Annotated in this window: 110 protein-coding genes and 3 pseudogenes (2 of these 113 only partly in view); 63 read left to right on the top strand and 50 right to left on the bottom strand. The window is 60.3% G+C overall.

The genetic code is table 11. The annotated features are described in order from the left end of the window. The 3 genes in view from J2X71_RS15440 to bcsN are tightly spaced (at most 55 nt apart) and all read right to left on the bottom strand, a layout consistent with a single transcriptional unit that may run on beyond the window. Nucleotides 1-1,609: the 5' portion of a cellulose biosynthesis cyclic di-GMP-binding regulatory protein BcsB gene (locus tag J2X71_RS15440; RefSeq protein ID WP_310382915.1), read on the bottom strand. Its footprint begins 866 nt before the window's first position; 1,609 of the gene's 2,475 nt are visible here — the first part of the coding sequence; its start codon is at nt 1,607-1,609; the stop codon falls past the left edge of the window. Beyond that, a complete protein-coding gene (bcsA, locus tag J2X71_RS15435; protein WP_310382914.1) occupies nt 1,606-3,804 on the bottom strand; it encodes a UDP-forming cellulose synthase catalytic subunit in 2,199 nt (732 codons plus the stop codon). The genes J2X71_RS15440 and bcsA overlap by 4 nt, the downstream gene beginning before the upstream one ends. A 55-nt stretch (nt 3,805-3,859) precedes the next feature. Beyond that, on the bottom strand, nt 3,860-4,843 hold the full coding sequence (bcsN, locus tag J2X71_RS15430; RefSeq protein ID WP_310382913.1) for a cellulose biosynthesis protein BcsN: 984 nt from the start codon (nt 4,841-4,843) through the stop codon (nt 3,860-3,862). Nucleotides 4,844-5,178: 335 nt separating this feature from the next. Here bcsN and J2X71_RS15425 point away from each other — a divergent pair, with 335 nt between their 5' ends. Next, a complete protein-coding gene (locus tag J2X71_RS15425) occupies nt 5,179-5,499 on the top strand; it encodes a DUF1236 domain-containing protein (protein WP_310382912.1) in 321 nt (106 codons plus the stop codon). A gap of 34 nt (nt 5,500-5,533) precedes the next feature. Here J2X71_RS15425 and J2X71_RS15420 read toward each other — a convergent pair whose 3' ends face one another. After that, nucleotides 5,534-7,171 carry a response regulator gene (locus tag J2X71_RS15420; RefSeq protein WP_310382911.1) on the bottom strand — a complete coding sequence of 546 codons (1,638 nt, stop codon included), beginning with the start codon at nt 7,169-7,171 and terminating at the stop codon, nt 5,534-5,536. 190 nt (nt 7,172-7,361) lie between these two features. Here J2X71_RS15420 and J2X71_RS15415 point away from each other — a divergent pair, with 190 nt between their 5' ends. Beyond that, nucleotides 7,362-7,703, top strand: coding sequence for a response regulator (locus J2X71_RS15415; RefSeq protein ID WP_310382910.1), 342 nt, complete (start codon nt 7,362-7,364; stop codon nt 7,701-7,703). A 98-nt stretch (nt 7,704-7,801) separates the two neighbouring features. Here J2X71_RS15415 and J2X71_RS15410 read toward each other — a convergent pair whose 3' ends face one another. The 6 genes and pseudogenes from J2X71_RS15410 to J2X71_RS15385 form a co-directional block, all read right to left on the bottom strand. After that, entirely contained in the window at nt 7,802-8,344 is a 543-nt protein-coding gene (locus J2X71_RS15410; protein WP_113324265.1) for a MerR family transcriptional regulator, read from the bottom strand. A 150-nt stretch (nt 8,345-8,494) separates the two neighbouring features. Beyond that, nucleotides 8,495-8,833 carry an integration host factor subunit alpha gene (locus J2X71_RS15405; protein ID WP_007819963.1) on the bottom strand — a complete coding sequence of 113 codons (339 nt, stop codon included), beginning with the start codon at nt 8,831-8,833 and terminating at the stop codon, nt 8,495-8,497. A 106-nt stretch (nt 8,834-8,939) separates the two neighbouring features. Beyond that, nucleotides 8,940-9,911, bottom strand: a complete 972-nt coding sequence (locus J2X71_RS15400) for a beta-ketoacyl-ACP synthase III (protein ID WP_310382909.1) — start codon at nt 9,909-9,911, stop codon at nt 8,940-8,942. 19 nt (nt 9,912-9,930) lie between these two features. Next, the gene (gene plsX, locus J2X71_RS15395) at nt 9,931-10,977 is read right to left on the bottom strand and encodes a phosphate acyltransferase PlsX (RefSeq protein ID WP_007819967.1); all 1,047 of its coding nucleotides are present in this window, start codon (nt 10,975-10,977) and stop codon (nt 9,931-9,933) included. A gap of 101 nt (nt 10,978-11,078) precedes the next feature. Then, nucleotides 11,079-11,633 carry a DUF177 domain-containing protein gene (locus tag J2X71_RS15390; protein ID WP_310382908.1) on the bottom strand — a complete coding sequence of 185 codons (555 nt, stop codon included), beginning with the start codon at nt 11,631-11,633 and terminating at the stop codon, nt 11,079-11,081. A gap of 11 nt (nt 11,634-11,644) precedes the next feature. Further along, nucleotides 11,645-12,236: pseudogene (locus J2X71_RS15385) on the bottom strand (ubiquinol-cytochrome C chaperone family protein). A 188-nt stretch (nt 12,237-12,424) separates the two neighbouring features. On the opposite strand from J2X71_RS15385, the gene J2X71_RS15380 reads away from it, so the two are divergent. Further along, nucleotides 12,425-12,958: an outer membrane protein assembly factor BamE gene (locus J2X71_RS15380; RefSeq protein WP_310382907.1), complete on the top strand. Its 534-nt coding sequence runs from the start codon at nt 12,425-12,427 to the stop codon at nt 12,956-12,958. 72 nt (nt 12,959-13,030) lie between these two features. On the opposite strand, the gene J2X71_RS15375 is transcribed toward J2X71_RS15380, so the two are convergent. The 3 genes from J2X71_RS15375 to ribH form a co-directional block, all read right to left on the bottom strand. Beyond that, nucleotides 13,031-15,169, bottom strand: a complete 2,139-nt coding sequence (locus J2X71_RS15375) for a sodium-translocating pyrophosphatase (RefSeq protein ID WP_310382906.1) — start codon at nt 15,167-15,169, stop codon at nt 13,031-13,033. A gap of 195 nt (nt 15,170-15,364) precedes the next feature. After that, entirely contained in the window at nt 15,365-15,847 is a 483-nt protein-coding gene (gene nusB / locus J2X71_RS15370) for a transcription antitermination factor NusB (protein WP_007819976.1), read from the bottom strand. A gap of 3 nt (nt 15,848-15,850) precedes the next feature. Then, nucleotides 15,851-16,306: a 6,7-dimethyl-8-ribityllumazine synthase gene (ribH, locus tag J2X71_RS15365; RefSeq protein ID WP_007819979.1), complete on the bottom strand. Its 456-nt coding sequence runs from the start codon at nt 16,304-16,306 to the stop codon at nt 15,851-15,853. A gap of 343 nt (nt 16,307-16,649) precedes the next feature. On the opposite strand from ribH, the gene J2X71_RS15360 reads away from it, so the two are divergent. From J2X71_RS15360 to J2X71_RS15350, 3 genes and pseudogenes are all read left to right on the top strand, one after another. After that, complete coding sequence (locus tag J2X71_RS15360; protein ID WP_113324270.1) at nt 16,650-17,009, top strand: hypothetical protein; 360 nt, start codon at nt 16,650-16,652, stop codon at nt 17,007-17,009. A 123-nt stretch (nt 17,010-17,132) separates the two neighbouring features. After that, nucleotides 17,133-17,627, top strand: a complete 495-nt coding sequence (locus tag J2X71_RS15355; protein WP_310382905.1) for a cupin domain-containing protein — start codon at nt 17,133-17,135, stop codon at nt 17,625-17,627. Nucleotides 17,628-17,669: 42 nt separating this feature from the next. Beyond that, nucleotides 17,670-18,184: pseudogene (locus J2X71_RS15350) on the top strand (GNAT family N-acetyltransferase). Here the strand turns inward: J2X71_RS15350 and J2X71_RS15345 are convergent. From J2X71_RS15345 to J2X71_RS15325, 5 genes are all read right to left on the bottom strand, one after another. Further along, nucleotides 18,165-18,785, bottom strand: a complete 621-nt coding sequence (locus J2X71_RS15345; RefSeq protein ID WP_310382904.1) for a riboflavin synthase — start codon at nt 18,783-18,785, stop codon at nt 18,165-18,167. The pseudogene J2X71_RS15350 and the gene J2X71_RS15345 sit on opposite strands and share 20 nt — an antisense overlap. Next, complete coding sequence (ribD, locus tag J2X71_RS15340) at nt 18,785-20,104, bottom strand: bifunctional diaminohydroxyphosphoribosylaminopyrimidine deaminase/5-amino-6-(5-phosphoribosylamino)uracil reductase RibD (RefSeq protein ID WP_310382903.1); 1,320 nt, start codon at nt 20,102-20,104, stop codon at nt 18,785-18,787. The genes J2X71_RS15345 and ribD overlap by 1 nt, the downstream gene beginning before the upstream one ends. 2 nt (nt 20,105-20,106) lie before the next feature. Beyond that, a complete protein-coding gene (gene nrdR, locus J2X71_RS15335) occupies nt 20,107-20,583 on the bottom strand; it encodes a transcriptional regulator NrdR (protein ID WP_113324274.1) in 477 nt (158 codons plus the stop codon). Between the two features lie 111 nt (nt 20,584-20,694). Then, nucleotides 20,695-21,993, bottom strand: a complete 1,299-nt coding sequence (gene glyA, locus J2X71_RS15330) for a serine hydroxymethyltransferase (RefSeq protein ID WP_113324275.1) — start codon at nt 21,991-21,993, stop codon at nt 20,695-20,697. A gap of 182 nt (nt 21,994-22,175) precedes the next feature. After that, nucleotides 22,176-23,477, bottom strand: coding sequence for a L,D-transpeptidase family protein (locus J2X71_RS15325; protein WP_310382902.1), 1,302 nt, complete (start codon nt 23,475-23,477; stop codon nt 22,176-22,178). Between the two features lie 520 nt (nt 23,478-23,997). On the opposite strand from J2X71_RS15325, the gene J2X71_RS15320 reads away from it, so the two are divergent. Continuing rightward, nucleotides 23,998-24,348 carry a VOC family protein gene (locus tag J2X71_RS15320; protein ID WP_310382901.1) on the top strand — a complete coding sequence of 117 codons (351 nt, stop codon included), beginning with the start codon at nt 23,998-24,000 and terminating at the stop codon, nt 24,346-24,348. A 154-nt stretch (nt 24,349-24,502) separates the two neighbouring features. On the opposite strand, the gene ldtR is transcribed toward J2X71_RS15320, so the two are convergent. Next, entirely contained in the window at nt 24,503-25,015 is a 513-nt protein-coding gene (gene ldtR / locus J2X71_RS15315) for a transcriptional regulator LdtR (RefSeq protein ID WP_112544669.1), read from the bottom strand. A 129-nt stretch (nt 25,016-25,144) separates the two neighbouring features. After that, nucleotides 25,145-25,582 (bottom strand): DUF6163 family protein, encoded by a 438-nt coding sequence (locus tag J2X71_RS15310; RefSeq protein WP_113324281.1) that lies wholly within the window; start codon nt 25,580-25,582, stop codon nt 25,145-25,147. 134 nt (nt 25,583-25,716) lie between these two features. On the opposite strand from J2X71_RS15310, the gene hemB reads away from it, so the two are divergent. The 6 genes from hemB to J2X71_RS15280 all read left to right on the top strand — a co-directional run bounded on the left by hemB (nt 25,717) and on the right by J2X71_RS15280 (nt 29,768). Beyond that, nucleotides 25,717-26,730, top strand: a complete 1,014-nt coding sequence (hemB, locus tag J2X71_RS15305) for a porphobilinogen synthase (RefSeq protein ID WP_310382900.1) — start codon at nt 25,717-25,719, stop codon at nt 26,728-26,730. Nucleotides 26,731-26,803: 73 nt separating this feature from the next. Continuing rightward, the gene (locus J2X71_RS15300) at nt 26,804-27,262 is read left to right on the top strand and encodes an RDD family protein (RefSeq protein WP_113324282.1); all 459 of its coding nucleotides are present in this window, start codon (nt 26,804-26,806) and stop codon (nt 27,260-27,262) included. Between the two features lie 183 nt (nt 27,263-27,445). After that, the gene (locus J2X71_RS15295; protein WP_310382899.1) at nt 27,446-28,222 is read left to right on the top strand and encodes an arginyltransferase; all 777 of its coding nucleotides are present in this window, start codon (nt 27,446-27,448) and stop codon (nt 28,220-28,222) included. Continuing rightward, a complete protein-coding gene (locus tag J2X71_RS15290; RefSeq protein ID WP_310382898.1) occupies nt 28,222-29,100 on the top strand; it encodes a DMT family transporter in 879 nt (292 codons plus the stop codon). Before J2X71_RS15295 ends, J2X71_RS15290 begins: the two co-directional genes overlap by 1 nt. A 57-nt stretch (nt 29,101-29,157) precedes the next feature. Further along, complete coding sequence (locus tag J2X71_RS15285) at nt 29,158-29,379, top strand: AbrB/MazE/SpoVT family DNA-binding domain-containing protein (protein ID WP_113324285.1); 222 nt, start codon at nt 29,158-29,160, stop codon at nt 29,377-29,379. Beyond that, complete coding sequence (locus tag J2X71_RS15280; RefSeq protein WP_310382897.1) at nt 29,379-29,768, top strand: type II toxin-antitoxin system death-on-curing family toxin; 390 nt, start codon at nt 29,379-29,381, stop codon at nt 29,766-29,768. Before J2X71_RS15285 ends, J2X71_RS15280 begins: the two co-directional genes overlap by 1 nt. Here the strand turns inward: J2X71_RS15280 and J2X71_RS15275 are convergent. Together J2X71_RS15275 and parC are read right to left on the bottom strand one after the other, a co-directional pair. After that, nucleotides 29,758-30,255: an SRPBCC domain-containing protein gene (locus J2X71_RS15275; protein ID WP_310382896.1), complete on the bottom strand. Its 498-nt coding sequence runs from the start codon at nt 30,253-30,255 to the stop codon at nt 29,758-29,760. The genes J2X71_RS15280 and J2X71_RS15275 overlap by 11 nt on opposite strands. A gap of 194 nt (nt 30,256-30,449) precedes the next feature. Continuing rightward, a complete protein-coding gene (gene parC, locus J2X71_RS15270; RefSeq protein ID WP_310382895.1) occupies nt 30,450-32,705 on the bottom strand; it encodes a DNA topoisomerase IV subunit A in 2,256 nt (751 codons plus the stop codon). A 229-nt stretch (nt 32,706-32,934) separates the two neighbouring features. On the opposite strand from parC, the gene J2X71_RS15265 reads away from it, so the two are divergent. Next, nucleotides 32,935-34,125, top strand: coding sequence for a hypothetical protein (locus J2X71_RS15265; RefSeq protein WP_113324289.1), 1,191 nt, complete (start codon nt 32,935-32,937; stop codon nt 34,123-34,125). A 69-nt stretch (nt 34,126-34,194) separates the two neighbouring features. Here the strand turns inward: J2X71_RS15265 and aspS are convergent, their stop codons facing one another. After that, on the bottom strand, nt 34,195-35,985 hold the full coding sequence (gene aspS / locus J2X71_RS15260) for an aspartate--tRNA ligase (protein WP_113324290.1): 1,791 nt from the start codon (nt 35,983-35,985) through the stop codon (nt 34,195-34,197). Between the two features lie 251 nt (nt 35,986-36,236). Between aspS and J2X71_RS15255 the strand changes: the two genes are divergently transcribed. The 5 genes from J2X71_RS15255 to J2X71_RS15235 all read left to right on the top strand — a co-directional run bounded on the left by J2X71_RS15255 (nt 36,237) and on the right by J2X71_RS15235 (nt 41,654). Beyond that, nucleotides 36,237-37,628 carry a multicopper oxidase family protein gene (locus J2X71_RS15255; protein ID WP_310382894.1) on the top strand — a complete coding sequence of 464 codons (1,392 nt, stop codon included), beginning with the start codon at nt 36,237-36,239 and terminating at the stop codon, nt 37,626-37,628. Nucleotides 37,629-37,681: 53 nt separating this feature from the next. Next, complete coding sequence (locus J2X71_RS15250; protein ID WP_310382893.1) at nt 37,682-37,807, top strand: hypothetical protein; 126 nt, start codon at nt 37,682-37,684, stop codon at nt 37,805-37,807. Nucleotides 37,808-37,903: 96 nt separating this feature from the next. Next, nucleotides 37,904-39,055: a ribonuclease D gene (rnd, locus tag J2X71_RS15245; RefSeq protein WP_310382892.1), complete on the top strand. Its 1,152-nt coding sequence runs from the start codon at nt 37,904-37,906 to the stop codon at nt 39,053-39,055. Between the two features lie 72 nt (nt 39,056-39,127). Next, nucleotides 39,128-40,189 (top strand): adenylate/guanylate cyclase domain-containing protein, encoded by a 1,062-nt coding sequence (locus tag J2X71_RS15240; protein WP_310382891.1) that lies wholly within the window; start codon nt 39,128-39,130, stop codon nt 40,187-40,189. A 109-nt stretch (nt 40,190-40,298) separates the two neighbouring features. Further along, complete coding sequence (locus J2X71_RS15235) at nt 40,299-41,654, top strand: esterase-like activity of phytase family protein (RefSeq protein WP_310382890.1); 1,356 nt, start codon at nt 40,299-40,301, stop codon at nt 41,652-41,654. A 91-nt stretch (nt 41,655-41,745) separates the two neighbouring features. Here the strand turns inward: J2X71_RS15235 and ppx are convergent, their stop codons facing one another. From ppx to J2X71_RS15215, 4 genes are all read right to left on the bottom strand, one after another. Next, nucleotides 41,746-43,266: an exopolyphosphatase gene (gene ppx, locus J2X71_RS15230; RefSeq protein ID WP_310382889.1), complete on the bottom strand. Its 1,521-nt coding sequence runs from the start codon at nt 43,264-43,266 to the stop codon at nt 41,746-41,748. 10 nt (nt 43,267-43,276) lie between these two features. Next, nucleotides 43,277-45,481, bottom strand: coding sequence for an RNA degradosome polyphosphate kinase (locus J2X71_RS15225; protein ID WP_310382888.1), 2,205 nt, complete (start codon nt 45,479-45,481; stop codon nt 43,277-43,279). A gap of 65 nt (nt 45,482-45,546) precedes the next feature. Continuing rightward, on the bottom strand, nt 45,547-46,260 hold the full coding sequence (gene hdaA / locus J2X71_RS15220; RefSeq protein ID WP_310382887.1) for a DnaA regulatory inactivator HdaA: 714 nt from the start codon (nt 46,258-46,260) through the stop codon (nt 45,547-45,549). Further along, nucleotides 46,253-47,377 (bottom strand): AI-2E family transporter, encoded by a 1,125-nt coding sequence (locus tag J2X71_RS15215; RefSeq protein WP_310382886.1) that lies wholly within the window; start codon nt 47,375-47,377, stop codon nt 46,253-46,255. The genes hdaA and J2X71_RS15215 overlap by 8 nt, the downstream gene beginning before the upstream one ends. 245 nt (nt 47,378-47,622) lie before the next feature. Between J2X71_RS15215 and purM the strand changes: the two genes are divergently transcribed. Both purM and purN read left to right on the top strand, forming a co-directional pair. After that, nucleotides 47,623-48,696 (top strand): phosphoribosylformylglycinamidine cyclo-ligase, encoded by a 1,074-nt coding sequence (gene purM / locus J2X71_RS15210; protein WP_310382885.1) that lies wholly within the window; start codon nt 47,623-47,625, stop codon nt 48,694-48,696. Then, nucleotides 48,693-49,358: a phosphoribosylglycinamide formyltransferase gene (purN, locus tag J2X71_RS15205; RefSeq protein ID WP_113323410.1), complete on the top strand. Its 666-nt coding sequence runs from the start codon at nt 48,693-48,695 to the stop codon at nt 49,356-49,358. Before purM ends, purN begins: the two co-directional genes overlap by 4 nt. Nucleotides 49,359-49,380: 22 nt before the next feature. On the opposite strand, the pseudogene J2X71_RS15200 reads toward purN, so the two are convergent. Further along, nucleotides 49,381-49,702: pseudogene (locus J2X71_RS15200) on the bottom strand (alpha-D-ribose 1-methylphosphonate 5-triphosphate diphosphatase); the annotation flags it as partial. Between the two features lie 37 nt (nt 49,703-49,739). Between J2X71_RS15200 and J2X71_RS15195 the strand changes: the two are divergent. Both J2X71_RS15195 and J2X71_RS15190 read left to right on the top strand, forming a co-directional pair. Then, on the top strand, nt 49,740-50,360 hold the full coding sequence (locus J2X71_RS15195) for a PadR family transcriptional regulator (protein WP_310383301.1): 621 nt from the start codon (nt 49,740-49,742) through the stop codon (nt 50,358-50,360). 4 nt (nt 50,361-50,364) lie between these two features. Then, complete coding sequence (locus tag J2X71_RS15190) at nt 50,365-51,663, top strand: NAD(P)/FAD-dependent oxidoreductase (RefSeq protein WP_310382884.1); 1,299 nt, start codon at nt 50,365-50,367, stop codon at nt 51,661-51,663. Nucleotides 51,664-51,733: 70 nt separating this feature from the next. Here J2X71_RS15190 and J2X71_RS15185 read toward each other — a convergent pair whose 3' ends face one another. Both J2X71_RS15185 and J2X71_RS15180 read right to left on the bottom strand, forming a co-directional pair. Continuing rightward, nucleotides 51,734-52,324, bottom strand: a complete 591-nt coding sequence (locus J2X71_RS15185) for an NUDIX domain-containing protein (RefSeq protein WP_310382883.1) — start codon at nt 52,322-52,324, stop codon at nt 51,734-51,736. After that, the gene (locus tag J2X71_RS15180; RefSeq protein ID WP_310382882.1) at nt 52,321-54,522 is read right to left on the bottom strand and encodes a molybdopterin oxidoreductase family protein; all 2,202 of its coding nucleotides are present in this window, start codon (nt 54,520-54,522) and stop codon (nt 52,321-52,323) included. The genes J2X71_RS15185 and J2X71_RS15180 overlap by 4 nt, the downstream gene beginning before the upstream one ends. Before the next feature lie 17 nt (nt 54,523-54,539). Here J2X71_RS15180 and J2X71_RS15175 point away from each other — a divergent pair, with 17 nt between their 5' ends. Together J2X71_RS15175 and J2X71_RS15170 are read left to right on the top strand one after the other, a co-directional pair. Further along, nucleotides 54,540-55,409 carry a 23S rRNA (adenine(2030)-N(6))-methyltransferase RlmJ gene (locus tag J2X71_RS15175; RefSeq protein ID WP_310382881.1) on the top strand — a complete coding sequence of 290 codons (870 nt, stop codon included), beginning with the start codon at nt 54,540-54,542 and terminating at the stop codon, nt 55,407-55,409. A gap of 55 nt (nt 55,410-55,464) precedes the next feature. Then, nucleotides 55,465-56,061 (top strand): glutathione S-transferase, encoded by a 597-nt coding sequence (locus J2X71_RS15170; RefSeq protein WP_310382880.1) that lies wholly within the window; start codon nt 55,465-55,467, stop codon nt 56,059-56,061. A 76-nt stretch (nt 56,062-56,137) separates the two neighbouring features. Here the strand turns inward: J2X71_RS15170 and J2X71_RS15165 are convergent, their stop codons facing one another. Further along, nucleotides 56,138-56,770, bottom strand: a complete 633-nt coding sequence (locus J2X71_RS15165; protein WP_310382879.1) for a porin family protein — start codon at nt 56,768-56,770, stop codon at nt 56,138-56,140. A 364-nt stretch (nt 56,771-57,134) separates the two neighbouring features. On the opposite strand from J2X71_RS15165, the gene J2X71_RS15160 reads away from it, so the two are divergent. From J2X71_RS15160 to J2X71_RS15140, 5 genes are all read left to right on the top strand, one after another. Then, complete coding sequence (locus J2X71_RS15160) at nt 57,135-57,902, top strand: SDR family oxidoreductase (protein ID WP_310382878.1); 768 nt, start codon at nt 57,135-57,137, stop codon at nt 57,900-57,902. Then, nucleotides 57,899-59,941, top strand: coding sequence for an excinuclease ABC subunit UvrC (uvrC, locus tag J2X71_RS15155; protein ID WP_310382877.1), 2,043 nt, complete (start codon nt 57,899-57,901; stop codon nt 59,939-59,941). The genes J2X71_RS15160 and uvrC overlap by 4 nt, the downstream gene beginning before the upstream one ends. 110 nt (nt 59,942-60,051) lie before the next feature. After that, complete coding sequence (gene pgsA / locus J2X71_RS15150) at nt 60,052-60,642, top strand: CDP-diacylglycerol--glycerol-3-phosphate 3-phosphatidyltransferase (RefSeq protein WP_113323400.1); 591 nt, start codon at nt 60,052-60,054, stop codon at nt 60,640-60,642. After that, nucleotides 60,639-60,893 (top strand): molybdopterin converting factor subunit 1, encoded by a 255-nt coding sequence (moaD, locus tag J2X71_RS15145; protein WP_310382876.1) that lies wholly within the window; start codon nt 60,639-60,641, stop codon nt 60,891-60,893. Before pgsA ends, moaD begins: the two co-directional genes overlap by 4 nt. A 34-nt stretch (nt 60,894-60,927) precedes the next feature. Continuing rightward, on the top strand, nt 60,928-61,389 hold the full coding sequence (locus J2X71_RS15140; protein WP_310382875.1) for a molybdenum cofactor biosynthesis protein MoaE: 462 nt from the start codon (nt 60,928-60,930) through the stop codon (nt 61,387-61,389). Here the strand turns inward: J2X71_RS15140 and J2X71_RS15135 are convergent, their stop codons facing one another. Beyond that, nucleotides 61,390-62,286, bottom strand: coding sequence for a branched-chain amino acid ABC transporter permease (locus tag J2X71_RS15135; RefSeq protein WP_310382874.1), 897 nt, complete (start codon nt 62,284-62,286; stop codon nt 61,390-61,392). Nucleotides 62,287-62,352: 66 nt separating this feature from the next. Between J2X71_RS15135 and J2X71_RS15130 the strand changes: the two genes are divergently transcribed. Both J2X71_RS15130 and J2X71_RS15125 read left to right on the top strand, forming a co-directional pair. Beyond that, nucleotides 62,353-62,901, top strand: coding sequence for a CGNR zinc finger domain-containing protein (locus J2X71_RS15130; protein WP_310382873.1), 549 nt, complete (start codon nt 62,353-62,355; stop codon nt 62,899-62,901). After that, complete coding sequence (locus J2X71_RS15125) at nt 62,898-63,404, top strand: hypothetical protein (protein WP_113323397.1); 507 nt, start codon at nt 62,898-62,900, stop codon at nt 63,402-63,404. The genes J2X71_RS15130 and J2X71_RS15125 overlap by 4 nt, the downstream gene beginning before the upstream one ends. An 82-nt stretch (nt 63,405-63,486) precedes the next feature. Here the strand turns inward: J2X71_RS15125 and ndk are convergent, their stop codons facing one another. Continuing rightward, complete coding sequence (gene ndk / locus J2X71_RS15120) at nt 63,487-63,909, bottom strand: nucleoside-diphosphate kinase (protein WP_007820064.1); 423 nt, start codon at nt 63,907-63,909, stop codon at nt 63,487-63,489. Between the two features lie 80 nt (nt 63,910-63,989). After that, nucleotides 63,990-64,679, bottom strand: a complete 690-nt coding sequence (locus J2X71_RS15115; RefSeq protein WP_310382872.1) for a glutathione S-transferase family protein — start codon at nt 64,677-64,679, stop codon at nt 63,990-63,992. A 263-nt stretch (nt 64,680-64,942) separates the two neighbouring features. On the opposite strand from J2X71_RS15115, the gene J2X71_RS15110 reads away from it, so the two are divergent. The 4 genes from J2X71_RS15110 to J2X71_RS15095 all read left to right on the top strand — a co-directional run bounded on the left by J2X71_RS15110 (nt 64,943) and on the right by J2X71_RS15095 (nt 69,740). Then, a complete protein-coding gene (locus tag J2X71_RS15110) occupies nt 64,943-65,995 on the top strand; it encodes a GGDEF domain-containing protein (RefSeq protein ID WP_310382871.1) in 1,053 nt (350 codons plus the stop codon). A 109-nt stretch (nt 65,996-66,104) separates the two neighbouring features. Continuing rightward, complete coding sequence (locus tag J2X71_RS15105; RefSeq protein WP_310382869.1) at nt 66,105-67,991, top strand: ABC-F family ATP-binding cassette domain-containing protein; 1,887 nt, start codon at nt 66,105-66,107, stop codon at nt 67,989-67,991. Between the two features lie 196 nt (nt 67,992-68,187). Continuing rightward, the gene (locus tag J2X71_RS15100; protein WP_113323392.1) at nt 68,188-69,114 is read left to right on the top strand and encodes a Gfo/Idh/MocA family protein; all 927 of its coding nucleotides are present in this window, start codon (nt 68,188-68,190) and stop codon (nt 69,112-69,114) included. Nucleotides 69,115-69,188: 74 nt separating this feature from the next. Then, entirely contained in the window at nt 69,189-69,740 is a 552-nt protein-coding gene (locus tag J2X71_RS15095) for a GrpB family protein (protein ID WP_310382868.1), read from the top strand. Between the two features lie 8 nt (nt 69,741-69,748). On the opposite strand, the gene J2X71_RS15090 is transcribed toward J2X71_RS15095, so the two are convergent. Beyond that, nucleotides 69,749-70,198, bottom strand: a complete 450-nt coding sequence (locus J2X71_RS15090) for a DNA polymerase III subunit chi (RefSeq protein WP_113323391.1) — start codon at nt 70,196-70,198, stop codon at nt 69,749-69,751. Next, entirely contained in the window at nt 70,195-71,688 is a 1,494-nt protein-coding gene (locus tag J2X71_RS15085) for a leucyl aminopeptidase (protein WP_310382867.1), read from the bottom strand. The genes J2X71_RS15090 and J2X71_RS15085 overlap by 4 nt, the downstream gene beginning before the upstream one ends. A gap of 141 nt (nt 71,689-71,829) precedes the next feature. On the opposite strand from J2X71_RS15085, the gene J2X71_RS15080 reads away from it, so the two are divergent. From J2X71_RS15080 to rsmA, 7 genes are all read left to right on the top strand, one after another. Beyond that, nucleotides 71,830-72,603, top strand: coding sequence for a phosphatase PAP2 family protein (locus tag J2X71_RS15080; RefSeq protein ID WP_310382866.1), 774 nt, complete (start codon nt 71,830-71,832; stop codon nt 72,601-72,603). A 99-nt stretch (nt 72,604-72,702) separates the two neighbouring features. Continuing rightward, nucleotides 72,703-73,884 (top strand): LptF/LptG family permease, encoded by a 1,182-nt coding sequence (locus J2X71_RS15075; protein ID WP_310382865.1) that lies wholly within the window; start codon nt 72,703-72,705, stop codon nt 73,882-73,884. After that, nucleotides 73,881-74,969 (top strand): LPS export ABC transporter permease LptG, encoded by a 1,089-nt coding sequence (gene lptG, locus J2X71_RS15070; protein ID WP_310382864.1) that lies wholly within the window; start codon nt 73,881-73,883, stop codon nt 74,967-74,969. Before J2X71_RS15075 ends, lptG begins: the two co-directional genes overlap by 4 nt. Beyond that, on the top strand, nt 74,969-77,323 hold the full coding sequence (locus J2X71_RS15065) for an LPS-assembly protein LptD (RefSeq protein WP_310382863.1): 2,355 nt from the start codon (nt 74,969-74,971) through the stop codon (nt 77,321-77,323). Before lptG ends, J2X71_RS15065 begins: the two co-directional genes overlap by 1 nt. A gap of 187 nt (nt 77,324-77,510) precedes the next feature. Further along, the gene (locus tag J2X71_RS15060; RefSeq protein WP_310382862.1) at nt 77,511-78,452 is read left to right on the top strand and encodes a peptidylprolyl isomerase; all 942 of its coding nucleotides are present in this window, start codon (nt 77,511-77,513) and stop codon (nt 78,450-78,452) included. Between the two features lie 7 nt (nt 78,453-78,459). Next, a complete protein-coding gene (gene pdxA / locus J2X71_RS15055; protein ID WP_310382861.1) occupies nt 78,460-79,488 on the top strand; it encodes a 4-hydroxythreonine-4-phosphate dehydrogenase PdxA in 1,029 nt (342 codons plus the stop codon). Next, nucleotides 79,488-80,315: a 16S rRNA (adenine(1518)-N(6)/adenine(1519)-N(6))-dimethyltransferase RsmA gene (rsmA, locus tag J2X71_RS15050; RefSeq protein WP_113323383.1), complete on the top strand. Its 828-nt coding sequence runs from the start codon at nt 79,488-79,490 to the stop codon at nt 80,313-80,315. The genes pdxA and rsmA overlap by 1 nt, the downstream gene beginning before the upstream one ends. On the opposite strand, the gene gmk is transcribed toward rsmA, so the two are convergent. The 7 genes from gmk to fabD form a co-directional block, all read right to left on the bottom strand. Then, nucleotides 80,312-80,974 carry a guanylate kinase gene (gene gmk, locus J2X71_RS15045; RefSeq protein ID WP_113323382.1) on the bottom strand — a complete coding sequence of 221 codons (663 nt, stop codon included), beginning with the start codon at nt 80,972-80,974 and terminating at the stop codon, nt 80,312-80,314. The two genes, rsmA and gmk, sit on opposite strands and share 4 nt — an antisense overlap. A gap of 3 nt (nt 80,975-80,977) precedes the next feature. Continuing rightward, nucleotides 80,978-81,865, bottom strand: coding sequence for a YicC/YloC family endoribonuclease (locus tag J2X71_RS15040; protein WP_310382860.1), 888 nt, complete (start codon nt 81,863-81,865; stop codon nt 80,978-80,980). A gap of 16 nt (nt 81,866-81,881) precedes the next feature. Next, a complete protein-coding gene (gene mltG, locus J2X71_RS15035; protein ID WP_310382859.1) occupies nt 81,882-83,102 on the bottom strand; it encodes an endolytic transglycosylase MltG in 1,221 nt (406 codons plus the stop codon). A gap of 119 nt (nt 83,103-83,221) precedes the next feature. Beyond that, nucleotides 83,222-84,484: a beta-ketoacyl-ACP synthase II gene (gene fabF, locus J2X71_RS15030; RefSeq protein ID WP_310382858.1), complete on the bottom strand. Its 1,263-nt coding sequence runs from the start codon at nt 84,482-84,484 to the stop codon at nt 83,222-83,224. A 93-nt stretch (nt 84,485-84,577) separates the two neighbouring features. Further along, nucleotides 84,578-84,814, bottom strand: a complete 237-nt coding sequence (locus tag J2X71_RS15025) for an acyl carrier protein (RefSeq protein ID WP_003547058.1) — start codon at nt 84,812-84,814, stop codon at nt 84,578-84,580. Nucleotides 84,815-85,100: 286 nt separating this feature from the next. Beyond that, the gene (fabG, locus tag J2X71_RS15020) at nt 85,101-85,838 is read right to left on the bottom strand and encodes a 3-oxoacyl-[acyl-carrier-protein] reductase (RefSeq protein ID WP_113311640.1); all 738 of its coding nucleotides are present in this window, start codon (nt 85,836-85,838) and stop codon (nt 85,101-85,103) included. A 29-nt stretch (nt 85,839-85,867) separates the two neighbouring features. Next, nucleotides 85,868-86,812, bottom strand: coding sequence for an ACP S-malonyltransferase (gene fabD / locus J2X71_RS15015; RefSeq protein ID WP_310382847.1), 945 nt, complete (start codon nt 86,810-86,812; stop codon nt 85,868-85,870). Between the two features lie 207 nt (nt 86,813-87,019). On the opposite strand from fabD, the gene J2X71_RS15010 reads away from it, so the two are divergent. From J2X71_RS15010 to J2X71_RS14980, 7 genes are all read left to right on the top strand, one after another. Continuing rightward, entirely contained in the window at nt 87,020-88,063 is a 1,044-nt protein-coding gene (locus tag J2X71_RS15010; protein ID WP_310382846.1) for an aldo/keto reductase, read from the top strand. Nucleotides 88,064-88,288: 225 nt separating this feature from the next. Continuing rightward, nucleotides 88,289-89,509 carry a hypothetical protein gene (locus tag J2X71_RS15005; RefSeq protein ID WP_310382845.1) on the top strand — a complete coding sequence of 407 codons (1,221 nt, stop codon included), beginning with the start codon at nt 88,289-88,291 and terminating at the stop codon, nt 89,507-89,509. Nucleotides 89,510-89,780: 271 nt separating this feature from the next. Next, a complete protein-coding gene (rpsF, locus tag J2X71_RS15000; protein WP_007820237.1) occupies nt 89,781-90,239 on the top strand; it encodes a 30S ribosomal protein S6 in 459 nt (152 codons plus the stop codon). 12 nt (nt 90,240-90,251) lie between these two features. Then, on the top strand, nt 90,252-90,500 hold the full coding sequence (gene rpsR / locus J2X71_RS14995) for a 30S ribosomal protein S18 (protein ID WP_007531286.1): 249 nt from the start codon (nt 90,252-90,254) through the stop codon (nt 90,498-90,500). A gap of 145 nt (nt 90,501-90,645) precedes the next feature. Next, nucleotides 90,646-91,614, top strand: a complete 969-nt coding sequence (locus J2X71_RS14990; protein ID WP_310382844.1) for a DUF2232 domain-containing protein — start codon at nt 90,646-90,648, stop codon at nt 91,612-91,614. A gap of 21 nt (nt 91,615-91,635) precedes the next feature. After that, complete coding sequence (gene rplI / locus J2X71_RS14985; RefSeq protein WP_113323376.1) at nt 91,636-92,214, top strand: 50S ribosomal protein L9; 579 nt, start codon at nt 91,636-91,638, stop codon at nt 92,212-92,214. A gap of 344 nt (nt 92,215-92,558) precedes the next feature. After that, the gene (locus J2X71_RS14980; protein ID WP_007820234.1) at nt 92,559-94,055 is read left to right on the top strand and encodes a replicative DNA helicase; all 1,497 of its coding nucleotides are present in this window, start codon (nt 92,559-92,561) and stop codon (nt 94,053-94,055) included. Nucleotides 94,056-94,080: 25 nt separating this feature from the next. Here the strand turns inward: J2X71_RS14980 and J2X71_RS14975 are convergent, their stop codons facing one another. The 3 genes from J2X71_RS14975 to J2X71_RS14965 form a co-directional block, all read right to left on the bottom strand. After that, entirely contained in the window at nt 94,081-94,383 is a 303-nt protein-coding gene (locus tag J2X71_RS14975) for an AzlD domain-containing protein (RefSeq protein WP_310382843.1), read from the bottom strand. After that, nucleotides 94,380-95,084 (bottom strand): AzlC family ABC transporter permease, encoded by a 705-nt coding sequence (locus tag J2X71_RS14970; protein ID WP_310382842.1) that lies wholly within the window; start codon nt 95,082-95,084, stop codon nt 94,380-94,382. The genes J2X71_RS14975 and J2X71_RS14970 overlap by 4 nt, the downstream gene beginning before the upstream one ends. A gap of 68 nt (nt 95,085-95,152) precedes the next feature. Further along, complete coding sequence (locus tag J2X71_RS14965; protein ID WP_310383298.1) at nt 95,153-95,974, bottom strand: AraC family transcriptional regulator; 822 nt, start codon at nt 95,972-95,974, stop codon at nt 95,153-95,155. Between the two features lie 188 nt (nt 95,975-96,162). Here J2X71_RS14965 and alr point away from each other — a divergent pair, with 188 nt between their 5' ends. Continuing rightward, the gene (gene alr, locus J2X71_RS14960) at nt 96,163-97,329 is read left to right on the top strand and encodes an alanine racemase (protein ID WP_310382841.1); all 1,167 of its coding nucleotides are present in this window, start codon (nt 96,163-96,165) and stop codon (nt 97,327-97,329) included. A 3-nt stretch (nt 97,330-97,332) separates the two neighbouring features. Here the strand turns inward: alr and J2X71_RS14955 are convergent, their stop codons facing one another. Then, nucleotides 97,333-97,968 carry a LysE family translocator gene (locus J2X71_RS14955; protein ID WP_310382840.1) on the bottom strand — a complete coding sequence of 212 codons (636 nt, stop codon included), beginning with the start codon at nt 97,966-97,968 and terminating at the stop codon, nt 97,333-97,335. A gap of 146 nt (nt 97,969-98,114) precedes the next feature. On the opposite strand from J2X71_RS14955, the gene radA reads away from it, so the two are divergent. The 4 genes from radA (at nt 98,115) to J2X71_RS14935 (ending at nt 102,767) form a co-directional block, all read left to right on the top strand. Then, nucleotides 98,115-99,515: a DNA repair protein RadA gene (gene radA / locus J2X71_RS14950; RefSeq protein ID WP_310382839.1), complete on the top strand. Its 1,401-nt coding sequence runs from the start codon at nt 98,115-98,117 to the stop codon at nt 99,513-99,515. 89 nt (nt 99,516-99,604) lie between these two features. Next, complete coding sequence (locus J2X71_RS14945) at nt 99,605-100,225, top strand: CvpA family protein (protein ID WP_007820211.1); 621 nt, start codon at nt 99,605-99,607, stop codon at nt 100,223-100,225. A 231-nt stretch (nt 100,226-100,456) separates the two neighbouring features. Further along, nucleotides 100,457-101,947 carry an amidophosphoribosyltransferase gene (gene purF / locus J2X71_RS14940; protein ID WP_310382838.1) on the top strand — a complete coding sequence of 497 codons (1,491 nt, stop codon included), beginning with the start codon at nt 100,457-100,459 and terminating at the stop codon, nt 101,945-101,947. 79 nt (nt 101,948-102,026) lie between these two features. Further along, the gene (locus J2X71_RS14935; RefSeq protein ID WP_310382837.1) at nt 102,027-102,767 is read left to right on the top strand and encodes an SDR family NAD(P)-dependent oxidoreductase; all 741 of its coding nucleotides are present in this window, start codon (nt 102,027-102,029) and stop codon (nt 102,765-102,767) included. 9 nt (nt 102,768-102,776) lie between these two features. On the opposite strand, the gene J2X71_RS14930 is transcribed toward J2X71_RS14935, so the two are convergent. Next, the gene (locus J2X71_RS14930; RefSeq protein WP_310382836.1) at nt 102,777-103,526 is read right to left on the bottom strand and encodes a GH25 family lysozyme; all 750 of its coding nucleotides are present in this window, start codon (nt 103,524-103,526) and stop codon (nt 102,777-102,779) included. Nucleotides 103,527-103,879: 353 nt separating this feature from the next. Here J2X71_RS14930 and cysS point away from each other — a divergent pair, with 353 nt between their 5' ends. The 6 genes from cysS to cimA are packed head-to-tail and all read left to right on the top strand — an operon-like array spanning nt 103,880 to nt 109,288. Then, nucleotides 103,880-105,256: a cysteine--tRNA ligase gene (gene cysS, locus J2X71_RS14925; RefSeq protein WP_310382835.1), complete on the top strand. Its 1,377-nt coding sequence runs from the start codon at nt 103,880-103,882 to the stop codon at nt 105,254-105,256. After that, the gene (locus tag J2X71_RS14920; RefSeq protein ID WP_310382834.1) at nt 105,253-105,729 is read left to right on the top strand and encodes a GFA family protein; all 477 of its coding nucleotides are present in this window, start codon (nt 105,253-105,255) and stop codon (nt 105,727-105,729) included. Before cysS ends, J2X71_RS14920 begins: the two co-directional genes overlap by 4 nt. 8 nt (nt 105,730-105,737) lie before the next feature. After that, nucleotides 105,738-106,214 carry a GFA family protein gene (locus J2X71_RS14915; protein ID WP_405049722.1) on the top strand — a complete coding sequence of 159 codons (477 nt, stop codon included), beginning with the start codon at nt 105,738-105,740 and terminating at the stop codon, nt 106,212-106,214. Continuing rightward, nucleotides 106,211-106,687 (top strand): GFA family protein, encoded by a 477-nt coding sequence (locus tag J2X71_RS14910; RefSeq protein ID WP_113324917.1) that lies wholly within the window; start codon nt 106,211-106,213, stop codon nt 106,685-106,687. Before J2X71_RS14915 ends, J2X71_RS14910 begins: the two co-directional genes overlap by 4 nt. After that, nucleotides 106,684-107,643 carry a prolyl aminopeptidase gene (pip, locus tag J2X71_RS14905; RefSeq protein ID WP_310382832.1) on the top strand — a complete coding sequence of 320 codons (960 nt, stop codon included), beginning with the start codon at nt 106,684-106,686 and terminating at the stop codon, nt 107,641-107,643. The genes J2X71_RS14910 and pip overlap by 4 nt, the downstream gene beginning before the upstream one ends. A gap of 28 nt (nt 107,644-107,671) precedes the next feature. After that, nucleotides 107,672-109,288 (top strand): citramalate synthase, encoded by a 1,617-nt coding sequence (gene cimA / locus J2X71_RS14900; protein ID WP_310382831.1) that lies wholly within the window; start codon nt 107,672-107,674, stop codon nt 109,286-109,288. A 104-nt stretch (nt 109,289-109,392) separates the two neighbouring features. On the opposite strand, the gene J2X71_RS14895 is transcribed toward cimA, so the two are convergent. Beyond that, nucleotides 109,393-110,253 carry a protein-L-isoaspartate carboxylmethyltransferase gene (locus J2X71_RS14895; RefSeq protein ID WP_310382830.1) on the bottom strand — a complete coding sequence of 287 codons (861 nt, stop codon included), beginning with the start codon at nt 110,251-110,253 and terminating at the stop codon, nt 109,393-109,395. A 113-nt stretch (nt 110,254-110,366) separates the two neighbouring features. Here J2X71_RS14895 and rarD point away from each other — a divergent pair, with 113 nt between their 5' ends. Then, nucleotides 110,367-111,281: an EamA family transporter RarD gene (rarD, locus tag J2X71_RS14890; RefSeq protein ID WP_007820194.1), complete on the top strand. Its 915-nt coding sequence runs from the start codon at nt 110,367-110,369 to the stop codon at nt 111,279-111,281. A 72-nt stretch (nt 111,282-111,353) separates the two neighbouring features. Here the strand turns inward: rarD and J2X71_RS14885 are convergent, their stop codons facing one another. Next, complete coding sequence (locus J2X71_RS14885; RefSeq protein WP_081493273.1) at nt 111,354-111,977, bottom strand: TIGR00730 family Rossman fold protein; 624 nt, start codon at nt 111,975-111,977, stop codon at nt 111,354-111,356. A 156-nt stretch (nt 111,978-112,133) separates the two neighbouring features. Between J2X71_RS14885 and J2X71_RS14880 the strand changes: the two genes are divergently transcribed. Further along, nucleotides 112,134-112,217 carry the beginning of a LysM peptidoglycan-binding domain-containing protein gene (locus J2X71_RS14880; RefSeq protein WP_310382829.1) on the top strand. It continues 1,962 nt past the right edge of the window, so 84 of the gene's 2,046 nt are visible here — the first part of the coding sequence; its start codon is at nt 112,134-112,136; its stop codon lies off the right edge, out of view.

Below are 112,217 nucleotides of genomic sequence, written 5' to 3'. Positions count from 1 at the left end.
GCATGTGAAATTCGGACGTGTCAAAAAGCGCAAAGCGCGGCGCCTGCGAGGCCGTCGCGCCGGGCGCGCAGGCCGCATCGTCCTCAGTCATCAGAACTGCCTCGATGGCGATCGAATTCAGGCCAGGCTTGAAGTGCCGCATGGTCACGCGGATCGGAAGCTGGCGGAAAATACCGCCGTTGGTCGTGGCGACCGGCACGGTGGAGGCGATGTTGCCGTTCACATAGACGTCGATATGGCTGCCGGGGAGCACTTTGCTGGAATAGGCGGCATCGAGCAGGATTTTCGCCTCGCCATAGGCATTGGCATAGAAATCGGCCGGCACGGCGACATTGAAGCCGGTGCGGAAGCGGCGGCCGGAGAAGTCGACGGTGCGTATGCCGAGCTGCGAAAGCGGGATGCGCGTATCGGCAAAGAGAAGCGGCGCGTCGGGCGCCGTCCAGCGTTGCGTGGTCAGCACGTCGCGGCGTATTTCGGGGGCCCGGTCGGTCGGAGACACGATGGTATCGATCGCTGTCGAAACCGCCTGCCAGGATGGACCGCTGATCAGCAGGATGGGCGAACCACTGCGCGGGTCAGTGACAAAGGCGGCAAGTGGGGCGCTTTCAGCGCCCTGGGGAAGGCTGGGGAAGATCGGCCGCAGCTCGGCCGCGGTACCAACGAGCACGCCCATCTTGCCGGGACCAGCTGTCGGCAGCGAGCCGGCACTGAAGGCAAAGACCTGGTTCGGCATGCCGCTCAGCAGCGACAGGCCCTGCGCCAGACGCAGAAGTGGCTTGGTGGTACCGGGCTGTTCCATCGCCGGAACGACCAGATCGAATTCCGTCCTGCCGGTCCCATCGACGCCGATGGCGCGGATCGCATCCGTGCCGGAAAGCCGGCCGGCATCGCGGCCGGCAAAGCTCAGATAGGTGCCGGCCGGATCGATGTTCGACCAGAGCTCATAGGTGGAGTCGATGCTGCAATCCGTGCGGTGGCGCTGATTGGCTTCGAAGGTGATGAGGTTGGCGCCGGGTTGCAGCAGGCCCGGAGGAACCTCGAAGCTGACCGCCGATGGGCTATCGGGTGAACCGACCTGCTGCTGGCCGATGGCACGGTTGTTGATGAACACGGTCAGCTGCGACACTTCGGGAGCGACGACGATGGCGTTCTGATAGGTGAAAGTGAACCGCGCTTTCGCCGCCGCCTGCTCCGTCGTCAGATAGATCGACCATGACCTGCGGTCATATTCACCACTGAGGGCGAGTTCGGAGAAGGGCACGATATAGCGCCTGAAATCACCGGTTTGCGGAGCAGACGCGACAGGACGGACGGCAGGTGGCGTGGCCGGCTGGGGCTGGGCCTGTGCCGGGGTGGACGGCGCGGCCGGCGCGGGTGCCTGCGTCTGCGCCGGTGCGGGAGGCGGCACCGGCTGTGGGGCAATCGTCTGCGGCACGACGGGAACAGGGGCCGGTGCGGGCTGCGCAGGCTGGGTAGGCAGTCTCAGACGCGGAGCAACCGGCGGCGCACCTGCCGGACGCTCGCCGGACATGTCGAAAGGGCTGATCTGCGCATAAGCGAGAACCGACGTGACGACCAGGAAAAGGGAAGCGGCGAAGAGCTTTCTCATCCCGCGTTCACCTTTGCCGCCTGCTGCTGCCGATGCGCTTCACGCTCCGGCCGCATGCTGCGGAAGAAATACACCAGGCCACGGCTCGTCTGATAGAGCGAGAGGCCGAGGAACCAGACGGTGCCCCTGATGAGGCCGGGATTACGGCGGCGAGAAGCCTGGAACTGCGTCCACTGATCGGAATTGGCGAAGATCAGGTCGGCGATCAGGCGATGGTCCAGCGCGCTCTTCGGCTGATACTGGCAGCCGACATTGGTGATATCGCCCGAGGGTTCGATGTTGCGGACGATGAGCGGCAGGGTTTCGAGATCGGCGCCGCTATAGGGGCGGAAGCGGATTTCGCCGAGCGCGCCGACCTGCACTGCATCGAAATGCTTGCTGAAGATGTGCAGGCGCGCGCCGTGGACGGAGACATCCTCGATGGAGGCCGTGTACCACTGGGCGCCGACGCCGAATTCGCAGCGGCGGTTGACGCGCACGCGGCGGGAGGACGCCCTCTCCCCGCGCTCGGAGACGACGCCGAGCGCGCAGCCGGCAAGGATGAGGTTGATGATGTTCCAGCCGCCGACGACGAGGGTGACATCCGCCTTATAGGGTTCGGCATAGATCTTGTAGATGGTGATCGCGACGGCGATGATCTGCACCGCGAAGATGACGAAGAAGGGCCTGCTGATTTCCGACAGGCGGCTGACGGCAATGGATTCGTCCTTCGCTGTGACCTTGAAGGTCGGCTTGCGCGGATTGAGCATGACCGAGACGACAGCGGGCAACAGGTGCACCGTCTGCACATATTCGTAGAGTTCGGAAATCCACGGCCAGCGGAACGATCCGTAGAGATAGTTCTGCATCATCAGGTTCACGATCATGTAGGCGAGTGTGTAGGCCAGGAACTCGCCGCCGGAAGCCGTGAAGATTTCCAGATCGAAGAAGAGATAGAAGAGCGGCGCGAAGAGGAAGATCGTGCGCGGGAACGGAAACAGCCAGAACAGCGACGAGGACATATAGCAGAAGCGCTGCGGCAGCGTGAGGCCACGCTTGAGCAGCGGAAAGCGGAAGCGCAGAATCTGCATCATGCCCTGCGCCCAGCGGCTGCGCTGGCCGATGAAGCTTGCGAAGGTTGCCGGCTGCAGCCCGGCGATCAGCGGCTTGTCGAGATAGATGCTGTTCCAGCCGGCACCGTGAAGGGCAAGCGCGGTCTCGCAATCCTCGGTGATGCTGACACCACTGAAGCCGTTGGTGGATTGCAGCGCGCGGCGGCTCAGCACCGCTGCCGAACCGCAGAAGAAGGCGGCGTTCCACTTGTCGAGGCCGCGTTGGATGATGCCGTAGAACATTTCGTTCTCGCTCGGCATCTTTTCGAAGGTGCGCAGGTTGCGCTCCAGCGGGTCCGGGTTGATGAAGAAATGCGGCGTCTGGACGAGGAAAAGCTTCGGGTCATCGTCGAAATAACCGACCGTCTCCAGAAGGAAGTCACGCGCCGGCGCGTGGTCGGCGTCGAAAACGGCGATCAGTTCGCCGCTCGAATGCTGCATGCCGTTATTGAGGTTGCCGGCCTTGGCGTGTTCGTTGCGGTCGCGCGTCAGGTAATTGACATCGAGATCGATGCAGAGCTGCTTCAGCTCGGCGTGGCGGGCTGCGGCGGCCTGCGCTTCGATCAGCTTGCCGGAATTGCGCTTCTGCAACGTGCCGCCATCATCCAGCAGCCACACATGCAGCTTGTCGGCCGGATAATCCATCGCCTTGGCGGCGGCAAGCGTATTGGCAAGCAGGCCGGCATCTTCGTTGTAGGACGGCACGAAGACATCGACATGGGGGAAGCGCTCAAGTTTGCCGGCGCGCGAGGGACGCGGCGGCAGCGGGGTGGCGACAATGAAGAGTGACAGCGCCAGCATCATCACGCTATACATTTCAGCGAGATAGAGCAGCAGGCCAGGAATGAAGTTTGCGAGCTGGTTAACCGGCGGCAACGTATTGGTCGTGCGCCAATAGACATAGCGCAGCACGATGGCCGTACCGAAGGCGAGCGCCACAAGACGCCATGTGCCCTCGCCCTTCAGCACCTTGATGAGCGCCATGACCGTGACGACGGTGATGCTGGCGATGAGCTGGGTCTGCAGATTGACGGGCAGCGTGATCAGGGCGATCACACAAAGCGACACCACAGCCCATATGACAACACTGCCAGCCTTACGCATGAACGTTCCTTCGAAATGGCTCAACCGCTGCGCGTCGGCGCATTGGGCATATTTGCTATTTCCGGCAGGCGGCTGTCATGGCCGCATCGCCTATGCAATCAGGCGAAGGCACGGTCACACCGATCGGCCTTGCCGTTTGTTGGATCGGCGCCGGCGCCTCTGCCGGCGGCTCTATCGCATTCGTCTGCGTGTCGTCGTTCGGCAACGGCACGCGAGGGCCGACAGGCGGCTGCAGGACCGGGGCGGCGGGTGCCGGCTGCGCCTGCACGCGGCGTACGGATACGGCCCGTGACTGGCGGACCGGGGCCGGAGCGGGCTCGTAACCGATCGGCATCGTGGCCGGACGATAGCCGCCTTCATCGGGATAGATCGGCGCGCCGGTCTGGCCGAACGCCGGATTGGCCGGTGGCGGAGCGCCATAGGGATTCCAGATATCGCCGTCGAAAGTGCCGGTGACGGTGTAGCCGTAGACTATACCGAGAAGCTGGCGCTCGGTAGCGCGGGCATCGCAAAGGCGCAGGCGGATCTGAATCATGCCGAAGTTGCGCGCCTGCGTGTGCGCGGACCGGCTGGAGCGGATCTGCTGCCAGGCATAAATGCAGGTATCGCCGGCGCGGCTGTGGCCCGAGGCATAACCGAAGGGACCGTAGCTGTTCTGCAGGAAGGTCGCTGATGTAGCCATCGGAACGCCGGCAACCGAGCGCGCCATCTCGTGGGCGATATCCCCTTCCCGGATCATCCTGTAGGAGGCGTTACCGGCCCCGGGATTGGCGCCGGACGCGCCAAGGAATTGCGCTTTCAGGAAATTCTGGCCCTGAACAGATGAGGACGTGAAGAGCGATATCGTCTGCTCCACACCGTTCCCGCGCTTTTGTTCTACGACGCTGACGATCGACGGCCCCCCGGGGGGCGGCAGCACAAGCGCCTTTTCCGGCTCCACTGTCTCAGGCCCGACAGGCTGACGCACTCCACCTGTCGACGTGCAGCCGGCTATCATGGCCGCAACGGCCACCACCGATATCGTCTTAGGAAAATGCATGTCCTGGCCGTTGCTATCGTATTTTTAATCTTTGCCTGACGGGACAAAGCGCGACGAATTTCCGAATCAACAACCCCTATGTCGTTCATTAGGAATAAACGATGCTTATGGTTAACAAATGGTCAACATCTCGACCGCAGTTGCACCGGGTAAAGCCAGCAGACGCTCCACCTTTGCGAGCACAACAACACGAGAGGAAATGAACGCCATCTGGCAAAGGATGGTCCGGAGGCTCTCAACCTTGCCGGGTTCTGCACTTCTCGCTGCTTCGCCGGCGGAACCATGAAACATGGCTGGCGTTTTCCCAATGGCTGGGTACGAAAAGGAGAATATCCATGCGCAAGACCATGCTGGCCGCGGCCGCCCTCATGCTGACCGTAAGCTCCACCGCCTTCGCGCAGAGCAGCGTCATCATAACCGATCCGGCGCCGACCGGTTCGACCGTCGTGCTTCCGGGGGAAGTACGCACCTATGTGATGGAACAGAGCGTCCCCTCCGTCGTTTATGACGGCGATATCGCCGTCGGCGCGACGCTTCCCGACACCGTGGAAATCCGTACCGTGCCCAACGTGGACGGCTATGGTTATACCGTCATCAACGAGCGCCGCGTGATCGTCGAGCCACAGACACACCGCATCATTCAGGTTCTGGAATAGGCTTCCGGCACGGCAATGAGGCTCTTCCCGGGCCTCACACCTGTTCCGCGGGAGGCTTGCTGCTCAGTACCTCGCGAACCTTATGGGCGAGCTGTTCCAGGCTGAAGGGCTTGGCGAGCAGCGAGACGCCGTGATCCAGCACACCATTGTGAACAATGGCATTGCGTGTGTAGCCGGTCGTGTAGAGTATTCGGATCTCCGGCCACTTCTCCATGACGGCATCGGCAAGCTGGCGGCCATTCATCTGCGGCATGACGATATCGGTGAAGATGAGATCAACGCGTTCGTTCTTCAGAACGTCCAGCGCCTCGGGACCGCCTGCGGCTTGCAGCACGCTATAGCCGAGTTCCCGCAGGCTTTCGGCTGTCATTTCCCGCACACTCTCGTCATCCTCCACCACGAGAATGGTATCCTCGATGCTCCCCTGCGGGATCGGTGTCATCGACGGCACCGAAAAACGTACGTCGCCCGAACCGACATGGCGCGGGAGATAGATCTTTACCGTCGTGCCACGATCGATCTCGGAATAGATCTTGATGTGTCCCCTGCTCTGCTTGACGTAGCCATAGACCTGGCTGAGGCCGAGGCCCGTGCCCTTGCCGGGACCTTTCGTGGTATAGAAAGGATCGAAGGCGCGTTCCAGAACCTCGGGCGACATGCCGATGCCGGTATCGGTGATGCTGATCATTACATATTGGCCGGCCTCCACCTCCTGGTGCATGCGCGCATAACGATCGTCCAGTTCGGTATTGGCTGTCTCGATGGTCAGATGCCCGCCATCGGGCATGGCGTCGCGCGCATTGACCGAGAGGTTGAGGATGGCATTTTCAAGCTGGCTCAAATCGGCGAAGGTCGGCCAGAGGCCACCGGCCAGAACCGCTTCGATCCTGATCTGCTCACCCAGCATCCGGCGCAGCAGTTCCGACATGCCGCCGACCAGCTTGTTTGCATCTATGATTTCCGGCGCCAGCGGCTGCTGACGTGAAAAGGCGAGCAGGCGCGCGGTCAGCACCGCCGCGCGCTGCGCCCCGTCCCTTGCACTCTGGATCGAGTTCAGTAGGCGTGGATCCTCCTTACCGTTCAGCCGCCTCTGGGCAAGATCGAGGCTACCGACGATGATCGCCAGCATGTTGTTGAAGTCGTGAGCGACGCCGCCGGTCAGCTGGCCGATGGTTTCCATCTTCTGCAACTGGCGTACCTGCGCCTGGGCGGCGGCATGTTCCGCCATCTCTCGTTTCAGTTCGCCGGTGCGTTGCGCAACCGTCTCTTCCAGTTTCCTGTTAAAATCGTTGAGTTCTCTACGCAGGCGCGCCTGCCGGCCGTGCGAGACGACGATCGCCTGCATCAGTCCGACGATGATGAATGCATTGACGACGAAGGTCGACAGGCCGATCCACTGGCCGAAGGTAACGGGCCAAAAGATATCGTGCGGCTCGACGAAGAACTGCTGGACGACGAAACCTGACAGAATGGCGGCGACCGCCCCTGGCCCGGCACCGCCGATGAAGCTTGCGATCAAGACGGCGGGCAAGAAGCTCAGAAAGGGAAAGCCGGAGAGATAATCGCCGGCAGCAACGCGCAGCAGGAAGGTGAATGCAACGGCGGCGACAGCGAGCGGATAGGTCAAACCCGGCCTATGACGCAGCCAGTCCGTGGCGCTCAACAAATCCATTTCCCAGCCTCATCCCTTCCGTTGCGAAAACGGCTCTCCAGCTTTTGCATATCGAATCCGGGCGGGCAATATGTCGTTTCTCGCACTACGGCGATCCAGCCTTGACGAGCAGCCGGCTCGGGACAGATAAGCCGTGATACCCAGCAAAGGGCCTGGCATGGTCTACGCAAGGGTAGAGGGTGAAAAAACCATGAAAGACATATTCATCGTCGAAGACGATGCGCTGATCGCCATGCTGCTTGAGGAGATGCTCGAGGATCTCGGCTACCGCGTCAGTGCGAACGTTCCGGATCTGGAGCAGGCGCTCGATGCAGCCCAGAACAAGGAATTCGACGCGGCTATCCTCGATGTATCATTGGCCGGAAAGAGTTCGCTGCCGGTCGCAAAGCTGCTCGAGGCGCTCGGCAAGCCCTATGTCTTTGCAACGGGATATGGCAGCGCGCCCGAAGGCAGCAATTCAAGCCAGCCTATCCTGCGAAAACCGTTCCAGCTCGCCGATCTCGAAAAAGCGCTCAAGGGCATGCAGGCCTAAAGCGAATCGCGATCTTTCAGGTTCGCTGCCGCGCTTTAGGTTCTTGTCTCACACAAATCGCTATCGCAAAATCGCCGCGCACTTTTGCGCGATGTGTTTTAGCGCACCTGATCGAGCAAGCGCTTGCATTCCAGGAGATCGTAAAGCGCTTCCTGGAGAAGCGCACGATCCTCCTTGCCGACACTCGACTTGCCGACCGAAATTTCCGGCTGATCATCCTCGCCGCTGACGAAATTGAAGAAGCGGCGCGTGATCGGCGGCTTGGCGCGGCCGACGATCTGGTCCTCTTCCGCCATGGCGACGCGCGGTTCGCCTGCGACGGTATCGTTCAAGTTGCCCGAGAGCGCTTCGACGCTTGCAAGATCGCCGTGACCGACCGCGACGACAAACTTGTTGCCGTTGGTCTTCAGGAGCTTCTGCACGCCCTTGATCGTATAACCGTGATCATAGAGCAGATGGCGGATGCCTTTCAAAAGATCGACATCCTCCGGCCGGTAATAACGCCGGCCACCGCCACGCTTCATCGGCTTTATCTGCGGAAAGCGGGTTTCCCAAAAGCGCAGCACATGCTGCGGCAGGTCGAGATCATCAGCAACTTCGCTGATGGTGCGAAAGGCATCCGGGCTCTTGTCCAACGTCATACTGCTACGCGACCTCGCGGATCGATCCAAACGGCGACTCATCATATTTCAACGGTTTGGAGCCGCGAATTCAAGTCACGTCTTCGCGTTGCGCACAGCCAGAGGAGCTACGCGGCAAAAAACTTTTCCGTTCAGCGGAGAAAAAGATGATCAGGCAGCCGGATTTTGCGGCTTGGTTTTGCCCTTGCGGGCAACATGGGATTTGAGAATGCGCGTCTTGAGCACATTCGAGGCCTTGAAGGTCATGACGCGGCGGGGAGAAATCGGAACTTCCTCGCCGGTCTTCGGGTTGCGGCCGATACGCTCGTTCTTGTCGCGCACCTGGAAGGTTGCAAAGGAGGAAAGTTTGACGGTTTCGCCGCGCACGATGGCGTTGCAGATTTCGTCGATCACCGTTTCAACCAGCTCAGCAGATTCCGTCCGGGAGAGACCGACCTTCCGAAAAACGGATTCCGCCAGGTCTGCTCGCGTCACTGTCTTTCCGGTCATGGTTTCCCCGCCCAATAGAAAATATTTTGTGAAAGTGGACGAAGATTATTTGTCTTGTGCCTCACGGTCAAGCTCTTGTTCGCCGCCAGTTTTTTAGGATTTGCGCCTACCAGCGCAGCAAAACCGCACCCCAGGTGAAGCCGCCGCCCATGGCTTCCAGCATCACGAGGTCGCCCTTCTTGATGCGTCCGTCGCCGGCAGCCGTCGCAAGTGCCAGCGGAATGGAGGCAGCAGACGTATTACCGTGCAGATCGACGGTAATGACAACCTTTTCCGGGGCAATGTTCAGCTTCTTGGCCGAACCGTCGATGATGCGGCGATTGGCCTGGTGGGGGACCAGCCAGTCGAGATCATCTGAAGTCGTTCCGGTCGAATCGAAAGCGGCCTGGATGACGTCGGTAATCATGCCCACGGCATATTTGAAGACCTCGCGGCCTTCCATGCGCAGCTTGCCGACCGTACCCGTCGAGGACGGACCACCGTCGACATAGAGTTTTTCTTTGTGCGAGCCGTCGGAGCGCAGATTTGCGGTCAGCACGCCGCGGTCTGCCGTCGTCCCCTCGCCTTCGGCTGCTTCCAGCACGATCGCGCCGGCGCCGTCGCCGAAAAGCACGCAAGTGGTGCGGTCATTCCAGTCGAGGATGCGGGAGAAGGTCTCAGCGCCGATGACGAGCACGCGCTTGGCAAGACCGCCACGGATATAGGCGTCAGCCGTCGTTACCGCATAGACGAAACCCGTGCAGACGGCCTGAACGTCGAAGGCGAAGCCATGCGCCATACCAAGACGATTCTGGATGTTGACAGATGTCGCCGGGAAGGTGTTGTCGGGCGTCGAGGTGGCACAGATGATCATATCGATATCATCAGGCGTCAGCCCGCCATTTGCGAGCGCGGCACGCGCTGCAGCCTCGCCGAGCGACGCCGTCGTTTCGTCATCGCCGGCAATGTAACGCTGCCGGATGCCGGTACGCTGGACGATCCATTCGTCCGACGTATCGACGACACCTTCCATTTCGCGGTTGGTCATCACGCGTTTCGGAAGTGCAGCTCCGAAGCCACGAACCACTGATCGGATCATATTGCTTGAACCCCGTCGCTCACGCGGCTTCCGGCCCCATCGGGGGCAGCCGCTTGGCATGATATTTTTTGAGATCGTTTTCTATTTTCTGGGTCAGGCCATTCTTGGCCATGTCATAACCGACTTCGATGGCCGCGGCTATGCCTTCGGCATTCGCTCCACCATGGCTCTTGATGACGATGCCGTTCAAGCCAAGAAACACGCCGCCGTTGACCTTGCTCGGATCAAGCTTCTCACGCAGCATGTCGAAGGCGCTCTTGGCAAAGAGATAGCCGATGCGGGCAAGCAGCGTGCGCGACATGGCGGCGCGCAGATAGGCGCCGATCTGCCGGGCCGTGCCTTCGGCCGCCTTCAGCGCGATATTGCCGGAAAAGCCTTCCACCACCACGACGTCGACCGTACCCTTGCCGAGATCGTCGCCCTCGACGAAGCCGGAATATTCGAGCGAATCAAGATTGGCCTCGCGCAGCAGGCGCCCGGCTTCCTTGACCTCTTCCTGGCCCTTGATTTCCTCGACGCCGACATTCAGCAGGCCAACGGTCGGACGCTCCACCTCGAACAGGGCTCGCGCCATGGCGCCACCCATGAGAGCGAAATCCATGAGCTGCTGCGAATCGGCGCCGATCGTGGCGCCGACATCGAGCACGATGCTTTCGCCCTTCATCGTCGGCCAGATGGCGGCGATCGCCGGGCGTTCGATATTGGCCATCGTGCGCAGACAAAACTTGGCCATCGCCATGAGCGCGCCGGTGTTGCCGGCGGAAACGGCGACATCGGCCTCGCCCGACTTCACCGCTTCGATCGTGCGCCACATGGTGGAGACATAGCGGCCGCGGCGCAGCGCCTGGCTCGGCTTCTCTTCCATGCTGACGGCAAGTTCGCAATCGTGAAAGGTCGACTTTTCCCTGAGCTTGGGAAACTTCGCCAGAACCGGGTCGCACTGTTCCTTGATGCCGTAAAAGACGAAGGAAATATCCGGGTGCCTGTCCAGCGCCTTGGCAGCACCGGGGATGACAACCTGGGGACCAAAGTCGCCACCCATGAGGTCGAGAGATATTCTGATCACGCGTCCCTGATCCTTCTCTTTCGCCTCAAGGACGAAATTTCGGCCAAAATACCGGTTTTGGCGTCGCTTACAACTGAATTGTGGCAAATGCCGGAGATGCTTCAGTCCTTTTTCCAGTCCTTGAGCGCGGCGAATGCAGAGGGCTTCCGGTCATTTTCCCCCGTATCCTCGATATGGGCCGCGAACTCCACGCCTTCCTTGCGCGGATAAGGATCGATGGCAAGTGCTGCGAATTCTGCGACGACCTCACCGGCATCGATCGTATCGCCGGTAAAGACTTCCGGCAGGTCCGGACCATCGGGATCCAGCACCATTTCACCGGTATCATTAGCCGGATGGCGGGCGAGCTTGGAATTTTCAGGCACGAAGATCTGCTCGAAGGTCTCGTCGATTTCGGATTCGACGGGCTCGAGGGTGACGATGCAGGACTGGACGATCTTCGCCTGCACGCGTCCCTTGACGCGGATACCGTCGCGCTTCCACCTGTTGATCTGCAGATCGGCACGGAGATTGTCCACCGACACGACGTTCCAGCTTTCGGCCAGCGCCTTCAGCTCATCCTTGTCGGCGCTCACGCGGACCTCGACCGGATTGGCGGAGATGTGTCCGACCTTGACCGGATAGGAAAAGGGAATCTCGCTCGGATCTTTCTTCATGATTCTACTCCTCAGGCGACCTCGGGAATCGTCGCCGAACCGGTGGCGATCGCCTCTTCGGGAATGGCCGACAAGTGGGCTTCCGCCGCCATCATCCATTGCGCGAGGCCGCTCATGTCGGCGGCCTCAGCTGTTTCGGGATAAATATTGCGCTGAAGCGCTGCGGAAAGAGCGGCGGCATCACCGGCATCCATAGCCTTCGAATAGGCTTCCAGCCGGCCATAGAACATGCCCGCGAGCTTCTTCATGCGCTTCGGCACGCTGTTGTCGCCGATGCCGAGTTCGCGAATCGAATAGTCGATATCCTGAAAGAAGGCATCGACGATTTCCTGGGCGATCTCCTGGCCGCTCGTCCCGGAGGTGCGGGTGCGGCGGAAAAACAGGATCATGGCGATCGACAGCATCTCGAAGCGGCCCATGACGGTATCGGGCACGTCAAGGCGCTCATAGAGCTCCGGCATGCGGGCAGCGGCCGTAAGAGCCGCATATTGCCGCTCGACGATGGTCTGGTTGCTGTTTCTCTTACCGAAGAGCCCGAAGATCATTTGTTTTTTCCGGAAATGCCGCATTCTTGGCGCCGAGCGGCACCGGGCCTTGTTGCATGATTTCGAAAGCTGGTTTACCGAAGCAGGCGCGAATTGCAATGCTGTTCGTGGCCGGTTTCGGGACAGGTGCGCTCCGGTGCACAACGAGGCGGATCGGGAGAGTTCGACCCCGGAATGGCCACAATGGTTTTGCAGGAGGAAGCACGCAGTATTTGGAATGGCTGCTATCGATACTCAAGGGAGTAGATGTCGTTGAAGAAACGGTATTTCAAGTCAGACATGAAATTCTTCAGCAATGCGGCCATAGCCATCATAATTGCCTCCACCACCGCCCTTTCAGGCTGCCAGACGAGCACCGTGCTGAACGGCGGCTATATCGTCGACCAGCAGTCGCTGGCGCTGGTGCCTGAGGGTTCCAGCCGCGAGCAGGTGCTGCTGTCGCTCGGTACACCGTCCACGACAGCAACCTTCGACGGCGAAGTCTTCTATTACATCTCGCAGCGCCGCCAACGCTCGATGGCCTACCAGAAGCTGCGCGTCACCGAGCAGAGCATTCTCGCCATCTATTTCGACAAGGACGGCGTCGTGACCCGCCGCGCCAACTACACCCTGCAGGACGGCAAGGTATTCGACACGATTGCCCGCGTTACGCCGACGGGCGGGCGCGAACTCACCTTCCTGCAGCAGATGCTGTCCGGCGGCAGCGCGGCCAATGCAGCCAAGAGCCTCTTCGGTGGCGGTGCCGGCGGCACACCGCAGAACCCGTCCAGCCTGCGCTAAAGCAAGCTGTTTCCCATACAGAAAACCCGCCGGAGCGATCCGGCGGGTTTTTGTTCTGTTGGCTAGCGCGTCTTAATGCGCAAGAATCGCCAGCAGCAGCAACGCCACGATGTTGGTGATCTTGATCGCCGGGTTGACGGCGGGACCGGCCGTATCCTTGTAGGGATCGCCGACGGTATCACCCGTCACCGATGCCTTGTGAGCCTCCGAGCCCTTCATATGGCGCACGCCGTCCTTGTCGACGAAGCCGTCTTCGAAGCTCTTCTTGGCATTGTCCCATGCGCCGCCACCCGAGGTCATCGAGATCGCGACGAAGAGACCGTTGATGATGACGCCGAGCAGCGATGCGCCAAGTGCTGCAAAGGCCGACGCCTTGGAGCCGGAGATGATGAGCACGCCGAAATAGACGACGATAGGCGCCAGCACCGGCAGCAGCGACGGGATAATCATTTCTCGGATCGCGGCCTTGGTCAGAAGATCGACGGCCTTGCCGTAATCCGGCTTTTCCGTACCCTGCATGATGCCGGGCTTTTCCTTGAACTGCCGGCGCACTTCTTCGACGATCGCACCAGCCGCACGGCCGACGGCAGTCATTGCGATCCCGCCGAAGAGGTAAGGAATGAGACCTCCGAAGATCAATCCCGCCACCACATAGGGGTTGGAAAGATCGAAGGAAATTTCGCCGATGCCGGCAAAATAAGGAAACTTGTCGCCATTCGCCGCAAAATATTTGAGGTCATAGGAATAGGCCGCGAAGAGAACCAGCGCACCGAGACCAGCAGAACCGATGGCGTAGCCCTTGGTAACAGCCTTTGTTGTGTTGCCGACAGCATCAAGCGCATCAGTGGACTTGCGTACCTCTGGTGGTAGATGGGCCATTTCGGCGATGCCGCCGGCATTGTCCGTTACCGGTCCGAAAGCGTCGAGTGCTACGATCATGCCGGCGATGCCAAGCATGGCTGTGACCGCAATACCGGTACCGAACAGACCGCCGAGCTGATAGGTGGCAAGAATGCCGCCGACGATGACAATCGCCGGAAGGGCCGTCGATTCCAACGATACCGCGAGGCCCTGGATGACGTTGGTGCCGTGGCCGGTGACCGATGCCTGGGCGATCGAGACGACCGGGCGCTTGCCGGTGCCGGTATAATATTCGGTGATGACGACGATCAGCGCTGTGACGACGAGGCCAACGAGACCGCAGAAGAAGAGCTTCGTGCCGGTGACGTCGAAACCAGCGACCTGCCCGAGCGACCCCCAACCGACCGTCATCGAGGTCGCGGCACCAAGACCAATGATGGATAGAAGGCCCGTCACGATGAGGCCTTTGTAGAGGGCGCCCATGATCGAACCATTCGAGCCGAGTTTGACGAAGAAAGTGCCGATGATCGAGGTGATGATGCAGGCGCCGCAGATTGCCAGCGGATAGATCATAGCCGACTGCAGGATGGGTGCGCCGGCAAAGAAGATTGACGCAAGAACCATAGTGGCGACGACGGACACTGCGTAGGTTTCGAAAAGGTCGGCCGCCATGCCGGCGCAATCGCCAACGTTATCGCCGACGTTATCGGCAATGGTTGCGGGGTTGCGCGGATCGTCTTCCGGAATACCGGCCTCGACCTTGCCGACGAGGTCGCCGCCGACGTCGGCACCCTTGGTGAAGATGCCGCCGCCGAGACGGGCGAAGATCGAAATCAGCGATGCGCCGAAGCCGAGCGCCACGAGGGCATCGATGACCTCACGCGAGCCGGCCTCGTGGCCGAGCACGATCGTCAGCACATAATAATAGATGGAGACGCCGAGCAGCGCGAGGCCGGCAACCAGAAGGCCGGTGATCGCACCCGATTTGAAGGCGATGTCCAGACCGGCCGAGAGGCTCGCGGATGCAGCCTGGGCAGTGCGCACGTTGGCGCGGACGGAGACGTGCATGCCGATGAAGCCGGCAGCACCCGAGAGGACGGCGCCGATCAGGAAACCGATCGCGGCCGTAGCGGAAAGAAGCAGCCATGCTGCAATGAAAACAACAATGCCTACGATGGCAATGGTTCTATACTGACGCGTCAGATAAGCTTGGGCGCCCTCGCGGATATAGCCCGCGATCTCCTGCATGCGGCTGTTGCCCTGATCGGCGGCAAGCACCGACCGGGTTGCCCAGATGGCATAGACCACCGAGAGCAGGCCACATGCGATTACCAATAAAAGAATGGTCATTCGCTCTTTCCTCCCATAAGCCGGAACTCACTCCTTCTCCGGCGACGAATGCTGCTGAATCGACTCCTCTCCACAGAAACGCTCAACAGGCGTGCGGAGATTGCGTGGTCGATAACGTCGCGTCAAGACTGCAAAACTTCAAAAGCCTTGCAGTTCCGAAGAAAGAAAGGGAGGGATCGTTTGGCGGCTAAGTGCCTATTTCTTCTGGTCGCCACGCACCTGCTTGGCGATGCGGTCCAGAACGGCATTGACGAGCTTCGGCTCATCGTCGTCGAAGAAGGCACGAGCGATCTCGACATATTCGGTAACGATGACGGCGACCGGCACGTCCTTGCGGTCGACGAGTTCGAAAACGCCGGCACGCAGGATGGCGCGGACGGTGCTGTCCAGGCGCGACAGCGCCCAGTCGTCCTGCAGGGCAGAGGCGATCAGCGGGTCGAGGCGGAGCTGGTCGCGCACGACGCCTGAGACGATCGAGCGGAACCAGCCGGCATCGGCCTTCAGATAGGTTTCGCCGTCAAGTTCCTGGCCCAGGCGATGCGCCTCGTATTCCGCCACGATTTCCAGAACGCCGGTGCCGCCGATATCCATCTGATAAAGCGCCTGCACAGCCGCGAGGCGTGCAGCGCCCCGCTGGTTGGCAGCCTTGACCGGTCGTTCGGTATTTTCGTCAGTCATTCTTTATGCACCCAACTTTTTCTTCAGCTCGATCATGGTGAGAGCTGCACGGGCGGCGAAACCGCCCTTGTCCTTTTCCGAGCGGCGCGCGCGCACCCAGGCCTGTTCATCGTTCTCGACGGTCAGGATGCCGTTGCCGATGGCAAGGGACTCGCTGACGGCGAGATCCATAAGCGCGCGCGAGGACTCGTTCGACACGATGTCGAAATGATAGGTCTCGCCGCGGATGACCATGCCGAGTGCGACGAAACCGTCATACTGCGTGCCATCATTATCCGCGCCATCGAGCGCCATGGCAATCGTCGCCGGAATTTCCAGCGCGCCGGGCACGGTGACGACGTCAAAGGTGGCGCCCGCTTCTTCCAGCGCGAAGGTCGCGCCTTCCAGAAGAGCATCGGCCATGTCGTCATAGAAGCGTGCTTCGACGATCAAAATATGGGGAGCGGTCTCTTTCGGCATGGTTCACCTTCGGTTGGAGGGGCATTTTCCACTCGGGCAGGCCGCGGTCAAAACATGCCTTCGAACGAATGGCAAGCAAATTCGGGTGGCGCTCTGAAGGAAAGACAAAATATCTGCAATGGGATAGCTCAGGCGCGCTTCGTCGGGTGCAACGACGCAAAAAACATGCTTAGCCGGGTGACGCAATAACGGCAAATCCAAGGCAGAATTCATGAACAATTTGTAATTGATTTTCAGTAGCTTAATCCATTGAAAGAACAATGCTGCAGCGCCAAATCTCAGTCGTAACGCAGACGATCCCCTGTTGACAGCCGACCGCCGCTGCAGACGAAAGGATACCATCATGAACCGCCTTGCTAAAATCACCATTGCCGCCGCTTTCTCCTCCCTCGCATTTGCCGGCGTCAGCCAGGCTGAAAGCCTTGGCATGAATAGCGCAGAGGGCATCGAACAGACGCTCCGCACCTTCCAGGGCAACAACTTCGACATCCAGCCCGTCTATAACTGGCACAACCTCGACGACGAAAGCACCGGCCCGCGCTCCGTCCTCCAGCGCTCCCAAAGCGCTGTCCACGCCATTCAGGCTTCCATTGATGCCAATAGGTCGCTGGCACACCAGCTCAACAATGATGGCGTCAATATCCGCAATGTCGTGAACGCCGAACAGGCAGCCGACGGCGGCATTACGTTCTACGTTCGCTGAGGCTGCCAGCTTGGAAGGCGGCATGGGCGGTTGATCTCCTCACCGTCCGTTCCGCCTTCTATCGAAATCGCTGTTGCATTTTCCGCCGGATTGGATTGTCTTCTCGCCAAAGCGGAGGACCCCATGGCGACGAACGCAACACCGGTCATCAACACGGCCGATCTCTCCCTCGAACACTGGACGAGGGGAAAGCTCTTCGAAAGCCGCGACACGTCTTTCGGAAAAGATCTGGGGCTTGCCAATCTCGGCATCAGCTACAGCGAAGTGCCGCCCGGTAAATCCGGCTGCCCTTTTCACAACCACCATGTTGAAGACGAGCTCTTCTACATCATCGAAGGCACGGGCGAATATCGCTTCGGCGACCAGCGCTATCCGATCAAGAAGGGCGACGTGCTGGGTGCGCCCTCGGGCGGGCCGGAAACGGCCCATCAGATCATCAATACCGGATCAACGCCGCTTATCTATCTGGGCCTATCGACCAAGGCGAAGACCGAGATCTGCGAATATCCCGATTCCGGCAAGTTCCTTGCCAAGACCAATCGCGACGGCAGCTCCTTCGACCATATTGGCCGAGGAGAGAATGCGCTCGATTACTGGGATGGCGAGCCGGGACTCTGATATCGTCTCCATCATCGCGATTCCTTTTCAAAGCAGCATCTCATGACTGATATTCCAACACTGGAAACCGGACGGCTCATTTTGCGCGCGCATCGGCGCGACGATTTCGAAGCGCATTGCGAACTCTGGCGCGACGAGAATGTCGTGCGCTTTATCACCGGCATGCCCTCCACCCGTGAGCAGAGTTGGGCACGGCTGCTGCGTATCGCCGGCATGTGGCATCACATGGGCTTCGGTTTCTTCGCGATCGATGAAAAGAAAAGCGGCCGCTTCATCGGCGAAGCGGGTTTCCTCGAAGCCAAGCGTGACATGCAGCCCTCGATCGAAGGTACGATGGAAGTGGGTTGGGCGCTGATGCCATCTGCGCATGGCAAAGGCTATGCCACCGAGGCGCTGAAGGCGATCATCGGCTGGGGCGAGGCACAGTTTCGGGACGGCCGATGACCTGCATCATCAGTCCGGACAATATGCCGTCGCTAAGGGTCGCCGAAAAGCTCGGTTTCCGCGAAACCGCGCGGACGGACTATAACGGTCCGATCATTCAGCTTTCGCGCTAGGAAACTCAGCAAGGCGGGCGGCATAACGCGCCATCGTATCGACCTCGAAATTGACGAAGTCGCCGGCCTTGCGCTCGCCCCAGGTCGTGACCTCCAGCGTGTGGCGGATCAACAGCACGTCGAAATCCGTGCCATCGACGGCATTGACGGTCAGCGACGTGCCATCGAGCGCGATCGAACCCTTGGGCGCCACGAATTTCGCGAGTTGGGTGGGTGCGCGCAGGCGGAAACGCGTGGCGTCGCCCTCTTCCGTCACAGACAAGATCTCGGCCTTGCCGTCGACATGTCCGGAAACGATGTGGCCACCAAGTTCGTCACCGATCTTCAGCGAGCGCTCGAGATTGATATGGCTGCCCGCCTGCCAGGTGGAAATAGTGGTGAGGCGCAGCGCCTCTTCCCATGCTTCAACCTCAAACCAGCGGCCGTTGCTGCCATCCTGCGGCAGGCCGGTCACGGTAAGGCAGATGCCTGAATGAGAGATGGAAGCGCCCATATCGATGGTCGCCGGGTCGTAATTTGTCGCGACTCGAAGCTTGATGCCTTCCTTCAGCGCCGAAACGGATTCGATCGTGCCGACATCAGTGACAATTCCGGTGAACATCAATTCTCTCTTTCGTATTCGTCCAGGCGATCCGCGCCGAATATGTAAGTGCCCCTGTGGGCGAAACCGGATGGTATGTCGGTTGCCTGCAGCGGGGATTCAATACCGCCGTCGCCGATGACGACAGGCGCATGATAAAGCTGGATGCGATCGACGAGTCCGGCTTTGAGGAAAAGCTTCGCAGTCTTCGCGCCGCCTTCGACCAGGAGCGAGGAGATGCCGCGTGTGGCAAGCGCCGGCAGCAGGACTTCGGGGTGATAGGGATTACAGTAGAGGACCTCGACGCCGGCGGCTTCGAGTGCGGCGCGGCGGGAGTCCATCTCGGTGGGGTCGGCGGGTGCGTTACCCCCCTCTGTCCTGCCGGACATCTCCCCCACAAGGGGGGAGATTGGCTGGGGGCTGGCTCCCTGCTCTACATTTTCCGTTGCGGGTGACGAGCTACCATCTTGGGAATTCGGAGCAAGCGCCTTGCCGATCTCCCCCCTTGTGGGGGAGATGTCCGGCAGGACAGAGGGGGGTGTCCCGTCCGCCTCCGATCCCAGCGGTGAAATCTCTTCACTCGCCACCACAATCACCGGCACCTCCCGCGCCGTTTCGACAAGCTTGCTCGTCAGCGGCAGGGCCAGATTGGGGTCGAGCACGATGCGAACGGGTGATTGCGCTTCAAGGCCCGGTGTCCGCACCGTCAGCAACGGATCATCCGATATCGCCGTGCCGATTCCGACAAGAATGGCATCGGTTTCGGCCCGCAGCGCCTGCACCTGGGCACGCGCCTCCGGACCTGTGATCGCCACCTGCCCTACCCCCTCGCGGCCGATCATGCCATCGGCGGAAACCGCAAGCTTGAGAGTCACATAGGGGCGATTTTTCGTCTGGCGGGTGAGATAGCCTGCCAGCGATTGCCTGCCCTCTTCCTCCAATACGCCCGAGGTCACCTCGATGCCGGCCTCGCGCAGCATGGAAATACCGCGGCCGGAAACTCTGACATCGGGATCGGTGACGCTGATGACGACGCGACCGACGCCATAAGCGATCAGGGCCTCGGCGCAGGGTGGCGTCTTGCCATGATGCGAGCAGGGTTCAAGCGTGACATAGGCCGTCGCACCACGGGCAAGTTCACCCGCTTCGGCGAGCGCCTGCGGCTCGGCATGCGGGCGGCCGCCGAGTGCGGTCACGGCACGGCCGACGATCGCGCCATCTCGAACGATGACGCAGCCGACGGATGGGTTCGTGGAAGTCTGGCCCGTATGCCAGCGCGACAGGCGGATCGCGGCTGCCATGAAGCGTTCGTCCTCAGGCCGCGCGATCCCCTCGCTCATGGTCAGACGTCCAGCGGATCGCGGCCGATCTTGGCGTTGATCTCAGCGATCAGTTTTTCGAAATCCTCAGCATGCGAGAAATCGCGATAGACCGAAGCGTAGCGCACGAAGCCGACGTCATCGAGGCTCTTCATGGCTTCCAGAACCTGCAGGCCGATCTGCTCGGAGGAGATTTCCGTTTCGCCCGAGCTTTCCAGCCGGCGCACGATGCCGGAGACGGCGCGCTCGATACGGTCACGATCGACGGGGCGCTTGCGCAGCGCCACATCGAAGGAACGGACAAGCTTGTCGCGATCGAAGGGTACCCTGCGGCCGGTCTTCTTGATGACCATAAGCTCGCGCAACTGTACGCGCTCGAAGGTCGTGAAGCGTCCGCCGCAATCCGGACAGATACGACGCCGGCGGATGGAGGTGTTATCCTCCGCCGGGCGTGAATCCTTGACCTGCGTATCTTCCGAACCGCAATAGGGGCAGCGCATGCCTTCTCCTTCAGCATCGGCCCGAAAATCGTAACCGATTTTCGGAAAGCCTGATGCGTAGATTCAAAGAGTTAGAGCGTCCTTAGTGCGCCCGAACGGGCGCACGGCGCTCTAGCCCATGTAATCATACATGGGGAAGCGATCGGTCAGATTCACCACCTTGCCGCGGACGGCAGCTTCGACGGCGGCATTGCCTTCGTCGGAATTGGCAACCTTCAGGCCATCGAGAACCTCGACGATGAGGTTACCGATCTCGCGGAATTCCGCTTCCTTGAAGCCGCGCGTCGTGCCGGCCGGCGCGCCGAGGCGTACACCAGAGGTGACGAAGGGCTTTTCAGGGTCGAACGGGATGCCGTTCTTGTTGCAGGTGATGTAGGCGCGGCCGAGTGCGGCTTCTGCGCGCTTGCCGGTGGCATTCTTCTTGCGAAGGTCGACCAGCATCAGGTGGTTGTCGGTGCCGCCCGAGACGACGTCGAGTCCACCGGCGACAAGCGTTTCGGCTAGCGCCTTGGCGTTCTTGACGACCTGGGCGGCATATTCCTTGAATTCCGGCTGCAGCGCCTCGCCGAAGGCAACGGCCTTGGCGGCGATGATGTGCATCAGAGGGCCGCCTTGGAGACCAGGGAAGACAGCCGAGTTGAACTTCTTGGCCAGATCCTCGTCATTCGTCAGGATGACGCCGCCGCGCGGGCCGCGGAGCGACTTGTGGGTCGTGGTGGTCGCAACATGGCAGTGCGGGAACGGCGACGGATGCACGCCACCGGCAACGAGACCGGCAATGTGGGCCATGTCGACCATCAGGTAAGCGCCGACGCTGTCGGCGATCTCGCGGAAGCGCTTCCAGTCCCAGATGCGGGAATAGGCAGTGCCGCCGGCGATGATCAGCTTCGGCTTGTGTTCCTTGGCCTTGCGCTCGACATCATCCATGTCGAGCAGGTTGTCGCCTTCGCGCACGCCGTAGGACACGACGTTGAACCACTTGCCGGACATGTTGACAGGCGAACCATGCGTCAGGTGACCGCCCGAGTTCAGGTCGAGACCCATGAAAGTATCGCCCGGCTGCAGCAGCGCCAGGAATACGGCCTGGTTCATCTGCGAGCCGGAGTTCGGCTGAACGTTGACGAAGTTGACGCCGAAGAGCTTCTTGGCGCGCTCGATGGCCAGTTCCTCGGCGATATCGACGAACTGGCAGCCACCGTAATAGCGCTTGCCCGGATAACCCTCGGCGTATTTGTTGGTCATGATGGAGCCCTGGGCTTCCAGAACGGCGCGGGAAACGATGTTCTCGGATGCGATCAGTTCGATCTCATGCCGTTGACGACCGAGTTCCTTTTCGATCGCGCCGAAGATTTCCGGATCGACGTCCGCGAGCGAGCGATTGAAGAAGGATTCGGTGGAAGCATTGGTCATGGGCTGGCTCCTTCACTGGAATGCGGCCAAGGTATTAGCGCCCCGCCGATGCGAGGGCAATACGAAGAACGACATTTGCTGGGCTAAGCGCGCGGGCCGAACATTTTGCGTCGAATGCCGCATCGCCGGAATGAAAAAGCCGCGCACATGGCGCGGCTTTCCGTGAATTCCATAAGCCGGACTTACTGTACCGGCTGCTCCATGCCCGAAGTGGTGTCGAGGGCCAGTTCGGCATTGCCGTCCATCTCGTAGATGTCGTCGCGGAACTGAACGACGCCGTCGGGCATGCCCCAGGCCGAGATATAGACGAAATAGACAGGAACTTCGGTGGCGAGCTTGATCGGCGTATTGGTGCCGCTTGCGATCACCTGCTCCATCTGCTGACGGTTCCAGCCGGGCGTTTCACGCAGCAGCCAGTTCGATAGGTCGCGCACGTTCTGGACGCGCACGCAGCCCGAGGATTCAAAGCGCATGAGCTTGTTGAACAGGCCCTGCTGCGGCGTGTCGTGCATATACTCGCCGTTCTTGTTGTAGAAGTTGATCTTGGTGGACGCCATGGCGTTGATCTTGCCCGGGTCCTGGCGGAACATCAGGTTCGGTGCCTCGCCGTTCCAGTCGACTGTTTCAGGGGCGACTTCGTTGCCCTTGCCGTCGATCAGGCGGATGGCGTTCTTTTCGAGATAGGTCGGATCCTTGCGCATCAGCGGCACGATGTCCTTCTCGACGATCGAGCGGGGTGCCGTCCAGTACGGGTTGAGGATGACTTCGTAAACCTTCGAGTTGACGAGATGCGTCGGGCGGCTCAAGCGGCCGACAACTGCGGTATGACGCGTTGCAACGCTGCCGTCTTCAACAGCTTCCACATAGGCAGCCGGAATGTTGACCATCAGGTGGCGACGGCCCAGGTCTTCCGGGAAGGTCTGCAGGCGTATGAGGTTTGTGTTCAACTGCTGCAGGCGCACATCGGCGGGAATGTTCATCGCTTTCAGCGTGAATTCGCCGAGCACACCATCGGCCGGCAAGCCGTGACGGGCCTGGAAGCGCTTGACGGCGCCGTCGACATAGGAATCGAAAGCGTTGGAGAGGCCGGCTTCACGCGGCAGATCGCCGGTGATCGCGAGACGCTGGCGCAGCGCCTGGACGGTGGGGGAGCTAACACCGAGTTGCAGGCGCTGATCGCCCGGATTGACTTCGGGCCAGCCGCCGGCTGATGCGATCTGCTGATACTGCATGATCGCCTGCTGGGTGCTCGGCACCGACTGCGGGCTGAGGATCGGAGTATTGGAAAGGACGGCAGTCGCCGTGCGCGAGGCAGCCTTGGCGTCGAACTGGTCGTCCCAATTGCCGCGTTTCGGGGCATTCAGGAGCCCATCGAGCGCCGATTGCGCGAATGCGGGCCCGGCAAGCGCGCCGGCACCAACCGTTGCCGCCGACGCCAGGAAGGCGCGGCGCGAGAGAGCTTCAATTCCGTTCTTCTTAGACATTCGTCCCAACCACTCAATGCCACGCAGGAGGATGCGCGGCCCTTTGCGATATTCTGCGCTTTAACGCAGATCCCTATCCGTTCGTTCTTCCGGCGCACCTGGAAATTCCGCCAGTCCCATCACAAGATTGCGAGGAGCAACTCAGATGTCCCGATGGCTTATCGAAGCGCCGGCTACCGAATATTCCGCTGTCACATCAATATGGCCAATTCGTGTTGCCGGACCGCAAGACAGACTGCCGGTTGCCGGAGACCGCATGCAACGAACCATATGACGGGTAAACCGTGCCGGTTAATAACGACTAAAAAACGGCTTGAATACCGGGCTTTGCGCTTGGCTGCCCTGCGTTGCAAAGATGCCACGCAGGCGCGAACGGTGAAAGCGAAGGCGTGGAACCGCGACCTTGAGATTTTGACGCCGTATTTAAGTAATCCTTATTCTGCTGCCGGGCGGCTCAAACGAAGGGAGAGGTTTTAATGATCGGCTACACGATGGTGGAACCGCGGATTTGGGTCGAGCGTTGAGATTCTACGACCCCATATTCGACGAGATGGGACTGGATCAATGCTGGCGAGACAGCCAGTCGGCGTCGTGGGGTGTCGTGGCTGATGAAAGCATTCCTCGTTTCTTCACGGGGTATCCGTTTGATGGGGCTCGCTCGACGGTCGGCAATGGGACAATGACAGCGTTTCTTGTCGACAGCGCGGTCAAGATAGATCTGCTCTACGACATTGCCCTACGAAATGGTGGATTCGACGAAGGCCTTCCGGGGTTCCGGCCCCAGTATGGCGATGGGTTTTACGGCGCTTATGTTCGTGATCCAGACGGCAACAAACTGGCGTTTGTCTGCTACAGGGCAGAACGAACCTGACGTCCAGGCCGATGGCCACAAATTCCAGCGTTTTCTGAAAACGGGGATAGAATAGTAGCGGAAACGGGCGCCACCGCGTGCAATCTCGCACACCGTAGCGCCCCGTGGTGCCAGTAAGGAGGTCCCAGAAGCCTGCAGGGAACAGGCTTTCAGGTTACAGGCGATACAGGATCTGATCGTTCCAGAACCGGTCCAGCCGCTGCAGAAGCTTGTTCATCTGCGTAAACTCATCCGTGCCGATGCCGCCGACCTTGTCGATCGAGGCGATGTGGCGTTCGTAGAGCCGGGCCACCGTTTCGGCGATGTCCTGGCCGGTTTCGGTCAGGCTGATGCGGACCGAGCGACGATCGATGCGCGAGCGCTGGTGGTTGATGAAGCCGAGGTCGACCAGTTTCTTGACGTTGTAGGAAACGTTTGAGCCGAGGTAGTAGCCGCGCGAACGCAGCTCGCCGGCGGTCAGCTCGGAGTTGCCGATGTTGAAAAGCAGGAGCGCCTGGATGGCGTTGACATCGCTGCGGCCCTGACGGTCGAACTCGTCCTTGATGACGTCCAGCAGACGACGGTGAAGACGTTCAACAAGATGAAGGGATTCCATGTAAAGATCACGGATGCCCTGTTCGTGTGCATGGAAAGTCGATGCCGCCTGCGGCTTGATTTTCGTGTTCATTTGACTGCCTCACTGTTTTGTTTGGCGGTGTCGTTTTCTTCCCGCCTTGAGTGAGACCCTATCGAATACATATAAAATTCGACTTAAACCGCAGGCTTAACAGAGGCTTACCGGAAACCCCTTGATGTATCAGGGTAAATCAACGCTTACCTGGCGTCGTTGCCGGCGCCGCTCCAGCCACAGGGAAAGCCTGAAAATCCAGTAGATTACGGCCACGATCACGTGGAACAGGATGATCAGCCGATTGGGTCCGAAGATCTGCGGAAGCAGGCCGTACATGAGGATCTGGCCGCCTGCGGCCAGCACCCAGATAACCGGCCCCCAGGAAACGGTGAGCCAGAGGCCGAGCGAGGCGACCGGGAAAAGAACGGCAAGGGAGGTGCTTGCGACCTTCCACGGCAGGCTCAACAGATCGAAGCGGCCGGCACCGACGAGCGAGTAGCCGACGAGCATCGCCCAATATTGCAGGCCGAACCAGAAGCAGGAAACGGCAACGAGCCGCAGGAAGAAGATAAAGAGGATATCCGTCAGCGTCCGCTTCGGTATCGTCGGAGAATCGGTTTCCATGGCGGGAGATCACACTCGAGTTGCAGCTTCAGTTGTTCGGCTTTCATCCGCCGCGGTCAATCGTCCGGTTTGGATTTTCCGGGGCGCATGATAATGAGCGCTCCGATAAATGGAATGGCCCAGGGACAGATATCATGCAGGACAAGACGCATCTCGTCGATGAAATCACCGGTCACCGCCGTATGCGGCGCAACCGCAAGGCGGACTGGACGCGCCGGCTGGTGCAGGAAAACCGCCTGACGGTTGACGATCTGATCTGGCCGATCTTCGTCGTCCCGGGAACAGGCATTGTCGATCCGATCTCCGCTATGCCGGGCGTGAACCGCATGAGCGTCGACAAGGCGGTCGAAGCGGCGAAGAAAGCGGCCGATCTCGGCATCCCGGCGCTTGCCACTTTCCCCGACATCGAGATGGAATTGCGCGACGAAACGGGCTCCAACAGCCTGGTTGCCAATAACCTCATCAATCAGACGACCGCGGCCATCAAAAAGGCGGTACCCAATATCGGCATTATTACCGATGTGGCGCTCGACCCCTTCACCAGCCACGGGCATGACGGCATCCTGCGCGACGGCGAGATCGTCAATGACGAAACGGTCGATCAGGTCGTCCGGGCGGCGATCCTGCAGGCCGATGCCGGCGCCGATATCATCGCCCCATCCGAGATGATGGACGGGCGCATCGGCGCGATCCGACGCGGGCTCGATTCCGCCGGGCACCAGAGCGTCGGCATCATGTCCTATGCCACGAAATTCTCTTCCGGCTTCTACGGTCCCTATCGCGAAGCGATCAACACCAAGGGCCTGCTGAAGGGCGACAAGAACAGCTACTATATCAATCCAGCAAACGGCACCGAAGCGATCCGCGATGCCGCCCTCGATGTCGAGGAAGGCGCAGACATGCTGATGGTCAAGCCGGGGCTTGCCTATCTTGATATCTGCTGGCGGGTGAAGGAGGCCTTCGGCCTGCCGACTTTCGCCTATCAGGTCTCCGGCGAATATTCGCAGATCAAGGCTGCGGCGATGAACGGCTGGATCGATGGCGAGCGGATCATGATGGAGACGCTGCTTGCCTTCAAGCGCGCCGGCTGCGACGGCATCCTCACCTATTTTGCGCCGGAAGTAGCGAAAATCCTCGCAAAAAGGTGATTTTCTGGCGAATTATTGTATTTCCCCCTGACGATACCATATCAGCGGCATCGTCTTTCGAAGGGAGATATGGATGAGCTACAACCCCAATCCGCTTTATGCCGCACCGGAGGACTGGCGCGCCTATAGTGGTGTGCTCAGCCGTCGCGTCTTCGCATTCATTCTCGACTACATCATTATCGCCCTGCTCTGTATTCCGGCAGCGATCGTGGTGTTCTTCCTCGGGATCGTCACCTTCGGGCTCGGCTTTATTCTTTTCCCGGCCCTGTACGTCATCGTCGCGGGCATCTACTTCGGCCTGGGTGTCGGCGGTCCGTTACAGGCCTCGCTCGGCATGCGCGCGATGGGTATCGCGATCGTGCGCGTCGACGGACGTCAGATGGACTTCTTCATGGCGATCGCGCATCTGGCGCTGTTCTGGATCCTGAACTCGGTGTTGACGCCGCTGATTCTGCTGGTTGGCCTGTTCACAGAGCGCTCGCGCCTGCTGCACGATTTCCTCGTCGGCACGGCTACGGTCCGCACCAGCTGATTCCTTCCCGGTGGGGGACGAAATAAAGTCTCCGGCCGCCCTTTGCCGGCCACAAAAGGGCGCCATATCCAAGAAATCGAATATTCGATTGCGCGGCACTGAATGCCGCGCTGTTGACGTTTTTTATTCTTGCGTCATGCTGTCTGAAATGACAGGCGCCCCGAAAGGAAATCTCCGCAAGAGATGAATACGCAGACCACGCCATCCCCTCAGTTTTATCTGACGGCTCCGGCTACCTGTCCGTATCTGCCGCATGAGATGGAGCGTAAGGTCTTCACCCATCTCGTCGGCCCCCGAGCGGCGGAGATGAACGATATTCTGACCCAGGGTGGCTTCCGCCGTTCGCAGAACATTGCCTACCGCCCCGCCTGCGAGGCCTGTCGCGCCTGTGTGTCCGTGCGCATCCTGGCGCAGGAGTTCGAACCCACCAAATCGATGAAGCGGGTGCTGGCGAGCAATTCCGATATCATCGCCACGGAATTTCCGGCCCAGCCGTCGAGCGAGCAATATTCCCTCTTCCGCCGTTACCTCGACTATCGCCACCAGCAGGGCGGCATGTCCGATATGACCGTGCTCGATTATGCGATCATGGTGGAAGATACGCATGTGAACACCAAGATCATCGAATACCGCCGGCGCGAGGAAGGCTCCGGGCTGGAAACGCGGCCGAAGGGCGAGTTGCTCGCCGCCGCGCTGACCGACACGATGAGCGACGGGCTCTCCATGGTCTATTCCTACTTCAATCCAGATCTCGACCGGCGCTCGCTCGGCACCTTCATGATCCTCGATCATGTGCGCCGCACGAAAGCGCTCGGCCTGCCGCATGTCTATCTCGGCTACTGGGTTCAAGGATCGCGGAAGATGGACTACAAGACACGCTTCCAGCCGCAGGAACATCTGACGCCGCGCGGCTGGGAACGCTTCGATCCCTCTTCCCTCCAGGACGATCCGCAGGACTGATGCCCCTTCCCCACCTTTCCGATCATCGGAAAGGCCTGCTGCTGACGGCAGTCGGCGGGCTGGCGCTTTCCATGGACATTCCGCTCGTTCGCCTCGCCGATGGCGAGATCTGGTCGATCCTCACCGCGCGGAGCTTGGCGACGGTTCTTGCCACGTTCGTCATCCTGATTGCGATGCGCCTTTTCTCCGGCAGATGGCCGCTGCTCGTTCCGGGTCGTCCCGGTCTACTGGCCGGGTTCCTATACGGCCTCTCTTCCGTGACCTTCGTATTGGCAGTCTTCAACACGGCCACCGCCAATGTTGTCTTCATCGTCGCCTTCAACCCGATGTTCGGGGCGTTGCTGTCCTGGCTGTTTCTCAAGGAGAAGCCGCAACCGGTAACGTTGATCACCATGCTATTCATGATTTTCGGCGTCGGGCTGATCGTGCGCGAGGGACTTTCGAGCGGCCATGTCTTCGGCGACGCGATGGCACTTTTGAGCGCGCTGGTGCTTGCCGCCGCCATCACTGTCGGACGGGCCTCGCGCCGGGAGATGGGTTTCGTTCCACTGCTTGCCGCAATCTTGCCAGCCGCACTCGGCCTGGCGCAGGTCCTGCCTTCGGGACTTTCAATCACGCATCCCGGCTGGATCGTCTTCAACGGCGCCATCATGATGCCGGTCGCCTTCTGGTGCCTGGCGACGGGACCGCGTTACCTCTCCGCGCCCGAAGTCGGCATGTTCTACCTGCTCGAAACGGTACTCGCGCCGATCTGGGTCTGGCTGATCTTCGCTGAGACACCCGCCACGATGACGCTCGTTGGTGGTGCAATACTCGTTGCGGCGATTGCTGCCCATTCCGTCTGGATGGGGAAAGGCAAGAGCGTTCAGGTCGCTTGATCGGCGAGTGATTATGACCTATTTTCTGTTATAACCTTGTTGCCACAGGAAGCATCTATGAACGTCACCATCCGCAAAATCGGCAATTCGGAAGGGGTCATCATTCCGAAGGAAGTTCTGGACCGTTTCGGCTTGAAGGCTGGGGATTCCTTTGAGCTTCAGACCGAGGGCGGGACGCTCTACCTCACGCCCGTTGATGAAGATATTTCAGAAGAGCTTAATGCAGCCCGCCTGTTCATGGAAAAATATAAGGTCGCTCTCAAGAAGCTCGCGGAATAATGGCTTTTAAGTTTCTGAGCCGGCGGCTTGTCGAGCAGATGCATGCAATGCAGATCGAACGCTTCGGCGGCCTCGCCGGCCTTCGGGATGAAGGTTCGCTGGAATCCGCACTCGGACGCCCGATCAACAAGGCAAACTACGGGTGCGATGACGTCATCGAACTGGCCGCCGCATATCTCTTCGGACTAGGACGCAATCACGCCTTTCTTGACGGAAACAAACGGATCGCCATTGTCAGCTGCGGTGTTTTTCTGCTTCGGCACGGTCATTCGATAGAAACCTCCGATGCGCTCCTCTACACCTTCGCCATGGGGATCGCGACGGGCGAAATCGACGAGGATGGCGCGACGCGCTTCCTACGCGATCACACGATCCCGCTTAAGCCATAGCGCCGGCGGACTGGCCTGCTTCGGGATTCGATCGTTTCGAACCAGCGGAAAGCTCCAGTTCCCGATCCAGCCCTTCGACGATATGCGTCCAGCCCTGGCGGGTCTTTTCCTCGTATTCCGCCCATTCCGCGCACATTTCATGCGTTACGGTGAGGCGGCTGCCGCTGCCGAGCGGTTCGATATCAATTTCGACGCGATCGCAATTGTGGTCGTGCTCCTCGACCGAAAAGCAGAAGACGATGTGTCTGGGGCGCTTCAACTCCAGGAATACGCCGTGATGAAAGGCGTCGCCGGTCGGGCGGCGGTCGACGATGATGAAACGGCCGCCGACGCGCGGATCGATATCGGCGCGGATGACGTGGCCGTCGTCGGTCGCGAATAAAAAGCGGCGGGCGATTTCGGGATTGAGCCAGGCATCATAAATCGTGGCGGGCGGCGCCCTGTAGCTGTGGGCGATATGCAGTTTGATGGTATTGGCGGCGGGCATCGGCGTTCCTCCGTTGGTGGGCCTCCGTTGTTGGGGCCTCCATTGTTCGCGCGCGCTCCCAAGCGCACGGCTTATGGCCATCCCGCCCGCCCGCGGAACGACACTGCCCTTTTTGTTGGCCCTTCTTTTGGGTGACAGGACAGAGATAGAGGAATTGCTCCGCCCGCCAAGGGCGGAGCCTCAAAATTCCGGGATCAGCCGGCGAATTTACCGCTGCGCGGGAAGCCCTTCGGCACGGTGCGGCCGGCGGTGGCGCGGTCGGCCAGCCATTCGGCAAGCTCGTCCTTGTTCTTCGTGAAGGTGCGGCCGGCGCTGTCTTCCCAGCTCAGGCCATCGGTAATGGCAAAGCAGCGAACGTCGGAAATGCCGCCATCCTTGTAGCGCTGCAGGCGTACGCCCTTGCCACGCGTCATTTCCGGCACTTGGCTCAGCGGGAAGACCAGCATCTTGCGGTTCTCGCCGACGACGGCGACATGATCGCCGGTCACGGGTACGAGAAGCTTTGTCTCGTGCGGCATGGAGACGTTCATGATCTGCTTGCCCTTGCGGGTATTGGCGACCATTTCCGTTTCCGGAACCACGAAAGCATTTCCTTCCGTGGAGACGATCAGCATCTTGCGCGCCGCATCGTGGACGAAAGCGGTCAGCACGTCCTGATCATTTTCCATGTCGATCATGATGCGCAGCGGTTCGCCGTGGCCGCGGCCGCCGGGCAGCTTGTCGCCGCCAAGCGTGAAGACCTTGCCACCGGTCGTGACGATCAGGATCTTGTCCGTTGTCTGCGCAGGGAAGGCCACCTTCAGGCCGTCGCCTTCCTTGAAGGTCAGCGCCGAAGTATCGGAGATGTGGCCCTTCAGAGCGCGGATCCAGCCCTTATCCGAGACGACGACGGTGATCGGTTCCTTCTCGATCATCGCGTGCTGGATGGCTTCCTCGTCGGCGTCAGGAGCTTCGGCAAATTGCGTGCGGCGACGGCCGACCTCGGTGGCCTTGGCGAATTTCTTCTTCACCTCGCCGATTTCCCAGGCAACCGTCTGCCACTGCTTGTCGTCGGACGCGAGCAGCGCTTCGATCTCGCCCTTTTCTTTGGTGAGCTCGTCGTGTTCCTTGCGGATCTCGAATTCTTCGAGCTTGCGCAGAGCGCGCAGCCGCATGTTGAGGATCGCCTCGACCTGATTGTCCGTCAGGTCCCAGCGCGCCATCATGACGGGCTTCGGCTCATCCTCCTCGCGGATGATGCGGATCACCTCATCGATGTTGAGATAGGCAATCAGCAAGCCGCCGAGGATTTCGAGGCGCCTGTCGATGGCGGCAAGACGGAAGCGCGAGCGGCGCTGAAGAACGTCGCGACGGTGCGCCAGCCACTCCTTCAGCACTTCGTTCAGCGCCATGACGCGCGGGATCACGCCCATCGACAGGACGTTCATGTTCAGCGGGAAGCGGCTTTCCAGTTCCGTCAGCTTGAACATGGATTCCATGAGGATGGTCGGATCGACCGTGCGGCTCTTCGGCACCAGGACGACGCGGATATCCTCGGCCGATTCGTCCCTGATGTCTTCCAGCAGCGGCAGCTTGCGGGCGATCAGGAGCTCGGCGGTCTTTTCGATCAGCCGCGATTTCTGCACCTGGAAGGGAATTTCGGTGATGATGATCTGGTAGCCGCCGCGGCCGAGATCTTCCGTTTCCCACTTTGCACGCACGCGAAAACCGCCGCGGCCGGTGCGGTAGCTCTCGATGATGCTCTCTTTATTATCGATGATGATGCCGCCCGTCGGAAAATCCGGGCCGGGAATGAATTCGACGAGCTTCTCGATGGTGGCATCGGGATGCTTGATCAGATGCAGCGCTGCGTCGCAGACCTCGTGTACATTGTGCGAGGGAATGGACGTCGCCATGCCGACTGCGATGCCCGAAGAACCGTTCGCCAGGAGGTTCGGGAAGGCGCCGGGAAGAACGATCGGCTCGGAATTGGATTCGTCGTAGGTGTCGCGGAAATCGACGGCATCCTGATCGATGCCTTCGAGCAGCAGCTCGGAGACCGCGGTCATCTTCGATTCGGTGTATCGCATGGCGGCGGGACTGTCGCCGTCGATATTGCCGAAGTTGCCCTGCCCGTTCACCAGCGTGTAACGCTGCGAAAAGTCCTGCGCCAGACGCGCCAGCGCGTCATAGATCGACTGGTCGCCGTGCGGGTGATAGTTACCCATCACTTCGCCGACGATCTTTGCACATTTCCTGAAAGCCGCAGTCGGCCGCAGGCCCATGTCGTGCATCGCATAGACGATGCGGCGATGAACCGGCTTCAGGCCGTCACGCACATCCGGCAGTGCGCGGTGCATGATGGTCGACAGCGCATAGCGAAGGTAGCGCTCTTCGAGCGCCGCCTTCAGGTCGACCGGTTGAATATTGTCGCCGTCTCCGCCAGAAGGCGGTAAAATCTCTTGTCCCATAGAACCCTGACTAACTCAGAAGTACCTGTGGGGCAAGGAATCCAGGCATTCCGGCTGTGGATGACGTCTTCCAGCTGACATGAAAGACGGGAAAAGTATCGCCCGAATTTGGACTTTGTTTGCCGAGCCCTTCAACAGAAATTTAGGGGTCTGCAAAATATAAAGCCGGACCGTTCCGCAGTCGTTTCATTGCAATATTCAACGGCACACACCACCAGGGGACTTTCTCATGACCTTTTACCGCACAACGCAGCTGATGCTGTCGAGCGCAGCCCTTCTTTCGTTCGCCGGTTCTGCGTTCGCGCTGGACGGCCAGGACCTCCTGAAGAAGATCAATGCCGCCTACAGCCAGCAGGGCGGGATGATCGTCGCCTCGGATGGCATCGATATCGACGGCACGACCGTCACCCTCAAGAACCTCAGCATCAAGCCGGCTGGCGGCGAACCGGTCTCCATCGGCGAGGTCACCCTCTCCGGCGTGGAAGAGCAGGATGATGGCAGCTACTATATCGAAGGGGCCGCTTTCCCCGACATCAACTCGTCCAAGGACGGCGTGACCGTGAGCGCCCAGGAGCTGACGCTCGGCGGCATCTCCGTTCCCGCCCAACCCGGCGACACTATTGACTCCATGTTCTTCGCCGAGAGCGCCCATACCGGTGCGATCAAGGTCGTCAAGGATGGTACTGAGGTGTTCTCGGTGCTCCAAAGCGACATGAACGCAACGTTGCGCGAAGATGAATCCGGCTTCGATTTTGACGGCGCGTTCAAGAGCATGAAGGCCGATCTCAGCCAGGCCGGAGACACTCCGGACAGCAAGGAAGCGATCGAGAAGCTGGCGCTTCAGCACCTCCAGGGTGACATCACCATGAAGGGCGCCTGGGATATCGAGCCCGGCACGATCGATCTCTCCGAGATTTCCTTCGACGTCACCAATGTCGGCAAGCTGAACTTCGGCCTCAAAATCTCCGGCTACACGATCGCCTTCATGAAGTCGATGCAGGACGCGATCAAGCAGTCGGAAGCCAATCCAAACAAGGAAGAAGCACAGCAGGCGCTTGGCCTTGCCATGCTCGGCCTTGCCCAGCAGCTGACATTCGATTCCGCTCAGATTCGCTTCGAGGATGCATCGATCACCAAGCGCGCACTGGATTACGCCGGTTCGAAGCAGAACGTTTCGGGCCAGCAGATGGCGGATTCGCTGAAAGCCATGACGCCGATCATGCTCGCCCAGCTCAACATTCCGGAACTGCAGAATGCGATTTCGGCTGCCGTCAGCACCTTCCTCGACAATCCGAAGAGCCTGACCGTCAAGGCCACGCCGGACAAGCCGGTCGCCTTCCCGATGATTGTCGGCGCTGCCATGGGTGCACCGAACACGGTGCCGCAGATGCTCGGCGTGAAGGTTTCAGCGAACGACTAAGTTCGTTTCGATCTAGCAAAAAAGCCCGGCGATTATCTTGCCGGGCTTTTTTGTTGAGTGACGTCTGCCTCAGTCTTTCTTCTGCGGCGGAATCGGGCGGATCGCCAGTTCGCGCAGCTGGGTGGGTGTTGCCGGGGTCGGCGCGCCCATCAAGAGGTCCTGAGCCTGCTGGTTCATCGGGAAGAGCGAAATCTCGCGCAGATTCTTGGCGCCGACGAGCAGCATGACGATGCGGTCGATACCGAAGGCAGCGCCACCGTGCGGAGGCGCGCCATACTGGAAGGCACGATAGAGGCCGCCGAAACGATCCTCGACGTCCTGCTGGCTCAAGCCCACCTTTTCGAAGGCGGCTACCATGGTTTCCGGCGACTGGTTACGGATCGAGCCCGAGGCGATTTCGAAGCCGTTGCAGACGGCATCGTATTGGAACGCCTTGATCGTCAACGGATCCTGGTTGGTCAGCGCATCGAGGCCACCCTGCGGCATCGAGAACGGGTTGTGGGCGAAGTCGACCTTCTTTTCTTCTTCGTTCCATTCGAAGAACGGGAAGTCGACGATCCAGCACAGTTCGAAGCGGTCGCGATCGACAAGGTTCAGTTCCTCACCCGCCTTGGTACGGGCTTCACCGGCGAACTTGTAGAACTTGGCGGGATCGCCGGCAACGAAGAAGCAGGCGTCGCCGTCACCGAGGCCGAGCTGCGTGCGGATCGCGTCGGTGCGCTCCTCGCCAATGTTCTTGGCAAGCGGACCTGCGCCCTCGAGCTTTTCGCCTTCCTTACGCCAGAAGATGTAGCCGAGGCCTGGCTGGCCGGTCGACTGTGCCCAGGCGTTCATGCGGTCGCAGAAGGCTCTCGAGCCGCCGGTCTTGGCTGGGATCGCCCAGACCTGAACCTTCGGGTTGGAGGCGATCATGTTGGCGAAGACCTTGAAGCCGGAGCCGGCGAAATGGTCGGTCACGGCTTCCATGACGATCGGGTTGCGCAGGTCCGGCTTGTCGGAGCCATACTTGCGGATTGCTTCGTCATAGGGGATGCGCGGCCATTCCTTGGTGACCGGCTTGCCTTCGGCAAATTCTTCGAAAATGCCTGATATCAGCGGACCCATCGTGTTCCAGACGTCTTCCTGGGTCACAAAGCTCATTTCGAGGTCGAGCTGGTAGAATTCGCCCGGCAGGCGGTCGGCGCGCGGGTCTTCGTCGCGGAAGCAGGGTGCGATCTGGAAGTAGCGGTCGAAGCCGGCGACCATCAGCAGCTGCTTGTACTGCTGCGGGGCCTGCGGCAGCGCGTAGAAAGTGCCGGGATGAATGCGGCTCGGCACGAGGAAGTCACGCGCGCCTTCCGGCGAAGAGGCCGTCAGGATCGGCGTCGTATATTCGGTAAAGCCGACATTGCCCATTTCACGGCGCATGGCGGAGATCACCTGCGTGCGCTTGACAATGTTCTTGTGCAGCGTTTCGCGACGCAGGTCGAGGAAGCGATACTTGAGGCGAACGTCTTCCGGATAGTCCGGCTCGCCGAAGACCGGCAGCGGCAGTTCCTTGGCGGCAGAGAGAATTTCGATCTCCTGCGCGTAAAGCTCGATCTCGCCCGTCGGCATGTTCTTGTTGACGGTGTCTTCGGTACGCGCCTTGACGAGACCGTCGATCCGGATGACCCATTCGCCACGAACGGTCTCTGCCTGCTTGAAGGCGGGCGAATCCGGATCGGCAACGATCTGCGTCGTGCCGTAATGGTCGCGAAGGTCGATGAACAGCACGCCGCCGTGATCTCGGACACGATGGACCCAGCCGGAAATACGGACGGTCGAGCCGACGTCCGACTTGCGAAGAGCGGCGCATGTGTGGCTGCGGTAGCGGTGCATGATCTCAAATCCTGGCATTTGGCTTAAGACGGCGGCATGGCCGAAGACCTGCAACGCCGACAAGAAAATCGGGCGGAAAAGCGCATGGACGCTCTGATTTGTCAAGGCTTGGCGCAGCCTACGGGCCGTTTGCCCCCTCGTTTCCGAAGGAGTTGGGGCGCGCTCGCTGCGGCAGTTTGGCCGAAGGCGGCATATTGCTGAAGACGACGGTCAACTTTAAAAGGAGGCATCATTCAAGATGGAACCTACCGATGCCCCTCCTCACACGCCGCAACCTGCTCAAGGCTTCCGCCGTCGCCGGCGCCTATGGCGCGGGCATGGCGATCGCAGGGCGGTTCGGGTTGGCGGAGGCCGCACCAGAGCCGCGCGTGCTGACGGCGCGCAAGACCGAGGCGCAAATCGTCGATGCCGCGCCGACCCGGGACATCATGACATGGGGCGATGACGGCCTGCCGCCGGTGCTGCGCATGCCGCGGGGAAAGCCCTATGCGGCGCGGCTCACCAACAGCCTCGATGAACCGACGACGATCCACTGGCATGGGCTGCGCATCGACAACAAGATGGACGGCGTGCCCTTCATGACGCAGCCCTATGTCTATACGGGCGACAATTTCGACTATCTCTTCACGCCGCCGGACGCCGGCACCTTCTGGTATCATCCGCATTGCAACACGCTGACCCAGATGGGCCACGGCATGACGGGCGTGCTTGTCATCGAAGACCCGTCCGATCCCGTCTTCGACGCGGAGGTCGTGCTTAACCTGCGCGACTGGCGGCTTGGCGGCGACGGTCAGTTCATTGCTCCCTTCCGCCCGCGCGATGCCGCCAAGGCCGGCACATATGGCACGGTGCGCACCGCGAACTGGCATCAGGAACCGAAATATGATGCGCCGGCCGGCGGGCTGATCCGCCTGCGCATCGCCGTCACCGATGTGACCCGCGTCTTCCAGATGAAGATGGAAGGCGCCGATGCGACTGTGATCGCCGTCGACGGTAATCCGGTGCCTAAACGCTTCCCGCTGGATCTCGTGCAGATCGGACCGGGACAGAGGCTCGACCTCGCGGTTCGAATGCCTGACAGTGAGGGCGCAGTCGCGGCGCTGGAAGATATTCGCGGCACGACGCCGAAGGTGATCGCGAGCTTGCGGGCCACCGGGCAGTCACTGAAGCGCAATATCGGCGATCTCGGCGCGCTCGCAGAAAACCCGGTGCCGAAGGCCGATCTCTCTTCGGCAGAAACAATCCCGCTCGTGCTTTCCGCCACAGCGGAGAATGCGGCTGTCGACAGCATCTGCGGCACGCTCGGCTACAGCTTCTGGGCTATCAACAAGGTGCCGTGGCCGGGCGATACGCCCGATCCGACCGCACCGCTCGCTGAACTGAAACTCGGCAAGAGCTACGTCTTCAATCTGGAGAACGTCACGCCGCATGCGCACCCGATCCATCTGCACGGCATGAGCTTCACCGTCATCTCGTCATCAACACGCGAGGTGATGCCGCTCGTTTCCGACACCTATCTCATCCAGCCGGACGAGAAGGTGCAGCTCGCCTTTGTCGCCGACAATCCCGGCGACTGGATGCTGCATTGCCATATCATCGAGCACCAGAAGACGGGCATGACGAGCTATCTTCGCGTGGTTTGATATTGCTTGGCTCTCGATCGTCGTGCGGTGATACAGCGTGAAGGTCTGCTCCTATGAGCGGCATTAAAATCTTCGACTTTATTATCCTGCCGGCGATGGTCGCCATCGATGGATGGGTTGCCGTGCTTGCAAACGAATGCAGCACTCGTAGAAAGCGCCGGCTGCACCCCGGCGAATAGGCTTGACGAAGGCGAAGGCCCCGCTCACCGTATTGACATATCTCTTCGAAAGGGGAAGGAAGGTTTAACTGACCTCTTCCTTGCGAATGAATTGATATGATCGAAACCACCGCCGATCTGGCGGCCGCCTGCAAAGAGCTGGCCAAGTCCGATTTCATTACCATCGATACTGAATTCCTGCGTGAGACAACCTTCTGGCCGGAACTGTGCCTGATCCAGATGGCGAGCCCGACGGTGGAAGTGCTGGTCGATCCGCTGGCAAAAGACATCGATCTAGCGCCCTTCTTCGAACTGATGGCCAATCCCGATGTGTTGAAGGTGTTTCATGCCGCGCGGCAGGATATCGAAATCATCTTCAATCGCGGCAACCTGATCCCTCACCCGATCTTCGATACGCAGGTCGCCGCCATGGTCTGCGGTTTCGGCGATAGCGTTTCCTACGACCAGCTCATCAGCCGTACGAAGAACGTCCATATCGACAAGTCTTCGCGCTTCACGGACTGGAGCCGGCGGCCGCTTTCCGACAAGCAGCTCGAATATGCGCTGGCGGACGTTACCCATCTGCGCGACGCCTATCTCTACCTCAAGGCCGAACTGGAGCGCGAAGGCCGCGCCTCCTGGCTGCGCGAGGAAATGGACATTCTGGAATCGCGCGAGACCTACGATATCCACCCTGACGATGCTTGGCAGCGGCTGAAGCTGCGCCTGCGCAAGCCGCAGGAGTTGGCGATCCTGAAATATGTCGCCGCCTGGCGGGAACGCGAGGCGCGGTCGCGTAATGTGCCGCGCTCGCGCGTGCTGAAGGACGACGCGATCTATGAGATCGCCCAGCAGCAGCCGAAGGACGCCGAGGCTCTCGGCCGCCTGCGTACGATTCCGAAGGGCTGGGAGCGCTCGGCCACAGGTGCTGCGGTGCTCGAGGCGGTCAACACTGCGCTGGCGCTGCCACGTTCCGAAATGCCGCATGTGCCGCGACAGGCACAGCCGCCGGAAGGTGCGGCAGCGGCCGTCGAGCTTCTCAAGGTGCTGCTCAAGCTGATTTCCGAAAAGCACGGCGTGGCGCCGAAGGTAATCGCCAACAGCGACGATCTGGACAGAATTGCAGCTGAGGGCGAAACGGCCGAGGTCGCGGCCATGCATGGCTGGCGGCGCGATCTTTTCGGCGAACCGGCGCTGCAGCTCATCCGCGGCGAAATTGCCCTGCGCTTTGCAGGCCGCAAGGTCGAGACCGTCGCTCTGCAGCAGTGAATCTGAAAACTCTTGACCACCGCCCCGCGCCGGAAACAATAGCCGAATGAAGTGCTTCGGCGAAAGGTCGGCATGAGAGAGATATCCCCGGCGCAGAACTGGATCCTGATTGCGCTCGTCCTGGCGCTCAGCGGCGTGGTCTATGATCTGTACTTCTTTACCGGCCAGACGCCCGTCATCGGAGCGATCTTCGCGCTTTTCATCGGCATGCCTATCCTAGCCTTCGAGCGCAAGGTGTTTCTACGCGGCCTCTACCGGCGTATTCAGAGGCTGCCGACCCTTCTCTTCATCATCTCCGAACTCGTGATCTACGAAATCCTGATGAGCATCGGCTTTGCGGCAGCCGGTTTCCTCCTCGCCGTGCTCGGTGCGCTGAAGCCGCCGAAGATGATCGACGTGCTGATCATGCCGTTCGATGTTTTCCTCTACGCACTTGCCGTCTGCGCCACGCTGATCTTCCTGCTCAGGGTGCGCGAATTGCTGGGCCGCGAAGTCTTCATCAGCATGCTGATCAGCCGCTATCGCAGACCGGTAAAGGAAGAACGCGTCTTCCTGTTCATCGATCTCGCAGAGTCCACCGCCTTTGCGGAAAAGCATGGTGACCTGCGCGCACAGCAGCTTCTGAGTTCGCTGTTTGCCGCCTTCGCCGAGCCGGTGCGGCGTCACAAGGGCCTGATCAACGACTATGTCGGCGATGCGGCGATCATCACCTGGCCCTTAGCGCGCGGCGTCAAGGATGCCCGCTGCGTGCGCTGCCTTTTCGATATCCTCGCCGATATCGAAGCCAATGCCGCAAGCTGGAAGAAGAGTTATGGCCAGGTGCCGAAACTGAGGGCCGCCCTTCATGGCGGCAGCGTCATTACGGCCGAAGTCGGCGTCGATCATCACAAGATCAGCTTCTTCGGCGATACGGTGAACACCACCTCGCGGCTGGAGTCGCTCTGCCGGACACTGAACCGGCCGGTGCTGATATCCGCCGAGCTTGCCCAGCGTATGACGCTGCCTGAGGAAATTATCGGCGAAAACCTCGGCAATCACGCCGTGCGCGGCCGTGGCCAGGGGCTCGATGTCATCGCACTTTCCTCGCGCGCGGTGACCGTCCTCAATCAACCAGCGACCCTCAGGCGCGGTTGAGACGGGGCTTTATCCACCCGTCACCAAAGCTTCACCCAATCGTCAATGTGCCGACATGAATGCCCTGCTAAGCGGATGGCGCTTTTGCACTCCTTTCTATGGGGACATCATGAAGAACGTTCTTTTCGCTTCCGTATCACTTTTCATGCTCGTCGCAGGCTCCGCCTCCGCCGACCAGCAGCTTTTCCCGGCAAAGCTCACCGGCCAGGCCATCCTGCCTGCCAACACACTGAGCCCGGCTCCGGCCGATGCGCCGGCTTTTCTCAAGACCTCCGGCAAATTCACCACCCCGGACCGCAAGCGCACCGAAAAGCTCGGCACGGTTGACGGCAAGGACGGCGCCCGCGTCACCGACGTCAAGCTGCCGCTCGACGGCCAGCCGATCCAGGGCTTCTCCGGCATCAAGACCATGCCAGACGGCACCTTCTGGACGCTCTCGGACAACGGCTTCGGCTCGAAGTTCACCTCCTCCGACTCCATGCTGTTCCTGCATCAGCTGAAGTTCGACTGGAATGCCAACAAGGTTGACGTCGTCAAGAACGTCTTCCTGTCCGACCCGAACAAGATCGCTCCGTTCCCGATCGTCACGGAAGCCTCCGACACCCGTTATCTGACTGGCGCCGACTTCGACATCGAATCCATACAGCCGGTTGCTGACGGCTTCTGGCTCGGCGACGAATTCGGCCCCTACCTCCTGAAAATCGACACCGAAGGCCGCCTAACCGACGTCATCCCGACGACGCTCGATGGCAAGCCGGTCCTGTCTCCCGACAATCCGCTGATCCAGCTGCCGGCCAACCCGGCTGCCAAGATGCCGGCCTTCAACCTCAAGCGCTCCGGTGGCTTCGAGGGCCTCGCCATGTCGAAGGACGGCTCCAAGCTCTACGGCCTGCTCGAAGGCGCCATCTACAACGACGGCCAGATGGAAACGGTTGACGGCCACACCGCCATCCGCGTCATCGAATTCGATGTCGCTTCCAAGAAGTGGACCGGCCGCAGCTGGCTCTATCCGTTCGAAGACAAGGGTGCTTCGATCGGCGACTTCAACATGCTCGACGAGTCCACCGCCCTCGTCATCGAGCGCGACAACGGCGCCGGCACGAAGGACAAGGCTTGCGCCGATCCCAAGCAGCCGAAGCCCGATTGCTTCGAAGCTCCGGCCGAGCTGAAGCGCGTCTACAAGATCGAGTTCAACGATGCCAACGCCGGCAAGGCCGTTCGCAAGATCGGCTATATCGACCTCCTGAACATCCAGGATCCGGACAACAAGAAGAAGGCCGGCGATATCCCCGGTGTCTACAACATGCCGTTCGTGACGATCGAAAACGTCGACCGCGTCGACGCCACGCACATCATCATCGGCAACGACAACAACCTGCCGTTCTCGGCCGGCCGTGCCGTCGACAAGGCTGACAACAACGAATTCAGCATTCTCGAGGTCGGCGAGTTCCTGAACGCGAAGTAATTCGGGTTTGGTGTGAGATTGAGGGGGCGGTGCGAGAGCGCCGCCTTTTTTGTTTCCCGACCTGTGTCGGGCTACCTCCGCCGGAGAAGGTCTATTCGAACCGGAATGCCAGCCGCTTGTTGGTCAGCTTCGACAACTGCTGCAGGCGGCCATCCAGCCGCTCGCCGGCGAAGTCGTGGTATTCGTGCGGCACCACGAATTCGAGATCGAGATCAGGTGACGAAGCTTTGCGGAAGGTCAGGTCGCGCACGATGCCCGGCATGGAGGCCGAGAACAGGTAGACGACGCGCAGTATGCCACCCAGCAGCTTGGCGCGATCGACGAATTGCGGACCGGCGATCAAAGAGAGTGGCGCGGTAGAGCCGTCGTCGTGCAGGCCTTCGAAGCGGTAGTAGTTGGTCAGCGCGATGAAGGCGCGGCCGGGATGGCTGATGCCGACGAAGGAGGAGTGGGCAATAACGTTCAGCGCCTGGGCACCGCGATAGTCGGGATGGGCGCGCCAGCTGATATCGGCCAGCAGGCAGGCTGCCTGACGATAACGGCTTTCCTCATCGGTTTCCTGAATGCCGAAGAACGGCATCATGCGGCCGGTCCAATCGGCCAGTTCGCGGGCATGTTCCGGCGAACGGGCACGCAGGATGGCAAGCTCACCGGCCGCGGCAAGCAACGGATCGGCACGGCGTTCGGATTCGGACAACAGCGAAAAGAGATAGCCTTCGCGCACACCCTGCGCAGAGAAGGAAATCACTGAAGGCTTCATGGCGTTCAGCACTTCCTTCATGGCGATGGCGCCGAAGGGCAGCAGCGAACGGCGGTGCTTGGAAACCGCCTGCAGAGCCGGTTCCTTGGAATCCTTGGCCGTGACGACCTGATCCAGGAACTGCGTCATACCTTCAAGAGAGACTTCATAGCCCTGCATCATATGCAGTGGATAACGGGTGATCTCCATGTGCAGCTTGGCAATGTTTCGCCAGGTGCCGCCGACGGCATAGAAGGTGCGCCCCTCCCCTCTGGAAAGAAGCTTGGCGGTCTTGACCTGCTTGCGGGCAAAAGCGCGCGCTTTAGCGAGCGACCCGCCGGCATATTCGGACAGGCGCAGACCGCCTAGTGGCAGGGTAATACCGCCGCTGACATCCTTGCCCCTGATATCGATTAGCTCCAGAGAACCGCCGCCAAGATCGCCGGCAATGCCATCAGGATTGTAAAAGCCGCTGATGATACCGAGCGATGCGAAGCGCGCCTCTTCCTCACCTGAGAGTATGCGGACATGGCGCTGCAGGATCGTCTCAGCCTGATGGATGAAATCGGGACCGTTGCTTGCCTCACGCGCGGCGGCCGTCGCCAGCACATACATGGTGGCGGCACGCGCCTGATCGGAGAGAGCCTTGAAACGATGAAGGGCCTGAAGCGCGCGTGCGACGCTTTCTTCATCCATCTTACCAGTCAGGGCTATGCCCTTGCCGAGGCCGCAGAGGACCTTTTCGTTGAAGAGGATGGTCGGTGACCGAGACAGGCCTTCGTAGACGACCAGACGGATAGAATTCGATCCGATATCGACAACGGAGACCGGGGCGATACCCGGAAGTCGCCCCTGGGCTTCAGATTCAACCATTAGGTCCAGTTTACTTGTTGTTTCGGCCTTCAAGCAGACCGGCGATCAGCTTCGGCGCACTCGATTTCAGAGCTTCACCGCGGCCGGACAGGCTGGGATTGGTCATGAAATATTGCTGCGCATTAAACGGTTCTTCGCCCTTGCGCACTTCCATGCGCCGTGACGTACCGTCGGGCAATATCTCGTAGCTTTGTTGATTGTCAATCACGTTGCCGAGCATAATCTGTGACAAAACCTGCTCGTGGACGGTCGGATTCGTCAGCGGAACGAGGGTTTCGACGCGGCGATCGAGGTTTCTCGGCATCATGTCCGCTGAGCCGATATAGACGAGAGCCTTGTCGGACGGCAGGCCATGACCATTGCCGAAGCAGAAGATGCGGCTGTGCTCGAGGAAGCGGCCGACGATCGATTTGACGCGGATCTTGTCGGAGAGGCCCGGCACCTGGGGACGCAGGCAGCAGATGCCGCGCACGACGAGATCGATCTCGACACCGGCACGGCTCGCCGTATAGAGCGCGTCGATAATATCGGGGTCGACCAGCGAGTTCATCTTCATCCAGATCGCCGCCGGCCGGCCGGCGCGGGCATGTTCGATCTCTTCGTTGATGTGGCGAAGGATGCGCGGGCGCAGCGTGTAAGGCGAAACGGCAAGCTGCATCCCTTCTTCCGGCTCACCGTAACCGGTGATGAAGTTGAAGATGTTCGCCATGTCGTGGGCGATCACAGGGTTGCAGGTGAAGAAGGACAGATCCGTGTAGATCTTCGCGGTGATCGGATGATAGTTGCCGGTGCCGAGATGGCAGTAGGTGCGCAGCTTGCCTTCCTCACGACGGACGACGAGCGACATCTTGGCGTGGGTCTTGAGCTCGATGAAGCCGAAGACGACCTGCACGCCGGCGCGCTCAAGGTCGCGCGCCCAGCGAATATTGGCCTCTTCGTCGAAGCGGGCCTTGAGCTCGACCAGCGCCGTCACCGACTTGCCGGCTTCGGCTGCGTCGACCAGGGCGCGCACGATCGGGCTGTCGTTGGAGGTGCGGTAGAGTGTCTGCTTTATCGCCAGAACATCAGGATCGTGCGCAGCCTGGAGAAGGAACTGGACCACCACATCGAAGGACTCGTAGGGATGGTGGACCACCATGTCCTTTTCTCTGATGGCGGCGAAGCAATCACCGGCGTGTTCACGGACACGTTCTGGAAATCGCGCATTATAGGGCGGAAAACGCAGGTCGTCGCGCGGTGCCTTGGTGATTTCGGAGAGCGTGTTGAGCGCCAGCAGGCCGGGCAGAACGGCAACGCGGTTATCCGGAATGCTGAGTGCCTGAACCACGAACTGGCGCAGCGAGGCCGGCATTTCGGAATCGGTCTCGATGCGGATGACCTTGCCGCGGCGGCGGCGCTTGAGCGCGGTTTCGAAGAACCGCACGAGATCCTCGGCCTCTTCCTCGACTTCGATATCGCTGTCTCTGATGACGCGGAACGTACCTGAGCCCTGCACCTCGTAACCCGGATAGAGACGGTGGATGAAGATGTTAGCAACGTCTTCCAGCGTAATGTAGCGGATCGTGTTGCGATCGTCTGGCAGGCGGACAAAGCGGTCGAGCGCCGGGGGCAAGCGCAGCAGCGCTGTCATCGGCTCGCGACCGCTGCGGCTTACGAGTTGCAGGCCGATCGAGAAGCCGAGGTTCGGAATGAACGGGAACGGATGGGCCGGATCGATGGATAGCGGCGTCAGGACCGGGAAGATCGACTGCTCGAACTCGTTTGCCAGCCACTGGCGATCGGCATCGCTGAGCGCACCCGGACGTACGATCAGGATGTCTTCCTTGGCGAGATACTGCTGCAAGACGGCGAGCGAGGCCTGCTGCTCCATCTGCAGATGATCGATCTCACTCAGGATCGAATCGAGCTGTTCGGCGGGAGTGCGGCCATCAGGGCTCTTGACGACGATGCTCTGGCGCACCTGGCCTTCGAGGCCGGCGACACGCACCATGAAGAATTCGTCGAGGTTAGCGGCCGAGATCGACAGGAAGCGCACGCGCTCCAAGAGCGGATGCTCGGTGTTCAGCGTCTCCTCGAGGACGCGGCGGTTGAACTGCAGCCAGGAGAATTCGCGGTTGATGAAGCGCTCAGGGCTGGAGAGAAGCTGCTCCAGCGGCGGTTGGTCCGCGCTGTTGTCCGGAGTGGGTTCCTGATGTTCCTGGTATGCGCTGTCCATGGTCCACTCACCCTGCTTCAATCGCTTTCGGCGAATATATCAGTTTCACGACGGAACTGTGACAGTCAATCGCCCGAGCCGGAATTTCCCAATTCATTCAATACTTCAGCTGCGAGCGAACGGGTAATCCCCGTGCCTCTGGAAAGCGCCAGCCGATCGAGCCTTTCGACAATCGTCTGGGCGGCGTTGAGCGACCGCTCCATGCGATTGACGATATAAAGGACGAGTTTGTCATCTATATAAAGCTGCCGGTCGGCGAAGAGCTTGACGATGACCTGCGACAGCAATTCCTCGTCCGGTTCGCCGATCTCGACGACCGTCGCAGCCTTCAGGCGCGAACGCAGATCGGGCAGCGCGACCGGCCAGGACATGGGCCAGAGGCGGCTTGTCATCAAGAGGCTGGTGCCGTTTTCCCGCACGCTGTTGATGACATGGAAGAGCGAGGCGTCATCGAAGCCTGTCCGGTCGACGTCCTCGAACAACACGGGACCGTTGGCGGCCGCGACTGCCGCATCGGAACCGGCCAGGGGATGGATGATTTCCGCCCCGCTCAGTTCCTTCCAGATGCCGGCGAGATGCGATTTTCCGGAGCCGACGGGACCGGCAAGGATGACGACCGGCGACGGCCAGTTCGGCCAGGCATCGACGATCGAAACCGCGGCAGCGAGACGTTCCGACATCAGGAGGTCGTCGCGGCCGGTTGCAGCGTCATGCGAAAAGGCCAAGGGAAGCTGTTCTCCGGCCTTGCGCTTCGGATCAGCGTTCTTCACGTCATTCATCGGAAACAGATTTCGTCTTCCCGGCCCGGTCGCTCGTCAACCTGCCATAGTAGAGATCGCTTTGAAGGTAGCGCGAAAGCGCAAAGCGGACAAGGACGCCAACAGCAGCAGCGGCCGGCACCGCGATCAGCAGGCCGACGAAACCAAAGAGCGCGCCGAAGGCAAAGAGCGCGAACATCAGCCAGACGGGATGCAGGCCGACGCTGGAGCCAACGAGCTTCGGCTGGAGGATGTTACCTTCCAGAAACTGGCCGCTGAAGAAGACGGCGAGAACAGCGACGATCCAGACATAATCCGGCCAGAACTGGACGATCGCCACGCCGATTGCGAGCACAAGCCCGACCATCGAGCCAACATAGGGGATGAAGCTGATCATGCCGGCGAAAAGCCCGATGAGCAGGCCGAAATTCAGGCCTACGATTGAGAGGCCAACAGCATAATAAATGCCGAGGATGAGGCAAAGCGAACCCTGCCCTCTGATAAAGCCGGCAATCGCCTGATCCATCTCCCTGGCAATCTGGCGCACGTCGTTCACGTAATCGCGCGGCACCCACTGATCGACCTTGGCGACCATACGATCCCAGTCGAGCAGGATGTAGAAGGCGACAACCGGCGTGATGACGAGCAGCGAGATGACGTCGACGATCGCCTTGCCGGAATTCCAGATCTGGGCAAAGAGCCCCGTCAGAAAACCCATGCCTTCCGACAGGATGCTGGAGAAATTATTCTTGATGGTGCCGAGTTGGCTTTTGATCCAGCCAGGCAGCACGGAATCCTGGTAGTCGGCGATGAATTGCTGCAGCAGGGTGATATAGCCCGGCAGGCGCTGGGCGAAATCGTTGAACTGGGTGATGAGGACGGGAATGAGGATCATCAGCGCCAGCACGAAGACGATGACGAAGGCCACCAGAATGACGATGGTTGCCATCAGGCGGCTCAAGCCAAACCGCTCCAGCCTGTCGGCCACCGGATCGAGAAAATAAGCGATCGTCATGCCGGCAATGAAGGGCAGCAGGATCGAGCTGAAGATGTAAAGGAAAGCGACAAAGACAAGCAGAACCGTCGCCCAGAAGATGACCTGGCGCTTTAATATCGTTCCGCTGACCTGTTGTGGCATCGCTTCCCCGCTGATCGCTCGCCCCTGCCCATGCCGCTTTAGAACGACCGTGGCCGCTCCAGCACATAGGATGGAGGCGCAAAGATGGTCAACCCTATTGCACCGAATCCGGAAAGCGCACAGGGATTAGCTGGAAAATGGGGGCTTTTCCCTTGCAACGCTTGCATAAAGCGCACTCTCATGCAATTGCGACCGGCATGTGACGCGGTCCTTTATCCGCAGCTTTAAATCCTCCGGAGATCAGCATGAGCCAGTCTGGGAAAAACGGTCTGACCTATAGCGATGCAGGCGTCGACATCGATGCCGGAAACCTAATGGTGGAGAAGATCAAGCCAGCCGTGCGCTCCACGCGCCGTCCGGGCGCCGATGGCGAGATCGGCGGCTTCGGCGGGCTCTTCGATCTCAAGGCCGCAGGCTTTACGGATCCCGTGCTGGTTGCCGCCAATGACGGCGTCGGCACCAAGCTGAAGATCGCCATCGATGCCGACTATCACGACACGGTCGGCATCGACCTCGTCGCCATGTGCGTCAACGATCTCGTCGTGCAGGGCGCCGAGCCGCTGTTCTTCCTCGACTATTTCGCGACCGGCAAGCTCGATCCGGATCAGGGTGCAGCGATCGTCGGCGGCATCGCTGCCGGCTGCCGCGAGGCGGGCTGTGCGCTGATCGGCGGCGAAACGGCGGAAATGCCGGGCATGTATTCCTCGGGCGACTATGATCTCGCCGGCTTTGCGGTGGGTGCGGCCGAACGCGGGAAGCTGCTGCCGTCGGGCGATATTGTGGAAGGCGACGCCATTCTCGGCCTCTCCTCCTCCGGCGTTCATTCCAACGGCTTCTCGCTGGTGCGCAAGATCGTTTCGCTTTCCGGCCTCGGCTGGGATGCGCCGGCGCCGTTTGCCGAGGGCAAGAAGCTCGGCGAAGCGCTGCTGACGCCGACCCGCATCTATGTGAAGCCGCTCTTGAAGGCGATCCGCGAGACGGGCGCGCTGAAGGCGCTTGCCCACATCACCGGCGGCGGTTTTCCTGAAAATATTCCGCGCGTGCTGCCGAAGCATCTCGCCGCCGAGATCGACCTTGCCGCCGTCGAGGCGCCGGCCGTTTTCTCGTGGCTTGCCAAGACAGGCGGCGTCGAAGCCAAGGAAATGCTGCGCACCTTCAACTGCGGCATCGGCATGATTGTCGTCGTCGCCGCAGAGAATGTTGCAGCAGTCTCCCAGGCGCTTGAAGCGGAAGGTGAAAAGGTTGTGACGCTCGGCCGCATGGTCGCCCGCACTGAGGGCGAAGCTGGCACGATCTACAAGGGTACGCTCGCTCTATGAGTTCGCCGCGCAAACGCGCTGTCGTCTTCATTTCCGGCGGCGGCTCCAACATGATGGCGCTGGTGCAGGCGGCAAAGGCTGAGGATTATCCGGCCGAGATCGTCGGCGTGATTTCCGACAAGGCAGATGCAGGCGGGCTGGCCAAGGCAGCGGCGGAGGGCATTGCGACTTTCGCTTTCGTGCGCAAGGACTATGCCAGCAAGGACGCGCACGAGGCGGCGATCCTTGCCGCGCTTGACGAGCTTTCACCCGATATCATCTGCCTTGCCGGCTATATGAGGCTGCTCTCGGGCGCCTTCATCCAGCGCCATGAAGGCCGGATCATCAATATTCACCCTTCCCTGCTGCCGCTCTTTCCGGGACTGCATACGCACCAACGGGCGATCGACGCCGGAATGCGGATTGCCGGCTGCACCGTGCATTTCGTTACCGAAGGCATGGATGAAGGCCCTGTTATCGGCCAGGCGGCCGTGCCTGTGCTTGCGGGTGATACCGCCGATGCGCTGGCGGGACGCGTACTGACGATCGAACATCAGCTCTATCCACAGGCGCTGCGTCTCTTTGCTGAAGGCAAGGTGAAGATGGAAGGCGGGAAAGCGGTTGGAGCGACCGCTTCCGCCACCGCCCCGAAATCCCAGCTTATTTCGCTGATCGGCGACTAGCTTCAGGCCGCAAGAGCCTGAAGCGGATGCGATGGACGCCGCCCAGCTCGACCGCCACCAGATCGGCGCGCTGGCCGATGGCGGTCTCGCCACGATTCAGGCGACCGGCGGGAGCGGCCCGCATTGCCGGTCGCCATGGCAACGGCTGCCGACGGCCCGCCCTCCACGATATCAACAAGCTTGAAGATGCCAGGCGCGAAGGCGGCCGGATGATAATCGGCGGCGATGACGCTGGGCAGTCAGGCTCTCGCGGCATCGAGCGCGCTCAAATTGCCTGGCATTGACTGGCCACGCGGCGCGTTCGGCGCGCCCATCACCAGGCACCAACGACCCCGAGCCATTGCATTGACTAGTTATAAACTAACTAGTAAGATTATGATTATGACATCAATCAAACGTTCTCCAATAGCGCTCGCTGTCCTTGCAATGCTCATGGAAGAGCCGCTGCACCCTTACCGAATGCAGCGTCTCATCAAGGAGCGCGGCAAGGACGAGGTGATCAATGTCACGCAAAGGGCGAGCCTTTATCAGACAATCCAGCGGCTCGAACGTGAGGGTTTGATCACCCCCCAGAAAACAATCCGGGATGACAAGCGTCCCGAGCGGACGGTGTATGAGATAACCGAGAAGGGTCGCGACGTCGCGCTGGACTGGATGCGGGCGATATTGTCGACATTAACGCGGGAATATCCGGAATTCCCGGCAGCCATTTCATTTCTTCCACTGCTTACGCCTGATGATGTGGCGAGCCAGCTTGAGCTCAGGGCAAAAGCCATCGACTCGGAGCTTCACAGGATCGACGACGCCCTGCAGGAAGCGCAGGCCGTTCCAAGGCTCTTCCTTCTCGAGATGGAATATCTCCAGGCGCTTCACGCAACCGAATTGTCCTGGGTCAACAGCATTGTCGAAGACCTGCGCGCACAGCGCATCACCTGGACAGAAGAGTGGCTGAGGCAGATCGCAGCGAAATTCTCCATCGATCCTAAACTCGATCAGGACTAGCACCATGAAGGTTTTGATTATCGGCGCCGGGACCGGCGGCTTGGCACTTGCTCATCTGCTTAAGCAGGCTGGCGTTTGCATTGCCGTGTATGAGCGCGACTTCGCGCCGAACGCCGATACCGGTGGTTATCGCGTGGGCATCAGCCCGGCTGGAAGCCGAGCGCTGAAAGCCTGTATCCCCAGCGAGCTCTACGAGCTCTATGTCGCCACCTGCTCCAGGTCGCCGCGCTATTTCAACATGCTCACTGAACAGTTGGGCGAAGTGCTGAGCTTCGATATCGATGATCAAGGCCCGAACGCTCTCGACGGTGAAAAGAACGTCATTCGAAAGACGCTGAGGCGGGTTCTGCTCAGAGGACTTGAAGACGACGTTTTCTTCGGGAAGGCGTTTGAAGGTTACACAAGTAGCGCTGACGGGTCGGTCACCGCTTGCTTTCAGGATGGAAGCCTCGCGACAGGTGATGTCCTTGTGGGAGCCGATGGCACGAGCTCGACCGTACGCAACCAACGTCTGCCGGAAGCGCGTCTCGAAGACACGGGGATCGTATCGCTCGGGGGAAAAATTCCTATGACGGCCGAGGCGAAAGCTCTGCTGTCGGACAAAATGTTCAAAGGCATGTCGCTGATTATGGCACCGATGGGCTTCGGTGCAATTGTCCACTCGCTCGAGTTCGCCAACATCAGAAGCGGCTCTGGTTTTGCTGCTCGTTGGCCGGATTTCGTCGAAGCACTCGACGAGGACAGCATCGGCTGGGGCGTATGGGGCGCTCGGCAGAATTTCCCGCGGGACCCAACCGGCCTGAGCGGCAAACAGTTGCAAGAGCTGGGCTTGGAGATCACTCGGGACTGGCACCCGCACCTGCGTGCACTCATCCGTATGACCGAGCCCTCAACGATCCACGATGTCAAGATGAGGACCTCCGTTCCGCTGACGCCTTGGACGAGTTCGAATGTCACCCTTCTCGGTGACGCCGTCCATACGATGACACCCGGACGAGGCGCGGGCGCCAATACAGCGCTTCGCGATGCCGCTCTGCTTGGACGCATGCTGGTCGAAGCGGACCAAGGACAAAAGCCGCTCCTCGAAGCCATACATGCCTACGAAGTCGAGATGCTTCGCTATAGTACCGAAGCAGTCCAGGAATCGAAAAAACAGATGGATGCCAGCGACCTGGCCCATCGGCCAATTGTCGGCAGACTTCAGCTGGCTGCGACGCGTGGCGCCATGCGTACCATCAACGCAATACCTGCACTAAAGCGGCGCACCTTTCGGCAGATGATGCGAGTTCGCGGGGAAAACTAAGGCCGTCGAGGATAGGGTCGATCCGCCTCAGAGATAACTCGACGAATCAGGCGTCGATCGTCTTACCTCGCTATCGAAGTTTGCCCTTATTCAGGAGCGCCCATTGCAGCAGCGTGATCGTCTTGAGATCGATGATTTCGCCCTTTTCGACCATCGCAAGGGCTTCCGGGAGCGGGATTTCCAGCACCTCAATGTCCTCATGCTCTTCCTCAAGGCCGCCGCCGTCGGATGTGCGGTCGGCGGTATCGATCCTTGCTGCGAAAAAATGCACGACTTCGGTAATGGAGCCCGGAGCCGGATAAGACTTGAAAAGGAAGCTGATGTCACGGACCGTATAGCCGGTCTCCTCCATCGCCTCGCGGCGGATCGCGGCCTCAGGTTCATCGCCGTCGAGCAGGCCGGCCGGGACTTCGATCATCCAGGCGGGATCGTCGTTTACATAGGCCGGCAGACGGAACTGCTTCACCAGCACGACGACATCGCGCGTGGGATCGTAAAGCAGAATGCAGGCGGCGGGCGTGCGGTGATAGACCTCGCGCGGCAAGCGATGGGTCACGCCATTCCGATCAGTGTAGTCGATCTGGTAGCCGACCAGCTTCGTCCAGCCGTCGGACAGGATTTCCTTGCCGACGATTTCCACTTTTGCTTTCGATCGCGTCATAAAATGTCCTTGGCGGCGTCCTTCCGGAGCCAGACCTTGTTGTCATGGACGGCAGCGCCGCCATAGGGCGCCACGGGATCGGCGCCGGTGAGTACGTTGATGCCTTCGCCGTCGACATGTGCCTTGTTCGGCCAGAGGCCTTCGGCAATCAGCACGCCGGGCTTGACTTCCGTGGTGACGCGAACATGGAGGCGCAGATCGCCGCGGACATTGCCGATGCGGACGAGATCGCCGTTATCGACGCCGTTGGCTTCGGCATCGGCGGGATTGATCATCACTTCCGGGCGGCCTTCCTTCTCGCGCGAGGTCTTGGTCTCCGAGAAGCTCGAATTCAGGAAGTTGCGTGCCGGTGATGTGGCAAGGCGGAAGGGATGTTCGGGATCAGCAAGTTCGATGACATCGACCTGATCCGGGAACGGCGGCAGTGCGGCATAGGGGCCGAGCGCGCCGACCGAGGCCGGCGGCTTGTTTGGCGAAGCACCGTTCACCCAGTCCGGACGGAAGTGGAACCTGCCGTCGGCATGGGCGAAACCATCAAGATAATGCGCCTCCTCAAAGGCCGGCTGCCGATCGAACCATTTATGCTCAAGGAAATGGTCGTAATCCGGCAGACCGCTTGCCGCCAGAACGCGATCGACCATTTCGCGCGCCGTGAAGCCGAAGCCGGGGCGATCGGCGACACCGAGGCGTTTGGCGAGTTCCTCGATGACGAAGAGGTTGGTGCGAACAGTCGGCGGCGGCTCGACGAGCTTCGGGCCGAGAAGGATATGGTTTTGGCCGCCGGCGCGATAGATATCGTCGTGCTCGACGAACATGGTGGCGGGAATGACGATGTCGGCCATGTCGGCCGTCTCGGTCATGAACTGCTCGTGGACCGCGACGAAGAGATCGTCGCGGGCAAAACCGCGCTTCACAAGCCGCTGCTCCGGCGCGATGTTCACGGGATTGGTGTTCTGGATCAGCATGGCCGTAACAGGGCCGCGATGGCGGAGTGCCACGGCATCACCCGTCAGTGCCCGGCCGATCTGCGACTGGTCGATCATGCGGATATCGGCATCCTTCATCGACTTGCCGGTCAGCTCCGCATTGTTCATGCGGAAGATATCGCTGTTGGAATGGAAGGCGCCGCCGCCCTCATATTGCCAGGAGCCGAGCACGGTGGCGATCGAGGCAGCCGCATGCATAGCGACCGCGCCGTTGCGCTGGCGGGTGAAGCCATAGCCGAGGCGGAAAAAGGTCTTCTTGGTCGTGCCGACGAGCTTGCCGAAGGCTTCGATCTCATCGACCGAAAGGCCGGTGATGGCAGCGGCCCATTCCGGCGTCTTTGTCTTCAGATGCGCTTTGAGGCCAGCGGGATCATCGGCATATTTCGCCATGTAGTCGCGGTCGGCATAACCATCGCGGAAGGCGATGTGCATGGTGGCGCAGGCAAGTGCTGCATCGGTGCCGGGCTTGACGATCAGGGCCATATCGGCCTGCTTCATCGTCGGATTGTCGTAGATGTCGATGACGACGATCTTGGCGCCGCGCTCCTTGCGCGACCTGATCGCGTGGGTCATCACGTTGACCTGCGTGGCGACCGCATTGGTGCCCCAGATGACGACGCAGTCGGTGCGCGCCATCTCGCGCGGGTCGGGGCCGCGCAGCATGCCTGTCGCCATGGTGAAGCCGGTCCAGGCGGGGTTGGTGCAGATCGAAGAGAAGAAGCCGGAATAGCGCTTGGCGTGGCGCAGGCGCTCGATCGAGTCGCGCTGCACCCAGCCCATGGTGCCGGCGTAGAAATAGGGCCAGATGGCTTCGCTACCATCCTTTGCCTCGGCCTTCACGAAGGCTTCGGCAATCTCGTCCAGCGCGTCATCCCAGGAGATCTGCTGCCATTGCCCTGCCCCTTTGGCGCCGGTGCGGCGCAACGGATGCATGAGACGATCGGGATGGTAGAGGCGCTCGGCATAGCGGGCGACCTTGGCGCAGATGACGCCCGACGTATAGGAATGGTCACTGGCGCCCCGGACGCGGCCGATGCGGCCGTCTTCCGTCAGGTCTATCTCCAGTGCGCAGGTGGAGGGACAGTCATGCGGACAGGCCGTGTGACCGATCCGGGATTTGGCGTGGATGGGGGTCGCAATGTTCATGCGATTTCTATATGCCAAGGCTCGACCGCCCAAAAGGCACAAAAACTCCCAATGATCCGAATTCATAACAGGCATCAGCGAAAATGAACTATCGCCACATCTACCATGCAGGCAATTTTGCCGATGTGCTGAAGCATGCGGTGCTGGCGCGGCTGATCCGCTATATGCAGAAAAAGGACGCCGGCTTTCGGGTGCTCGACACACATGCCGGTCTCGGCCTCTACGATCTCTCCTCCGAGGAAGCGCAGAAGACCGGCGAATGGCATGATGGTATCGGCAAGCTCTTGGAAACCGATCTTGGGCCGCAGGTCTCGGAGCTTCTGGAGCCCTATCTTTCTGCCGTTCGGCAACTGAACCCGCAGGGCGGCCTGCGCTACTATCCCGGCTCGCCGAAGCTTGCCCGCATGCTCTTCCGCCCGCAGGACCGGCTTTCGGCGATGGAACTGCATCCGGAAGATTTTGTCCGGCTGCACCGCGTCTTCGAAGGCGATCACCATGCGCGCATTACCGAGCTCGACGGCTGGCTGGCGCTCGGCGCGCATCTGCCGCCGAAGGAAAAGCGTGGCATCGTGCTCGTCGATCCGCCTTTCGAGGAGGACGGCGAATATGAACGACTGGTGGATGGCCTCGCCAGGGCCTATCGGCGCTTTCCTGGCGGGACCTATTGCCTCTGGTATCCGTTGAAAAAGGGCGCGCCGATCAAGGAATTCCATGAGGCGCTGCAGGCAACGGACATTCCGAAGGTGCTCTGCGCGGAACTTGCCGTGCGCAGCGACCGCGAAACGACGGGGCTGACCGGCTCTGGCCTCATCATCGTCAATCCGCCCTTCACGCTGAAGGACGAGCTGCACCAGTTGCTGCCGGCCCTAAAGGACCATCTGGCGCAGGACCGTTTCGCCTCGCAACGGGCCTTCTGGCTGCGCGCAGAGACGAAACCTGTCAAGGCCGATTGACCGACTCGGCGCTCAGGAATAGTCCGGCGCCATCCGTATACCGAAAAGGTGCCCCATGAAGCTTCTCTGCTCTCCGACCTCGCCTTTTTCCAGCAAGGTGCGCTTGGCTGCCCGCCATCTCGGCCTGGAGATCACGGAAATACGGGTCGATACGAATGCGGGACCGGCGATCCTCGTGGACAACAATCCGCTCGGCAAGATCCCGACGCTGCTAACGGATGACGGTGTTTCCATCTTCGACAGCATCGCCATCATGCATTATTTCGACCGGATGACGAAGGGCGCGCTCTACCCTTCCAAGAAGGGCAAACGCACCGATGCCGAAGTGCTGGAAGCGCTATGCGACGGCGTCTGCGACTGCCTCCTGGCGATCGTCTATGAGCGCCGCTTCCGCGATGAGGAAAAGGTGCATCAGCCCTGGATCGACCGGCAGTGGAAGAAGGTCGAGACCGCACTGAACTATCTGGCCGCCAATACGCCGAAGCTCGGCAAGAAGCTGCATGCCGGGCATTTCGCGCTGGCCGCCACGATCGGCTATCTCGACCTGCGCTTCAGGGGCCAGTGGGAAGAAGACCATGCCGAGCTGATCGGCTGGCTGCGGGAATTCGAGAAGAAATTTGACGGCTATGAGCAGTTGAAGCCGCAAGTCTGAGCGATTTGAAATTGGTGAAGACAACAAAAAAGCCGGACACGAAGCCCGGCTTTTTTCATGTTCGCTGCAATCCGAATTAGAACTTGACGCCGATACCGACCTTGACGCTGTTTTCGTCGAAGCCGCGCGAAACGCTGCCGGAGTTCAGGTTGTAGTCCTTGTCCTGATAGTCGGTATAGCGGTATTCGAGGCGCGTCGTGATGTTGTTGGTCACGAAGGCTTCCACACCGGCGCCGACCGTGTACCCATAGGCGGTCTTGCTGTCGGAAGACGTACCGTCGGAAACCTTGGTGTTGGCGAGCGCCAGACCTGCCGTACCATAGAGCAGGAAGGGGTTCAGGTCGTAACCGACGCGGCCGCGGACGGAGCCGTTCCAGTCGGTCTTGTTCTTGATGCCACCCTGAGTGACGTCTGCATCGCCATAACCGAGATCGGCTTCAGCACCGTAAACGATCTGGCCTTGCTGGAAATTGTAGCCGGTGAAGAGCTGACCACCCCAATCATAGGTATTGCGGTCGGAACCGAAGCTGCCCGCGTTGTAGGTCGCGGCGCCACCGAGGTAGAAACCCTGCCAGTTGTTGACCGGAGCCGGGGTGTCCTCAGCGACCGGTGCCTGCGGGACCTGATCCACGGCATCGGCTGCCTGGGCTACCGAGAAACCGCCAACGGCGAGAGCGGAAGCCATGAGGCCAGCAAAGAGTATACGCATACTTTTCTCCTTTCAGTCCCGCGCGCTCGTCAACTCAAACTTCGGCGAAGCATTCACGGGGGATTACTAAATGTCCCTTCCGGATCGAGAGTGAAATTGGAATGCAAATGCGGATTTGAAAGAGCCAAATTGTGATATCATTGTGGCTCCGCGGCGGCAGAAATTCGATGTTGCTTGGCTGCAACATACCGTTTATTAAGGATAATAAACAGTTAAACTTACAATACTTATTTTAATAAATCGCGATCGCAAATAATACATAGAATATCCGGGCCGAACAGGCAATGTTTTCGGCCTATTTATATAATCAGAGCCTGCCCTTATATAGTCAGCAAACGAACTCGCTGGACCAGAAGGCAGCATCTTGACCAAGAAAAGACTTCGCGCGGCGCTTGTGACGGGTGCTGCCAAAAGAATAGGCCGGGCAATCGCCGAAGACCTTGTTGCTGATGGATTTTCGGTCGCAATCCATGCCAACGGCTCGCTCGCCGAGGCTGAGGATTTTGTGGCGGAATTGCGGCAAAGGGGCCATCAGGCGGTTGCGATCAAGGCCGATCTCGCCAAAATCGATGAGACCGGAGGACTTGTCGGGAAGGCGTGCGAGGCGCTCGGCCCGATCGATCTTCTCGTCAACAACGCATCGATTTTCCTTGAGGATTCGCTCCGCAAATTCGATGCGCAGGTGTGGGACGAGCATTTCGCCGTCCATGTTCGCGCGCCTTCGATACTCGCCGCCAAATTCGCCGAACAGCTGCCGGAAACGGCCGAAGGGCTGATCGTCAACATTATCGACCAGCGCGTCTGGGCGCTGCGGCCGAGCTTCTACTCCTATACCCTGTCGAAATCGGCGCTGTGGACGGCGACACAGACCATGGCACAGGCGCTGGCGCCGCGCATCCGCGTCAACGCGATCGGCCCCGGCCCTACAGTACCGAGCGAACGGCAATTGCAGGAAGACTTCCAAGCGCAGGTTTCAGCCCTTATCTTGAAGCGGGGACCTGAGCTCAAGGAATTTGGCCGAACGATTCGTTTTCTGTTCGAGACCCCTTCGATCACGGGTCAGATGATTGCACTCGACGGCGGCCAGCATCTCGCATGGCAGACGCCGGACGTGCTGGAGATCAAGGAATGAATGCCAAGAAGCTGCCCGATGGCGGTGTTCTTTACGACGAGACTGACGAGAACGACGACGACATCATCGAGGTGGAAGGCGAAGCCTCTGCCGCGCCGATTGCTGCGTCGGTCGACTGGAATGCCGGCAGCATCAATGAAACCGGCCTTGTCGGTGCGGATCTGATCGCCGAATTCGTCAAACGCCTGCCGAACAGCCCCGGCGTCTACCGGATGTTCAACGAGGCGGGTGACGTTCTCTATGTCGGCAAGGCCCGCAGCCTGAAGAAGCGCGTCGGCAATTATGCGATGGGTCGCGTACACTCCAACCGTATCGCCCAGATGGTGCGCCAGACCGCCAATATGGAATTCGTCACGACGCGGACGGAGACCGAGGCGCTGCTGCTGGAAGCGAATCTCATCAAGCGCTTACGGCCGCGCTTTAACGTGCTGCTGCGCGACGACAAGTCGTTTCCCTATATCCTGATTACCGGCGATCATCGGGCACCAGCCATCTTCAAGCATCGCGGTGCGCGCGCCCGCAAGGGCGATTATTTCGGCCCCTTTGCTTCGGCAGGCGCGGTCGGTCGCACGATCAATTCGCTGCAGCGCGCCTTCCTGATCCGCACCTGTACCGATAGTGTCTTCGAGACGCGCACCCGGCCCTGCCTGCTCTACCAGATCAAGCGCTGTTCCGGACCCTGCACCCGTGAGGTCAGTGACGAGGGCTATGCGGAGCTGGTTCAGGAAGCCAAGGACTTCCTGTCCGGCAAGAGCCAGAAGGTGAAGGAGCATATCGCGGAGGCGATGAACGCCGCCGCCGAGGACCTCGATTTCGAGCGCGCCGCGATCTATCGCGACCGTCTTGCCGCGCTCTCGCATGTGCAGAGCCACCAGGGCATCAATCCTGCCGGCGTCGAGGAGGCGGATGTCTTCGCCATCCATCACGAAGGCGGGATTTCCTGTATCCAGGTCTTCTTCTTCCGCACTGGCCAGAACTGGGGCAACCGCGCCTACTTCCCGAAGGCCGATCCGCAGCTTTCCGGCGCCGAAGTGCTGAACGCTTTCCTCGCGCAGTTCTACGACGACAAGCCGGTGCCGCGGCAGATCATGCTGTCGGAGATGGTGGACGAGCTGGAGCTGCTGGCCGCCGCACTCAGCGAGAAGGCCGGGCACAAGGTTTCCATCCTTGTTCCCCAGCGCGGTGAAAAGCGCGACCTTGTCGAACATGTCGTCGCCAACGCGCGCGAGGCGCATGGCCGCAAGCTTGCCGAAACGGCCTCGCAGTCGCGGCTGCTGGAAGGTTTCAAGGACACGTTCGGCCTGCCCTATGTGCCGCAGCGCGTCGAGATCTACGACAACTCGCATATCATGGGCACGAATGCGGTCGGCGGCATGGTGGTCGCCGGGCCGGAAGGCTTCGTGAAGAACCAGTATCGCAAGTTCAACATCAAATCGACGGAGATCACGCCCGGCGACGACTTCGGCATGATGCGCGAAGTGATGACGCGGCGCTTCTCGCGCCTGCTCAAGGAAGAGGGCATCCCGGATCGTAGCACGCAGGTTTCCGCTGCCGATGCGGCCGACATGCCCTTTCCCGCCTGGCCCGACGTGATCCTTATCGACGGCGGTCAGGGGCAAATGACGGCGGTGCGTGCGATCCTTGAGGAGCTCGGCATTACCGACAGCATCATCGCCATCGGCGTCGCCAAGGGTGTGGACCGCGAGGCCGGCCGTGAGCGTTTTTTCGCACCCGGCAAGGGAAGCTTCACGCTGCCGCCGCGCGATCCGGTTCTCTACTTCATCCAGCGCATGCGCGACGAGGCGCACCGTTTCGCGATCGGCTCTCATCGGGCGCGGCGCAAGAAAGAGATGGTCAAGAACCCGCTCGACGAGATCGGCGGCATCGGCCCATCCCGCAAGCGGGCGTTGCTGCAGCACTTCGGAACGGCGAAGGCGGTGTCGCGCGCTGCCCTTTCCGATCTCATGGCGGTTGAAGGGATTTCCGAGACCGTCGCAAAGCAGGTCTACAATCATTTTCACGACGACGCCGCGAAATAAGCGGTGCCGGTCGCAAATTCCACGCAAAGGCAGCGAAAAAACAGAAAGAATGTTGACGGTCGAGGGGCAAAGCCGTCATCTACCGCCGCATCAATACAGAGAACCGCATCATGGCATCGCGTGCGTATAACATCCCCAATCTCCTCACCTACGGCCGCATCCTGGCAGTGCCGCTGATCGTTGTCTGCTTCTTCATCGAAGGACGGCTGAGCAGCAGCGACACGGCGCGCTGGGTGGCGCTGTGGATCTTCGTCATCGCCTCGCTCACCGATTTCCTCGACGGCTACCTCGCGCGCATCTGGAACCAGACGTCGAATATCGGCCGCATGCTGGACCCGATCGCCGACAAGCTGCTGGTTTCCGCCATCCTGCTTTTGGTCGCTGCCGACGGCACGATTGCCGGCTGGTCGCTGTGGGCGGCGATCATCATCCTGTGCCGCGAAATCCTGGTTTCGGGGCTGCGCGAATATCTTGCGGGGCTGAAAGTCAGCGTGCCGGTCACGCGCATTGCCAAATGGAAGACGACGCTGCAGCTTGTCGCCATCGCCTTCCTACTCGCCGGCCCGGCGGGCGATGCCATTTTCCCCTATACGACCTGGACGGGGATCGCGCTCCTCTGGATCGCCGCACTTCTGACGATCTATACCGGCTATGATTATTTCCGCGCCGGGCTGAAACACGTGGTGGACGACGAAGAATGACACGGCTTGTCTATTTCGCCTGGGTGCGCGAGCGCATCGGCAAGGGAGAAGAGGAAATCGACCTCCCCGCTTCCGTCATCAGCGTTGCCGATCTTCTGAACCATTTGAAGGGGCTAGGCGAAGAATATGAGATGGCTCTTCAATATCCCGATGTGATCCGGGTCGCGATCGATCAGGAGCATGTGGAGCACGACGAGCCGATAACAGGCGCGAAGGAAATCGGCATTTTCCCGCCAATGACGGGCGGCTGAGAACAGCCAATCCCGTCGGGCGGAGGAGCCTGAAGTGACCATTACCCCTACCATCCGCGTCCAGCGCGAGGATTTCGATTTGCAGGCGGAGGTCGACCGGCTTTCCAAAGGCAAGCCCGGCATCGGCGCAATCGTCACATTCTCCGGTCTCTGCCGCGATGAGGGCGGGACACTGTCGGCGCTTGAGCTCGAACATTATCCCGGCATGGCCGAAGCGGAGATGAGCCGCATCGGCGAGCTCGCCATCGAACGGTTCGAGCTCGATGGCCTGACCGCCATCCATCGTTTCGGAAAGATCGCGGCCGGCGAGAACATCGTGCTAGTCGTCGCCGCAGCTCCGCACCGGCAGGCGGCCTTCGACGGTGCAAACTTCGTCATGGATTTCCTGAAAACTTCGGCTCCCTTCTGGAAGAAGGAACACGGCAAGGACGGTGGCACCGGCGACTGGATCGCGGCGACGGATGCCGACAACACCGCGCGCGACCGCTGGAAATAGTCAGAGCACGACGCGCTCGCGCCTGCTCAGCACCAGCAGGAACACCAGCAGCGAGAAGATGGCGAGATCGCGCCAGATGAAGGACCCGTAGGCGCCCCAGAGCGTCTCGACAAGCGCCAGACCGGCGGCACCACCCGCCGAGCGCAGCGGATCGGAATAGCCGCCGACGGCCGCGATCAGCAGCACCTTGAGGCCGAACATCAGCCCAGCGCCGAAATCCATCGACCCGTAATAGAAGGTTGCAAGGATGCCACAGCAGGTGGCGACGAGCGCCGCCGCCCCATAGGACACCAGGAAGACACGGCTGGCGCTGGTGCCACAGAGTTCGGCGGCGAGCGGATCGTCGATGACCGCGCGCCATAGGCGGCCCCAGGAGGTACGCTTCAGGATCCATGCGCCGATCGCAATGATCGCGCACATCAGGACGGTATCCAGAAGCTGGATATAGGTGAGCGTGACCTTGAAAGTGCCGTCGCTCCAGAAGCTCACGTTGTCGCTCAACAGCGGCGGCAACCAGATGGCGCGGGTATTGGCGGCAAGGCGCGCCGTCTCCATCAGCACGATCATCATGCCGAGTGCGGCGACGATGACCGTGTTCGGCGATTTGCTGGCGAGCGGCTGCATGACGAAGCGGCCGATCCAGACCCCTGCCCCCACCGAATAGATCAGTGAGGCGCAGATGCCGATCGCGATCGCCGCCGGCAGCACCAGCCAGAGGCGGTTATAGGCCATATCCGTGAAGAGCAGCAGGATCTGGCCGGCAAAGGCGATAATCGCCCCATAGGTAATGTCGGGGCGCTTGGTGACACCGAAGGCGATCGAATAACCGAAGGCAAGCGTGGCGTAGAGCGCCGCGAGCGGTACCGCATTCGCCAGTTGCTGCAGAAGATAGGCCATTCGGTCACTCCAGATCGGCTTAAAATAATAACTGGTAAAATGTGTTTTACCAGTTATATTTTTCCCATGAGCTTCTCCTGGACCCCTCACCGTTTTTCCGGCGGCGCATTGGCGCTCGATGTCGCCAACAGTGTCATCCTGCGTCACGATACTGCGCGCCGCATCGACCGCTTCGAGGCCGAAGGGCAAATGGAGCGTTTCCCCGAGGCGGCGCAGGAATTCTGCGCCGAACGGGCACTTTTTGGCGACATAGTGCCGGTTGGAGCGCAAAATAGAGCCAACTTCATCGAACTGCGCGAAGCGACGGACCGCTACTTCCGCCAACGCGTGCTCGAAGGCAATGACGACCGGCTTCTTGCCGAACTGCTGGAAGCGCTGGCGCGCACGCTGCGGGGTGCTGAGGAAAAGGGTCTCGATGCGGCGACGGCCCATTCGGTGCTGCGGCTGATCGCCATGCCCGATCCGGAGCGGATGAAGATTTGCGGCAATTGCGGCTGGCTGTTCATTGACCGCAGCAAGAACAAAAGCCGGGCCTGGTGCGACATGGCCGTCTGTGGCAACCGCGCCAAGGCCAACAGGCATTACCGGAAGAAAAAGAAGGAGGAGACGCCATGAAGCGGCGCTCGATCATCACGGCCCTAGCGGCAGCGGGGCTCGTGCTCTCCGCCTGCCAGCGCGAGGCCGAAAGCATGCTGGAAGTGACGGGCCATCTCTTCGTCTTCAACTACCGCGTCGCAAGCGCCACCTATCTGCTGACGCTGAAGAAGACGGCGCCGATTCCCGATGGCTCGACCATCGTCGCCGAATTTGAAAACCCACAGGGCGGAGCGCCGCTGGTCCTGAACCAGAAGGTGTTTCCGATGGAGGACAAGATTTCAGTCCAGAGCGAGAACCTGCATTGCGTGCGCAAGGACCGGCCCTATGCCGTCACCGTCAGACTGGTCGACAAGGACGGCAAGCTCTTGCAGGAGCTGAAGACGCAGTTCAAATCCGATCTCGACCAGAGTGTCTTGCCGAGCAAGCCGCTGGTTCTCGGTGCCGGATACGAGAAGAACCCGGAGGTTTTCAAATCTGACGGATCGACGGATTTTTCCAACACTGACAAATGCCCCGCCTGAACCCGGGACATAAAAAAGCCGGGACGAACCCGGCTTTCATGAGTCAATTCAATGCATTCCGAGGGAATGCTCTGGGGCTGAATCAGCCGACGATTTCGGTGTCGGAGAACCAGTACTTGATTTCCTGGGCAGCAGTTTCCGGAGCGTCGGAACCGTGAACCGAGTTTTCGCCGATCGACAGAGCGTGAACCTTGCGGATCGTGCCTTCGGCAGCGTTTGCCGGGTTGGTCGCGCCCATGATTTCGCGGTTCTTCAGGATGGCGCCCTCGCCTTCCAGAACCTGAACGATGGTCGGGCCGGAGGTCATGCCTTCAACGAGTTCGCCGAAGAACGGACGTTCCTTGTGAACGGCGTAGAAGCCTTCTGCTTCGCGCTTGCTCATCCAGACGCGCTTGGAGGCGACGACGCGCAGGCCGGCATCTTCGAGCATCTTGGTGATAGCGCCCGTCAGGTTGCGCTTCGTTGCATCCGGCTTGATCATCGAGAAGGTGCGTTCAATCGCCATAATTCGGGTCCTCATACTCAGGGAAAAGTGGGCGGTCTTTACCCGCCTCACTGCCCGAAAACAAGGGGGCTCCGGCAATTTCACGCCGCTGTCACAGTCCGGCCCCGGCTTTCATGGAGATCGAGGCAGCGCTCGAACCATGCCATGACCGGGTCATCCGAAGCCAGCATGGCGAGCCCGGCAGCGACGCGCAGCCACTGCAGCGCCCCAAAGAGGATGTAGTCGGCAAAGAGCGGCCCCTCGCCGCCGATGAAAGGCTGAAACTTCAGCATATGGCGCATCGGCTCAAGCTTGGCGGCAAAGGCTTCCCTCTCTGCGTCGCGACCGGCGGCGAATTCCTCCAGCGGCTTGCCCAAGCGGTCTTCGCGGCTCGCCCGGAAATAAGCCTTGTCGCCATCGTCGAGGATCGAATGAATATCGAGAAGGGCAATCCGCATGATCGCCGGATGAACGATCATCTGCGAATAGCCCTCGATCATGCGCGACAGGGCCTTGCCGCCCTCGCCCTTGAAGAGCGACGGTCGGTCGGGATAAGCCTCTTCCAGATAGAGGGCGATATCGAAACTATCCGATATCAGCCGGCCATTGTCATCCAGAACCGGCACGGTCTTGGAAAAGCCGCCCCCGATATCAACAATGCGGCTGTAGGTCGTCGGAACCTCCTCGAAATCGAGACCCTTATGGGCGAGCGCCATCACCGCTTTCCAGCAATGCGGCGAGAAGAAGTGACGCTCGTCGGCGCCGCACAGGGAGTAGAGAGCTCTGGTCATGACCGTCCTTTCGCAATCGCAACGGGTTCATTCCACGCCAGAAAGCCGGCGCGATCAAATCAGGAATTTTCATGGCGCCCATCGCGTCTGCTGCTGAAACGGACACGGCCATTCCCGATGGGACGCAGCAAGGGTGCATTAACCGGTTTTGCGGCTTCCGCCCCATAAGCTTTGAAAATTCAATGTCTCTTAAAAGCTTGCCTGCATAGCGGAAGCAGAAGAGCCGATGGCCCAAGAGAACCAACGGCAATGAGGGGATCGTCATGCCGACTGCCGTTGCAAATGCATTGAATGCGCGCGAGGCTGCCCGGCCGACGCCGGCTGCCAATATCCAGAAGGTCGCTCAGCATATGATGCGGCTCAATGTGGCGGGCCTGCCGCGCAATTATGAACTGTTCCACGAAGCGCTTATCGGCCTGAATGCCGGGCTGGCGCAGGATATCGCAGCCCTCGGTTCACATCCGCAGCAGGAAGCCTTGGACGAACTCGGCCTGCGCTACCGGCTCGTCGGCCATTACGGGCTGGCGGGCGACCGCTCGCGCAACGAGGCGAGCCGCATGCTGAAGGAAACGGCGGAGCGGCTGGCCGAGGGGCGCTTGCATCACCAAGCCTTCACGCGTGCCTGCGAGACCATCCTCAAATCCGTCTCGGGCCAGCAGGATCACCAGAGCCTTGCCGATTTCATGGCCGAGGTCGAATATCTTGCCGCCTCGCTTTCAGCCGTCCTCGCGGCGGAACGGACGATCGGCTCTAAGCTGGAAGAGGATATCGAGCGCCTGACGGCGCTGGAGCGCAGTATTTTTGCCGTGCAGGCTGCGGCCGTCACCGACAAGATCACCGGCCTACCGAACCGCATTGGCTTCAACCGTGTGCTCGGCGATCTCTATGGCCAGGAAGAGGGTGCTGCCGGCAGCGCGTTGGTCATGATCGACATCGACGATTTCAAGGGGCTGAATGCCCGCTATGGCACGCAGACCGGCAACAAGCTTCTGAAGAAGCTCGCCGGCCTCTTCCGCAAAATGGTGAAGAAGAATGATTTCATCGCCCGCACGGAAGCCGACGAATTCGCTTTCCTCTTCGCCAATGTCGGCATGCAGGATGCGCTGACGATCGCCGAGCGCCTGCGCAGCTCGGTCGAAGATAATCTCGTCTTCGCGGCATCCGACACGTCGGAGGCAAGTGGCCTGACGATTTCGGTCGGCGTGGCGCTGAGCGGCGATGCGGCAACATCCGGTCAGCTGCAGGCCAATGCCCGTGTGGCGCTGCTCGCTGCCCAATCCAATCCGCGTCAGCCGGTGCAGGCTTTCGGCCGCTGACGCGCTGAAGCAACAGCCACGCGGCATCTGCCCCTGCAGATGTGCCCATCATCAAAGCTCGTCGCTCCCCATCTTGCCTTGGCGGCGGCTTTCGGCCAAAACCGCGCGCATGATCACGATTTCAGACATTTCCGCCCGCATTGCCGGCCGTCTCCTTCTCGACCATGCCAGCGTCTCGCTGCCGTCAGGCACGAAGGCCGGGCTCGTGGGGCGCAACGGCGCCGGCAAATCCACCCTCTTCCGCGTCATAACGGGTGATCTCGGCGCCGAAAGCGGGACAATATCGATCCCCAAGAATGCGCGCATGGGTCAGGTGAAGCAGGAAGCGCCGGGCACCGAGGATTCGCTGATCACGATCGTGCTTTCTGCTGACAAGGAGCGCGCCGCGCTGCTTGCCGAGGCGGAAACCGCAACCGATCCGCATCGTATCGCCGAAATCCAGATGCGCCTCGTCGATATCGACGCCCATTCGGCGGAAGCACGCGCCGCCAGCATCCTCTCGGGCCTTGGCTTCGATCAGGAAGCGCAGGCCCGGCCCGCATCCTCCTTCTCGGGCGGCTGGCGCATGCGCGTGGCGCTCGCCTCCGTGCTCTTTACCGAGCCGGACCTGCTGCTGCTCGACGAGCCGACCAACTATCTCGACCTCGAAGGCACGATGTGGCTGGAGGATTACATCCGCCGCTATCCGCACACGGTCATCATCATCAGCCACGATCGCGATCTGCTGAACAACGCGGTCAATTCGATCGTGCATCTCGATCAGAAGAAGCTCACGTTCTACCGCGGCAACTACGACCAGTTCGAGCGGCAGAAGGCGGAAGCCGACGAACTGCAGATAAAGGCCAAGGCGAAGAACGATGCGGCGCGCAAGCATCTGCAGAGCTTCATCGACCGCTTCAAGGCCAAGGCCTCCAAGGCGAAGCAGGCCCAATCGCGTGTCAAGGCGCTGGAGCGCATGGGCACGGTCGCGGCCGTGATCGAGGATCACGTTCAGCCGATCACCTTCCCCGAACCCGAAAAGCAGCCGGCCTCGCCGATCGTCGCGGTCAGCGGCGGCGCAGTCGGCTACGAACCCGGCAAGCCGATCCTCAAGGGGCTCAACCTGCGCATCGACAATGACGACCGCATCGCCCTGCTTGGCTCGAACGGCAACGGCAAATCGACCTTTGCGAAATTCATCTCGGGACGGCTGGCGGCCGAGAGCGGTGAAGTGCGTCTGGCGCCGGGGCTGAAGATTGGTTTCTTCGCGCAGCATCAGCTCGACGATCTCGTACCAAATGAGACGCCTGTCGAACATGTGCGGCGGCTGATGCCGACGGAGCCCGAAGCGAAGGTGCGTTCCCGCGTGGCGCAGATGGGCCTTGCGACCGAGAAGATGGCGACGGCCGCGAAAGATCTTTCGGGTGGCGAAAAGGCACGTCTGCTGATGGGGCTCGCCGCCTTTTATGCGCCGAACCTTTTGATCCTTGACGAGCCGACGAACCATCTCGACATCGACAGCCGCCGCGCTCTGATCGAGGCGCTGAACGACTACGACGGGGCCGTCATCCTGATCTCGCACGACCGGCACCTGATCGAAGCGACCGTCGACCGCCTCTGGCTGGTCAACAACGGCACGGTGACGAGTTTCGAAGGCGATATGGAAGAATATCGCGACCTGATCGTCGCTTCCGGCAAAAAAAAAGACGACGAAAAACAGAAGCAGTCTGAAGACCAGTCCTCGAAGGCCGACCAGCGCAAGCTGAATGCCGACAGGCGTGCTTCGCTCGCCCCCCTCAAGAAAAAGATCAACGAAATCGAATCCTTGACGGGCAAGCTGGAGAAACTGATTCAGGCACTTGATGCGGAACTTGCGGATCCGGCGCTCTATGAAAAGGCGCCCGCCAAGGCCGCCGACAAAGCTAGGCAGCGTGGCGAAGCAGCCGCCAGGCTCGCTGCCGCCGAGGAGCAATGGCTGGAGCTCTCCGCTGAATATGAAGGAGCCATGGCGAGCTGAGACTCCGCCAGCGCAGGTAACTGTCTCTAGATACTTTGCTGCGGCGCAAGAACCATCGCGCTCTTCAAGAGCTAGACAATTACCCAAAAATCGCGTCGTCTGTTCTTAAAGACCAGACTTGCCCGCAGACCGCTTTCTGATAAAACGGCGCGCAATAAGTCATACTTTTAGCGAAACACCGAACGCGAGCTTTACAATGTCAGCCATCAACCTCGCCATCGTTGGCGTCGGCAAGATCGTCCGCGACCAGCACCTCCCCTCCATCGCTGCCAATGCCGATTTCAAGCTGGTGGCGACGGCAAGCCGCAACGGTACGGTCGACGGCGTTACCGCCTATACGTCGATCGACGACATGCTCGACGCCGAACCATCGATCGATGCCGTTTCGCTCTGCATGCCGCCGCAGTATCGCTATGAAGCGGCTTACAAGGCGCTGGCCGCCGGCAAACACGTTTTCCTTGAAAAGCCGCCGGGCGCGACGCTGAGTGAAGTGGCGGATCTGGAGGACCTCGCGAACAAGCAGGGTGCGACGCTGTTTGCAAGCTGGCATTCGCGTTATGCAGCGGCCGTCGAAGCTGCCAAATCGTTCCTCGCCTCGACCGAGATCAAGAGCATGCACGTCATCTGGAAGGAAGACGTGCGCCATTGGCATCCGAACCAGGAATGGATCTGGCAGGCCGGCGGTCTCGGCGTTTTCGATCCGGGCATCAACGCGCTTTCGATCGTCACGCATATCCTGCCGAAGGCGATGTTCCTTAGCGCCGGCACGCTGGAATTCCCTGAAAACCGCGATTCGCCGATCGCTGCCGACCTGCATTTCCGCAATGTCGATTACGTTCCCGTTCACGCAGAATTCGACTGGCGCCAGACGGGCAAGCAGAGCTGGGACATCATCGCTGAGACGGCCGCCGGACAGATGGTTCTTTCCGAAGGCGGTTCGAAGCTCTCGGTCGAAGGCGAACTGAAGTTCTCTGCGCCGGAAGCCGAATATCCGTCGCTCTATCGCCGTTTCGCCGAGCTCATCAAGGCCGGCAAGTCGGATGTCGATCTGGCGCCGCTGCGCCATGTCGCCGATGCCTTCATGCTCGGCAAGCGCAAATTCGTCGAGGCGTTCTACGACTGATCGGCCTCACGGGCAGATGCCATTGTGCCTGCAGAATGCTAGAATAGGAAAACGAAACGTGAGGGACGTTTTCCATGCAGCAGGAGCAGGATGAATCGTTTGGATTGGGCGTCCCACATCTGGCAGTGAGACTCGCCGACCCCAACGCCAAGTGGCGGGAGGCCTATCTGCTGGAAGAGGCCAGGATCCGCGACGCGCTTGGCCCTCTGGCAATCGATATACAGCACTTCGGCAGCACTGCCATTCCAGGCATCAAGGCGAAACCGATCATCGATATCCTGATCGGCGTTCGCCGCCTTGATGACGGACTTGCCTGCATCAAGCCTATGGAGGCGATCGGCTATGACTATGCCGGTGCCGACATCGTACCCGACGACCATCTCTTCGGCCGCGGTGTCACGGGCGAGACGCGCACGCATCTCGCCCATGTCGTCGAATATCAGGGCTTCAACTGGAGGCGGGACATCTTCTTCCGCGACAGGCTGCAGGGCGATCCAGCCCTTGCGCTGGCCTATGAGGAGCTGAAGATCGGCCTTGCGCAAAAATATGCCGAGAGCCGAGCTGCCTATACCGGAGCGAAGAAGGATTTCATCGACAGGGTTCTGGCCGAGGCCGGTCTAGCCTGACGTTCCCGTCAGGCCTTCTTCTCCCACCGCCCTTCCGGCGTCTGCTGCCAATAGGTAAGGCTATGCCCCTCGCCTTTTAGCTTTTTCCACTGGGCGCGCGCACCTTCGAGCTGCTCCTGATCATAACCGTCGAACATGAAGACGATCCGCTCATAATCCGCGACGGCCGGCGGCTCGGCGCCATCGACGATGAAGCGGACGGTAGCAGCATTCGCATTGTCAGGCGAAACCGTCAGGAGAACCGGCTGATCCCCGGCGAAATCGGCCTCATCCGTGCCATGCGGCAGAAAGCTATCCTCCCGATAGGTCCACAGATGCTGATCCAGCGCATCACGCCGCGCAGCCTCCTTCATCTGGACGGCGACGCGCCAGCCGCGCTCGACACTCTTGTCGAGCAACGGCGGAAGCGCGTCTTCCAGCTTCGATTCCGTCAAATGGTAGAAGAGGATTTCCGTCATCGTGTTTCGTAATTCGAGCGGACCAGTTCATCAAGCAGGCGCACGCCGAAACCGGAGCCCCAGGACTGGTTGATCTCGTCCTGCACCGAGCCCATGGCCGTGCCGGCTATATCGAGATGCGCCCAGGGCGTATCCTGCACGAAGCGCTTGAGGAAATGCGCCGCGGTGATGGAACCCGCGAGACGACCGCCGGTATTCTTCATATCGGCGAACTTGCTGTCGATCATCTTGTCATATTCCTTGCCGAGCGGCATACGCCACAGCTTCTCGTTCGTGACGAGACCAGCGGTCGTCAGCTGCGCCGACAGTGGATCGTCATTCGAGAAGAGACCGGCATGGCTGTTGCCGAGCGCGACCATGATGGCGCCTGTCAGCGTCGCGAGATTGATCATGAATTGCGGCTTGAAGCGGTCGTTGCAGTACCAGAGCGCATCGCAGAGCACCAGGCGGCCTTCCGCGTCGGTGTTGATGATCTCGATCGTCTGGCCGGACATGGAGGTGACGATGTCGCCCGGACGCTGGGCATTGCCATCAGGCATGTTTTCCACAAGGCCGATGATGCCCACGACATTGACCGGCGCCTTGCGGGTGGCAAGCGTGTGCATAAGGCCGGTGACGGCAGCCGCACCGCCCATATCGCCCTTCATGTCTTCCATATTGGCAGCTGGCTTGATCGAGATGCCGCCGGTATCGAAGACGACGCCTTTGCCGATGAAGGCGATCGGCCGATCCTTGCCCTTTCCGCCCTTCCATTGCATGACTGCAAGGCGCGGCGGACGGACGGAACCCTGAGCAACGCCGAGCAGCGCGCCCATGCCGAGACGGCGCATTTCGCGCTCGGTGAGGATTTCCACCTCAACGCCCAGCTTTTCCAGTTCCTTAGCCTTGGCGGCAAATTCCACCGGGCCGAGCACATTCGGCGGCTCGTTGACCAGGTCGCGGGCAAGATTGACGCCGTCGGCAACCGCTTCGGCGTCGGCGAAGGCCTTCTTGGCGGCAGCCGCATCGGCCGTGACGATCGTCACCTTGACCGACTTCGCCTGTTTCTCCTCGTCGTCATTCTTCTTCGTCTTATAAGTATCGAAGCTGTAGGCGCGCATCAGCATGCCGAGAGCGAAATCGGCCGCAGCCTTGGCGCTGACATCTGCGCCCGGCGCATCGATGAAGATCGTCGCTTTCTCAGTATTCTTGATCCGCGAGGCAGCGCTGCCGCCGGCCTTCAGCCAATCGTGGACGGTCAGGTCTGCCGGCTTGCCGAGGCCAAGGACGATGATACGCTCGACAGGCGCACCCTCTGGCGCCACCAGGTCGAGGGCAGCCAACGACTTTGCCGAGAAGCGCGCAATCTTCGACGCCTTGGGAATCACTCCCGCCGGATCGGCAATATCGGCCCCAGCCGCGGTGTCGGCTTCGGACGTCTTCAGAAGGATCGCGAGGCCGCTGCTGAGCTTTGCCGATTTTGAGAATGAAATTTCGAATTTTGCAGACATGTCTTCTCCGATGGGATTCATGAAATCCGTTCCAGGGGGATAATTTCGCGTTTGACGGGTCTGTCAATGGCCGGCGACAGTTGTTATGTTCCGCGCGGCCGCCCGGCCAAAAAGTTTTCGTCAGTTTCGTAGATGTTTGCGTTGAGAGTTTTTTCGAAAAATCGATGGCGGGGTCCGGCAGTTCGCCTGCCGCAAACGGCATTCGGCGTCTTTGTCCTGCTTTTCTGGGTATGGTGGCTGCTGCTTGCCCTGTTCCGCGCCTTTCCCGGGATCGACATTTATTTTTCCCAGCTTTTTTTCGTGCAGGCTGCCTGTGACGCGTCGGCCCCGGCAACCGCGATCTGTGGCTCCTTCCCCTATCGGAGCGAGACGATCCTCGGTCTCTTACGCACGCTCTTCTTCTACGTTCCCTATGTCGTGACCGCGGTCATGCTGTGGAAACTTGTCGAGTGCTATCAGCAGCATGGCGCGACATTCAACGCGCCGCGCGCCCGCGATCTGAAGGTTGCGCTCGGCACGCTGCTGATCGGTCCCGTTCTTCTCGTCAATGTGATCCTCAAGGAACATTGGGGTCGGCCGCGGCCAGTGCAGACGGATTTCTTCGGCGGTACGCTGCATTTCGCCGAAGCCGGTTCATTGGCCGGCAAGTGCGTCTCGAACTGCTCCTTCATTTCCGGCGAGGCGGCAAGCGCGGGCTGGCTGTTCTGTCTGCTGATCTTCGTTCCGAAGTCGATACGTTATGCGCTTGTGGCACCCGTCGCCGCCGTTTCCATCCTGACACCCGCGATGCGGCTCTCCTTCGGCGCACATTATCTATCCGACGTCGTGCTGGGATGGCTTTCTTCGGTCGTCATATTCGCGGCGCTGATGGCACTTGCTGAGTCGCCACGGCAACAAAAAAATTCTGAAATTTGAATGAATTTTTGACACTGACTTGTCGCAAAACCGAGACAAACAGCGTAGAGGGAATCTCCTGTTGATCATATCGACCTGCAGGTGCGTTCAAGGGCGAGCATGAAACTACTCGAAACATATATATTGCGGCGTGTCGGCCAGATGTTTCTCGTGGCCCTGCTCCCGGTGCTCGCGATCATCTGGACCACCCAGGTCCTGCAGCGCATCAACCTGGTGACCGACAGCGGCCAGTCGATCGGCTCCTTCGCCGCGCTTGCGACGCTGATCCTGCCGTCGATCATTCCCATCGTGCTGCCCTTTGCACTCGTCATCGGCATTACGCAGACGCTGACGACGATGAACAATGATTCCGAGCTGACCGTGATCGACGCCGCAGGCGCCCGCCGCACCATCCTAGCGCGGCCGATCCTGCTGCTTGCGGTCCTCATCAGCGTCTTCTCGTTATTCGTCGACAATGTCGTCGAGCCACGCGCGAAGACGGTCGTGCGGCAGATGATCGCCGCTACTTATGCCGATCTTCTTTCGTCCGTGATCGAGGAAAAGACCTTCCGCAAGATCGATGAAGGCCTCTATGTGCAGATCTCGCAGCGGCTCGCCGGCCGCACGCTCAAAGGTCTCTTCGTCGCAGACGAGCGCGAGCCGAATAACGAACTCATCTATTATGCGCGCGAAGGCGCCGTGGATGATATCGGCACGTCGCTGATCATGCATGATGGCGAAGTCCATCGCAAAACGCCCGATGGAAACGTCTCGGTCATCAAGTTCGATTCCTATTCCTTCGACCTTTCGGATATGACGGAAAATAACGGACAGGCGACGCTTCGCGCGAGCGACCGCGATCTCGCCTTCCTGCTCAATCCCGATCCGAAAGATCCTGATTACATCGCCAAGCCCGGCAGCTATACCGCCGAGCTGCATCGCCGACTGACCGACTGGATGCTTCCCTTCGTTTTCGCGCTATTCTCGCTCGTCATAGCCGGGGATGCGCGATCGCATCGCGAGGCACGCATGCATCCGATGATCGGCGCACTGGGCCTCGCGTTCGTCCTGCGCTGGGCGGCGTTTTACGTTGCCAACCAGATCGACAAAAGCACGATCTATATCCCGATCCTCTATGCGATCCCTATCGTGACCAGCCTGGTTTCGATTATTTTCCTGAACATGCATAAGCGGCTCGCCATGCCGCTCGCCGTCAGAAATCGCACCTCGACGATCTGGAAGCGCGCGCAGAAGCGGGTACTTGCCGCGACGGACCGGACCGGCGGAGGCGCTGTGCGATGATTTTCGGGACGTTGTCGCGGTATTTCTTCCGCCGGTATGTCGTGACCACGATGTGGTTCCTGATCGGCATGAGCGCCATCACCTTTCTGCTGGACTTCAGCGAGACGGCAAGCCGCATCTCCAATTTCCCCGGCTACACGCTAGGGGGTGCTGTGCTGCTCACCGCCGTTCGCCTGCCGTTGATCCTGCAGCAGACCATCCCCTTCGTGGCGCTGTTCGTCGGCATCACCGTGCTGATCGGCCTCAACCGGAAATATGAACTCGTCGTCACCCGTGCGGCCGGCATCTCGGTCTGGCAGTTCATGCTGCCTTTTATCGCCGGGTCACTGATTCTCGGCGTGCTGACGGTGGTGGCGCTCAATCCGCTCGCCGCCTGGGGCCAGAGGCAGGCAACGCAATTCGAAACGGCCTGGCGCGGTCAGGACAATGCCATGATCAAAGCGTTGCAGGTTCCGTGGCTGCGCCAGATCAGCGGCCGCGATGATGTCATCATCGGCGCCAAGACCGTGCTGGAGAACGGCACGCTGCTCGTGGACGCCGTGCTTGTCCACTTCGATTCCGCCGGTCAGGTCATTCTGAGGCAGGATGCCTCATCCGCCAAATTGGAAGATGGTTACTGGCAGCTTAACAACGTCGTCGAACGCAAGCCTGGGGAAATCCCGGTGCGTAAGGCTACGGAGCAGCTTCGTACCAATCTGAAGCAGGACTTCATCAAGGAGCGGCTGACAGCGCCGGAAACAATTGGTTTCTTTGACCTTTCCAACCGTATCGCTGCCGCCAAATCCTTCGGGATATCCACGAAGGCGCTCGAGACTCAATTCAACTCTTTGCTGTCGCAGCCGCTGCTCTTGGTGGCCATGACTCTCATTGCTGCAACAGTGTCTCTGAAATTTAGCCGGTTCAACCAGTCACGCTCTGTGATTCTGGGTGGAATCCTTTCAGGCTTCATGCTTTATGTCGTCACCGTGCTTGTAAAAGCATTCGGAAGCAGCGGTGTCGTGCCGCCGTTTGTGGCGACTTGGATACCAGTGATCGTGGCGCTCGCTTTAGGCGCGACGATCCTGCTTCATCAGGAGGATGGCTAGTGGCGGTAGGCGACCGCAAGGTGTTTAGTAAACAGTTGGTTGCCCTGCTCTTAGGCGCAGCTCTGTGTTCCTATTTTGAAAATGCTCCGCTGGCCTACGGCCAGGAGAACGGTACGGGCATGCCTGCAATCGGCCAGAATATCTCGCCGGATGCGAAGCTGATGCTGTCTGCGAACGAGCTTGTCTATAATAAGGACCAGGAGCTCGTCTCTGTGATCGGCGGCGTGCAGATCAACTACGGCGGCTACAGGCTGGTCGCCCAGAAGGTCGACTACAACCAGAAGACCGGCCGCATGATGGCGACCGGCAACATCGAAATGGTGACGCCCGACGGCAACCGAATCTATGCCGACCACCTGGATGTGACCGACAATTTCGCAGATGGCTTCATGAATGCGCTGCGAATTGAGACAAGCGATAATACCCGCCTCGTTGCCGAAACCGGCCAGCGAGTCGGCGGTACGCAGATGATTCTGAATAAAGGCGTCTATACGGCTTGCTTGCCCTGCGCGGAGAAGCCCGAGCGCGCGCCTTTCTGGCAGGTCAAGGCCGAACGCGTTATCCAGAACAGTGAGAAGCACACGATCCGCCTTGAAAAGGCGCGATTCCAGCTGCTTGGCCGTTCGCTCGCATACCTGCCGTGGATCGAAGTCCCCGATAATACCGTGAAGCGCAAGTCGGGCTTCCTGTTCCCGTCGATGAGCATTTCGCAAAATCTCGGCTACGGTCTCTCCGTTCCCTATTATTACGTCATCTCCCCGAGTTCGGATTTCACCGTTACGGGCACCGGCTATACCTCGCAAGGCTTCCTGCTCGAGGGCGAATATCGCCGTCGCTTCGAAAACGGCACGGTGACGATGCACGTCGCCGGCATCGATCAGATGAATCCCGGTAATTTCAGCGCCGGTACAAGCGATGCCGAAGCTGAACAGCGCGGCATGGTCGCGTCGAAGGGGGATTTCAGGATCAATCCCCGCTGGACCTTCGGCTGGGATGTGATGGTGCAGAGCGACAACAACTTCTCGCGCACCTACAAGATCGATGGTTACGACAACACGCCGCAGGTCAATACCGTCTATCTGACGGGTCTCGGCAAGCGGAATTACTTCGACCTGCGCGCCTTCTATTTCGACGTTCAGGACGCCGATTCCGGCAGCACCGCTGAAAAGCAGCAGCCAATCGTCTATCCGACGCTTGACTATCACTATGTCGCGCCGCAGCCGCTCGCAGGCGGCGAGCTTTCCGCCGATGTCAATCTGACCAATCTTTCGCGCTCTCAGGACGACTTTACCACCGTCGACGGTTTCGATCGCTTCCCCGGCCTGGAAGGTCAGACCACACGTTTGACCACGGAACTACAGTGGAAACGGACCTTAGTAACACCCACTGGGCTGGTTATCACGCCGTTGCTCGCGGCACGCGGCGATGCTCTGGCGCTCAACATGCAAAGTCCGGTCGATGCCAACGGCGTTCCCTATGCCGGCAATTATCTGGACGATAATGCGGCAACGCGCGGAATGGTGACGGCCGGGCTGGAAATGCGCTACCCGATCCTGTTCACGACCAGCAACAGCACGCATGTTCTGGAGCCGATTGCGCAGATCTACGCACGACCGGATGAACCACTCGCCGGCCGGCTGCCGAACGAAGATGCGCAAAGCTTCGTCTTCGATGCGACCAACCTTTTCGATCGTGACAGGTTCTCCGGCTACGACCGTATCGAGGGCGGCACGCGCGCAAACGTCGGCTTCCAGTATACAGGCACCTTCGACAGCGGCTACAAGCTGCACGGCATCTTCGGGCAGTCCTACCAGCTCGCCGGCCAGAATTCGTTTGCGACCGACGACCTCGTGAATGTCGGCGCCGATTCCGGCCTTGAGACCGACCGTTCCGACTATGTTGGCCTCGGCGGCATCGAAATGCCTTTCGGTCTCTCCGTGGCAGCATCCTACCGACTGGACGAGAAGGATTTCGCCTTCAATCGCGGCGACCTGACGACGGCCTATCAGAACGATACCTTCTCGGGCCAGGTCACCTATACGCACGTGGGTGCCCAGCCGGCATACGGCTTTGCTGAAGACCAAGATGAGATTCAGGCGAGCAGCAGGATCAAGTTCAAGGATTACTGGTCGATCTTCGGTGGTATCGCCTGGGATCTGAACAATGACGTTGTTGTCAGGCGTTCGCTCGGCATTTCCTATCAGGACGAGTGCACCATCTTCACCATCGCCTATGTGGATAGGCGGGATACGACGGATCAGACGGCAAGCGACTGGACGATCGCCGCCCGCCTGACCTTCCGCACGCTCGGCGATATCCGGCTGGGCACGGGTGATGCTGCGAATAACCTCTGATGACAGATGGACGGCCGGAGATTTCCGGCCGGGCCATTCTTTCGCCGTAAGCCTGTGCAGGACATTGCGACCAGTCGTTATGTGAGACATAGGGTGTCGCGGAGCAAGAGATGCGATTTCCGCTTGTCTCAGTGTATGGTAAGAACGCCGCGCGCTGGATCGTGCGGCGCTATCGGGAGGTCAACAGATGATTGACGCGAAGAAAACCGTAACCACGCTTATTGCAGCCGCAGCCTTCATGCTTGCTGCCTTCAGTACACCTGTCTTCGCCGCCAGCGAAGTCAAGGCAGTGGTAAACGGTACCGCGATTACCAGTGGCGACGTTGCAAAGCGACAGGCCTTCATGCGCCTGCAGCGCTTGAAACCCGACGCCAAGGCTGCCGAAGAACAGCTCGTCGACGAGGCGCTGAAGCGGCAGGAAGTCTCCCGCGTGCGCATGTCCGTCTCGCAGGACGACGTCAACGCCTCCTTCGCTCGGTTTGCCGCCAGCAACAAGCTTTCCGTCGAGCAGATGGGGCAGATCCTCGACCGCGCCGGCGTCGGCGTCGATCATTTCAAGAACTTCATTGCCGTGCAGATGAGCTGGCCGCGCGTCGTCAACGCGCGTTACGGCTCCAGCGCACGCCTATCGAATTTCGACCTCGTCAACCGCATGATGCAGAACAACAAGCAGAAGCCGGTGACGACAGAATATATGCTGCAGCAGGTCATCTTCGTTGTTCCCGCATCCAAGCGCAACGCGATCACGGCGAAGCGCAAGAGCGAGGCTGAGGCGTCACGCTCCAAATATCCGGGCTGCGATCAGGCAAAGACTTTCGCCGCCACAATGCGGGACGTTTCGATCCGCGATCTCGGCCGCATGCTGGCCCCGGAAATTCCGGCGGACTGGAAGGATCTGGTCATAGGGGCCAAGGGCAACACCACGGCTACGCGCGTGACCGACAAGGGCGTGGAATATCTCGCGATCTGCAGCCAGCGCCAGGTCTCGGATGACCAGGCGGCTGAAATGGTCTTCCGTCAGGAAGACCTTGACAAGGCAAAGGCAGACAAGTCCGCGGCGCCGGAAAACGAAAACGCCACCAAATATCTGGATGAACTGCGTAAACACGCGCAGATCATCTATCGCTGATTTTTCCATGGCGACACCGTTTTCGCGACCGCTTGCGCTGACGCAGGGCGACCCGGCCGGCGTGGGGCCTGATATCACCCTCATGGCCTGGCTTCGCCGACGCGAGCTTGGGTTGCCGCCATTCTTCCTGATTGGCGATCCCGATGTGCTTGCGGTGCGGGCACGACAGCTCAGCCTTGATGTTCCCCTGCGCAGCATCGGCAATGCAGCCGAAAGTCTCGGTATGTTTGCGGACGCGTTGCCTGTCCTGGCGATACCCGCAGGCGTCGATGTTGCGGCAGGAGAGCCGCATGTCGCGACGGCGAAGGGTACGATCGCCTCGATCGAGGCGGCGGTAGCACTCGTCATGCAGGGCGAGGCGCTTGCGGTCGTCACCAATCCGATCGCCAAGTCGGAGCTCTACGAGGCGGGCTTCAAATTTCCAGGCCATACGGAATTCCTTGCCGATCTTGCCATGCATGCGACCGGTCAGTCGGTCATGCCTGTCATGATGCTTGCCGGACCGAAACTGCGCGCCATTCCTGTCACCATCCACATTCCGCTCAGGGATGTGCCGCAGGCGTTGACGCTCGGCCTGATCGTTGAAACCTGCCGGATCGCAGACAGGGATCTGAAGCAGCGATTCGGGATCGACTCCCCGCGCCTGGCCATTGCAGGGCTCAATCCGCATGCGGGTGAAGGCGGCGCGATCGGCAAGGAGGATGAGACCATCATCCATCCGGCGGTCCAGATCCTTCGTGACGAAGGTATCGATGCTATCGGTCCCCTCCCCGCCGATACGATGTTTCATGACGAGGCGCGCGCGCGTTACGACGTGGCCGTCTGCATGTATCACGATCAGGCGCTGATCCCAGCCAAGGCGCTCGGTTTCGACGATTCCGTCAATGTGACGCTCGGCCTTCCTTTCGTGCGCACCTCCCCCGATCATGGCACCGCCTTCGGCATTGCCGGCAAGGGACTTGCCCGCGAAACGAGCCTCGTTGCTGCGCTGAAGCTCGGCGCGCAGCTTGGCCGGACTGCGGAAAGCCACCGTTAATGGCTGCACTCGACGGTCTGCCGCCGCTTCGCGAGGTTATCCAGCGCCATGGGCTCGATGCGCGCAAGGCGCTCGGGCAGAACTTCCTGCTCGATCTCAACCTGACGCAGAAGGTTGCACGCACGGCTGGCGCGCTTGACGACGCGACGGTCTTTGAAGTCGGTCCCGGTCCCGGAGGCTTGACGCGGGCCATACTGGCGCTCGGTGCGAAGAAGGTCATCGCGGTCGAGCGCGATGCACGCTGCCTGCCGGCTCTCGCCGAGATCGCCGACCATTATCCCGGACGGCTTGAGGTCATCGAGGGCGATGCGCTGAAGACCGATTTCGAGGCGCTGGCACTGGAAGGTCCAGTCAAGATCATCGCCAACCTGCCCTATAATGTCGGTACCCAGCTTCTGGTAAACTGGCTGCTGCCGAAGGCATGGCCGCCCTTCTGGCAATCTCTGACGCTGATGTTCCAGAAGGAAGTCGGCGAGCGGATCGTCGCCTCCGAAGACGACGATCACTACGGCCGCCTCGGCGTGCTTACGGGATGGCGCACACATTCCCACATGGCATTCGATATTCCGCCACAGGCTTTCACGCCGCCGCCGAAGGTCACCTCGACGGTGGTCCACCTGACGCCGAACGAAAACCCGATCCCCTGCTCTGTCGCCAATCTGGAGAAGGTGACGCAGGCAGCCTTCGGCCAGCGCCGCAAGATGCTGCGCCAGAGCCTGAAGCCGATCGGCGGGGAGAGCTTGCTCGTCAAAGCCGGCATCGATCCGGCGCGGCGTGCGGAGACTCTTTCGGTGGAGGAATTCTGCCGGCTGGCGAACAGCCTTTAGAGAACCGGCGTCTCTTCCAGCAATTCGCGGACAAAATCGAACATGCCGTGGCGACGGTCGCGGCGCAGGCGCTCGGCCTTGACAATCGACTGTACCGCATCGAAGGCAGCGTTCAGGTCATCATTGATGATGACGTAATCATATTCGCGCCAGTGGGCGATCTCGGCACGGGAATTGGCCAGGCGCGTCTGGATGACCTCCTCGGAATCCTCGGCGCGGCGATGCAGGCGGGATTGCAGCTCGGTCATGGTCGGCGGCAGTACGAAGATCGAGACCACATCGGCCTGCATCTTCTGCTGCAATTGCTGAGCGCCCTGCCAGTCGATATCGAACAGCATGTCGCGGCCTTCGGACATGGCCTGCTCAACCGGCTCGCGGGGCGTGCCGTAGAAATTGCCGTGAACCTCGGCCCATTCCAGCAGAGAATCGGAATCGCGCAGCCGCTCGAATTCCCGCACGGTCTTGAAATGATAGTGAACGCCTTCCACTTCGCTCGGCCGGCGCTGGCGTGTCGTGACGCTGACGGAAAGGCCGATCTGCTTGTCCGTTTCCAAAAGCGTACGCGCGATTGTGGATTTACCGGCGCCCGAGGGCGACGAGATGACCAGCATCAGACCGCGACGGGCGATCTGGATGGGCGAGATTTTCGCCGGGCTCATGTCCTACTCCAAATTCTGGACCTGCTCGCGGAACTGATCGATCACCACCTTCAGCTCGATGCCCGCTGCGGTGACGGCCGATGCGTTCGACTTCGAGCAGATTGTATTCGATTCTCGGTTAAATTCCTGTGCAAGGAAATCGAGCTTTCGGCCAACCGGGCCACCTTTTGTCACGAGATCGCGGGCGGCAGCGACATGGGCCTTCAGCCGGTCGATCTCTTCACGCAGATCCGCCTTGGTGGCGAGCAGCGCTGCTTCGGCATGCAGCCGGTCACGGTCGAGCCCGCCCGCTCCTTCCATGAGGAGCGCGACCTGCGCGGAGAGCCTTGTCGCGATCTCCTGCGGCGAGCGCGAGGGATCGGCCTCGATCGTGCTTGTCAGATCTTCGATCGTCGTGACATGGCCGAGAAGCACACGCGCGAGCGCCGCCCCCTCCTGCTCACGCATGGTCCTGAGATCGGAAAGAGCAGCCATCAGTCCCGACAGGATATCGGCATCGCGCGCGGCGACTGTCTCTTCGCTGTCCTGCGTCTCGCGAAAATCGACGAGGCCGCGGATGGAAAGCAGGGTATCGAGCCTCAGCGGCGCCGGATCGATGAGACCTTCCAGCTTGTCGCGCATGGTGAGAACGGCAGCGAAGGCATCCTGATTGAGCACGGCTTCAAGCTGGCTTTCGCCTGTCGTCAGGGATAACGTGGCCTGCAGATTGCCGCGGCTGAAATTCTCGCCGGCAATGCGGCGAACATCCGTTTCGAGACGTTCCAGACCAGGCGGGAGGCGGAGGCGGAGATCAAGGCCCTTGCCGTTGACCGAACGCAGCTCCCATGCCCAGCGCCAGCGGCCGGTCGTTCCCTCGCGCCGCGCAAAACCAGTCATGGACTGCAATGCCATCAAAGGCCTCCCGATATCAGTTGATCTTCTTTTTCTTCGGCGGAACCGCGGATGTATTGTCGGCAGGCTGGTCTTCCGGCTGTCCGTCGACGACAATTTCGGGATCGGCGCCCTTGTCGGCTTCCAGCTTACGCCAGCGCTTGACGTTGGCGTTGTGGTCTTCGAGTGTTGCCGCAAAGACGTGACCGCCGGTGCCATCGGCAACGAAATAGAGGTCCTGCGTCTTCCAGGGATTGGCGACAGCTTCCAGCGCGTCTTTGCCGGGATTGGCGATCGGCGTCGGCGGCAGGCCCTTGATGACGTAGGTATTGAAGGGCGTCTCTTTTTTCAGGTCCGACTGATAGATCGGCCGGTCTGCGGGTTTACCATCGCCACCGAAGAGACCGTAGATGATGGTCGGATCGGACTGCAGACGCATGCCCTTGCCCAGACGGTTCAGGAAGACGGAGGCGACATGAGCGCGCTCGTCCGGCACTCCCGTCTCCTTCTCGACGATGGAGGCGAGCGTGACGAACTCTTCCTTGCTCTTCAAAAGCAGGGACGGATCACGCCGTTCCCAGATTTGGTCGACCAGCTTCTGCTGGGCGGCAGCCATCTGATCGATGATCTCAGACCGCTTGGTGCCGCGCGAGAACTTGTAGGTATCGGGCCGCAGGCTGCCTTCTGCCGGCAGAGCCGCCGGCAGGTCGCCTTCGAGCACCGGATCGTCCAGCATGCGGTCGAACATCTGCCGCACCGTCAGACCTTCGGGGAAGGAGACGGAATAGAGGATCGACTTGCCTGATTTCAGAAGCTCCATGATCTCGTTCATGGATGCATGCGCCTTGATCTCGTATTCACCCGCCTTGAGGCTTTCGCCGGCGCTCAGATGCGTCGCGGTCAGATAACGGAAGACGCGCGCGTCCGAGATGATGAGATTGCGCTCGAGATTCGTGGCGATTTCCGCGAGGCCTGCGCCATTGCGGACGATGAAGTTGGTGTTCGTCTGCAGCGGGCCGGGGTTCTGATAGGCAGTGATGGCGTAGTAGAAGCCGATGAGACCGGCGATGCAGACGACCACCGCCATGGTCATGACGAAATTCAGGAAGAGGACGACCTGGCTGCGGGCATTCCTGGAGCGCTTCGGCGGCTCGGGAACACGTTCCGGCCGCAGGGCTTCGCTCGGCGATTTCGGGATGATCGGTCCCTTCTGCGCCGGCTGGCCGTTGTCGCTGCTCTGGTTGGTCGTATCGCTCACCGGCAATCCTCTAAAACTTGGCCCCCGCTTCGCTATTTCGCGAAGTAATGCGGCAAAAACAGGTTCTGCCGCGCTTCATGACGCCGTTTGACGTTCGCCCGTGCTCGGTGAACCGCCTGTTACGCGACGTAGCGGCGCAACACGAGCGATGCATTCGTGCCGCCGAATCCGAACGAGTTGGATAGCGCCACGTTGATTTCTCGCTCACGAGCCTTGTGCGGAACAAGATCGATCGCAGTCTCCCGCTCAGGATTGTCGAGATTGAGCGTCGGAGGGGCGACGTTATCCCGAATTGCGAGGGTCGTGAAGATCGCCTCGATGGCGCCGGCAGCACCGAGCAGGTGGCCGGTCGCGGATTTGGTCGACGACATAGAGATCTTCGACGCCGCATTGCCGACGAGGCGCTCGACGGCACCGAGCTCGATCGTATCGGCCATGGTCGAGGTGCCGTGGGCGTTGATGTAGTCGATATCGGCAGGCGTCAGGCCGGCGCGCTTCAGCGCCATGGTCATGCAGCGGAACGCGCCGTCGCCATCTTCCGACGGAGCGGTGATGTGGAAGGCATCGCCGGAAAGCCCGTAACCGACCACTTCGGCATAGATCTTGGCGCCGCGTGCCAGCGCATGGTCGAGCTCTTCGAGTACCACGATACCGGCGCCTTCGCCCATGACGAAACCATCACGGTCCTTGTCATAGGGGCGCGACGCCTTCTGCGGGTCGTCGTTGTGCTGCGTCGACAGTGCCTTGCAGGCGGCAAAGCCGGCAAGCGAAATGCGGCTGACCGGGGATTCCGTGCCGCCGGCTACCATGACCTCGGCATCGCCTAGCGCGATAAGGCGGGCAGCATCACCAATGGCATGCGCACCGGTGGAGCAGGCGGTGACGACCGAATGGTTCGGGCCGCGCAGCTTGTGGCGAATGGAAACCTGGCCGGAGACGAGGTTGATCAGTCGGCCTGGAATGAAGAAAGGAGAGATGCGGCGCGGGCCCTTGTCGCGCAGCGTATAGCCGGCTTCGACAATGCCTTCGATGCCGCCGATGCCGGAACCGATCAGCACGCCTGTCGCGATCTGGTCCTCATCAGTTTCGGGATGCCAGTCGGCATCCTTGAGCGCCATATCGGCGGCGGCCATGCCGTAGATGATGAAGGGGTCTACCTTGCGCTGTTCCTTCGGCTCCATCCAGTCGTCAGCATTGAAGGTGCCGTCCGAACCATCGCCAACGGGAATGCGGCAAGCAATCTTGGCAGGGAGATCATCGACCTCGAATTCGGTCACGAGGCGGGCACCGTTTGCTCCCGCACGCAGGCGGGACCAGGTAATTTCTGCTCCGCATCCCAAGGGCGATACCATGCCGGCACCTGTTATGACGACCCTTCTCATCGACTGCTTTCCCCCGTCTGTTATGTTTTATGGAGAAACATGCTCAAAAGAAAAGGGCGGACTCTTGGCCCGCCCTTTCTCGAATGCGCAGAATCAGGCCTGAGCCTTTTCAATAAACTTCACGGCATCGCCAACCGTCAGGATCGAGTCAGCGGCATCATCGGGGATTTCAACGCCGAATTCTTCTTCGAAGGCCATGACCAGTTCGACCGTGTCGAGCGAGTCTGCGCCCAGATCGTCGATAAAGCTGGCGCTCTCGACGACCTTGTCGGCATCGACGCCAAGATGATCAATAACAATTTTCTTTACGCGTTCTGCGATATCGCTCATGTCGGTTTCCTCGACCTTATGTCCTGATCGGAATGTCTTTCTGACACCCCTACCCTGTTTCAGCCTGCGATGCTTTCAGACATCCTCGGCAAACTCGTTTACCCGGCTTTAGAGAAGTCCCAGGCTTGCGAAAAGCCCGCCGGTCCGTCTGCTTTTTTCGGGACGACTGTTGACAGTCATGGCCCGCTTAACATGCTTTAAGTCTGCCGCAAAGCCAGAAAATCAACCGTTCGTGATTGCTCAACACGCTATTGGCTGAAATCGGCGGCTGCGGCAGCTAATCGTTTCAGATCATGGCCATGCCGCCGTTTACGTGCAGCGTCTGACCCGTCATATAGGCCGCTTCCGAGGAGGCGAGATAGACGACGGCAGAGGCCACTTCGGCACCGGTTCCCATGCGCTTCATGGGGATCGCACCCATGATCGTTTCCTTCTGCTTGTCGTTCAGCTTGCCGGTCATGGCGCTTTCGATGAAGCCCGGCGCAACGCAGTTGACCGTCACGTTGCGGGTGGCGATTTCCTGTGCCAGCGACTTCGAGAAGCCGATCATGCCCGCCTTGGAGGCGCAGTAGTTGGCTTGGCCCGGGTTGCCGGTGACGCCGACGATCGAGGTGATGTTGATGATGCGGCCATACCGGCGGCGCATCATCGGATGGGTGAGCTCGCGTGTCAGGCGGAAGGTCGCCGTCAGGTTCACTTCGAGAACGGCATCCCAGTCTTCGTCGCTCATGCGCACGAAGAGGCCGTCCTTGGTGATGCCGGCGTTGTTGACCAGGATATCGACGCCTTCGAGATCGGCTTCCGCCTTCTGGCCGAGAGCCTTCACCTCATCGCGATCCGACAGGTTCGCCGGGAAGATCTTGACGCGGTCGCCTAGCTCATTTGCCAAGGCCTCGAGCTTTTCGACACGGGTGCCGTGCAGGCCGACAATGGCGCCCTGTTTATGGAGAAGGCGGGCGATTTCTTCGCCAATGCCGCCCGATGCGCCGGTGACGAGAGCCTTGCGGCCGGAAAGATCGAACATGGGAACGTTCCTTATATGAAGTGGGGCAATCAGGCCGTGAGAGCGGTAATGGCAGCGTCGATATCGGCAGGGCCGTTTACAGAGACGCCATTGATATTCTTGTCGATGCGGCGCGCAAGGCCGGTCAGCACCTTGCCGGCACCGAGTTCATAGAGCGTTGTGACGCCATTTGCGGCGAACCATTCCACCGTTTCGCGCCAGCGAACCTGTCCGGTGACCTGCTCGACGAGAAGTGCGGCGATCTCCTCAGCGTCAGTGACTGGAGCAGCGCGGACATTGGCGATGACAGGCACGGCCGGATTGGTCTTCTTCACACCGGCGAGTGCCTCACGCATGGCGTCTGCGGCAGGCGCCATCAGCTTCGAATGGAAGGGAGCGGAGACCGGCAGCAGGATGGCGCGTTTAGCGCCCTTGTCGGTCGCAAGGCCGGCGGCCTTTTCGACGGCCGACTTCTCACCTGATATGACGAGCTGGCCGCCGCCATTGTCATTGGCGATCTGACAGGAGCCGATCGCTGCGGCTTCTTCGCAGATGGCCTGCACGTCGGCATGTTCGAGGCCGATGATGGCGGCCATGGCGCCGACACCGACAGGCACGGCGGCCTGCATGGCGTTGCCGCGGATGCGCAGAAGTCGAGCCGTGTCGGCGATCGAGAAAGTGCCGGCGGCACAGAGGGCGGAATATTCGCCGAGCGAATGGCCGGCGACGTAAGCGACCTTCGCCTTCAGGTCGAGGCCCTTGGCTTCCAGAACGCGGATGACGGCCATCGAGACGGCCATCAGCGCCGGCTGGGCGTTTGCCGTCAGCGTCAGCTTGTCCTCGGGACCGTTGAAGATGACATCGGAAAGCTTTTCACCGAGCGCTTCATCGACCTCTTCGAAAACGGCGCGGGCTTCCGCAAAGTTCTCGGCGAGATCCTTGCCCATGCCGACGGCCTGGCTGCCCTGGCCGGGAAAAGTGAAAGCAATGGTCATTTTTCGGTCCCTCGATAGTGCCCATTGGGCCATTTCGCCTCCAATTGACATTCTTTCTTTCAGAGTCAAGTGGCGGCAGATTCTCTCCAAAGCCTTTCGCCTCAGCGGGAACACCCGGTTTTTCCTCTTGCGCTTCGGCAAATCCAGCCTAGATTTGCGCGGCTCTTCCCAAGCTCTTCCTTTCCCAGACCACGCCCAAGGTTTCCGATGAAATACAATAAATTAGGCCGCACAGATATTTCCGTTTCCGAGATTTGCCTTGGCACCATGACCTGGGGCACGCAGAACAGCGAGGCGGAAGCCCATGAACAGATGGACTACGCCGTCCAGGAAGGCATCAATTTCTTCGATACTGCCGAGCTTTATCCGACGACGCCCGTTTCGGCCGAAACGCAGGGCCGCACGGAAGACTATATCGGCAGCTGGTTCGAAAAGACCGGCAAGCGCAAGGATATCGTGCTCGCCACCAAGGTTGCCGGCACCGGCCGCTCCTATCTGCGCAACGGCGAAGGCGCCGACGCCAAGAATATCCGCCTCGCGCTCGAGGCCAGCCTGAAGCGACTGAAGACCGACTATGTTGATCTCTACCAAATCCACTGGCCGAACCGCGGCCATTTCCATTTTCGCCAGAGCTGGCATTACGACCCTTTCAAGCAGGACCGCGCCAAAGCCGTGGCGAATATGACCGACATTCTGGAGACGGTGGGCGAGCTGGTGAAGGAAGGCAAGATCCGTGCCTTCGGCCTGTCCAACGAAACGACCTGGGGTATCCAGAAATATTTGACGCTGTCCGAGCAGATGGACCTGCCGCGCGTCGCCAGCGTCCAGAACGAATACAATCTCCTCTACCGCCATTTCGATCTCGACCTGGCGGAACTCTCCCACCACGAAGATGTCGGCCTGCTCGCCTATTCGCCGCTTGCCGCCGGCATCCTGACCGGCAAGTACATCAACGGCCAGAAGCCGGCGGGCACGCGCGCATCGATCAACGGCGACCTCGGCGGCCGGTTGCAGCCGCTGCAGGAAGCGCCGACGAAGGCTTATCTCGACATCGCCGCCCGCCATGGCCTCGATCCCTCGCAGATGGCGCTTGCCTTCTGCCTGACCCGCCGCTTCATGACCTCGGTCATTATCGGCGCGACAACGATGGCGCAGCTGAAGACGGATATCGGCTCGGCGAACGTGGTGCTCAGCAACGATGTTCTTGCCGAGATCGAGAAGGTTCACCGGCAGTATCCGATGCCGCTTTGAGAGCTTTCTGTCCCAAATATGTGGAGGTGCGAGCAATCGCGCCTCTTTTATTCCCAGAGGCATCTACCAGTGTTTGTAGCTGCATTTCGCACTTCGCTGTTAAGTGGCATTTAACCGATCACCGGCACCATCCCGCTCAGTTTCAGCAATGATTTTCCCGCCATGACAGCGGCCATCGATCTTCGGGCTTCATGAGAAGGCAAAGAAGACGGGAGGAGCTTTGCAGTGATCGGTATTTCCCAGACATTTCATGCCCGTTTCCGCGGCGAGTATGCGCTTCAGCTGCTTCAGACCGCGTCAATCAACAATGGCGGCGGCAAACATGAACCTGGCGTCTTCGCCCAAGTCGGCGTCACAGCGGCCGGCGCAAATGGTGGCGCAATCGACAGCATCATGCGGATCATCATGGATGCGAAGGGTAATGCCGGCGTGCTGATCAACTCCCCTGGCGGCACAGCCTCAGTGACGACAGGCAACGGGAATGATGTTGTCGATATCACCGCCAATGAGGTCAACAAGGTATCGACCGGACGCGGCGACGACGTCATCAACATCCGCGCCGGGGGACAAGGCCAGGAACAGACCTCTAATCCCTCCGTGGCGCACATCAACTCGGGCAGAGGCCACGACTCCATCTCGATTACCAGCGGCGGGAATGTCGCCTGGGTTGATGGCGGCGGCGGTGACGATCAAATTTCCATCGAAACAACTGCTGATGTCAGCGGGCCGCTCGGCACCATTGAAAATCTGGTCAAGGGGATCGGCTCCACCGGCGGCGGCAAAGGCGACGATACGATCGTCCTTGAAAGCACGACCAGCGTGAGGAGCACCGATGGCGACGATGGCAACGACACAATCAACATCAGTTCCGCTGCCTTTGCGTTTAGTACGGCAGGCGGGAAAGGCGATGACGCGATAACCGTCAGCTCGCGGAATGTATTCAGCGTTGACGGCGGCAGCGGGGATGATCTCATCGAAGTGACGGCCGTCAATGCGAGCGGTATCGATGGCGGCGACGGCAACGACGTCATCTCCGTCAATGCGACGGCTGCTGCGTACAATATTTCCGGCGGCAAGGGCGATGATTATGTCGTCATCAACAGCACATCCACCGTGCAATCGACCTATCATTTCGCCGAGGGCGATGGCCACGATATCATAGAGACGAACAATCCCTTGGAGATCATGCGCTTCAGTTCTGATGGAACCGACCGGGGTGACATGGCAGATGCTGTCATAGAACGGCAGGGCAATACACTGCAGATCAGTTTTGCCGACAGCGCAGATACGATAACGATCAACCTCACTGGCCGCATGGCGGAGGCAGAGAGTTTGCAATTCGTCTATAAGAGCGGAACACAATCGCTGCTGATTGCCGACGACCAGTTCTTCGTCGATAATCCACCAGGACAGACCGTTTTCGTCTGGCCGGAAGCGACGAAATAAGGTTTCTTGCCCGGTTCCCTTGCCTTTCGCTCAAAAATCCGTATAAGCGCGCCTGTTCGTTAACCCGGTCTTCTGGCTGGTGGCTGAACGGAGGGCCGGTTTGCTTCATGCGGACCGTTCGGAACGGAAGCGTTCCAGCCTCCCGTGTCTCCGCTCTCGACCGTCTCGGAAACGCTTTTCTTGCTTGGCGCTTATCGCCTCTCAGGAGCAGTCGTTGAGGCTTAGCCGCCGAATGCCGGGTTCTGATCAACGCAAGAAAGGCAAAGCTGTCATGGCTCTTTATGAACATGTATTCCTTGCCCGACAGGATATCACGTCGCAGCAGGTCGATGCCCTCGTAGAACAGTACAAGGGTGTGATCGAAGCAAACGGCGGTAAAGTCGGGCGTATCGAAAATTGGGGCCTCAAGTCCCTTACCTACCGCATCAAGAAGAACCGCAAGGCTCACTACGCCCTGATGGACATTGATGCGCCGGCAGCTGCGATCCAGGAAATGGAACGCCAGATGCGCATCAGCGAAGACGTTCTTCGCTACATGACCATCGCTGTTGAAAAGCACGAAGACGGCCCGTCTGCCATGATGCAGAAGCGCGACCGCGACGACCGCGGCCCGCGTGAAGGCGGCGACCGTGGCCCGCGCCGCGAATTCGGCGATCGTCCGCCGCGCCGTGACGGCGACTTCCAGCGTGGCCCGCGTCCTGATCGCGCTCCCCGCGAAGACCGTGCATAAGGAGAAATAAGAATGTCTGAATCTTCCTCCGCTCCGGTCCGTCGTCCGTTCCACCGCCGTCGCAAGACCTGCCCGTTCTCCGGTGCAAACGCTCCGCGCATCGACTACAAGGATGTCCGTCTCCTGCAGCGCTACATTTCCGAGCGCGGCAAGATCGTTCCGTCCCGCATCACGGCCGTTTCCCAGAAGAAGCAGCGCGAACTCGCCCAGGCGATCAAGCGCGCTCGCTTCCTCGGCCTGCTGCCGTACGTCGTAGCATAATTGACTATTGGAGCCCCGGATTTCCGATCCGGGGCTTCCTCCCTTCCGCGATGGGCGCGGATCGGAACCTGAAAACCCATGTTGAGGCATCTCCCGAACTCTCTTAGGGAAATCCTCTAACTGCTTGATGAAGCAGGACAGCGAAGTGAAAAAACTGAACCTGAAAACGCTTGCGATCGGCGCACTCGCCGGATTGACCGCCGCCTTGCTTGTGCTTGGCGCGAGCATGCAGCCGTCGTTCAGCGCTGTGCTTTACGCCGCTTCCGCACTTCCGATCCTGCTCGTCGGCCTCGGCTGGGGCAATTTCGCGGCCATTTCCGCTGTCGTCACCGCTGCTGTGCTCGGCGCGATTGCCATTTCGCCCTATTTCGCTCTTGTCATGACGCTGGTGACGCTGCTGCCGGCAGGCTGGCTGAGCCACCTCGCGAACCTTGCGCGCCCGGCCTCCGAACTCGGCGGCCCCGACAATCTGCTCGCCTGGTATCCGCTTTCCGATATCCTGCTGCATCTCTGCGGTCTCGTCACCTTTGCCGTCATCGTGATCGGCTACGGGCCTGAGATCACCGACCAGATGGTCGATGTGCTGATGGCCTCGCTGCAGGAGCAGCAGCCGACATTCGTTCCGGATCCCGTCGCGACTGCGCAAATGAAGTCGCTCGTCGTCCTGATGCTGCCGGCCCTGCAGGGCGGCATCTGGGTGGTAATGCTGTTTGCCGCCTATTACATCGCGACGCGCATCGTTGCCGCTTCCGGTAAAGGCCTGCGCCCGCGCGAGGATATCCCCTCGTCGCTGCGCATGAACCGCAATTCGATCTTCATCTTCCTCGCCGGTCTTGCCGCCACCTTCATGGGCGGCATTCCGGCGATGATCGGCGCCACGGTTGTCGGAGCCTTCGGCGCCGGTTTCCTGATGTCCGGCTTCGCCGCGCTGCATTTCCGCACGCGCGGCAAGGACTGGCGCTTGCCGGCCCTCATCCTCTGCTACCTGGCATCCACCATGATGCTGCCAGCCCTTTTCATCCTCGTGCTTGGTCTCGCCGATACCCGCAAGGCGATCGCCCTGACCCCGACCAAGGATGCTGATGCCCCCAAACAACCCGATAGCGAAATCTGAGAATAAGAAAGGAAAAACACCATGGACGTCATCCTCCTCGAACGCATCTCCAAGCTCGGCCAGATGGGCGAAACCGTAAAGGTTCGCGACGGCTTCGCACGCAACTACCTCCTGCCGCTCGGCAAGGCACTGCGCGCCAACGCTGCCAACAAGGCCCGTTTCGAATCCGAGCGCGCAACGCTCGAAGCCCGTAACCTCGAGCGCAAGTCCGAAGCCCAGAAGGTTGCCGACGTTCTCGACGGCAAGTCCTTCATCGTCGTCCGCTCTGCCGGCGAAACCGGCCAGCTCTACGGCTCCGTCGCTGCCCGTGACGTCGTCGACATTCTGGCCGCCGAAGGCTTCAACATCGCTCGCAACCAGGTTCACCTCAACACGCCGATCAAGGCAATCGGCCTGCACAAGGTCGAGCTGCAGCTCCATGCTGAAGTTGAGATCAACATCGAGCTGAACGTTGCCCGTTCCTCCGAAGAAGCCGAGCGTCAGTCCAAGGGCGAAGAGCTCACCTCTGTCGACGCCATCTATGGCGTTGACGAAGACGCCCTGCGTCCGGAAGACTTCTTCGATCCGGAAGCCGACGGCATCGACGAAGACGAAGCATAATTTCTGTTTTCAGACAGGACGGAAAGCCCGGCTCGCGCCGGGCTTTTTTGTTGCTTAGATGTGGGTCTTCAGAAGAATGTCGGGCTTTTCTGCTGCGCCTTCCAATCAGGGGCGATAAGATAACGGAATGTTGGAATGACGAAGTGAGTCGCCGCGGGCTGCGTGTCCCGCAAGTGACAGTCAGGATATTTCTCCTCAGCGGACCCGCCGACTGTGGAGAAGTCGAAGAACGTGCACAGCGCTGCTAATTTGACGACCGCTTGAAAGCAGTTACTGCGCGAGACTTGATTTTATGCGGCCCGCCCTGCAAATCCGAGTTTTGGAAAAAGACAGTACGGATGACGATGAACGAAGCTGCACGAAAGATTGCCGCCGTTGCTCCTGCAGAGCAGCACTATCGCGAAGCGCCGAACAACATCGAGGCCGAACAGGCGCTGCTCGGCGCCATCCTGATGAACAACGACGCCTATTACCGGGTGTCCGACTTCCTCAAGCCCACGCATCTTTACGAGCCGCTGCACCGGAAGATCTTCGAAGTCGCCGGCGACATCATTCGCATGGGCAAGATCGCCAATCCGGTCACGGTCAAGACCTTCCTGCCGGCCGACGAAAAGGTCGGCGACATCACCGTTTCTCAATATCTCGCCAGTCTCGTCACCGGTGCCGTGACGATCATCAACGCCGAGGACTATGGCCGGGCGATCTATGACCTGGCGATCCGCCGCGCGCTGATCACCATTGGCGAAGATGTCGTCAATATCGCCTATGACGCGCCGCTCGACATGCCGCCGCAGGCGCAGATCGAGGATACCGAACGCCGTCTTTTCGAGCTTGCCGAAAACGGCCGCTACGATGGCGGCTTCCAGGCTTTCAACGATGCCGTGGCGCTCGCCATCGACATGGCGGCCGTTGCCAAGGAACGCGACGGTGGCCTCTCCGGCATTTCCACCGGCATCCATTCGCTCGATTCCAAGATGGGCGGCTTGCAGCGGTCGGACTTGATCGTGCTTGCAGGACGTCCCGGCATGGGCAAGACCTCGCTTGCCACCAACATCGCCTATAACATCGCTGCCGCCTACGAAGGCGAAGTGCAGTCCGATGGCAGCATGAAGGCGAAGAACGGCGGCGTCGTCGGCTTCTACTCGCTCGAAATGTCGTCCGAACAGCTCGCCACGCGTATCATCTCCGAGCAGACGGAAGTCTCCTCCTCGAAGATCCGCCGCGGCGACATCAACGATGCCGATTTCGAAAAGCTCGTCGCCTGCTCGATGATGATGCAGAAAGTGCCGCTCTTCATTGACCAGACCGGTGGTATTTCGATCGCCCAGCTCTCGGCGCGCGCCCGCCGTCTCAAGCGCCAGCGCGGCCTCGACGTGCTCGTTGTCGACTACGTGCAGCTGATGACCGGCTCCGGCAAATCCAACGAGAACCGCGTTCAGGAAATCACTCAGATCACCACGGGTCTCAAGGCGCTCGGCAAGGAACTGAACGTGCCGATCATCGCGCTGTCGCAGCTCTCGCGTGCCGTCGAAAGCCGCGAAGACAAGCGCCCGCAGCTTTCCGACCTTCGCGAATCCGGCTCGATCGAGCAGGACGCCGACGTCGTGCTCTTCGTGTTCCGCGAGGAATACTACGTGAAGAACATGGAACCGCGCGATATCCACGATCCGAAATATCCGGAATGGGAAGCACTGTTCGACAAGGTGAAGGGAACGGCAGACGTCATCATCGCCAAGCAGCGTCACGGACCGACCGGCACGGTGAAGCTCGCCTTCCAGTCGGAATTCACGCGCTTCGCCGATCTCGCCGATCCGTCCTTCACACAGTATGAGGAACATTGACGCGGGCTTTCCGCGTCAACTTCTTCTAAAGTCCTGCAGCTCGCAGCAAAGCCACTGTTGCAACGCCGACAACAACGCTCGCCAGCATCGGCAAGCGGGTGGCGGCGATTGCGGTGACCACACATGCCAGCGTCTCCGCCCAGCCGGTCGCAAAAGCGGTCGGGGCAATGACAGCCATCAGCACGGCCGGTGGGATGGCTTCGATTGCCGTTCTCCTGTTCTCGTCAATTTCCACATAGCGGATCAGCACGAGGCCACTGATGCGGGTGAAGATCGTCGCGGCAGCCATGGCGAGAATGGCGAGCAGTGTGCTGAGATCGAGCGTCATGCCGCCTGCTCCCTTACCTTGCCTCTCCAGAGAGCCATTGCCAGCCCCGCCAGCGCGCCGGCTGCGATATACCAGACACCTGGCACAAACTGATGGACCGCAACGGCCGCAATCCCGCTTGCGGCGAGAACGGCGCCGGTTTCCGGTCCCTTCCAGAAGCCCATGACCAGCACGATGAAGACGGCCGGAAAGGCGAAGTCGAGCCCAATGACGGTGGGATCGCCGAGAAAGGCGCCGAGCAGCGCACCTGCAAGCGATGAGCCGACCCAGGTGAGGTAGAAGGGCATGACGATGCCTGCATACCAGGCCGGGGTCAGACGCGTGCTGCCGGCGCGGAATTCCGCCATGGCCCAGAGCTCATCGGCGAGGAAGAGCATGGCGATATAACGCTTGATGCCGGAGAAGGACTGCATCTTCGTACCGATCGAAGCGCTCATCAGCACGTGGCGGATATTGACCAGCAAGGCCGCGAAACCGACACCGATCCAGCTTGCCGGATGTGTCCAGATATCCATCGCCACGAATTGCGAGCCGCCGGCAAAGACGAGCGCGCTCATCAACGTCGTTTCCAGGGCCGAGAGACCCTTGGTCGCCGAGACTGCGCCGAAGACGAGTCCGATCGGCAGGACAGCAACGATCAATGGGAAAATGGCTCGCATTCCGGCAAGAAATTCGCCGGCTGGCCGGCTTTGCTGCAACATTGGAAATCTCCGCATCAAGATGGCGGAGAGGTAGCCGAACCATGGAAGCCTGTATTGAACGAAAGTGATCAGCCGACACGGAACTGGCCGGGGGTGACGCCGGTGCGCGATTTGAAGTGGCGGGTGAAATGCGCCTGATCGGCAAAGCCACATTCAACGGCGACATCCGCCGGCATGCGGCCCTCCCTCAGCAACCGACGGGCGACGAGCACGCGCCGATCGGTCAGGAAGGCATGCGGGGTGATGTAATACTCCCTGCGGAAGGCGCGGATCAGATGGGCGCGGCTTAGCCCTGCCACCTTGGCCAGTTCCTTGAGGCCGACATCGCTGTCGAAATTCTCGATGAGGTAATCGCGGGCGCGGGCGACAGCACTACGCTCCTTGGTATCGATGGGCAGGACGATCGTGCTGCCATAGCGGGCGAAGATCGCAGCCAGCACCGAGAACATGCTTTCATCGGATTCCAGCGCGCCCGCTCCACTTTCAAGCGTGCGGTGGGCAGTGTGGAAAGCTTTGGCAAGTTGAGGATCGCGCGGCAGCGCTCCCGCAAAGGACGGTGTCGCGTTGAAGGCCTTGCCGGTGACATCCTCCAGTATGTCGATGAAGAGCTTCGTATCCGGGTAGATCATCCGGTAGCGATACCCCTCGCCGCCGGGAGTGCCATCGTGCACCACACCGGGGTCGATCAGATAGAGGTCGCCCGGACCGGTCTCTTCCCGCCTGCCGCGCACGGTGGCGATCTGGCTGCCGCTTTCGATCGCGCCAATGCTGAAGGTGTCGTGGGCATGCGGGGCATATTCATGTGTCAGGAAGCTGGCACTCAGGCACTCCATGTCGCGAAAGCGGCTATCCCGCCAGAAGCGGGCCGATTCCACCTTGGCGAGCGGCATGGCGTCTGCCGCCTCTTTCTGCGAAACGTTCTGCATCCCGCCAGATTAGCGCGCTGGCCGCCCTGCGTCTTGAACAAAAGTGATCGCATGTGGGAAAGGCTGGTATGTGACCGCGCGTGCTTTCTCTTTGCCACAATGCTCTCTAGAGTACTGGCAGCATTTTTCTTTCCCTTTTATCGCGGCGATTCATGACTGATTTTTCTATCCCCTTCGAAGATGACGACCTTTTCGCTTCTGCCGGCCTGCGGCTGACCGTCGATCTGACGGCGCTGGCCGAGAACTGGCGGGATATGGCGCGCCGTTCCGGAAAGGCGCGCACGGCCGCTGTCGTCAAGGCGGATGCCTATGGGATGGGGATCGAGGATGCCGGCGAAGCGCTCTATCTTGCCGGCGCGAGGGATTTCTTCGTCGCCACAGTCGATGAAGGTGTCACGCTGCGCATGTTTGCGCCTGAGGCACGCATCTTCGTGCTTGCCGGCATCTGGCCGGGCACCGAGCGGCGTTTCTTCGAAAACGATCTTGTGCCGATCATCTCCTCGGAAGAGCAGCTTGCCTTCTGGATGGCGGTGCTTGCCGATTATGGCGACTATCCGTGCGCGCTGCATGTCGATACCGGATTCAACAGGCTCGGCCTGACGGTGGATGAGGCGATTGCGCTCGCCAACGACGTGTCACGGCCGGCGAGTTTCGCTCCCGTTCTCGTCATGAGCCATCTTGCCTGCGGCGACGATCAGTCTTCTGCGATGAACAAGCAGCAGCTTGAATCATTCCGCACGGTTAGCGCCGCCTATGAAGGTATCGATTCAAGCCTTGCTGCCTCCGGCGGCATCTTCCTGGGGGATGATTATCACTTCGATCTCACCCGGCCGGGCATCGCGCTCTATGGCGGCCAGGCCGTCAATGGTATCGCAAACCCGATGCGGCCGGTGGCAACTGCCGAGGCGCGCATCATACAGATCCGCGCGGTCAAGGCCGGCGAATCCGTCAGCTATGGGCGGGCGCTGCAACTGACTCGCGACAGCCGGCTGGCGATCGTCTCGGCCGGCTATGCCGATGGCTATATGCGCAGCCAGTCGAGTGGCGGCGTGCCGCTGCGCGAGGTCGTGCCGCAGGGTGGACAGGGTTTCGTTGCCGGCCAGAAGGTGCCGGTCGCCGGTCGTATCACCATGGACCAGACGATCTTCGACGTGACCGACCTGCCGGAGGGCGCAGTGCGTGCCGGCGACTATATCGAACTCTTCGGCAAGAATGTCCTCGTCGACGATGCGGCGAAGGCGGCGGGTACGATCGGCTATGAGATGCTGACCAGCATCGGCCTGCGCCACGAGCGCAAGTACGAAATGGACGAGGAATAGTCTCTAGCGTGTCGTGAGTGCGAGGCGGACACCAAGCGCCACGAAGAGCGCGCCGAGACCGCGGTCGAGCCACAGGCCGATTTTCGTATTGTTCTTGAAGAGATCGGCAAGGCGGCCTCCGGCCAGGATCAGTGGCGGCTCGATGAAAAACGCCACCACAATGATCAGGCCACCGTGAACGGCAAGCTGCAGCCATGCAGGGCCTGCGCCCTCGACGACGAATTGCGGCAGGAAGGCGAGGAAGAAGATCGCTACCTTCGGATTGAGCAGCGAGACGAGCACGCCCTGCCGGTAGATGCGCCGCCAGCCGAGCGTTTCGCCCGCCGCCCGCACGAAGCCGCCCTCGCCTTTCGAGCGCAGCGCCTGGATGCCGAGCCAGACGAGATAGATCGCGCCCACCCATTTGACGGTGGAGAAGGCGATTGCCGAGGCGGCCAGGATCGCCGACAGGCCGAAGGCGGCGAGAAGCACATGGATGCAGGCACCCGTCCAGATGCCGAAGACGGCCGAGAAGCCGGCCCGTGTGCCGCTCTTCATCGTGTGGCCGAGGATGAAGGCCATGTCAGGACCGGGCGAGATGTTCAAAAGAACCGCCGCGGTAAAGAAACCGATCCAGTGAGCGAGCGAATAATCGAGCATGATGCACTCCGTGACAGACTGGCAATGCTGCCAGCCCGGTCGCTGATAGGAAAATCATTAGTTTTGATCGATGCCGGAAGCCATTATCTAGGGCAAAACTCCGATTCGGGCGCTTGCCGCGCCCCCTTACCCGAAAGCAGTCATTGATGGCCAAGGCCAGAACACAATTCATCTGCCAGAGTTGCGGCGCGGTGCATAATCGCTGGGCCGGCAAATGCGAAAATTGCGGCGAGTGGAACACCATCGTCGAGGAAGATCCAATGGGCGGCATCGGCGGCGGCCCTGCCAAGACGCCGAAGAAGGGCCGGCCGGTCGCATTGACGGCTCTCTCCGGTGAGATCGAGGAAGCGCCGCGCATCCAAACTGGTATTTCCGAACTCGACCGAGTGACCGGCGGCGGCTTCGTGCGCGGTTCTGCCGTGCTCGTCGGCGGCGATCCCGGCATCGGCAAGTCGACGCTGCTGATGCAGGGAGCTGCGGCGCTTTCGCGTCGCGGGCACCGGATCATCTACGTCTCCGGCGAAGAGGCGGTGGCGCAGGTGCGGCTCCGCGCACAGCGGCTCCATGCCGCCGATACGGATGTGTTGCTGGCGGCGGAAACCAATGTCGAGGACATTCTTGCCACGCTGGCGGAGGGCAAACGCCCTGATCTCGTCATCATCGATTCCATCCAGACGCTCTGGAGCGAGCTTGCCGAATCTGCGCCGGGCACAGTCACCCAAGTGCGTACCGGCGTGCAGTCGATGATCCGCTTTGCCAAGCAGACGGGTGCGGCCATGGTGCTCGTCGGCCATGTGACCAAGGATGGGCAGATCGCCGGCCCGCGTGTCGTCGAGCATATGGTCGATGCCGTGCTCTATTTCGAGGGCGACCGCGGACATCACTATCGCATCCTGCGCACCGTGAAGAACCGCTTCGGACCGACCGACGAGATCGGCGTTTTCGAAATGTCGGACAAGGGCCTGCGCGAGGTCGCCAACCCATCCGAACTCTTTCTCGGCGAGCGCAATTCGAAATCGCCGGGTGCGGCAGTCTTTGCCGGCATGGAAGGCACGCGGCCCGTACTCGTCGAAGTGCAGGCGCTGGTCGCCCCCACTTCGCTCGGCACGCCGCGGCGCGCGGTCGTCGGCTGGGACTCTGCCCGCCTGTCGATGATCCTTGCGGTTCTGGAGGCCCATTGCGGCGTTCGGCTCGGCCAGCATGACGTCTATCTCAACATTGCCGGCGGCTTTCGCATCAGTGAGCCGGCGGCCGATCTTGCGGTCGCATCGGCCCTTGTTTCCTCGCTTGCCGGTATTGCCCTTCCGGCCGATTGCGTCTATTTCGGCGAAGTCAGCCTGTCGGGCGCTGTCCGGCCTGTTGCGCAAACCGCCCAGCGCCTTAAAGAAGCCGAAAAGCTGGGGTTTTCGGCGGCTCTGCTACCGTCCGGTTCCGTCGACCTGCCGAAGGGCAACGGCCGCTGGAGCGAGATCGAGAGCCTGCCGGATCTGGTCGCGCGCATTGCTGGCTCGAAAGGGGCGTTGCAGCGTGTGGAAGAAGACGTTTGATCCTTCATCACCAATAGCGGGGATGCTATAGGATCTGCCAAACAAGGCGCGACGCGGCCCGCAAGGCGGCAGTCTGGAGTGGAATTTATATGCCCATTACGATTTTCGACGGTATTGTCATCGGCGTCGTGCTCTTCTCCGCCGTTCTGGCAATGGTCCGCGGCTTTTCGCGCGAAGTCCTTTCGATCGCGAGCTGGGGCGGCTCAGCCGCCGCCGCCTACTACCTCTACCCCTATCTCGTGCCTTATGCGAAGCGATACACGGACGATGACCGCATCGCGATCGTTGGTTCGGCCGCCGTCGTCTTCCTCATCGCGCTGATCGTCATCTCCTTTATCACCATGAAGGTCGCCGATTTCATCATCGACAGCCGCATCGGCGCGCTCGACCGCACTTTGGGCTTCCTCTTCGGTGCTGCGCGCGGCATACTTCTGCTCGTCGTCGCCGTTGCCTTCTGGAACTGGCTGGTCGATGCCGATCATCGCCCGTCCTGGGTCAACAATGCCAAATCGAAGCCGTTCCTGGATTCCCTCGTCGTTCGCCTGCAGGCGGTCCTGCCGGATGAATTCGCGCAGATGATCCAGAAGAGCATCACCGAGAAGCTTGGTGGCGCGCGCACGACGGAAGAAAATGCGCCGGCCAACGATCAGGCTCCGGCAGAAGACGCAGCACCCGCGCCTAACAATGGCGCACAGCAGCCATCGAATTGACGCAGTGTTCACTAGCTTGACCCGCGGCCTGGCAATTGCCATTTGAGCGGGACGTAAGATCAAAGGTCCGGCCGGGCATTTCGCTCTGCCGGGCCTCAGCCGTTTCAGAGCCGGTGAACGGGCTTTGAGGCAGGTGTTATTCAGCATGAACTTATCGGAAAGCAGCATTTTTTCCGGTATCATGCTACTGGAAAAGCCGATCCATTCTTGTGAGAGCAGAGGCCCGCAGAAATGAACCAGTCCCATTCCTTCCCGATTGACGATCCGCTCGACGGAGATACGCTGCATGAGGAATGCGGCGTTTTCGGAATTCTGGGACATCCTGATGCGGCAGCGCTGACGGCGCTCGGCCTGCATGCGCTTCAGCATCGCGGGCAGGAAGCAGCCGGTATCGTCTCCTTCGACGGCAAGCGCTTCCATCAGGAACGCCATATGGGCCTCGTCGGCGACCACTATACCAACCCGGCAACACTCGCCCGCCTTCCCGGTACCATATCGATCGGCCACACGCGCTATTCGACGACGGGCGAAGTGGCGATGCGCAATGTGCAGCCGCTGTTTGCCGAACTGGAAGAAGGCGGTATCGCCGTTGCCCATAACGGCAATTTCACCAATGGCCTGACACTCCGCCGCCAGATCATCGCCACCGGCGCCATCTGTCAGTCGACGTCGGATACCGAAGTCGTCCTTCACCTCATCGCCCGCTCCCGCCACGCTTCCACGTCCGACCGCTTCATCGACGCCATCCGCCAGATGGAAGGCGGCTATTCGATGCTCGCCATGACGCGCACCAAGCTGATCGCGGCGCGCGACCCGACCGGCATTCGCCCGCTCGTCATGGGCGAACTCGATGGCAAGCCGATCTTCTGCTCGGAAACCTGCGCCCTCGACATTATCGGCGCCAAGTTTATTCGTGACGTGGAAAACGGCGAAGTCGTCATCTGCGAAATCCAGCCTGACGGCTCGATCAGCATCGACGCCCGCAAGCCCAGCAAGCCGCTGCCCGAGCGCCTCTGCCTGTTCGAATATGTCTATTTCGCCCGTCCGGATTCGGTCGTCGGCGGCCGCAACGTCTATACGACGCGCAAGGCCATGGGCATGAACCTTGCCAAGGAAGCCCATGTGGATGCCGATGTCATCGTACCGGTTCCGGACGGCGGCACACCTGCTGCTCTCGGCTATGCGCAGGCAAGCGGCATTCCCTTCGAATACGGCATCATCCGCAACCACTATGTCGGCCGCACGTTCATCGAGCCGACGCAGCAGATCCGCGCTTTCGGCGTGAAGCTGAAGCACTCCGCCAACCGGGCGATGATCGAAGGCAAGCGCGTGGTACTGGTGGACGATTCCATCGTGCGCGGCACGACCTCGCTGAAGATCGTGCAGATGATCCGTGAAGCCGGCGCCAAGGAAGTGCATATCCGCGTTGCGAGCCCGATGATCTTCTTTCCGGATTTCTACGGTATCGATACGCCTGACGCCGATAAGCTCTTGGCAAACCAGTATGCCGATGTCGAAGCCATGGCCAAATATATCGGCGCGGATTCGCTGGCCTTCCTGTCGATCAACGGCCTCTATCGCGCCGTCGGCGGCGAAGACCGCAACAACGCCCGCCCGCAGTTCACCGACCACTATTTCACCGGTGACTATCCGACCCGCCTGCTCGACAAGAACGGCGAGTCCATGGGCAACAAGATTTCCATGCTTGCCAGCAACGGCTGAGCCGCTTCGACTTTGACTTTCCTATCTGGGGCGCCTATTGCGCCCCTTACCTTTTCAAGCGCATCGGGAACCGGGGCAGATGAACATCAATCTTGAAGGCAAGATCGCGCTGGTCACAGGCGCATCGCGCGGCATCGGCTATTTCACGGCACTCGAACTCGCCAAGGCAGGTGCGCACGTAATTGCCTGCGCCCGCACCGTTGGCGGCTTGGAAGAACTCGACGATGCCATCAAGGCCGCGGGCGGTTCCGCGACGCTGGTTCCCTTCGATCTCGCCGACATGGAAGCGATCGACCGCCTCGGCGGCTCGATCTTCGAGCGCTGGGGCAAGCTCGACATTCTCGTCGCCAATGCCGGCGTGCTCGGCGTCATCTCGCCGATCGGCCATATCGAGGCGAAGGTCTTCGAGAAGGTCATGAACATCAACGTGAATGCCACCTGGCGTCTCATCCGCTCGGTCGATCCGCTGTTGACCCGCTCGGATGCCGGCCGCGCCGTCATCATGTCCTCGGGCGCCGCCCACAAATGCCGGCCCTTCTGGAGCGCCTATTCCGCCTCCAAGGCCGCTGTCGAAGCATTGGCGCGCACCTGGGCCGGCGAGACGCAATCGACGCCGCTGCGTATCACCAGCGTCGATCCGGGTGCCACGCGCACCGCCATGCGCGCGCAGGCGGTTCCGGGTGAAGACCCGATGAGCCTGCCGCATCCTTCCGAGGTGGCGAAAGCAATCCTTCCCTTGCTCGGCCCCGGCGTGACCGAGACCGGTAAGCTGTTCATCGTGCGCGAGAACAAGCTGGTGGATTACCAGCTGCCGGAATAGCCGGACGCTTCAATTCGCTGCAGCAGTCGCGAACAGATGAGCGAAACCGGTCTCCGACGCGCACAACGCGTTAAGATCGACCGGTCCCTGGATACCGTCTAAGGTGCCGTTATCGGCGAATTGCCAGATTGACCAGTGACTGCATTCTTCCGGCCTAGGTTCCTTGAAGACGCTTCGAAGCCACAGGTAATGGTCGGGGAACCGTGATTCATTGCCTTTCAGATATTGATCAAAGAACTCCTGAGTAACGTAAAAAATGGGCTTCTCCGGAAAGGTGCCTTTCAACTCGACGAAGAACGCGTTCACCTCGGCAGCCATTTCCTCGATCGTTGGAATCTTGTTGCAGTTGCCGACAAACTCCAGATCGACTGCAATGGGTAGAGTCCCCGGCTCCTTTGACACCGTCGCCAGGACATTCTGCGCCTGATCCTTGCCCGGGCGACAGAAGGTGAAGAAATGGTACGCACCCCTTACCAGTCCGGCATCCCCGGCACGCTGCCAATTCTCGGCAAATTTGGAATCCCGGTGATCTCCGCCTTCGGTCGCCTTCATGATCGCAAAACGTACATTCGCCTGCGACGCGACAGTCTTCCAATCGATATCGCCTTGATGGTGGCTGACATCGATACCCTGGATCGGATAGCGGCTTAGAGACGGATTGTTGAAGCGAAGCATACCGAAATCATAGGCGAAATATGCGGCGGACGCGATTGTCAGAATCGCGGTCGCTCCTATTGTCCATCGTGCCGCCCTCCTCACCCAATCCCCCTATTTTCACCGGTTTCGCAATTGGCTATGCAAGATTTGCGTCTTGAAAATGACCAAAAATCTTAAAGCAAGCACGCCTCCTTTACTGGATGTCCATCGCTGCCATCGATTCACGAGATGGATAGCTCCGGTTGCCCGCGGGATCGTTGCTCGCCCTCTTGACCAAACGTCGATCCCACGCCATAAAACGCGTCATGAAAACGGTTACCTGCATTATTTGCCGGAAGATTATTCGCTAGCCCAAAGCTGGCCTGGCCGTTTTCGTCTCCCAAATGTCCAAGATGCGAAACGCCCCGGCCTGCCGGTGGTGGTATTTTTCTGCATATGCATTTTAGGAGAGTGAAATGGGCGGCACGCCGGAACTGAAGCTGTACAATACGCTGACGCGGGAGAAATCGGTCTTCAAGCCGATCGATGCCGAAAACGTCCGCATGTATGTGTGCGGCCCGACGGTCTATGATTACGCCCATATCGGCAATGCGCGACCGGTCATCGTCTTCGACGTGCTGTTCCGCCTGTTGCGCCATGTCTATGGCGAAAGCCACGTCACTTATGCCCGCAACATCACCGATGTCGACGACAAGATCAACGCGCGGGCGCTGCGCGACTATCCGGGCTTGCCGCTGAATGCGGCGATCCGGGCGGTCACGGAAAAGACCGAGAAGCAGTATCTTGACGATGCCTTGGCACTCGGCTCGCTCGAGCCGACGGTGCAGCCGCGCGCCACCGACAATATCGCTGAGATGATCGAGATCATCGAACGGCTGATTGCGCGCGGCCATGCCTATCAGGCATCAGGCGAGGTACTATTCGACACCAAGTCGATGGCCGATTACGGCCAGCTTTCGAAGCGCAATCTCGATGAGCAGCAGGCGGGCGCCCGCGTTGCCGTCGATGCTCACAAGAAGAGCCCCGGCGACTTCGTGCTCTGGAAACTCTCCGACGACAACGAACCCGGCTGGGAAAGCCCGTGGGGTCGAGGCCGCCCAGGCTGGCATATCGAGTGCTCGGCCATGAGCGGGCGCTATCTTGGCGACGTCTTCGATATCCATGGCGGCGGGCTGGACCTGATCTTCCCTCATCATGAGAACGAGATCGCCCAGTCGCGTTGCGCCCATGGGACAGACGTGATGGCGAATGTCTGGATGCATAACGGCTTCTTGCAGGTCGAAGGCCGCAAGATGTCGAAATCCGAAGGCAATTTCGTCACCATCTACGAGTTGCTGCACACGGAGACATTCGCCGGCCGCCAATGGCCGGGCGAAGTGCTGCGCCTTGCGATGCTGATGACGCACTATCGCGAGCCGATCGACTTCTCGGTCAAGCGGCTGGAGGAAGCCGAGCGGCTGCTTGCCAAATGGCCGGCGGCGGAACCCGGTGATGCCAAGCCGGATGAGACCGTGCTGAATGCGCTCGCCGACGATCTCAATACGGTCGCGGCAGTGCAGGCGCTGCATGCGCTCGCCCAATCTGGAGACCCTGCCGTCTTCGCCGCCAGTGCCGCCCTGCTCGGTGTGCTGCCGAAGAAGACCGAGATCGACGAGGCGGTGGCTGCGGAAATCGATGCGCGGGTTAAGGCCCGGCTGGAACTGCTCAAGGCGAAGAACTTCGCCGAGGCTGACAAGATTCGCGATACGCTCGCCGCCGAGGGCATCCAGCTCAAAGACAGCAAGGATCCGGCAACGGGTGAACGCGTGACGACGTGGGAGGTGAAGAAATGAACACCTACACCGGCGGCTGCCAATGCGGAGCGATCCGCTTTCGTGCCACAGGCGTCCCGCAGGATTCCTCGATCTGTCATTGCCGCATGTGCCAGAAGGCATTCGGCGCCTATTACGCGCCGCTGGTTTCCATGCGCGGGATGAAGTTCGAGTGGACCAGGGGGCAGCGCAAAACCTTCCGTTCCTCGAATTTCGTCAGCCGCGGCTTCTGTGGTGATTGCGGCACGCCGCTAACCTATGAGGCGCCTGACGGTGTGGCGGTTGCGGCAGGGGCGTTCGACGACCCATCGCTGCTGCCGCCGACCATCCAGTGGGGCATGGAAGGCAAGATCGGCTTCGTCGATCATCTGCATGAACTGCCGGGAGAACGGACCGAGGCGGACCTCGCCGCAGGCTCCTTCCTCCACGAAATCGTCTCCTATCAGCATCCGGACCATGATACGCCGGTCTGGCCACCGGAGGATCACGCTTGACGGCAAAGATGGAACTGACCGGTGGATGCCAGTGCGGCGCGGTTCGTTACAGGGCGAGCGGCGAACCCGGCTATCCGCATATCTGCCACTGCCGCATGTGCCAGAAGGCCGCCGGCAATTATTTCCTGCCGCTTGCAGGGGTGATGCGGGTCGATTTCGAGTTGACGCGCGGCGAGCCGAAATGGTTCCACTCCTCCGGTCTCGTGCGGCGCGGCTTTTGCGGCGACTGCGGCACGCCGCTTTTCTATGATATTCCCGATGCTGACTCCATCACCATCGCGCTCGGCTCGCTGGATGATCCGCAGGCTGTAAAGCCCGTCATGCAATCCAATCTCGACAGCAAAATGGTCTGGTTTCATGCGCTCGATGGCTTGCCTGTCGAACCGGAACCGGAAACAACCGATCGCGAGGACAGGATCGCGGCGAGCAATCACCAGCATCCCGACCACGATACATCCCACTGGCCTCCCGGAGCTCATCCATGACCGAGACGACAAGAACAGGCGGCTGCCAATGCGGCGCCGTGCGCTTCCGCATCACAGGAAAGCTCGGACGCCCGTCCATCTGCCATTGCCGCATGTGCCAGAAGCAGTTCGGCGGCTTCTTTTCAGCACTGGTGACGGCGCCGGAGGAAGGCATGGAGTGGACACGCGGCGAACCCACCTATTTCCAGTCCTCGGTCAATATCGAGCGGGGCTTCTGCCGGGATTGCGGCACGCCGATGACATATCGTCATCCGGGCGGGCTGGAGCTTGCGATTGGTACCTTCGACGACCGGAGCGACCTCGCCCCGCAGATCCAGGTTAATTACGATGCCCGCCTGCCCTGGGTCGAGACGATCTTCGACGCGCCGGTTCATAAGGACCCGGATTTCTATTCCCGGCAGGAGGCGATCATCTCCTTCCAGCATCCCGATCATGACACCGCCGTCTGGCCCGCAAAAGGCGTGAAGATATGACCGAAGTGCTGCGCACGCTTTATCCTGAGATCGAACCCTATGCTTCCGGCCATCTCGATGTCGGCGATGGCCACGTGATCTATTGGGAACGCTGTGGCATGCCGGGCGCCAAGCCGGCGGTCTTCCTGCATGGCGGCCCGGGCGGCGGCATTTCGCCCGCGCATCGCCGCGTGTTCGATCCGAAGCTTTATGACGTCCTCCTGTTTGACCAGCGCGGCTGCGGTAAGTCGACCCCGCATGCGAGCCTCGAAGCCAACACGACCTGGCACCTCGTTGCCGATATCGAGCGGCTGCGCGAGATGGCCGGCGTCGACAAATGGCAGGTCTTCGGCGGTTCCTGGGGTTCGACGCTGGCGCTTGCCTATGCCGAGAAACATCCGGAACGGGTCTCCGAACTCGTCGTGCGCGGCATCTATACGCTGACGCGGGCGGAACTCGACTGGTATTATCAGTTCGGCGTCTCCGAGATGTTTCCGGACAAGTGGGAGCGCTTCGTGGCACCGATCCCGCTGGAAGAGCGTCATGAGATGATGGTCGCCTATAACCGGCGCCTCACCGGTCCGGACCGAGCGGTTGCGCTGAAGGCGGCCCAGGCCTGGAGTATCTGGGAAGGCGAGACGATTACGCTGCTGCCGGAGAAATCGACCAGCGGCAAGTTCGAGGAGGCCGAGTTCGCCTATGCCTTTGCGCGCATCGAGAACCACTTCTTCGTCCATGCCGGATGGATGGATGAAGCCCAATTGCTGCGCGATGCCTATAAGCTGAAGGATATCCCTGGCGTCATCGTTCACGGGCGTTACGACATGCCCTGCCCGGCCAAGTATGCCTGGCTGCTGCACAAGGCATGGCCGAAGGCCGAATTCCACCTGATCGAAGGTGCGGGCCATGCCTTTTCGGAGCCCGGTATTCTCGACCAGCTGATCCGAGCGACGGACCGGTTCGCAGGAAAACAATAAAGGCCGCAAGCGGCGACAGGAAACACCCATGACACGCGAAAGAATCTACCTCTTCGATACGACGCTCCGGGACGGACAGCAGACGCCCGGCATCGACTTTTCGGTCGAGGACAAGATTGCGATTGCAAGCATGCTGGACGAGTTCGGGCTCGACTATGTCGAGGGCGGTTATCCGGGCGCAAACCCGACCGATACTGCCTTCTTCGCCGAGAAACGCACGAACCAGGCCTCCTTCGTCGCCTTCGGCATGACGAAACGCCCCGGTGTTTCCGCCTCCAACGATCCGGGTATTGCCGGCCTGCTGCAGGCGCGCAGCGACGCCATCTGTTTCGTCGCCAAGAGCTGGGATTACCACGTGCAGGTGGCGCTTGGCTGCACCAATGAGGAAAACCTCGAATGCATCGCCGAAAGCGTGAAAGCCGCCGTTGCCGCCGGCAAGGAAGCGCTGGTCGACTGCGAGCATTTCTTCGACGGCTACAAGGCCAATCCGGAATATGCGCTCGCCTGCGCGAGGACAGCCTATGAGAACGGCGCGCGCTGGGTGGTGCTCTGCGATACCAATGGCGGCACACAGCCGCCGGAGGTGCGCGCCATCGTGGAGGCCGTGATTGCCTTCGGCGTGCCGGGGCACTGTCTCGGTATCCATGCGCATAACGATACCGGCCAGGCGGTCGCCAATTCGCTTGCTGCCGTCGAGGCGGGCGTGCGCCAGATCCAGGGCACGCTGAACGGCGTCGGAGAGCGCTGCGGCAATGCCAATCTGGTGACATTGATCCCGACATTGGCGCTGAAGAGCGCCTACAACACGCGTTTCGAAACGGCGATCGATGCGGAGCGGCTGACCAATCTCACCCGCCTGTCGCATGCCTTCGACGAGCTGCTGAACCGCTCCCCGGATCATCAGATGCCCTATGTCGGCGCCTCTGCCTTCGCTACCAAGGCCGGCATCCACGCCTCGGCGCTGCTGAAGGACCCGCGCACTTACGAGCACGTGCCGCCGGAAAGTGTCGGTAATTTCCGCAAGGTCATGGTCTCGGATCAGGGCGGCAAGGCAAACTTCATCAATGCGCTGAGGCGGCGCGGTATCGATGTCGCCAAGGACGATCCGAAGCTCGATCTGTTGATCTCCATCGTCAAGGAGCGCGAGGCATCGGGCTATGCCTATGAGGGGGCCGATGCGAGCTTCGAGCTTCTGGCGCGCCGTACCATGGGCACCATTCCGGATTTCTTCACCATCGACGGCTTCCGGGTGATGATCGAACGGCGCTTCGATTCCCACGGCCGCATCAAGATCGTCTCCGAAGCCGTCGTGAAGATCGCCATCGACGGCCAGACGCTGATGTCGGTTGCGGAAGCCGAGGGACCGGTCAATGCGCTCGACCTCGCGCTGCGCAAGGATTTCGGCAAGTATCAGCATGAGATCGACGATCTCGTGCTCGCCGATTTCAAGGTGCGTATCCTCAATGGCGGCACCGAGGCCATCACCCGCGTTCTCATCGAATCCACCGATTCCAGCGGCGTGCGCTGGTGGACGGTCGGCGTGTCCGAAAATATCATCGACGCCTCGTTCCAGGCGCTGATGGATTCGGTCATCTACAAGCTGATGAAGAACCGGCAGCTTGCCGGCAAGATCGCGGCCGAGTGAGCTAAAGCAATTCCAGCAAAAGTGTGCAGCGGTTTTGCGTCCGGAATTGCGTGAGAATAAAAGAGATAGGGCATTTCCGTGTTTCGAAGAAAAACGAAAGTGCCCTATAGGAGGCCCCAGTCCTCCTCCGAATACCATTCGTCCTCCTGCTTCGGCGTCTTCCAGCGCAGCCGCGTGACCTTTCCCATGCCGCCCTGCCGGAAAGTGGAGTCCAGCACCCTGTAGGTCTCTATCGTGCCGGTCGCGCCATGGCCCCAGACGAAGACGGTAGGGCTCAAATAACGGGCGCGATAGTGTTCGGGCGTGCGCTGGATCAGGAAGAAGCCGCCACGCGCGCTGCGTGGCCGCAAATTGTCGTTGCCATCACGCGAGGGAGCGCAGAGCGGAAAGATCAGCCTGCCGCCGATGGCGAGATTGTCGATCCAGGCTTCGGCCGGCCTGTGGACCCCGAAATTGACGTAGATCGCGTCGGCCGGCGACTGCGGCCATTCCAGGCCGTTGCCGCAGACAACCTCGACATTGCCATAGGGAGCCAGGTTGGCAATGGCGCGGGCGGCGAGATCCCGGTCATATTCGATCGCCGAGACATGGCCGCCGCTGCCCACCAGATGCGACAGCATGGCGGTGTAATAACCACCGCCGACGCCGATGTGACAGGCTGTATCGCCGGGTTGAGGTGCCAGCCAGTGGAGGCCGAGCGCATGAAGCGAGGGGCTGCCGTTGTTGACCTGCCTTCCCTCCTGCAGCGCAATCAGAACATCCTGATAAAGGATGACGGGATCGGTCGACGGCATATCCTGATAGCCGGTCCCGTTTGCCATGCGCCATGGCGGTGGGTCTAGGAAATCCTCACGTGGCACTGTGGCAAAGGCCTGTCGCAGCCGCTCGTCGCCCACGATACCCATCTTCGCCAGCATTTGAGTGGCATAGGCCTGCCGGCAAATCGCCAGTTCCGTTTCGTCCATGCTTGCCTCCCGCGTTGCCAGGCGCATGCGGATCCATTCACTGAAATGAATTGGCCTATTCACGCCGCTTAAGCTAATCCGGATCAGAAACAGAACAAAGATGGAAACACCCGATGTCCGCCGATGCAAGCGCGCCCCTCATCAAGAACGAAGACAGTCCACGCGGCTTTGCCTTCGCGCTGACGGCCTATCTTCTGTGGGGCTTCCTGCCGATCTATATGAAGGCTCTGGCGCATATTTCGCCTGCCGAAGTCATCGCCCATCGGATCATCTGGTCGCTGCCGCTCGCCGGCATCGTGCTTCTGGTGCTGGGACGCACGCAGGATATCGCTATTGCGTTGCGTTCACCGCGCATGCTCGCCATGGCAATGATGACCGCGGCGCTGATCACCGTGAACTGGGGCACCTATGTCTGGGCGATCGGCGCCGGCCATTCGCTCGATGCCGCCATGGGCTATTTCATCAATCCGCTCTTCAGCATCTTCCTCGGTGCTGTGCTGCTCAAGGAAAAGCTGCAGCCGATGCAGATCGCGGCGATCTGCCTTGCCGGCCTTGCGGTCGTCGTGCTCGCCTTCGATAGCGGCGGCATTCCCTGGGTGGCGCTGACGCTGGCGATCAGCTGGGGCTTCTATGCACTGTTTCGCAAGACGCTGCCGCTCGGGCCGAACCAGGGCTTCTTCCTGGAAGTGCTAATCCTCAGCCTGCCAGCCCTGCTCTACATCCTCTACCTGGAATTCGTCAGCGGCGAAGGGCATCTGTACCGCACGAGCCTTAGTGATACCGCCCTGCTGCTTGGCTGCGGACTGATCACCGCCGTACCGCTGATGATCTATGCGAATGGCGCCAAGCTGCTGAAGCTCTCGACCATCGGCATCATGCAGTATATCGCGCCGACCATGATCTTCCTCATTGCCGTTTTCGGGTTCGGGGAAGAGCTGGATACGGCGCGCATGATCGCCTTCCCGCTGATCTGGGCCGGCCTGTTCTTCTACAGCTGGTCTATGTTGAGGACGACGCGCGGACGTTAAGCCAGCGCCTGTCTGGCACGCAATTCCGGACGCAAAACCGCTACGCACTTTTGCTGGAATTGCTTTGGCGAGTTACATCTTCGAGATCACGTCATCCTCGCCGTCACGGTCGGCGGCAAGCTCTGCCGCCTGCGCCATGATGGCCGGGATGATGCCCGAGATCTCATCGATGACCAGCGGCTGCACGCGGTGGGCGGTGTGCAGGAAGCCCTCGCCCGTCATATGGCGCAGGAGCTCCATCATCGGATCCCAGAAGCCGTTGATGTTGGCGAAGACCATCGGCTTTTCGTGACGGCCGAGCTGCGCCCAGGTCATGATCTCGACGATCTCTTCCAGCGTGCCGATACCACCCGGCAGGGCCACGAAGGCATCCGAGCGTTCGAACATCGTGTGTTTGCGCGCATGCATGTCAGGGGTTACAATAAGCTCGTTGAGTTGGCCGAGCGAATGGCGAGTCGCCTCCATGTCGATCAGGAACTCGGGAATGATGCCCGTCACCTGACCGCCGTTGGATAGGGTCCCGCTGGCCACAGCACCCATGATGCCCTTAGTGCCACCGCCGTAGATGAGGCGAAGGCCATATTCCGCGATCTCTTTTCCGAGCGCGCGGCCGGCAGCCATATGGGAAGGATCGCGTCCCGGCCGAGAGCCGCAGTAAACGCAAATGGATCGAATCGGTACAGATTGTTCGGTCATAAGGGAAAAACAACTATTCCATTTCAATGCAGTCAAGAAAATTGACTGAAAAGCGGCTTCCGGAGCTTGCCTATTTGCTTTGAATGCTTGTGCAAAGCAACGGGAATCGCTAGCAATTTCTGAATACTACGGCAATTTGCCGCCTTTGGAGACGCAATGATGAAAAACCGTGCCGGCTTGCTGGCCCTCGCAGTGCTCGTAATCGCAATCATACTGATGGTGTTTTTCGTCATGCCCCGG

This window comes from Rhizobium sp. 1399, assembly GCF_031455475.1.
Lineage (GTDB): Bacteria > Pseudomonadota > Alphaproteobacteria > Rhizobiales > Rhizobiaceae > Rhizobium.
This window is presented reverse-complemented; position numbering and strand designations above follow the sequence as displayed.

Bases quoted from the DNA above. Each gene is read 5' to 3' on its own strand.
- bcsA (WP_310382914.1), bottom strand. From the start codon at position 3,804: ATGCGTAAGGCTGGCAGTGTTGTCATATGGGCTGTGGTGTCGCTTTGT.
- bcsN (WP_310382913.1), bottom strand. From the start codon at position 4,843: ATGCATTTTCCTAAGACGATATCGGTGGTGGCCGTTGCGGCCATGATA.
- J2X71_RS15425 (WP_310382912.1), top strand. From the start codon at position 5,179: ATGCGCAAGACCATGCTGGCCGCGGCCGCCCTCATGCTGACCGTAAGC.
- J2X71_RS15420 (WP_310382911.1), bottom strand. From the start codon at position 7,171: ATGGATTTGTTGAGCGCCACGGACTGGCTGCGTCATAGGCCGGGTTTG.
- J2X71_RS15415 (WP_310382910.1), top strand. From the start codon at position 7,362: ATGAAAGACATATTCATCGTCGAAGACGATGCGCTGATCGCCATGCTG.
- J2X71_RS15410 (WP_113324265.1), bottom strand. From the start codon at position 8,344: ATGACGTTGGACAAGAGCCCGGATGCCTTTCGCACCATCAGCGAAGTT.
- J2X71_RS15405 (WP_007819963.1), bottom strand. From the start codon at position 8,833: ATGACCGGAAAGACAGTGACGCGAGCAGACCTGGCGGAATCCGTTTTT.
- J2X71_RS15400 (WP_310382909.1), bottom strand. From the start codon at position 9,911: ATGATCCGATCAGTGGTTCGTGGCTTCGGAGCTGCACTTCCGAAACGC.
- J2X71_RS15390 (WP_310382908.1), bottom strand. From the start codon at position 11,633: ATGAAGAAAGATCCGAGCGAGATTCCCTTTTCCTATCCGGTCAAGGTC.
- J2X71_RS15380 (WP_310382907.1), top strand. From the start codon at position 12,425: ATGTCGTTGAAGAAACGGTATTTCAAGTCAGACATGAAATTCTTCAGC.
- J2X71_RS15375 (WP_310382906.1), bottom strand. From the start codon at position 15,169: ATGACCATTCTTTTATTGGTAATCGCATGTGGCCTGCTCTCGGTGGTC.
- nusB (WP_007819976.1), bottom strand. From the start codon at position 15,847: ATGACTGACGAAAATACCGAACGACCGGTCAAGGCTGCCAACCAGCGG.
- ribH (WP_007819979.1), bottom strand. From the start codon at position 16,306: ATGCCGAAAGAGACCGCTCCCCATATTTTGATCGTCGAAGCACGCTTC.
- J2X71_RS15360 (WP_113324270.1), top strand. From the start codon at position 16,650: ATGAACCGCCTTGCTAAAATCACCATTGCCGCCGCTTTCTCCTCCCTC.
- J2X71_RS15355 (WP_310382905.1), top strand. From the start codon at position 17,133: ATGGCGACGAACGCAACACCGGTCATCAACACGGCCGATCTCTCCCTC.
- J2X71_RS15345 (WP_310382904.1), bottom strand. From the start codon at position 18,785: ATGTTCACCGGAATTGTCACTGATGTCGGCACGATCGAATCCGTTTCG.
- ribD (WP_310382903.1), bottom strand. From the start codon at position 20,104: ATGAGCGAGGGGATCGCGCGGCCTGAGGACGAACGCTTCATGGCAGCC.
- nrdR (WP_113324274.1), bottom strand. From the start codon at position 20,583: ATGCGCTGCCCCTATTGCGGTTCGGAAGATACGCAGGTCAAGGATTCA.
- glyA (WP_113324275.1), bottom strand. From the start codon at position 21,993: ATGACCAATGCTTCCACCGAATCCTTCTTCAATCGCTCGCTCGCGGAC.
- J2X71_RS15325 (WP_310382902.1), bottom strand. From the start codon at position 23,477: ATGTCTAAGAAGAACGGAATTGAAGCTCTCTCGCGCCGCGCCTTCCTG.
- ldtR (WP_112544669.1), bottom strand. From the start codon at position 25,015: ATGAACACGAAAATCAAGCCGCAGGCGGCATCGACTTTCCATGCACAC.
- J2X71_RS15310 (WP_113324281.1), bottom strand. From the start codon at position 25,582: ATGGAAACCGATTCTCCGACGATACCGAAGCGGACGCTGACGGATATC.
- hemB (WP_310382900.1), top strand. From the start codon at position 25,717: ATGCAGGACAAGACGCATCTCGTCGATGAAATCACCGGTCACCGCCGT.
- J2X71_RS15300 (WP_113324282.1), top strand. From the start codon at position 26,804: ATGAGCTACAACCCCAATCCGCTTTATGCCGCACCGGAGGACTGGCGC.
- J2X71_RS15295 (WP_310382899.1), top strand. From the start codon at position 27,446: ATGAATACGCAGACCACGCCATCCCCTCAGTTTTATCTGACGGCTCCG.
- J2X71_RS15290 (WP_310382898.1), top strand. From the start codon at position 28,222: ATGCCCCTTCCCCACCTTTCCGATCATCGGAAAGGCCTGCTGCTGACG.
- J2X71_RS15285 (WP_113324285.1), top strand. From the start codon at position 29,158: ATGAACGTCACCATCCGCAAAATCGGCAATTCGGAAGGGGTCATCATT.
- J2X71_RS15280 (WP_310382897.1), top strand. From the start codon at position 29,379: ATGGCTTTTAAGTTTCTGAGCCGGCGGCTTGTCGAGCAGATGCATGCA.
- J2X71_RS15275 (WP_310382896.1), bottom strand. From the start codon at position 30,255: ATGCCCGCCGCCAATACCATCAAACTGCATATCGCCCACAGCTACAGG.
- parC (WP_310382895.1), bottom strand. From the start codon at position 32,705: ATGGGACAAGAGATTTTACCGCCTTCTGGCGGAGACGGCGACAATATT.
- J2X71_RS15265 (WP_113324289.1), top strand. From the start codon at position 32,935: ATGACCTTTTACCGCACAACGCAGCTGATGCTGTCGAGCGCAGCCCTT.
- aspS (WP_113324290.1), bottom strand. From the start codon at position 35,985: ATGCACCGCTACCGCAGCCACACATGCGCCGCTCTTCGCAAGTCGGAC.
- J2X71_RS15255 (WP_310382894.1), top strand. From the start codon at position 36,237: ATGCCCCTCCTCACACGCCGCAACCTGCTCAAGGCTTCCGCCGTCGCC.
- J2X71_RS15250 (WP_310382893.1), top strand. From the start codon at position 37,682: ATGAGCGGCATTAAAATCTTCGACTTTATTATCCTGCCGGCGATGGTC.
- rnd (WP_310382892.1), top strand. From the start codon at position 37,904: ATGATCGAAACCACCGCCGATCTGGCGGCCGCCTGCAAAGAGCTGGCC.
- J2X71_RS15240 (WP_310382891.1), top strand. From the start codon at position 39,128: ATGAGAGAGATATCCCCGGCGCAGAACTGGATCCTGATTGCGCTCGTC.
- J2X71_RS15235 (WP_310382890.1), top strand. From the start codon at position 40,299: ATGAAGAACGTTCTTTTCGCTTCCGTATCACTTTTCATGCTCGTCGCA.
- ppx (WP_310382889.1), bottom strand. From the start codon at position 43,266: ATGGTTGAATCTGAAGCCCAGGGGCGACTTCCGGGTATCGCCCCGGTC.
- J2X71_RS15225 (WP_310382888.1), bottom strand. From the start codon at position 45,481: ATGGACAGCGCATACCAGGAACATCAGGAACCCACTCCGGACAACAGC.
- hdaA (WP_310382887.1), bottom strand. From the start codon at position 46,260: ATGAATGACGTGAAGAACGCTGATCCGAAGCGCAAGGCCGGAGAACAG.
- J2X71_RS15215 (WP_310382886.1), bottom strand. From the start codon at position 47,377: ATGCCACAACAGGTCAGCGGAACGATATTAAAGCGCCAGGTCATCTTC.
- purM (WP_310382885.1), top strand. From the start codon at position 47,623: ATGAGCCAGTCTGGGAAAAACGGTCTGACCTATAGCGATGCAGGCGTC.
- purN (WP_113323410.1), top strand. From the start codon at position 48,693: ATGAGTTCGCCGCGCAAACGCGCTGTCGTCTTCATTTCCGGCGGCGGC.
- J2X71_RS15195 (WP_310383301.1), top strand. From the start codon at position 49,740: ATGACATCAATCAAACGTTCTCCAATAGCGCTCGCTGTCCTTGCAATG.
- J2X71_RS15190 (WP_310382884.1), top strand. From the start codon at position 50,365: ATGAAGGTTTTGATTATCGGCGCCGGGACCGGCGGCTTGGCACTTGCT.
- J2X71_RS15185 (WP_310382883.1), bottom strand. From the start codon at position 52,324: ATGACGCGATCGAAAGCAAAAGTGGAAATCGTCGGCAAGGAAATCCTG.
- J2X71_RS15180 (WP_310382882.1), bottom strand. From the start codon at position 54,522: ATGAATTCGGATCATTGGGAGTTTTTGTGCCTTTTGGGCGGTCGAGCC.
- J2X71_RS15175 (WP_310382881.1), top strand. From the start codon at position 54,540: ATGAACTATCGCCACATCTACCATGCAGGCAATTTTGCCGATGTGCTG.
- J2X71_RS15170 (WP_310382880.1), top strand. From the start codon at position 55,465: ATGAAGCTTCTCTGCTCTCCGACCTCGCCTTTTTCCAGCAAGGTGCGC.
- J2X71_RS15165 (WP_310382879.1), bottom strand. From the start codon at position 56,770: ATGCGTATACTCTTTGCTGGCCTCATGGCTTCCGCTCTCGCCGTTGGC.
- uvrC (WP_310382877.1), top strand. From the start codon at position 57,899: ATGAATGCCAAGAAGCTGCCCGATGGCGGTGTTCTTTACGACGAGACT.
- pgsA (WP_113323400.1), top strand. From the start codon at position 60,052: ATGGCATCGCGTGCGTATAACATCCCCAATCTCCTCACCTACGGCCGC.
- moaD (WP_310382876.1), top strand. From the start codon at position 60,639: ATGACACGGCTTGTCTATTTCGCCTGGGTGCGCGAGCGCATCGGCAAG.
- J2X71_RS15135 (WP_310382874.1), bottom strand. From the start codon at position 62,286: ATGGCCTATCTTCTGCAGCAACTGGCGAATGCGGTACCGCTCGCGGCG.
- J2X71_RS15130 (WP_310382873.1), top strand. From the start codon at position 62,353: ATGAGCTTCTCCTGGACCCCTCACCGTTTTTCCGGCGGCGCATTGGCG.
- J2X71_RS15125 (WP_113323397.1), top strand. From the start codon at position 62,898: ATGAAGCGGCGCTCGATCATCACGGCCCTAGCGGCAGCGGGGCTCGTG.
- ndk (WP_007820064.1), bottom strand. From the start codon at position 63,909: ATGGCGATTGAACGCACCTTCTCGATGATCAAGCCGGATGCAACGAAG.
- J2X71_RS15115 (WP_310382872.1), bottom strand. From the start codon at position 64,679: ATGACCAGAGCTCTCTACTCCCTGTGCGGCGCCGACGAGCGTCACTTC.
- J2X71_RS15110 (WP_310382871.1), top strand. From the start codon at position 64,943: ATGCCGACTGCCGTTGCAAATGCATTGAATGCGCGCGAGGCTGCCCGG.
- J2X71_RS15105 (WP_310382869.1), top strand. From the start codon at position 66,105: ATGATCACGATTTCAGACATTTCCGCCCGCATTGCCGGCCGTCTCCTT.
- J2X71_RS15100 (WP_113323392.1), top strand. From the start codon at position 68,188: ATGTCAGCCATCAACCTCGCCATCGTTGGCGTCGGCAAGATCGTCCGC.
- J2X71_RS15095 (WP_310382868.1), top strand. From the start codon at position 69,189: ATGCAGCAGGAGCAGGATGAATCGTTTGGATTGGGCGTCCCACATCTG.
- J2X71_RS15090 (WP_113323391.1), bottom strand. From the start codon at position 70,198: ATGACGGAAATCCTCTTCTACCATTTGACGGAATCGAAGCTGGAAGAC.
- J2X71_RS15085 (WP_310382867.1), bottom strand. From the start codon at position 71,688: ATGTCTGCAAAATTCGAAATTTCATTCTCAAAATCGGCAAAGCTCAGC.
- J2X71_RS15075 (WP_310382865.1), top strand. From the start codon at position 72,703: ATGAAACTACTCGAAACATATATATTGCGGCGTGTCGGCCAGATGTTT.
- lptG (WP_310382864.1), top strand. From the start codon at position 73,881: ATGATTTTCGGGACGTTGTCGCGGTATTTCTTCCGCCGGTATGTCGTG.
- J2X71_RS15060 (WP_310382862.1), top strand. From the start codon at position 77,511: ATGATTGACGCGAAGAAAACCGTAACCACGCTTATTGCAGCCGCAGCC.
- pdxA (WP_310382861.1), top strand. From the start codon at position 78,460: ATGGCGACACCGTTTTCGCGACCGCTTGCGCTGACGCAGGGCGACCCG.
- rsmA (WP_113323383.1), top strand. From the start codon at position 79,488: ATGGCTGCACTCGACGGTCTGCCGCCGCTTCGCGAGGTTATCCAGCGC.
- gmk (WP_113323382.1), bottom strand. From the start codon at position 80,974: ATGAGCCCGGCGAAAATCTCGCCCATCCAGATCGCCCGTCGCGGTCTG.
- J2X71_RS15040 (WP_310382860.1), bottom strand. From the start codon at position 81,865: ATGGCATTGCAGTCCATGACTGGTTTTGCGCGGCGCGAGGGAACGACC.
- fabF (WP_310382858.1), bottom strand. From the start codon at position 84,484: ATGAGAAGGGTCGTCATAACAGGTGCCGGCATGGTATCGCCCTTGGGA.
- J2X71_RS15025 (WP_003547058.1), bottom strand. From the start codon at position 84,814: ATGAGCGATATCGCAGAACGCGTAAAGAAAATTGTTATTGATCATCTT.
- fabG (WP_113311640.1), bottom strand. From the start codon at position 85,838: ATGTTCGATCTTTCCGGCCGCAAGGCTCTCGTCACCGGCGCATCGGGC.
- fabD (WP_310382847.1), bottom strand. From the start codon at position 86,812: ATGACCATTGCTTTCACTTTTCCCGGCCAGGGCAGCCAGGCCGTCGGC.
- J2X71_RS15010 (WP_310382846.1), top strand. From the start codon at position 87,020: ATGAAATACAATAAATTAGGCCGCACAGATATTTCCGTTTCCGAGATT.
- rpsF (WP_007820237.1), top strand. From the start codon at position 89,781: ATGGCTCTTTATGAACATGTATTCCTTGCCCGACAGGATATCACGTCG.
- rpsR (WP_007531286.1), top strand. From the start codon at position 90,252: ATGTCTGAATCTTCCTCCGCTCCGGTCCGTCGTCCGTTCCACCGCCGT.
- rplI (WP_113323376.1), top strand. From the start codon at position 91,636: ATGGACGTCATCCTCCTCGAACGCATCTCCAAGCTCGGCCAGATGGGC.
- J2X71_RS14980 (WP_007820234.1), top strand. From the start codon at position 92,559: ATGAACGAAGCTGCACGAAAGATTGCCGCCGTTGCTCCTGCAGAGCAG.
- J2X71_RS14975 (WP_310382843.1), bottom strand. From the start codon at position 94,383: ATGACGCTCGATCTCAGCACACTGCTCGCCATTCTCGCCATGGCTGCC.
- J2X71_RS14970 (WP_310382842.1), bottom strand. From the start codon at position 95,084: ATGTTGCAGCAAAGCCGGCCAGCCGGCGAATTTCTTGCCGGAATGCGA.
- J2X71_RS14965 (WP_310383298.1), bottom strand. From the start codon at position 95,974: ATGCCGCTCGCCAAGGTGGAATCGGCCCGCTTCTGGCGGGATAGCCGC.
- alr (WP_310382841.1), top strand. From the start codon at position 96,163: ATGACTGATTTTTCTATCCCCTTCGAAGATGACGACCTTTTCGCTTCT.
- J2X71_RS14955 (WP_310382840.1), bottom strand. From the start codon at position 97,968: ATGCTCGATTATTCGCTCGCTCACTGGATCGGTTTCTTTACCGCGGCG.
- radA (WP_310382839.1), top strand. From the start codon at position 98,115: ATGGCCAAGGCCAGAACACAATTCATCTGCCAGAGTTGCGGCGCGGTG.
- J2X71_RS14945 (WP_007820211.1), top strand. From the start codon at position 99,605: ATGCCCATTACGATTTTCGACGGTATTGTCATCGGCGTCGTGCTCTTC.
- purF (WP_310382838.1), top strand. From the start codon at position 100,457: ATGAACCAGTCCCATTCCTTCCCGATTGACGATCCGCTCGACGGAGAT.
- J2X71_RS14935 (WP_310382837.1), top strand. From the start codon at position 102,027: ATGAACATCAATCTTGAAGGCAAGATCGCGCTGGTCACAGGCGCATCG.
- cysS (WP_310382835.1), top strand. From the start codon at position 103,880: ATGGGCGGCACGCCGGAACTGAAGCTGTACAATACGCTGACGCGGGAG.
- J2X71_RS14920 (WP_310382834.1), top strand. From the start codon at position 105,253: ATGAACACCTACACCGGCGGCTGCCAATGCGGAGCGATCCGCTTTCGT.
- J2X71_RS14915 (WP_405049722.1), top strand. From the start codon at position 105,738: ATGGAACTGACCGGTGGATGCCAGTGCGGCGCGGTTCGTTACAGGGCG.
- J2X71_RS14910 (WP_113324917.1), top strand. From the start codon at position 106,211: ATGACCGAGACGACAAGAACAGGCGGCTGCCAATGCGGCGCCGTGCGC.
- pip (WP_310382832.1), top strand. From the start codon at position 106,684: ATGACCGAAGTGCTGCGCACGCTTTATCCTGAGATCGAACCCTATGCT.
- cimA (WP_310382831.1), top strand. From the start codon at position 107,672: ATGACACGCGAAAGAATCTACCTCTTCGATACGACGCTCCGGGACGGA.
- J2X71_RS14895 (WP_310382830.1), bottom strand. From the start codon at position 110,253: ATGGACGAAACGGAACTGGCGATTTGCCGGCAGGCCTATGCCACTCAA.
- rarD (WP_007820194.1), top strand. From the start codon at position 110,367: ATGTCCGCCGATGCAAGCGCGCCCCTCATCAAGAACGAAGACAGTCCA.
- J2X71_RS14885 (WP_081493273.1), bottom strand. From the start codon at position 111,977: ATGACCGAACAATCTGTACCGATTCGATCCATTTGCGTTTACTGCGGC.